At 43.9% G+C, this 95,344-nt stretch carries 71 protein-coding genes, 5 tRNA genes and 1 riboswitch; of the genes, 37 read left to right on the plus strand and 39 right to left on the minus strand.

Annotated features, from left to right (window positions below; translation table 11 throughout):
- The first annotated feature begins 239 nt into the window (after positions 1-239).
- Positions 240-1,973 carry a hypothetical protein gene (locus VNM22_04410; GenBank protein ID HWP46386.1) on the plus strand — a complete coding sequence of 578 codons (1,734 nt, stop codon included), beginning with the start codon at positions 240-242 and terminating at the stop codon, positions 1,971-1,973.
- Between the two features lie 163 nt (positions 1,974-2,136).
- A complete protein-coding gene (locus VNM22_04415) occupies positions 2,137-2,850 on the plus strand; it encodes a rhomboid family intramembrane serine protease (protein HWP46387.1) in 714 nt (237 codons plus the stop codon).
- Positions 2,851-2,996: 146 nt separating this feature from the next.
- On the opposite strand, the gene VNM22_04420 is transcribed toward VNM22_04415, so the two are convergent.
- The 8 genes from VNM22_04420 to VNM22_04455 all read right to left on the minus strand — a co-directional run bounded on the left by VNM22_04420 (position 2,997) and on the right by VNM22_04455 (position 9,856).
- Positions 2,997-3,416: a polymer-forming cytoskeletal protein gene (locus tag VNM22_04420; protein ID HWP46388.1), complete on the minus strand. Its 420-nt coding sequence runs from the start codon at positions 3,414-3,416 to the stop codon at positions 2,997-2,999.
- A gap of 19 nt (positions 3,417-3,435) precedes the next feature.
- A complete protein-coding gene (locus tag VNM22_04425) occupies positions 3,436-4,272 on the minus strand; it encodes a ParB/RepB/Spo0J family partition protein (GenBank protein ID HWP46389.1) in 837 nt (278 codons plus the stop codon).
- Positions 4,226-5,026: an AAA family ATPase gene (locus VNM22_04430; protein ID HWP46390.1), complete on the minus strand. Its 801-nt coding sequence runs from the start codon at positions 5,024-5,026 to the stop codon at positions 4,226-4,228. Before VNM22_04430 ends, VNM22_04425 begins: the two co-directional genes overlap by 47 nt.
- Before the next feature lie 109 nt (positions 5,027-5,135).
- A complete protein-coding gene (rsmG, locus tag VNM22_04435; protein ID HWP46391.1) occupies positions 5,136-5,810 on the minus strand; it encodes a 16S rRNA (guanine(527)-N(7))-methyltransferase RsmG in 675 nt (224 codons plus the stop codon).
- Positions 5,811-6,102: 292 nt separating this feature from the next.
- Positions 6,103-7,200, minus strand: coding sequence for a KamA family radical SAM protein (locus tag VNM22_04440; GenBank protein ID HWP46392.1), 1,098 nt, complete (start codon positions 7,198-7,200; stop codon positions 6,103-6,105).
- Between the two features lie 24 nt (positions 7,201-7,224).
- Complete coding sequence (locus tag VNM22_04445) at positions 7,225-7,704, minus strand: GNAT family N-acetyltransferase (protein ID HWP46393.1); 480 nt, start codon at positions 7,702-7,704, stop codon at positions 7,225-7,227.
- Positions 7,701-8,807 carry a hypothetical protein gene (locus tag VNM22_04450; protein ID HWP46394.1) on the minus strand — a complete coding sequence of 369 codons (1,107 nt, stop codon included), beginning with the start codon at positions 8,805-8,807 and terminating at the stop codon, positions 7,701-7,703. Before VNM22_04450 ends, VNM22_04445 begins: the two co-directional genes overlap by 4 nt.
- A gap of 65 nt (positions 8,808-8,872) precedes the next feature.
- The gene (locus tag VNM22_04455; GenBank protein ID HWP46395.1) at positions 8,873-9,856 is read right to left on the minus strand and encodes an ATP-grasp domain-containing protein; all 984 of its coding nucleotides are present in this window, start codon (positions 9,854-9,856) and stop codon (positions 8,873-8,875) included.
- Positions 9,857-10,545: 689 nt separating this feature from the next.
- On the opposite strand from VNM22_04455, the gene argJ reads away from it, so the two are divergent.
- The 5 genes from argJ (at position 10,546) to VNM22_04480 (ending at position 18,571) form a co-directional block, all read left to right on the plus strand.
- Positions 10,546-11,745 carry a bifunctional glutamate N-acetyltransferase/amino-acid acetyltransferase ArgJ gene (gene argJ, locus VNM22_04460; GenBank protein ID HWP46396.1) on the plus strand — a complete coding sequence of 400 codons (1,200 nt, stop codon included), beginning with the start codon at positions 10,546-10,548 and terminating at the stop codon, positions 11,743-11,745.
- A 202-nt stretch (positions 11,746-11,947) separates the two neighbouring features.
- Complete coding sequence (carA, locus tag VNM22_04465) at positions 11,948-13,048, plus strand: glutamine-hydrolyzing carbamoyl-phosphate synthase small subunit (GenBank protein ID HWP46397.1); 1,101 nt, start codon at positions 11,948-11,950, stop codon at positions 13,046-13,048.
- 51 nt (positions 13,049-13,099) lie between these two features.
- Positions 13,100-16,276 (plus strand): carbamoyl-phosphate synthase (glutamine-hydrolyzing) large subunit, encoded by a 3,177-nt coding sequence (carB, locus tag VNM22_04470; protein HWP46398.1) that lies wholly within the window; start codon positions 13,100-13,102, stop codon positions 16,274-16,276.
- Between the two features lie 671 nt (positions 16,277-16,947).
- Positions 16,948-18,054 (plus strand): mandelate racemase/muconate lactonizing enzyme family protein, encoded by a 1,107-nt coding sequence (locus VNM22_04475; protein HWP46399.1) that lies wholly within the window; start codon positions 16,948-16,950, stop codon positions 18,052-18,054.
- 16 nt (positions 18,055-18,070) lie between these two features.
- The gene (locus tag VNM22_04480; GenBank protein HWP46400.1) at positions 18,071-18,571 is read left to right on the plus strand and encodes a cupin domain-containing protein; all 501 of its coding nucleotides are present in this window, start codon (positions 18,071-18,073) and stop codon (positions 18,569-18,571) included.
- A gap of 9 nt (positions 18,572-18,580) precedes the next feature.
- Here the strand turns inward: VNM22_04480 and VNM22_04485 are convergent, their stop codons facing one another.
- The 3 genes from VNM22_04485 to VNM22_04495 form a co-directional block, all read right to left on the minus strand.
- Positions 18,581-19,000: a secondary thiamine-phosphate synthase enzyme YjbQ gene (locus tag VNM22_04485; protein ID HWP46401.1), complete on the minus strand. Its 420-nt coding sequence runs from the start codon at positions 18,998-19,000 to the stop codon at positions 18,581-18,583.
- Positions 19,001-19,404: 404 nt separating this feature from the next.
- A complete protein-coding gene (locus VNM22_04490) occupies positions 19,405-24,594 on the minus strand; it encodes a hypothetical protein (protein HWP46402.1) in 5,190 nt (1,729 codons plus the stop codon).
- A 17-nt stretch (positions 24,595-24,611) separates the two neighbouring features.
- On the minus strand, positions 24,612-24,767 hold the full coding sequence (locus tag VNM22_04495) for a hypothetical protein (GenBank protein HWP46403.1): 156 nt from the start codon (positions 24,765-24,767) through the stop codon (positions 24,612-24,614).
- A gap of 146 nt (positions 24,768-24,913) precedes the next feature.
- Between VNM22_04495 and VNM22_04500 the strand changes: the two genes are divergently transcribed.
- Positions 24,914-26,830: a DNA translocase FtsK 4TM domain-containing protein gene (locus tag VNM22_04500; GenBank protein ID HWP46404.1), complete on the plus strand. Its 1,917-nt coding sequence runs from the start codon at positions 24,914-24,916 to the stop codon at positions 26,828-26,830.
- Here VNM22_04500 and VNM22_04505 read toward each other — a convergent pair.
- The 5 genes from VNM22_04505 to VNM22_04525 all read right to left on the minus strand — a co-directional run bounded on the left by VNM22_04505 (position 26,828) and on the right by VNM22_04525 (position 31,423).
- Positions 26,828-26,901 (minus strand) — tRNA-Lys (locus tag VNM22_04505). The two genes, VNM22_04500 and VNM22_04505, sit on opposite strands and share 3 nt — an antisense overlap.
- A gap of 232 nt (positions 26,902-27,133) precedes the next feature.
- Positions 27,134-28,717 carry a helicase-associated domain-containing protein gene (locus tag VNM22_04510; GenBank protein ID HWP46405.1) on the minus strand — a complete coding sequence of 528 codons (1,584 nt, stop codon included), beginning with the start codon at positions 28,715-28,717 and terminating at the stop codon, positions 27,134-27,136.
- A 25-nt stretch (positions 28,718-28,742) separates the two neighbouring features.
- Positions 28,743-30,518, minus strand: coding sequence for a transglycosylase SLT domain-containing protein (locus VNM22_04515; protein ID HWP46406.1), 1,776 nt, complete (start codon positions 30,516-30,518; stop codon positions 28,743-28,745).
- Positions 30,519-30,791: 273 nt separating this feature from the next.
- On the minus strand, positions 30,792-31,073 hold the full coding sequence (locus tag VNM22_04520; protein HWP46407.1) for a DUF507 family protein: 282 nt from the start codon (positions 31,071-31,073) through the stop codon (positions 30,792-30,794).
- A gap of 68 nt (positions 31,074-31,141) precedes the next feature.
- On the minus strand, positions 31,142-31,423 hold the full coding sequence (locus tag VNM22_04525; GenBank protein ID HWP46408.1) for a DUF507 family protein: 282 nt from the start codon (positions 31,421-31,423) through the stop codon (positions 31,142-31,144).
- A 201-nt stretch (positions 31,424-31,624) separates the two neighbouring features.
- On the opposite strand from VNM22_04525, the gene rlmN reads away from it, so the two are divergent.
- The gene (rlmN, locus tag VNM22_04530; GenBank protein HWP46409.1) at positions 31,625-32,737 is read left to right on the plus strand and encodes a 23S rRNA (adenine(2503)-C(2))-methyltransferase RlmN; all 1,113 of its coding nucleotides are present in this window, start codon (positions 31,625-31,627) and stop codon (positions 32,735-32,737) included.
- Here the strand turns inward: rlmN and VNM22_04535 are convergent.
- Positions 32,629-33,654, minus strand: a complete 1,026-nt coding sequence (locus VNM22_04535) for an NAD(P)H-dependent glycerol-3-phosphate dehydrogenase (protein HWP46410.1) — start codon at positions 33,652-33,654, stop codon at positions 32,629-32,631. The genes rlmN and VNM22_04535 overlap by 109 nt on opposite strands.
- Before the next feature lie 205 nt (positions 33,655-33,859).
- Here VNM22_04535 and VNM22_04540 point away from each other — a divergent pair, with 205 nt between their 5' ends.
- Together VNM22_04540 and glmS are read left to right on the plus strand one after the other, a co-directional pair.
- A complete protein-coding gene (locus VNM22_04540) occupies positions 33,860-36,181 on the plus strand; it encodes an EAL domain-containing protein (GenBank protein HWP46411.1) in 2,322 nt (773 codons plus the stop codon).
- A 419-nt stretch (positions 36,182-36,600) separates the two neighbouring features.
- Positions 36,601-38,412 carry a glutamine--fructose-6-phosphate transaminase (isomerizing) gene (gene glmS / locus VNM22_04545; GenBank protein ID HWP46412.1) on the plus strand — a complete coding sequence of 604 codons (1,812 nt, stop codon included), beginning with the start codon at positions 36,601-36,603 and terminating at the stop codon, positions 38,410-38,412.
- A 61-nt stretch (positions 38,413-38,473) separates the two neighbouring features.
- On the opposite strand, the gene VNM22_04550 is transcribed toward glmS, so the two are convergent.
- From VNM22_04550 to VNM22_04565, 4 genes are all read right to left on the minus strand, one after another.
- Positions 38,474-39,238 (minus strand): class I SAM-dependent methyltransferase, encoded by a 765-nt coding sequence (locus VNM22_04550; GenBank protein ID HWP46413.1) that lies wholly within the window; start codon positions 39,236-39,238, stop codon positions 38,474-38,476.
- Between the two features lie 342 nt (positions 39,239-39,580).
- The gene (locus VNM22_04555; protein ID HWP46414.1) at positions 39,581-40,735 is read right to left on the minus strand and encodes a hypothetical protein; all 1,155 of its coding nucleotides are present in this window, start codon (positions 40,733-40,735) and stop codon (positions 39,581-39,583) included.
- A gap of 295 nt (positions 40,736-41,030) precedes the next feature.
- Positions 41,031-41,117, minus strand: a riboswitch (cyclic di-GMP riboswitch).
- A gap of 222 nt (positions 41,118-41,339) precedes the next feature.
- Positions 41,340-43,667 (minus strand): methyl-accepting chemotaxis protein, encoded by a 2,328-nt coding sequence (locus VNM22_04560; GenBank protein HWP46415.1) that lies wholly within the window; start codon positions 43,665-43,667, stop codon positions 41,340-41,342.
- Between the two features lie 140 nt (positions 43,668-43,807).
- On the minus strand, positions 43,808-44,566 hold the full coding sequence (locus VNM22_04565; GenBank protein HWP46416.1) for a transporter substrate-binding domain-containing protein: 759 nt from the start codon (positions 44,564-44,566) through the stop codon (positions 43,808-43,810).
- 826 nt (positions 44,567-45,392) lie between these two features.
- On the opposite strand from VNM22_04565, the gene VNM22_04570 reads away from it, so the two are divergent.
- The 5 genes from VNM22_04570 to VNM22_04590 are packed head-to-tail and all read left to right on the plus strand — an operon-like array spanning position 45,393 to position 51,364.
- Positions 45,393-45,914: a chemotaxis protein CheW gene (locus tag VNM22_04570; GenBank protein HWP46417.1), complete on the plus strand. Its 522-nt coding sequence runs from the start codon at positions 45,393-45,395 to the stop codon at positions 45,912-45,914.
- A complete protein-coding gene (locus VNM22_04575) occupies positions 45,911-46,357 on the plus strand; it encodes a chemotaxis protein CheW (GenBank protein HWP46418.1) in 447 nt (148 codons plus the stop codon). The genes VNM22_04570 and VNM22_04575 overlap by 4 nt, the downstream gene beginning before the upstream one ends.
- A complete protein-coding gene (cheB, locus tag VNM22_04580) occupies positions 46,347-47,420 on the plus strand; it encodes a chemotaxis-specific protein-glutamate methyltransferase CheB (GenBank protein HWP46419.1) in 1,074 nt (357 codons plus the stop codon). The genes VNM22_04575 and cheB overlap by 11 nt, the downstream gene beginning before the upstream one ends.
- A 7-nt stretch (positions 47,421-47,427) precedes the next feature.
- Positions 47,428-49,002, plus strand: a complete 1,575-nt coding sequence (locus tag VNM22_04585) for a CheR family methyltransferase (protein ID HWP46420.1) — start codon at positions 47,428-47,430, stop codon at positions 49,000-49,002.
- Positions 48,992-51,364, plus strand: a complete 2,373-nt coding sequence (locus VNM22_04590; protein ID HWP46421.1) for a hybrid sensor histidine kinase/response regulator — start codon at positions 48,992-48,994, stop codon at positions 51,362-51,364. The genes VNM22_04585 and VNM22_04590 overlap by 11 nt, the downstream gene beginning before the upstream one ends.
- On the opposite strand, the gene VNM22_04595 is transcribed toward VNM22_04590, so the two are convergent.
- Positions 51,335-51,631: a hypothetical protein gene (locus VNM22_04595; GenBank protein ID HWP46422.1), complete on the minus strand. Its 297-nt coding sequence runs from the start codon at positions 51,629-51,631 to the stop codon at positions 51,335-51,337. The two genes, VNM22_04590 and VNM22_04595, sit on opposite strands and share 30 nt — an antisense overlap.
- Before the next feature lie 407 nt (positions 51,632-52,038).
- Between VNM22_04595 and VNM22_04600 the strand changes: the two genes are divergently transcribed.
- The 8 genes from VNM22_04600 to VNM22_04635 all read left to right on the plus strand — a co-directional run bounded on the left by VNM22_04600 (position 52,039) and on the right by VNM22_04635 (position 59,985).
- Positions 52,039-52,251 (plus strand): hypothetical protein, encoded by a 213-nt coding sequence (locus tag VNM22_04600; GenBank protein ID HWP46423.1) that lies wholly within the window; start codon positions 52,039-52,041, stop codon positions 52,249-52,251.
- Positions 52,248-53,330: an alpha/beta hydrolase family protein gene (locus VNM22_04605; GenBank protein HWP46424.1), complete on the plus strand. Its 1,083-nt coding sequence runs from the start codon at positions 52,248-52,250 to the stop codon at positions 53,328-53,330. The genes VNM22_04600 and VNM22_04605 overlap by 4 nt, the downstream gene beginning before the upstream one ends.
- Positions 53,331-53,400: 70 nt before the next feature.
- The gene (locus tag VNM22_04610) at positions 53,401-54,786 is read left to right on the plus strand and encodes a hypothetical protein (protein ID HWP46425.1); all 1,386 of its coding nucleotides are present in this window, start codon (positions 53,401-53,403) and stop codon (positions 54,784-54,786) included.
- A gap of 25 nt (positions 54,787-54,811) precedes the next feature.
- Positions 54,812-55,765 carry a lysylphosphatidylglycerol synthase transmembrane domain-containing protein gene (locus VNM22_04615; protein ID HWP46426.1) on the plus strand — a complete coding sequence of 318 codons (954 nt, stop codon included), beginning with the start codon at positions 54,812-54,814 and terminating at the stop codon, positions 55,763-55,765.
- Positions 55,762-57,102, plus strand: coding sequence for a homoserine dehydrogenase (locus VNM22_04620; GenBank protein HWP46427.1), 1,341 nt, complete (start codon positions 55,762-55,764; stop codon positions 57,100-57,102). Before VNM22_04615 ends, VNM22_04620 begins: the two co-directional genes overlap by 4 nt.
- A gap of 35 nt (positions 57,103-57,137) precedes the next feature.
- The gene (thrC, locus tag VNM22_04625) at positions 57,138-58,196 is read left to right on the plus strand and encodes a threonine synthase (protein HWP46428.1); all 1,059 of its coding nucleotides are present in this window, start codon (positions 57,138-57,140) and stop codon (positions 58,194-58,196) included.
- A 10-nt stretch (positions 58,197-58,206) separates the two neighbouring features.
- Positions 58,207-59,031 (plus strand): methyltransferase domain-containing protein, encoded by an 825-nt coding sequence (locus tag VNM22_04630; GenBank protein HWP46429.1) that lies wholly within the window; start codon positions 58,207-58,209, stop codon positions 59,029-59,031.
- 87 nt (positions 59,032-59,118) lie between these two features.
- Positions 59,119-59,985: an MBL fold metallo-hydrolase gene (locus VNM22_04635; protein ID HWP46430.1), complete on the plus strand. Its 867-nt coding sequence runs from the start codon at positions 59,119-59,121 to the stop codon at positions 59,983-59,985.
- A 45-nt stretch (positions 59,986-60,030) separates the two neighbouring features.
- Here VNM22_04635 and VNM22_04640 read toward each other — a convergent pair whose 3' ends face one another.
- From VNM22_04640 to aceA, 3 genes are all read right to left on the minus strand, one after another.
- Positions 60,031-60,957, minus strand: coding sequence for a ferredoxin--NADP reductase (locus VNM22_04640; GenBank protein HWP46431.1), 927 nt, complete (start codon positions 60,955-60,957; stop codon positions 60,031-60,033).
- Between the two features lie 108 nt (positions 60,958-61,065).
- Positions 61,066-62,388, minus strand: coding sequence for a replication-associated recombination protein A (locus tag VNM22_04645; protein ID HWP46432.1), 1,323 nt, complete (start codon positions 62,386-62,388; stop codon positions 61,066-61,068).
- A 183-nt stretch (positions 62,389-62,571) separates the two neighbouring features.
- Positions 62,572-63,840 carry an isocitrate lyase gene (gene aceA, locus VNM22_04650; protein ID HWP46433.1) on the minus strand — a complete coding sequence of 423 codons (1,269 nt, stop codon included), beginning with the start codon at positions 63,838-63,840 and terminating at the stop codon, positions 62,572-62,574.
- Between the two features lie 293 nt (positions 63,841-64,133).
- Between aceA and VNM22_04655 the strand changes: the two genes are divergently transcribed.
- Positions 64,134-65,636, plus strand: coding sequence for an XRE family transcriptional regulator (locus tag VNM22_04655; protein HWP46434.1), 1,503 nt, complete (start codon positions 64,134-64,136; stop codon positions 65,634-65,636).
- 159 nt (positions 65,637-65,795) lie between these two features.
- Here VNM22_04655 and VNM22_04660 read toward each other — a convergent pair whose 3' ends face one another.
- From VNM22_04660 to rpmH, 10 genes are all read right to left on the minus strand, one after another.
- Positions 65,796-69,002 carry an SBBP repeat-containing protein gene (locus tag VNM22_04660; GenBank protein ID HWP46435.1) on the minus strand — a complete coding sequence of 1,069 codons (3,207 nt, stop codon included), beginning with the start codon at positions 69,000-69,002 and terminating at the stop codon, positions 65,796-65,798.
- Between the two features lie 112 nt (positions 69,003-69,114).
- The gene (locus VNM22_04665; GenBank protein ID HWP46436.1) at positions 69,115-71,154 is read right to left on the minus strand and encodes an SBBP repeat-containing protein; all 2,040 of its coding nucleotides are present in this window, start codon (positions 71,152-71,154) and stop codon (positions 69,115-69,117) included.
- 941 nt (positions 71,155-72,095) lie between these two features.
- Entirely contained in the window at positions 72,096-72,533 is a 438-nt protein-coding gene (locus VNM22_04670) for a hypothetical protein (GenBank protein ID HWP46437.1), read from the minus strand.
- On the minus strand, positions 72,487-74,562 hold the full coding sequence (gene mnmG, locus VNM22_04675) for a tRNA uridine-5-carboxymethylaminomethyl(34) synthesis enzyme MnmG (protein ID HWP46438.1): 2,076 nt from the start codon (positions 74,560-74,562) through the stop codon (positions 72,487-72,489). The genes VNM22_04670 and mnmG overlap by 47 nt, the downstream gene beginning before the upstream one ends.
- A 138-nt stretch (positions 74,563-74,700) precedes the next feature.
- Positions 74,701-76,080: a tRNA uridine-5-carboxymethylaminomethyl(34) synthesis GTPase MnmE gene (gene mnmE / locus VNM22_04680; GenBank protein ID HWP46439.1), complete on the minus strand. Its 1,380-nt coding sequence runs from the start codon at positions 76,078-76,080 to the stop codon at positions 74,701-74,703.
- A gap of 99 nt (positions 76,081-76,179) precedes the next feature.
- On the minus strand, positions 76,180-76,887 hold the full coding sequence (gene jag, locus VNM22_04685) for an RNA-binding cell elongation regulator Jag/EloR (GenBank protein ID HWP46440.1): 708 nt from the start codon (positions 76,885-76,887) through the stop codon (positions 76,180-76,182).
- A 70-nt stretch (positions 76,888-76,957) separates the two neighbouring features.
- Positions 76,958-78,637 carry a membrane protein insertase YidC gene (yidC, locus tag VNM22_04690; GenBank protein ID HWP46441.1) on the minus strand — a complete coding sequence of 560 codons (1,680 nt, stop codon included), beginning with the start codon at positions 78,635-78,637 and terminating at the stop codon, positions 76,958-76,960.
- Positions 78,638-78,698: 61 nt separating this feature from the next.
- The gene (gene yidD, locus VNM22_04695; protein ID HWP46442.1) at positions 78,699-78,908 is read right to left on the minus strand and encodes a membrane protein insertion efficiency factor YidD; all 210 of its coding nucleotides are present in this window, start codon (positions 78,906-78,908) and stop codon (positions 78,699-78,701) included.
- Between the two features lie 63 nt (positions 78,909-78,971).
- Positions 78,972-79,343, minus strand: a complete 372-nt coding sequence (gene rnpA, locus VNM22_04700) for a ribonuclease P protein component (protein HWP46443.1) — start codon at positions 79,341-79,343, stop codon at positions 78,972-78,974.
- Positions 79,344-79,355: 12 nt separating this feature from the next.
- Positions 79,356-79,490 carry a 50S ribosomal protein L34 gene (gene rpmH / locus VNM22_04705; GenBank protein HWP46444.1) on the minus strand — a complete coding sequence of 45 codons (135 nt, stop codon included), beginning with the start codon at positions 79,488-79,490 and terminating at the stop codon, positions 79,356-79,358.
- A 542-nt stretch (positions 79,491-80,032) separates the two neighbouring features.
- Between rpmH and dnaA the strand changes: the two genes are divergently transcribed.
- From dnaA to VNM22_04725, 4 genes are all read left to right on the plus strand, one after another.
- Positions 80,033-81,430 carry a chromosomal replication initiator protein DnaA gene (gene dnaA / locus VNM22_04710; GenBank protein HWP46445.1) on the plus strand — a complete coding sequence of 466 codons (1,398 nt, stop codon included), beginning with the start codon at positions 80,033-80,035 and terminating at the stop codon, positions 81,428-81,430.
- Between the two features lie 241 nt (positions 81,431-81,671).
- The gene (dnaN, locus tag VNM22_04715; GenBank protein HWP46446.1) at positions 81,672-82,817 is read left to right on the plus strand and encodes a DNA polymerase III subunit beta; all 1,146 of its coding nucleotides are present in this window, start codon (positions 81,672-81,674) and stop codon (positions 82,815-82,817) included.
- A gap of 57 nt (positions 82,818-82,874) precedes the next feature.
- Positions 82,875-83,981 carry a DNA replication/repair protein RecF gene (gene recF, locus VNM22_04720; protein ID HWP46447.1) on the plus strand — a complete coding sequence of 369 codons (1,107 nt, stop codon included), beginning with the start codon at positions 82,875-82,877 and terminating at the stop codon, positions 83,979-83,981.
- 23 nt (positions 83,982-84,004) lie between these two features.
- Positions 84,005-84,271: a hypothetical protein gene (locus VNM22_04725; protein HWP46448.1), complete on the plus strand. Its 267-nt coding sequence runs from the start codon at positions 84,005-84,007 to the stop codon at positions 84,269-84,271.
- Here VNM22_04725 and VNM22_04730 read toward each other — a convergent pair.
- Positions 84,263-85,012: a hypothetical protein gene (locus VNM22_04730; protein HWP46449.1), complete on the minus strand. Its 750-nt coding sequence runs from the start codon at positions 85,010-85,012 to the stop codon at positions 84,263-84,265. The genes VNM22_04725 and VNM22_04730 overlap by 9 nt on opposite strands.
- 507 nt (positions 85,013-85,519) lie before the next feature.
- On the opposite strand from VNM22_04730, the gene gyrB reads away from it, so the two are divergent.
- From gyrB to tatC, 3 genes are all read left to right on the plus strand, one after another.
- Complete coding sequence (gyrB, locus tag VNM22_04735) at positions 85,520-87,916, plus strand: DNA topoisomerase (ATP-hydrolyzing) subunit B (protein HWP46450.1); 2,397 nt, start codon at positions 85,520-85,522, stop codon at positions 87,914-87,916.
- Positions 87,917-87,934: 18 nt separating this feature from the next.
- Positions 87,935-90,442 carry a DNA gyrase subunit A gene (gene gyrA / locus VNM22_04740; GenBank protein ID HWP46451.1) on the plus strand — a complete coding sequence of 836 codons (2,508 nt, stop codon included), beginning with the start codon at positions 87,935-87,937 and terminating at the stop codon, positions 90,440-90,442.
- A 298-nt stretch (positions 90,443-90,740) separates the two neighbouring features.
- Positions 90,741-91,508: a twin-arginine translocase subunit TatC gene (tatC, locus tag VNM22_04745; protein ID HWP46452.1), complete on the plus strand. Its 768-nt coding sequence runs from the start codon at positions 90,741-90,743 to the stop codon at positions 91,506-91,508.
- Between the two features lie 38 nt (positions 91,509-91,546).
- Here the strand turns inward: tatC and rpmE are convergent, their stop codons facing one another.
- The 3 genes from rpmE to VNM22_04760 form a co-directional block, all read right to left on the minus strand.
- Positions 91,547-91,762 (minus strand): 50S ribosomal protein L31, encoded by a 216-nt coding sequence (gene rpmE, locus VNM22_04750; protein ID HWP46453.1) that lies wholly within the window; start codon positions 91,760-91,762, stop codon positions 91,547-91,549.
- Between the two features lie 71 nt (positions 91,763-91,833).
- The gene (gene rho / locus VNM22_04755; protein ID HWP46454.1) at positions 91,834-93,093 is read right to left on the minus strand and encodes a transcription termination factor Rho; all 1,260 of its coding nucleotides are present in this window, start codon (positions 93,091-93,093) and stop codon (positions 91,834-91,836) included.
- Positions 93,094-93,644: 551 nt separating this feature from the next.
- Positions 93,645-94,085, minus strand: a complete 441-nt coding sequence (locus VNM22_04760) for a hypothetical protein (protein ID HWP46455.1) — start codon at positions 94,083-94,085, stop codon at positions 93,645-93,647.
- A gap of 525 nt (positions 94,086-94,610) precedes the next feature.
- On the opposite strand from VNM22_04760, the gene VNM22_04765 reads away from it, so the two are divergent.
- The 5 genes from VNM22_04765 to VNM22_04785 form a co-directional block, all read left to right on the plus strand.
- Positions 94,611-94,683, plus strand: a tRNA-Thr gene (locus VNM22_04765).
- A 26-nt stretch (positions 94,684-94,709) separates the two neighbouring features.
- Positions 94,710-94,792, plus strand: a tRNA-Tyr gene (locus VNM22_04770).
- Positions 94,793-94,900: 108 nt separating this feature from the next.
- A tRNA-Gly gene (locus VNM22_04775) sits at positions 94,901-94,977 on the plus strand.
- Positions 94,978-94,995: 18 nt separating this feature from the next.
- Positions 94,996-95,068, plus strand: a tRNA-Thr gene (locus VNM22_04780).
- Between the two features lie 136 nt (positions 95,069-95,204).
- On the plus strand, positions 95,205-95,344 hold a 140-nt coding region (locus tag VNM22_04785; GenBank protein HWP46456.1), incomplete at its 3' end, for a GTP-binding protein.

The raw sequence follows: 95,344 nt of genomic DNA on the forward strand, positions 1-95,344 counted from the left end.
TACTTTCAGGCTCGTTTGGCTTTTACCATGGCTATGTTCAACGTGCTGGTTCAATGGAATGGCTTGCAAGTTAATGAGGATGGCTTCATACCCCTTTCTATAGCCAGATTCAGCCTTTAAAATAACTAGCACCATTGGTTATTACTCTAAAAACTCCTGGAATCGTGCATCGAGGATAGAGGATAGCCCTTCTATTCTCCGGAGCGATGTCTTTGGGGGGGAATGATAAGGAGATAGGGATGCGGAAGGTTTTTGGGGTGACATTGAAACTAGGGGTCATACTCTTGGTAGTTACTGGATTTCCCTGTGAAAGGGTTGCAGGTCAACAGGTAGGGATGAAAGGATCGAGGTTCCCGGTGATCTCTCAACCTTCTGCTTCCCTCTCAGGATCTCCGACTGTTTTAATCGGTTTGGGAGACAGCCTGACCCAGGGAACCATGGATGCAACCAATAATTTTATCAATACCTGGAATGCCTATCTTCAAAAAGTTGCCGATTCTTTGGCCCAGGTCATTCCGTTGAATTTTATACAACCCATTTTCGATGAAAGTGAAAATCGCTGGGTACCCAGTCTTGTGCCGACCAATTTAGGGGTAGACGGGGCCGATATTTTTTCCCTCGAGGGGATTCAGTACTATAAACGGGCCGGCACCGGAAAATCCTTTGTTAGTCGGGATTATCTTTGTGATAAATGGTTACCCGGCAACCTGGAAGATAAGTATGATAAGGTATTATATCCCATCAACGTGTTGGCCGGTAAAGCGGTATCTCAAATCGATTCGGCTACCTGGCTTCTTAACCAAAACCGGTTTACATTCTTAACGAATCGGGCCAAAGGGCTCCTCATTTTTTGGATAGGAAATAACGACTCCAGTACGGCTGCCCTAGGTTCTGGGGGTAAGAATCCAATATTTCTGCCGATTCCTTTGGATCAAATCGAACCTGAAATCACTCCTGAGCTGAGTTTTCTTCTCCGCCTGGGCCAACAGGAAGGGGATTTATCCTTTGCTCCCTACACCCAGAGTGCCATCGAACGGAATTTGACCGAGCTTTCAGATTTTGCAAATCAATATAATCACTTGTTGGATCGTTTGAAAATCGATAAGATCCCGATAACTACCCCGGTAGAGGTCTTTCTTTTGACTCTCCCTTACTACAGTGCGGTAGGTTATTTGATGGACTCTGAAGATCTGGAGTACTATTTACAGAAACTCAATTCGGCCTATAGGGTCCCCCCTACGTTCAAGCGGGTAACAATACCGGGAGAGCCTATTACAGACCCCTTTCAGGGAGACCGGATTTCCCTGCTAACTTTTGGGTTTATGTATCTATTATTGCAAAGTGGCTATCCGATAGATTATGTTAACCAGATCCTGGAGATAAATGGGCAACAACGGGATGAGCTTGTTCTTTCGGAAGAAGAGCAACATTACATCATGTCTCGAATTGATGGCTTTAACGATATCATTAAAACAGCTTCCATGACCCAGGGTCCTCATGTTCATCTTGTGGATATAGGTCAATATTTAAACGATCTACTTTCCGGTAAAACCTCTCTGATTATTGATCATCGGGTTTTTAGCAGAAAATGGGTTCGGGGTGGAAGTTTTTCCCTGGATGGGGTTCATCCGGGGTATACGGGACAGGCCCTCATTGCCAATTTTGTATTGACCCGCCTGAATGAAGTTTTGGGCTTAAAGGCGCCACTTTACGATTTGAGTTATGTCATGGGAATAGATCCCTATCTGGATCGAGATGGGGATGGCTGGGCTCCGGGACCAGACTATAAGGCTTCAGGTCTGACCGAATTATTATTTTTATTTAAAGACCCGGACGATGGAAATCCGGCGGTACAACCCCAGTTACCCCCCGAAGTTTGGAACCAGATCTCTGATGTACTGATGAAGGATATTTTAGATCTCCCATCCATAAAAGCAAAGGCAATCCCTTTAGGAAGGGTTCCGGTTAAATAGTTTGAAATTTTCTATAAAAGAGATAAATTCCCTGCAAGGGAAGATTTTATAAAGAACCCAGCTTTTTATTCATGGGTCGACCTGGAGCGGAGTATTTATTTTTATGATTCTTCCTGGTAGGAAATGCTTCGTTCTCGGCTATTTGATTAAAGCGAGGTGTTAGATGATACCCCTTCAAGATGAGAATCCAACCCGGTCTTTTCCTGTTGTAACTGTAGCGCTTATTGTACTGAATTGTCTGGTCTTTTTTTATCAATTGTCTCTAGGAAAATTGGGAGAGGCTCTGATTTACAGGTACGGAGCCATTCCCTGTATCATTACTCATACCTGTAAGGTGAGCTATGAGGTTGGATTCGATTCAGGAATTCCTTTTTCGGCTCAAACGACCCTTTTAAGCTCCATGTTTTTACACGGCGGTTTTTTCCATCTGATCGGAAATATGCTTTACTTATGGATTTTTGGAAATAATGTAGAAGATTCCATGGGACATTTACGCTTTACGGTTTTTTATTTAGTATGTGGGGTGGTAGCCGCACTTTCTCATATTTTGACTTCTCCCGGTTCGCGAATTCCCATGATTGGAGCCAGTGGGGCCATATCCGGGGTTTTAGGAGCTTATCTGTTCCTTTATCCCCATGCTCAAATTCTCACCCTCCTTATATTTGGGTTTTTTATTCGAACGGTTCGGATTCCAGCCCTTTTCGTATTGGGGTTTTGGATTATCATTCAATTTATAAACGGTACGGTCAGTCTTGGGAGTATGGAGCGTGGGGGCACGGCCTGGTTTGCCCATATAGGGGGTTTTATTGCCGGGTTGTTTTTGATCCACTTTTTTAAAAAATCGGAGCCTTATGGGGATAGGTGGGAGTGGCGTTGAGAAGGGGACAGGGGAATGGGAGAGTAGGAAAGCAAGATAGGGGATCGAGGATGGAGGATCGAGCCGTTTTAACCCCCTGTTATCTTGCCCTTGGATCTTCAGATTTTTTTCACCCGCTCACCCATCCACCCTTTCAGGCTTTCAGTTTAAGTTTCCTCGTCTATCATCTGGCGTACAGCATGTTGGAAATTCCTGGAGGAAGATTCAGATAGATCTGAGGAATTCATTTCACATCCTCCGCTAAAGATAGCTCCTTCGTGGATAATTAACTTGTTAGAGCCTGTTTTAATATTTCCGTGGACCTGGGCTGTCGAGTTAATTTCAACGAGTCCTGTTGAGGTAATATTTCCGCTGACCTTTCCACTGATGATAATTTTTCCAACGACGATTTCGCCATCCACCACGGCATTTTCACCGATGATGAGAGAATCTTTAGAGGTAATATTTCCTTCGAATCGGCCATCGATTCGAACGGTTCCCTCAAAGCTCAAATCTCCTTTAAAATTGGTTCCTTCGGCTAAAAAAGCTGTCAGTTCTTTTTCGTCAACGTTTGTAGATTTTACCATAGGCTAAAACCTCCTTTTATCAGCCATTACAGAGTTTAGAGTAAATTCGGTCTAAATCTTCTTCCGAGTAATACTCGATAATAATCTCCCCTTTTCCTTTTTTGGGCAAGATAGAGACTTTTGTTTGAAGGTGTTGTCTCAGTTTCTCTTCAATATTGCGAATATAGACGGACTTGGGTGTACGTACGGGAGGAGTGTCTGTTTTTGTTTCTCGAACCAGGGCTTCTGTCTGACGGACCGACAGGCCTTTGGTGAGTATTTTTTTATAGAGTTCCAGTTGCTCCTCCTGGCTTTTCAAACCCAGGATAGCCCGGGCATGTCCCATACTAATTTTCTCATCGACCAGGCCCTGCTGAATTTCTCCGGGCAGTCTGAGCAGGCGAAGGTAATTCGTCACCGAAGATCTATCTTTTCCGACCTTTTGCGCGATATCTTCCTGGGTTAAATTAAAATCTTCTATGAGCCTTCGAAAAGCTTCGGCTTCCTCTATAGGGTTAAGATCGTCCCGTTGGAGATTCTCGACCAGAGCCAAAGCGAGCATTTCCTCGGCAGAGGCTTCTTTAAGCACGGCGGGGATAGTGGTCAGACCGGCCTTCTTGGCTGCACGCAGACGTCTCTCACCGAGTATGAGCTCGTAACCGGAATCTTTTTTACAAACAACAATCGGCTGGAGAACCCCCTGTTCTCGAATGGATGCTGCCAGCTCTTCCAGCCTGGCATCATCGAAGGTTTTTCTAGGTTGGTATCGGTTAGGAACAATCTGATCGATTTCGATTTCAACCAGTTTATGTTCCTCCTCCGTCCCAATACTAGGTATCAGAGCTTCCAGACCTCTTCCCAATGCCCTTCTTCTCATGTTTCAAAATTTCGACGGTGAGTTGTACGTAGGCTTTAGCACCTACGGACTTAGGATCGTAGTGTAGAACGGATTTCCCGTGGCTGGGGGCTTCACTCAGACGAACGTTTCTGGGGATAACCGTCTGATAAACTTTATCTTTGAAATGGGCTCGGATTTCTTCGATGACCTGCATAGAAAGATTGGTTCGACTATCATGCATGGTAAGTAAAATGCCTTCGATTTCCAGGTTTGGATTTAAGGCTTTTTTAATAAGATGAATGGTATTGATCAGTTGAGAGACTCCCTCCAAAGCGAAATATTCACACTGAATCGGAATGAGAACGGAGTCAGAAGCGGTCAGAGCATTAACGGTTAGAAGTCCGAGGGAGGGGGGGCAGTCGATGATAAGGTAATCATATCGTTCCCGGATTTTCTCCAGGGCCTGTTTAAGTTTCATCTCCCTGGCAATGGTGCTAACCAACTCAATCTCCGCCCCGGCCAGTTGAATATGGGATGGAAGAAGATCTAAATCTTTAATATAGGTGGGTACTATCACGGATTCCACGCTTTGTTGGTTAATCAAAACATGGTAAATGCTCGCCGTAACTTTGCTTCGATCAAAACCGATGCCGCTACAGGCATTAGCCTGGGGATCCATATCGATCAACAGGGTTTTTCGCTTAGCAACGGCCAGACAGGCCGCCAGATTGATCGCAGTGGTCGTTTTACCAACCCCACCTTTTTGATTTGCAACTGTAATAACCCGAGACATAATGTTTCACGTGAAACATCTCCCCGGCTTGGGGTCTAACCCTCTACCGGATTCCCTCCCAACTCCTCCACGAAACCTCTTCTGGGGAGAAGGATTTCGGTTCATCCATTCAGGTCAAGTTTCTTTCCCTCTTCTGGAGTAAAACCAAAAACCTGGGATGTTTTAAAAAAGAAAGTTTTACCGGCATGAGTTTCACCAACTCAAACCCTTTCCTTTGAATTTGAGGTAGTGCCTTCAAGGTCTCCTGTTCTCCTTCTCTACCCCTTTGAAGAAGCAATTTAAAGGGGGCTATGAACACCGAACCGCAGAGATAAACAAGATCTATCAAAGATCCCATGGCCCTCGAGACCACTATATCCATCCGGGTCTCTTCTTCTCCCCTTAAATCCTCTACCCGCTTTGCCAGACATCTCACATCTAAAAATCCCAGCTTTCGACACACATTCTTCAAGAAAACAATTTTTTTGTGAGAAGCATCCACTAAAGTCAACCGTAGATGGGGATTATAAAGTTTAAGGGGTATCCCCGGAAAGCCCGCTCCCGTTCCTACATCCATTACCCTCACGGATCCTTCCAGTTCTCCCGATAGTACACAACTGAGAGAATCTACAAAAAGATGTTGAATTATCATGACCTCATCCTGAAGTCCTGTCAAGTTTATTTTTACATTCCATTTCTTAAGTTCTTGAAGGTAAATCAAAGCCTTCTCTACCTGAAGGTCTGAAAGGGTTATTCCCACCTCAGAGGCTCCTTGTCGCAGGTAAGTTTTGAGAACTTCATCCATTTTAAATTGCTACCCCTTGAATCCGTAGAAGTCCAGAATCCAGATAGGGTGAAGAAATCACCCTGGAAGGATCCCCGGGTAAAATCCAGGACCGATTCCCCGGTTGTTCTGGATTCCGGGTTTGGACGCCTGAGTTATTATTATTTTTTCTTAAAACCTTTTAGAAATCAAGGAAAATTATCTTCCAAGGGTACAAGATACCCCGGCTGGGTTAACTACAAAGGTTGTTCGGCATCTAACCTGTAGGGTTAGATGCCGAATCGAAAAAGGTAGGAAAGGGATAGATGGGAATTTAGGCAATCCAATCGGCAGGAATCTGGTTTTCTGGGGAAATCTGTACCTCCACGCCGGCTTCGGGATAGCGGAAGATTTTACCCTCATAATTTCTTAACAGGTAATCTCCTGTTTGCTCATCATATCCCACGATGGAATCTGGAAGAATAGGGATTTTGCCACCTCCCCCGGGGGCATCGATAACAAAATAAGGTACGGCTAATCCGGAAGTATAACCTCGAAGCGCGCTCATGATCTTCAGTCCGACCTCTACTTTGGTCCTGAAATGGTTGGTTCCCTTAGTAATGTCGGCCTGATAAATATAGTAAGGCTTCACCCGCATTTTCAAAAGCCCCTTCATCAGGGCACTCATCACTTCCGGGTCATCATTGACCCCTTTTAAGAGGACCGTTTGATTTCCCAAAGGAATCCCGGCATCGGCCAGCATCTCGCAGGCTTTTTTGGCCTGAGGCGTCAGCTCCCGGGGATGGTTGAAGTGTACATTGATAAACAGAGGATGGTACTTCTTAAGCATATCACAGAGACTTTGGGTGATCCTTTCAGGGAAGGTACAGGGTACTTTTGTACCGATTCGAATAATGTCCAGATGAGGAATTTCCCTGAGGGGAGCGATAATTCTTTCTAATTTGTCATCGGTCAGTATCAGGGGATCGCCTCCTGAGAGAATGACATCGCGAATTTCCTCGTGCTCGGCAATATATTGGATCGCTTTGTCAAAGGCATGCCGGTCTACAAAACCGGGATGGCCTACGCCTCTTTTCCTGGTGCAGAACCGGCAATACATGGTACACTGGAACGTAACGAGGAATAAAACCCGATCCGGATATCGATGGACCAGGTTAGGCACAGGACTATCGACATCTTCGTGGAGAGGATCATCGGGACACCCGGTATCTTGAATTTCCCGAACATCCGGTACTGCTTGAAGCCAGATGGGGTCCCCTGGCTTCTCAATGAGGTTTAAGTAATATTTAGGAATCCTCATGGGATATTCTTTAATAATTTCCCGGATCTCATCAGGATTAATGTTAAAATATTTAGCCAAATCTTTCTCCGTCACAACGCTTTCAGATAGAGAACGTTGCCAATCTTCCATGAAATACTCCCCCTCCTGGTGGGGTCAAAACGTTTTTTGATATGTCACACGATCATCACCCACAGAGTAAAAATCCCTGATTCGTGAGACCTCGACATATCCGTTTTTAAGATAAAAATTTCGAGTTTTTGTATATTTGGGTTGAGAGGAAGTCTCAATAAGAAGCATCCGAGCCTGCTTCTTACTTATTTCTTCCTCAACTCGCTTTAGCAATTGACTCCCCAAACCAAGCCCTTGTTGAGCAGGATCCATGACAATCCAGTAAAGATCATAGGTTCCCCTGGTAAGGGGAACAGGACCAAAACAAGCATACCCCATGACCTGATCCTCTGCATCGACAACGCATATAATGCAATAATCCTTCTGCTCTGGATGAAGAAGGTAAATATCTATCAACTCCAGAGCACACATCACCTCCTCCGGCGTAAACATGCCGGTTGCTTCCAGTATGTTTACGAGCCTTTCCCTGTCTTTGGGTAATAACTTTCGGATCGTCACCTTCATGAAGGAAGAATACCACTTCTCTCAGGAGTGGGAATCCTCGAAGAATCACCGGATCGCTCCAACACAAATCCCAGTAACTCCCTGATAAAATCCGTATAGGTACGACCGGATTTTAAAATGGATCGTATGAAGCCGGCTTCTGGAGAAATATCCGGATTGGTGTTCACTTCAATTACATAAGGATTAAGGGTTGCATCCAATCGAAGATCAATTCTGGCATAATCTCGACATCCCATTGTGTGATAGGCTTTCAAGGCTATCTCTACAATCTGGGTTTCCACTTCCAGGGGGAGTATGGCAGGGCAAATGGGTATTGTATTTTGGAATTCGAAACTTTCTTTTACCCATTTTGCTTCATAGCTACAGATCCTATGGAGGTGGGGAGGAAATCTGGAAAAATCTACCTCCGATAAGGGGAGCACCCTGGCCGGTGCATTTCCAAAAACGGCGGCATTGATTTCACGCCCCTGGATATATTCTTCGATGATGGCAGGTTGCCGGTATCGATCTAAAATATAACGAACCCGTTGCCGAAGAGCCTCCAAAGAGTTGACCACCGCCCCATTATCGATCCCTAAACTGGCATCTTCATACAGGGGTTTTACGATAAGGGGAAACGGCAGTTCTTCCTCCCTGAAAACCTGTGTTTCCTCCCGGGAAGAGGAATTACTTAAACTAAGATCAACTTCAAACTCTGGGGTAGAAAGGACCTGATATTTTGGAACCGGGATTTTATAGGAGGATAAGATCCCTTTGGTAAGGGCCTTATCCTGGGATAATCCAATGGCTAAAGGTCCGGAACCTGTGTAAGGAATACGGAGGAGTTCCAGTACACCTGCGATATTCATCTGAGGAAGACTTTCTCCACGAAAGCTCTCACAAAGATTAAAGATCACGTCAGGATTAAGATCCTGGATCCGGAGTATCAACTCCCCTACATCCTCTTCTAAGGGAATCCTTATACTGGCATATCCAAGTTCCTTCAGACTTCTTTCAACGGCTTCAACTTCTTCCAAGACTCCTTCTTCCGAAATAAAATCCCGGGGTTCTCCCTGGGATGTTCCACGTGGAACGTTAAACAGAATACCTATTTGCATGTGCATAAGGGGATTTTCAGAGTACACAGATGGAATTTACAGTATTAAACTGAAAATCTCCGGGCATCCACCTATTTGACCCATCCATACCTCCTTAAAGCCTGGTTCAGGATATTTCCGATCAAATCCTTATAGCTCATCCCTACCATGGCTGCGATGAGACAAAGATCACTATGATTAGGACTCATCCCTGGAATGGTATTCATTTCCAGGAAAAACGGTTCACCCCTCTCATTACAACGAATATCCACACGACCCACATCCCGACACTCCAAAACCCTGTAAGCACCCAAAGCCACTTCCTCGATGTGGCCTCTCTTTTCGGGGGAAACCTCGGTATATTCCACCAACTGCCTCCATTCTTCCTTGGCACGAAAACTGTAAACCTTTTTTTCAGACGGTCCCTTGACCACCACCTGCATCATCCCAAGTACTCGGGCTTCCTCCCCATTTCCCAGAATAGCCACTGTAAACTCATCCCCTGGAAGATATTCTTCTAACAGGACCGGTTGTTTATAGGCCTTGAGCAAAAACTCGACCCTGGATTTCAACTGATCCGGATTATAAATGATTGAGTCCGCTGCAACTCCTTTCGCAGACCCTTCATGGACCGGCTTGGCGAAGAGGGGATAACTTAAAGCCACAGAATCCAGGGCCTTAAGGGTGGTTATCTTAATCCCCTTGGGGGTCGGAATTCCATTATAGGCCACAATTTGTTTAGCTAGATACTTATCGTGGCATAGGGCCAGGGTTAAAGGATCTGAAAAGACATAGGGAATATTCAGCATCTCCAGAATAGCCGGAATCTGAGCCTCCCGACTTCTTCCATGAAGACCCTCCGCAAGGTTAAAAACAATATCTACGGATTCCTGCCTTAAAACCTCGAAAATTCTCTCCCCTTCCCCTATTCGTATCACCTGGTGTCCTAATTCCTCAAGAGCGTGAGATAGCTGCTCAATGGTACTTTCCGAATCAAACTCGGCATCTGCATCCAGGGGATCATCGACCCGCCATCTATAATTTTTCCGTAAATTGTAAGTCAGCCCTATTTTCATACCTTCTCTTCCTTATAAATACACCAATACATTGTTAACCATTGTTTTTGAGGTTACCCACGATTTGATTAGATAGATGAGACTATCCTTGTAGAGGGATGGTCCAAAATACCCTTCCCGGCTTTTAGCCCCAGGAAAGGGTTTGTTACCGGAAGAAACCGTGTATGAGGCTTAGTAAATAAACTGCGTGTGTAGAGAAATAAAGAGATAACCGTCTGGCTATTTTGGGAGTTTATAAGAAAGGAAATCCTGGATAATAACCGATTAGATTGGATAGTTCCAATCCCATCGGAGTCTTTGGTTGGATGAGAATGTGTAGAAATACTTGGAGGCTTATCTTCTTCGGAAGCCTCCAAGCCCTGACTTGGAGGTTTGTCTTCGTTCCCTTCCATACTACCCATAGACTTAGGTGTTCGCTGGTTCATTTTGCTAAAGTATCCAGAATTCTATCAAATGGGTAGAAGCTTAACCGATCCGGTTTTTCTAATTAAGCCCCTAACCCAGGGAGAGTTCTTTATCGAAAGCTTTAAGACAAAAATAATATCAAAATAAAAATTGTCAACATTAAATTTATGAATAAATCTTGCAAAGGGCTTAAATTTAAATTACCTTAAATAAGCTTTAAGGTTTCGAAACCCCAAGGTTTATAAAAACTACAACAACAGAAGTTATTTTCAAATATCTTAACTATGCTTTCCCTAAAAGTTACCGAAGAAGGCTTAACGGCTGTTAAAGGAATTCAGGTCGCCAGCCGAAGGGCTGGATTAAAGACCCAGGGACGGGATCTGGCCATCATTTATAGTGAGCATCCTGCCCACGCCGCCGCCGTCTGGACAACCAGTCAAATCAAGGCAGCTTCTCTGCTGACGAGTATCAAGCATCTGGAGAGTGGTAAAGTTCAGGCTATTATTATTAACAGCGGTATTGCCAACACCTGCACCGGAGAGCGGGGCTTAAGAGATGCCGAAGAGATTACCAGGATCGTCGCCGAAGAACTGGAAATACCCCAGGAAAGGGTGCTTATTTTCTCAACGGGTTATATCGGAAGATATCTTCCCCTGGAAAAAATAAGAGGCGCCCTAAAAGATATCAAATACGACCTGGATAACTCCCCGGCAGCGAGTCTGGAAGCGGTTAAAGCCATCATGACCACCGATACCCGACCTAAGAGGATTTCTGTGAAGGTTCCACTGGGAAACGGAAAAGAAATCACCCTCGGAGGGATGGCCAAAGGGTCCGGGATGATTTCTCCCAACATGGCTACCATGTTGGGTTTTATCGCTACCGATGTGGATATCCCTCCGGGACCCCTGAGAAGAATGCTTAAAACCTCGGTCGATAAATCCTTTAACATGATCAATGTAGACGGCGACATGGGAAGCGACGCCGTAGTCTTACTGGCCAATGGAACGGAAAGTTTAACAGAATCTGAGATGGCCATCTTCCAGGAAGCATTGGATTATGTCTGTATTTCTTTAGCTAAGATGATCGTTCGAGATGGCGAGGGAGCCTCCAAACTCATGGAGGTTCGGGTGCGAGGGGCTGAGACTTCGAGAGATGCGCGGGCAGTTGCTCTATCGGTGGTAAAGTCCAATCTGGTCAAATGCGCGATTTATGGAGATGATCCCAATATCGGGCGTGTCATGCTGGTTATCGGAGCTTCAGGTGCCAGGCTTCAAGAGCAGAAGCTGGATATCTACCTGGAAAACATTAAAATGGTTGAGAAAGGGGTTGTCATTGAGTTTGATCGTTACGAAGCAACCCGCGCCATGAGTAAGCCTGAAATTCAATTCTTGATTGACTTGAATATGGGACAAGAAGAGGCCGTTGCCTGGGGATGCGATCTAACCCCCGAGTATGTACGAATTAACTCAGAATACCCGACGTAAAGAGGAAGTATGAAAGTACAGTGGTATGGGAGTAAGGAAGTGTGGAGGGGTGGGTGGTTAGACAAAGAGTTTTAGAAGTCATTGACGGCCTAGAGGATAGGTTTATGGGTAGGTAGGGGTTGTGTAGAAACCTGAAAGATTCCTTTATACTTCCCCCCCCCATATTTTCCCCATACTTCCATACTCCTCTACGCTCACAAACATGGAAAAGGCTAAATTAGTACTGGAGGACGGTTCTACCTATGAAGGCTACTCTTTTGGAGCCTGGAAATCTGTGGCCGGAGAAGTTGTTTTTAATACCGGAATGGTGGGATATCCGGAATCTTTAACCGATCCTTCTTATCGAGGCCAGATTTTGGTTTTAACCTATCCGTTGATAGGTAATTATGGGGTTCCTTCAAAGGAGCGAGATGCTGACGGGTTATACAAACATTTTGAATCGGAAAGGGTCCAAATCTCGGGGCTGATCGTCTCGGAATATTCAGAGCGCTATCATCACTGGAGTGCCGTGACAAGCTTATCAGATTGGCTCGCCGAATATAACGTTCCCGGAATATATGGGATTGATACCCGAGCTTTAACAAAAAAATTACGAGAAAAGGGAGTCATGCTGGGGAAAATCATCTGTGACCGGGAAGTAGATTTCGAAGACCCAAATCGGCGAAATCTGGTAGCTGAAGTCAGCATTGAAAAGCCGATCCTATACCCTCGGGGAGAAACCCGACTGGTTTTTGTGGATTGTGGGACAAAAAATAACATTATACGCAGCTTTCTCAATCGAAATATTACCCTTATTCGGGTTCCTTGGGACTATAACTTATTCGATCCGGCCCTTCCTTCCTACCAGGGAATTGTGATTTCCAACGGCCCTGGGGATCCTAAAATGTGCCGGCAGACCATTGAACAAATTCGCAAGGCCATAAGTTTAGAGATTCCCATCTGGGGAATTTGCCTGGGCAACCAGATCCTGGGACTGGCAGCCGGGGGGGATACTTATAAATTGAAGTACGGGCACCGAAGCCAAAACCAACCGTGCCTCGAAGGAGGAACCTCCCGCTGTTATATTACCAGTCAGAACCACGGATACGCCCTTAACCATGATCTTCTCCCCGAAGATTGGGAACCCTGGTTTATCAATGCCAATGATGGAACCAATGAAGGAATTCGCCATAAAGTGAAACCTTTTATGTCTGTCCAGTTCCATCCTGAAGCGACGCCGGGTCCTGTAGATGCAGGGGTTTTGTTTGATCGATTCTTGGATAAAATCCACAAGTCAGGCGTTAGAACCCAGCATAATCCCTAACTTCTGGCTTCTGACTCCTGATCTCGGATTCCTGTTTACATTTTTTTAGATATGAAGAAAGTTCTTATTCTGGGCTCTGGAGCCCTCCGTATTGGACAAGCAGGTGAGTTTGACTACTCAGGAAGTCAGGCTATTAAAGCCCTTAAAGAAGAGGGTATTACCGTTATCCTTATCAATCCCAATATTGCCACCATTCAAACTTCTGAACAGATGGCAGATAAAATTTATTTTCTGCCGGTCAACCCCTACTTCGTTACCCAAGTGATTGAGAAAGAAAGACCCGATGGAATCCTGCTGTCCTTTGGTGGACAGACAGCTTTGAATTGCGGAATAGATCTGGATCGGGAAGGGGTTCTGGAAAAATATAAAGTCCAGGTTTTGGGGACCCCTATAGAGGCTATCCGTAACACCGAGGACCGGGATCTTTTTGCAAAAAAACTGTCAGAAATTCATCTTAAAGTTCCCAGAAGCCTTGCTGCTTGGAATTTGGAAGAAGCTGTTCAGGCGGCCCAAAAAATAGGTTATCCAATTATTATCCGCGCAGCCTATACCCTGGGCGGAGAAGGCTCTGGAGTTGCCTGGAATCCAGAAGAACTTATAGAACTGGCCCGGCGTGCCTTTACTTCTACTCCTCAAATTCTGATAGAAGAGTATCTGAAAGGGTGGCGGGAAATCGAATATGAAGTCGTCCGGGACCGATTTGATAATTGCATCACGGTCTGTAATATGGAAAACTTTGATCCTATGGGAATCCATACGGGAGAGAGTATTGTTGTGGCCCCTTCTCAAACCCTCACCAATCTGGAATATCACAAACTGCGAGAAATTGCCATCCGGGCCATTCGTCACCTGGGGATTATCGGAGAATGTAATATCCAATTTGCGCTGGATTATAAATCCGACGATTATCGGATCATAGAAGTAAATGCCCGATTATCCCGAAGTTCTGCTCTGGCTTCCAAGGCTACAGGATATCCCCTGGCTTTTATAGCAGCCAAATTAGCCCTGGGTTATGGGCTGCCGGAACTTAAAAATTCGGTTACAAAATCCACAACCGCCTGTTTTGAACCCGCTCTGGATTATGTGGTGGTGAAAATTCCACGCTGGGATTTAAATAAATTCAAAGGAGTCTCAGAGAAAATAGGCACTGAAATGAAGAGTGTCGGCGAGGTTATGGCCATTGGACGGAAATTTGAAGCAGCCCTCCAAAAAGGTCTTCGAATGTTGGATATTGGTGCTATCGGTTTGGTCGGAAACGATTTTACCTTTAAAGATATCCGGGAGGAGCTGGAGAAACCTACCGATAAACGTATTTTTGCCATTGTTGAGGCTCTCAGGCAGGGATACACCGTGGAGGAAATATCTCATCTCACCGGAATCAATGCCTGGTTCCTTTACAAAATCCAGGGGGTTCTTGCCCTTGAAGACAAAATTAAAAAATATGCAACCCTGGCTAATCTCCCCCGAGAAATTTTGCTAGAAGCTAAACAAAAGGGTTTTTCAGATCTGCAAATCGCCAAGCTACTAAAAACCCAGGAACTAGAAGTTCGAAAGCGGAGAAAAGAATTACAGGTCCTCCCCGTGGTCAAGCAGATTGATACCCTGGCCGCCGAATATCCTTCCAAAACCAATTATCTCTACCTCACCTATAACGGTGAGACCGATGACATCTCCTTCGAAGAGCGTAATAAGGTGATCGTTCTCGGCTCGGGAACTTATCGAATCGGTTCCTCCGTCGAATTTGACTGGTGTTGCGTTAATACAGTCTTCACGTTGAATAAGTTGAAGTATAATACCATCATGATTAACTATAATCCCGAGACCGTTTCTACCGATTACGACATCTGTGACAAGCTGTATTTTGAAGAACTTTCCTTTGAGACGGTTATGGATATCTACGAGAAGGAAAACCCCATTGGTCTGATTGTATCCATGGGAGGACAGATGCCTAATAATCTGGCCCTTAAGTGTTACAGGCAAGGACTTAATATTTTGGGAACCTCCCCTTTAAGTATAGATCGGGCCGAAGATCGATATAAGTTTTCCAAATTACTGGATGAATTAGGAGTCGATCAACCGGAGTGGCGAGAATTGACGAGTTTAGAAGATGCTGAGCAATTCGCCAAATCGGTGGGTTATCCGGTTCTGGTAAGACCATCTTATGTACTCAGCGGAGCAGCCATGAGTGTTGTCTACGATGAAAGAAACCTGGAAACGTATTTAAGTAAAGCCTCAAAAGTTTCCAGAGAACACCCGGTTGTGATCAGCAAGTTTATCGTAAATGCCAAGGAAATAGAAATTGATGCCGTGGCTCAGAATGGAGAAATTCTAACCTGGGCCATCACCGAACACGTGGAGAACGCCGGAGTTCATTCCGGCGATGCCACCATGATTTTTCCTCCCCAGAAAATTTACCTGGAAACGGTCCGACGAATCAAAAACATTGCCCAAAAAATAGCCATGGCCCTAAAGATCACCGGACCGTTTAATATTCAATTCCTTGCTAAAGATAACGACATCAAGGTGATCGAATGTAACCTCCGAGCTTCCCGATCTTTCCCGTTTGTATCCAAGGTTTCCAAGGTTAATTTCATCAGTTTAGCAACGCAAGCCATGATGGGAAAACGGATCAAAGAACGCAAACTCAACTTAGATTTTGATTATGTAGGAGTTAAAGCACCCCAGTTTTCCTTCTCTCGCCTCAAAGGTGCAGATCCTATTCTGGGCGTTGAAATGGCCTCTACAGGAGAAGTAGCGTGCCTAGGAACCGATCTCTACGATGCTTTTCTCAAATCCCTGATCGCAACAGGATTTAAACTTCCTCAAAAGAATATCCTTCTCAGCATCAATAGCGAGGAAAATCGATATAAACTCCTGGATTCGATCAAAAAACTGAATAACCTCGGTTTTCACCTCTTTGCGACCGAAGCTACCTCCAGATTTCTCCATGAACATAAAATCCCACATACCCTCCTCGGTAAGATCCAGGAATCGTGTCAACCCAATGTGTTAGACTATCTGGTTCAGCGCAAGCTCGATTTGGTTATCGATATCTCCACAGGTCATCCCCAGGAAGATGAGCAGGCTGAATATTTAATCCGGCGAAAGGCGGTAGATTTTGGAATTCCTCTTTTAACCAATTTACAACTCACCAGGTTGTTCGTTGAGTCCATTTCGCGGAAAAAGTTAGAAGATCTGGAAGTAAAGGCATGGGATGAATATGTTTAAAGGTGTTTGAAGCTCCATTTTTATCATGGAAATAGAAAAAAATTTTACAAAACGCCGGGGCCGTCGACCTGAACCCATCTTGAATTACGAAGGATCCTTCATTCCTTCTGGATTCGTAGTCGGACTGTATCTTATCTGGAAACTTAAAGTATCTCTCCGGGTAGGGTGTTTTTGACTATCTTAAAAGAAGTCTGACGAACTTACTTGAAAAGGATTCAATGAAAGGAAGCAGGTCTTGAGATTACGCCAGACCTTATCTTTCAAGTTGCCACCGGTTTTATGGCAGCCAAACACTTGTTTGCAGCTAATGAGATAGGGCTATTTGAGAAGCTGGCTGAAGGACTGTACGGGCGGATGACCATCCGCCCCTACTCTCTTTGCCGCATTGATGGCCGGTGAATTCCTGCTCAATACAGGAGGAAGGGATATCTATAGTGAGGAAGAAGCTCGTGGATGGCTTCAACAGAGTAGGGGCGGATGGTCATCCGCCCGTACTGGCGGGTATTGGAACATAGATCTTTGGCCGGTCCATCGAGCTTGATAGTAGCTGAAACGGTAAAATGATAAAACCCTCTGTCAATCGAGACGATTAACCTACTAAAACAGGATAAAAACTAAGAGGATCAAACCGCCTTTACAATCTTAGTTTACTTCAGAGGAGGTTTAAGGCCATGAAAATCACCGATGTGGAATGTTCTATTTTATCCGTTCCTTTAAAACGAACCTTGGGAAATTCTAGAACAGCCTATAATGTTGTAGACTGGGTTGTTGTACAGATCCATACCGACGAAGGTATTTCGGGAACCGGCCATATGGGTTCCATGGGTTATCAAAAGGGAAGAGGTTCCCGGGCCATGAAGAGTGTCGTGGATACAGAATTGAAAGAGGTGGTGGTCGGTAAGGATCCTTTCTACATTGAAAAAATCAGAAAAGATCTGTGGGCAAAAAGTTATTATTACGGCCAAAAAGGTTTAGCCTATTGGGGAATCTCGGCCATCGATACCGCCCTTTGGGATATTGTAGGCAAAGCCACCGGAAAACCCCTCTATAAGCTCTTGGGTGGCTGCCAGGATGAGCTCCCGGTCTATGGGAGTGGAATTGATTTATCCTGGTCCCTGGAGGAACTCATTCAAGAGGTTACCGACTTTGTTGAACAAGGCTTTAAGGCAGTTAAAATTAAGGTAGGAAAACCGGATTACAGAGAAGATCTTCAACGCGTCAAGGCGGTTCGGGAAGCTATTGGGGACGATATTCACCTTATGGTCGACGCCAATCAGGCCTGGCGACCTGCAGAAGCTATTCAGATCGGAAAACGACTCGAAGAGTATAATATTTACTTTCTGGAAGAGCCGGTTTCTAACAATGATATTCCCGGTATGGCTAAAGTCGCCGCGGCTCTGGATGTTCCCATAGCTGCCGGAGAAATGGAATTTACCCGGTACGCTTTCAGGGAATTGTTAACCGCCGGTGCTATCGATATCGTCCAACCAGATCCCATGAGAAACGGAGGAATCACCGAATGTATGAAAATTTGTACCCTGGCCGATACCTGGAACCTGCCGGTTACCTCGCATTTTTATATTGAATTGATGGCTCATGTTCTGGCTGCCATCCCCAATGCTCTCTATCTGGAATATATTCAGGTTTTTGTGGAAAGTCTTAATGAAGTAATCGTCCATCCTGTAGAAGTCAAAAATGGGATGATGCAGGTTCCTCAAAGACCTGGACACGGCGTGGAATTTAGTAAGGAAGGATTCAAAAAGTATCAAATTGCTTAAAAGGAGGAAAAACAGGATGAACCGTTCTCCCTATGTTCTCCATGAAGAGGATCTTCCATGGACCGAACAATCCCATGGCCTTAGTTATGGCCTTCGTCGTAAACAACTGGGTGCGGCTGCAGGTAACCGTAAACTCGGCTGCAGTCTGTATGAAGTCTTTCCAGGATGTAAATCCTTTCCTTATCATTATCACTGTGCCAACGAAGAAGCTATTTATGTCCTGGAAGGCTCGGGGACTCTCCGGATCGGTGGAAAAGAGGTAACCCTTTCAAAGGGGGATTATATTGCCTTACCTGGTACTGTGGAGGGAGCTCACCAGGTTATCAATACCTCCGATCGACCTTTACGCTATTTGTGCTTTTCGACGATGATCGAGCCTGATGTCATCATCTATCCAGATTCCGGTAAGGTCGGCATTCTTGCAGGCTCTGCTCCGGGGGGGCCCAAAGAGCAGAGAACTCTCCATATGTTTCTAAGAACTGATACCAAAGTGGATTACTGGGATGGGGAAACATAAGTTTTGGACTTATTCCCCTACGACTTGTACGAGGATTTCTCGGTGACGAGGCCGATTATCAAAATCGATCAAAATAATCTGTTGCCAGGTTCCGAGTTGAAGCTTCCCCTGGGTAAAGGGTATAGTTAGAGAAGGACCTAAAAGGGCTGCGCGAACATGGGAAAATCCATTCCCATCTCCCCAGCGTGCATCGTGGTCATAATGAATATTTTGGGGCGCTATCCGTTCAATTGCCCTTTTAAGATCTTCGATAACCCCCCTTTCAAACTCAATGGTTGTGATGCCGGCCGTTGATCCAGGAACAAACACGGTTACAATTCCCTGGGTGAGTCCCGAGCTTTTAAGTAAATCTCGAACTTTAGAAGTCAGGTCATGAACGTCACTGAACCCTCGGGTTTTAAGCTGAAAAGAAAAAGATTGAACGGGCATACTTTTAAAAGCCGTTGTAATACTTTGTAATTCGACGATAAAACTGCCATGGCGAGTCCTTGGATACTTCAGGGTAAACTTTGGGAGGCCCTCTCTTCTGGCATATTCCTGGTCCCCATCACCCTCTCCCTCGCCATGACAGATTACCCTCCACCCTACAAGTTCGTATAACCTACCAGGGCCAGAGGTTTCAGGGAACTGTTTAACGCCGGGAACCTCCGGTTCCCTGGCCGTAAAACCTCGGGGGTTAGGGAGATTACTTTTCCTTCAATCGTATCAAACCACCTATAAAATAACCGGATTATGGGGGAGAGTCAAGGAGATAAATCTTAGAAGATTTGCTAATAGAGAAATTTCGCAATTATTTGATATTTCGCAACAAGCTAAATTCGAAAAAATCCAAACTACTCCCAAGATTCAAAAACCTCTGCCAGGTCTTCCAGTTTCTGAAGCACCTTTTCTCGTTTCTTCTCAAAAAAACCCGCTAAAAGTAGAATGAGAAGACCCGTCAGGAGAATACAAAGCCACTTAAAGAGAGAACTTTGGTAGCTCTGGATCACAACTTGAGCCAGGAGATCCATGACCAGGAAGATCGTGCCCAGATACAGAAAAACCCGAATACGTAAAGCCATACCTATCCCAATGCCCAGGAAACTCAGTACGGCTAAGCTTAAAGCGTGGGCATCACTACCACTGGTTACAACGGACCAGGCCGGTGAGGCATAAATAATCAGGGAGCCGAAAGAGCGAAGGTGCGAAAGATTTTCCCGACCCAGTGAATCCCTATGGATCTGCGCAATGAAAAGGATGGTCAATCCGATGGGAATAAAATAAAATTGGAGATCGGAGAGCTGAAGATCAGTCCAGAGTAGAAACATGGCTCCATCGTAAAGAATCGCAGCCAGATAAGCGAATTCTCTATTCTTTTTCTGGAAAGCAAGCAAGGCATAGTAGGAAGCTGCACAGGCGATGATAAAGGGATTCACGCCGGTAATTTGATCATAAAAGCTCTCTTCAGAAAAGGAATGCCAAACGGCTAAAGCCACCGATAGACCCGGCAGAATCACAGAAGTAACATAAGTGGGCCGTTGAAAGATTCTAAATCGATACTGTTGGGTTTTTATAGTCACCCACAACAGAAAGAAACTTAAACCGATCAGCATGACTTTACCCCAGAAAAGGGTTTGAATCACCTGGATGACCTTTAGATACTCGTAAAGACCCAGCAGGGTGAGTTCCCCTAAATAAACGATCCATTCTTGTTGGAAAAGGTAGGCTAACCAGAAATGAAGGACGGCTATAGAACCCAGGATAACGACCCCCAGAATCAGATCGAAAAGAGCCTTCTCCGGAGAAAGGGTGGACAGTCCCACGCAGAGACCGGCCGCAAGAGAGAGAAATAAGGAGACCCCATAGAAGAATCCGGGGGTCCACCCCAAGGTCTTAAACTTCTCCATACTTTTACCCAGATGCAGCCAGAAATAAGATAACATAAGGGATAAAAATCCCAGGGGAACCAGAACAGGAAGTAGCTCATTCAATGATATCTGATCAAGGGTATGAATTTGCGGGGTCATCCAGGTTATCAGCAAGTAATAAAAGCTTAGAGTGAATTCCAGGGTAGCCGTGTAGATCCAGCCCTTTTGATTAACCTGTATTCCCCACAAGAGATGGAGGACTCCGGTTAGAAGGAGGAGAAGTACCGAGGTAAGATGAAAGGTCCACAGACTCCCTAACAGGGCTACCAGGGATAAAAAAACAGAAAATTCAAAAAAAGGTGACAGGATCCACCCAGGAATCTCGGACCCCTCCTTCTCCGGAAGGGAGAAAAGGGGGGAAAGAAAAAGATGACCTACCTGCGCCCTATCCCTATAGGATAAGGCCCGGTGAACTCCCAGCCAAATAAAGGCAATTAAGAGAAGGGTACCTCCATGGACCCTGGTCAGCACTTCCGGAGTCCCCTCCCATAAGGAAACGGCCCATAGAGGAAGTAAAGTAAAAGCCCATAGGGACAGATACAGAAGAGCAAGCGAAGGTAAAAGAAGAAGATAAACAAGATAAGCAATACCCAGCAACCCGGTGGCAAATAGCTGTGCTCCCCAGGAAAACATGTTCATAGGGGCAGATAAAAAGAGAGCCCTCACCGTCCAGAAGGTCTGCACGATTAATAAAATCAACATTAAGCCGAGAGAAATATGATAAAAAGGCTTATAGGGAAACGAGAAGGCAGAAGAACGGGAAATTGAGAGAAGAGAGATGGAAAGTTCCCTGGGTGCGCCTTCAACTCCCCACCTATGGGCCCATATGCCCACAAAACCCCAGAAATAAGCCAGCAGGGTTAGCAGGAGAAAATGGAATTCAACGGGCCATCGATCTATCCAACCCAGGTAAATACCTGTTGAAAAAATCAGTACGGCCGGATAGAATAAAACCCCTTTTTGGAAGAAAACGGCCATGAGCAGAAAAGAGAAACCTATAGAAAAGGCGGTTATAAGGTGGTTATTCATCAGAGAAGGAGGAACTTCAAATCCTGGACCCTGCAGAGATCTAACTCCGAAGATCTGATTTATATAGAGGAAGGTTGCATAACCAGTCAGAACGAGCAAAGTATTAAAGAGAGGACGTAGAGAGTCTGGATACCCCTCAGGTTTCTTCAAAAGGAGATTTAACTTACCCAGTCCGTACCCGATGATCATCCAGCTTATGCTCAGAACTGAAAATTCCAGAGCCCGGTAGCTTACGGGAAGTTTATGAATCCCCCCCAAATAAGCGGCCAGATTTGCTGCCCCTATGGCGAGGTACCACCAAAGAGAATTCTTAAATTGAAGAGCCGCAAAGACATAAAGTAAGGCAACTCCCAGTAAAGCGAGAACGGATAGAAAAGACTCCTCTCCCCAGGTAATGGATAAGGCAATGGTAAGGGGAGATAAAACCAGGGCCGAGTAATCGAGGACCAAGATTATTTGAGAAATAAAAGAATCTAAGGAACGTGGATTGGTTTTTGAGGCATCGGTCCCGAGTCTGGAAACAGGCTGAAAGATATGGGGCAACAACTCACCCATACCCCAAAAAATAAGGCTATAGAAAGATAAAAACAAGCTGAGTAGAACGGGCGGGACCTGTAAAACAAAAAAAGTAGAAAAGAAGGATAGGATCAGACACAGGGAAGAGATATAGAGAAAGAAAGGACTTCTCAAACTATAAGAGACCTGTCCATATAGAATGGATAGAAGAAACGCAGTTACCGCAAGCTGGGATGAAGCCAGGGATGAAGAAGGGGCCGAATTCACCAACTGAAAAGTGCTGGAGATCTGAAAGAAGAGGGCTAACAGCGAAGTAGTCACGGCCATGACAGGAAAAGGATCGATCTGGGAAAGTTTAGAGAGGACCATCTCAAGGCCTTGAACTGGGTTGGACTGATCCTCTGGAATACCGGCAGAAGAAATAGAAGACGACAGGCTGTTCCGAAAGAAAAATCCCATAACCAACCAGATCAACCCCAGCAGAGCAAAGGTCATTCCCCGATAAGGAAGAGATATGGGGAGGAGTTCTGAAAGGGACAGAACCCAAAGAATTACACAGAAAAGGGAAAGACAAATGAGAGATCTCTGGTTAAAGAGATAACTTGCCACTCCATAGAGTAAGGCATATAGGATCGAAACCATAACCACGGCCTTCAGTTCAAAACAAGAAATTAGGATCAATACCACCGAAAGGGGAGTTCCTACCTGGTAGAAACAGTCAGCGAGTCTTTCTTCCCCCCTTTGACTCAACCACCGGGCTATTCCGATAAGGATAATATTAAAAGGAATGAAGGTTAGACCGTAGAAAGGATAAGGGAGTCGTTGGTATCCTAACTGAACGGCTGCGGTATCTCTCACCTTGAGGGCTATTTCCTGAAAGAAAATCGGTGAATAGAAGTAAGCGATACCCAACGAAAGGATAGTTAAGTAAGCAAAAAGTTTTCGTTTATATTGAAAAGCCGATACCCCATAAAGCTCCAACCCGATTAAGGCCGTAAAGAAGAGAGCATAGGGATTCTGGAGGGCAAAGATATAGGCTATAAATGAAAGTCCATAGCCGATCAGATAAGGAATAAGTGTCGTGATAGGCGGAGGTTCTTCAGGACCATGGCTTTGTCGGAAAATTCTTAACAAACCGTGGGCCGTTTGTATAAAGGGAATACCCACCATCATTAAGATCAATCCAGACCAGGAAAAGGGAATTTCTAGAGTCATCAGAAGTACCAGAACGTAAACATACAAAACGATGGCAACAACGAAAAAGGTATAACGTTTCTGGAAAAGGACCGATTCTTTTAAGTAAAATCCAATAGCATTATGAATTCCTATAAAAGCTATTAGCCAAAGCAAAAAGGCTACAAAAACGCTTGCGGGAGGATGTTGTAAGTGCAGGGTTGGAAGGAGGATATTCGCCACGGATAGGAACAGAAAGACCAAAAGATGATAGGGATGAATCCGATTTAAGAGTTCTTTAAGGGTTAGATGAGAAAGAAGAGCCGGTATTCCGGCCCCTAGGATAAAAATCAAGATACCCTTTAACTCGTTCAACAGCCTCAAGCGCTCCAGGTAAATAAAATTAAGAGGAAGTAAGAAGGCTGTAACCGTGAGAAGGATTTGGCCTGTTTTCTCCAATTCCAGTTTTCGGATAGCCAGGAGGCCCAGTCCATAAAAACTGGCCGTGTAAACGATCATCAGAAAGTAGCGTAAAAAAATGGGAAATTGATCCCAATATCGACCGACCAAAACTATGGAGGAAATTACGATCCCTAAAGCACCTAAAACCCCGAGCCATTTTATATTCTTTTCATCCAAAAATGCCTGCACTAAATGGACCCAACCCGATTCCTGCTGAATCCGACGATCTACCCCTGATAAGGGTTCTTGGACAGGGATGACTAAAGGGGATGGACCCGGATTTAGTATCAAGTCGGTCAACTGATTTCCGGTGCCAGGAGTCGGAAACTCCAGCTCGACCTCAAGCGAAGCCTCAGGGGTTTTTGAATCCCGATTCGGTTGCCTGGGGGTAGTTTTGGTTTGTGGGGAAGGCCCGGTTCTCTGTATGGGTTGAATGATGGCCAGAATCTCATCTTTTCTTGCGCTATATCTCCGTTTTAAAGTAAAAAAAAGATCCTGCTGGATAAATCCCTGGTTAAACCATTTTTCCAGTTCCTGGAGGAGATAATGAAGATGATCCAGTTCTTTGAGTAATGGGAAATTCAAAATAGAATTACAACCCGGGCAGGTCTTCTGAGAAGCGAAGACCTCTATCTCACACAAGGGACATTTCTGTACCGTTATTTTTTTCGCAGGAGAGGAAAGAGAAGTAGTTTCAACGGATTTTCTGAATAGGAATCCGAATAAAATCCCAAGAATCAAGCTTAACGGAAACAGATTAATCCTCAACATCGAACCCAAAACGATCCCCAACAAACAGGTCATCATCAGGGCCCGCAGGTTAAAAATAGATCGTGAGGGTAGGGGCATTGTCTTGCTATTACTTAAGGGGGTTCCACAAGAGGTACACTGAAGAATCGGATCGGGGTAGATTTCTCTGCAAGTGGGACATTCCATAAGATCGCCTCCTCTCTTTACCAACCATTTTCTATGGGAGGATATTCAAAGTTTTTGCCACAGGTGATTTTCCTGGATTGGAGAGGTTTTTCTTCTGACTCAGTGCGAAGTACATTTTGCAGATAACCGATTTGAAGAATCGACTCTTCTCTAACTTCCCTAAATCTCATCACTTATTTGCCTCTACAAAAAATTTTTTTAAGAGTTTCTATTTTACCCTTGACTTTTCGCCCAATCTTCACCACCCTATAGGAAATGAGGCAAATAAAAAGCGAAACTAACCTTGAACTTTTGTCTCCCCTTGCAGAAGGAGTGGAATATGGTTGGCATATTTAAAAACAAAAGAGCAGTAAGCCGAAAGAAAACACTTCCTAAAACAGGTTTTCAACAAAAAGTCAATCCAAAGTCCAAGTCTAATGGGAAGCGTTATCAGAGAATCTCTACAAAAACTTCAGGAAAAGTCATCGGATTCGGATTTATTGCCCTGGCTATATTTATCTTCGTCAGCCTTTTAACTTATCCGTCGCAGTACTGGTCGGATAGCAGAGCCTCTTACTACAGTAGTAGTGCGTTAGATATTTTTCCGGGTACGGCAGGCAACCTGACCGGTATAATGGGAATCCTGGTAGCGGGAATTATCTTTACTCTGTTTGGTACTGCCGGGTATTTGCTTCCTTTGATGGCTTTGCAAACCGGAATCCAGAGACTAAAGGGACCATCCTCTCGACAGAAGGCCCCTCGATGGAGTATGTTTTTGTTTCTCATCCTGCTTTCAGCTTTGTTTTTTCTCTTATCTGGGGAAGATCCCACTCGGGGTGGCATTTCCGGAGGACTTCTGGCAGGAGTTTTATTCGGTTTTTTCAATAAAGTCGGGGCCGGATTAATTATAAGCGTAGGCCTGCTTATTTCTCTCATGAAAATGACCAATTCTTCTCTGTTTTATCTGTTTTCCTGGTGGGGAACAGCTATCAAAGAACAGTTAAAAAAAAATACCAAAAAGCCTCTCATCGTCGCCGACTCGAAAAAACCGTCCGCAGAAGTTTTTCTAAAGAATGAAGAGACTTCCCAACCTGGTCTACCCCCCCTTTCCCTGCTGAAGGCGCCGGACCCCAGGGACCAAGAGGAGATTCAACAGGACCTGTTGATAAAGGCCCATATTTTGGAGGAGCGATTGAAAGGATTTGGGGTAGAAGGAAAAGTAACGGGCATCCATCATGGGCCGGTGATCACCCGATATGAATTTGAGTTAGCACCGGGGATTCGGGTTACTCGAATGGTAAACCTGGCAGATGATCTGGCCCTTTGTCTAAAAGCGAGCTCTCTTCGGGTTGTTGCACCGGTACCGGGTGAATCGGTAGTAGGTATTGAGGTTCCTAACGAAATCAGACAAATCGTTTACTTAAGAGAAATTATTGGTTCTGCAGAATTTCGTAAACAACGTTCCAGGTTAACTCTGGCTTTAGGCAAAGATATCAGAGGACGACCGTTTATAGCGGATTTAACCTGGATGCCCCATTTACTCATTGCCGGGGCAACAGGTTCTGGGAAAAGTGTTTGCCTCAATGCCATCATATGCAGTCTTCTCTTTAAAGCCACTGCCGAGGAGGTTAAATTTATCTTTATTGATCCGAAAAGGCTGGAACTTGGAATCTACGCCGGACTTCCGCATCTTCTAAGGCCGATTGTGACAGAGCCTGAGGAGGCTCTGGAAGCTCTCAATTGGGTCATTCTGGAAATGGAGAGACGATACAAACTCCTGGCTCCCTGGGGAGTGAGAAACCTTGCCCAATATAATGTTCTGTTACAAAGGAACGCAAAGCGAGAGGAAAAACCCTTACCGTATATTGTGATTATGGTAGATGAGCTTGCAGATCTTATGTTGGTTTCATCCAGGCGGGTAGAAAAACCTATGGTTCGAATTGCACAAATGGCCAGAGCTGTTGGAATTCACATGTTGGTAGCCACCCAGCGCCCTTCTGTAAATGTTATTACCGGTCTTATCAAAGCCAATTTCCCGGCCAGAATAGCTTTCAGAACAGCTTCCCAAATCGATTCCAGAACCATCCTGGATTCTAAAGGAGCAGAATCCCTCATTGGAAATGGAGATATGCTGTTCTTGACTCCCGGGGCAATCAGACCGGAGAGGATTCATGGAGCTTTTGTCAGTGAGGAGGAAATCCACGATCTCATCGCTTATTTGAAAAAACAGAAGGGTTTAAAACTTTTTAAGGGATGAGCCGCCCAGGATTCGAACCTGGCACCCTCTGCTTAAAAGGCAGATGCTCTAACCTACTGAGCTAGCGGCCCTTATTTAGATAAATTGGAGAACAGGTTACAAGGAAATATAGAGTAGGAAGTAGGGTTTTGTCAAGGGGAAAGATAGAATTGTATCTGGATACCCTGAGGGGTTTTTGTAGGAGATATCAGACTGAAACGGAGGATAAAGAGATGCAAGAATAGTCGGGACAGGGGGACGGGAGGAGCCTTGTTCGGCTCCTCACTTCTATGCTCCTATATCTCCGCACCCCCCGAGTCTCCTTTATCTGGAGGGTCGCTCGACCCCAGGTCTCGGCATATAATTCTCCTCTTCCAGAACCTCCAATAACTTAAAATAATCCCTTCGTCGTACAACCAGATAGGTAGGGGATATCTCATCTACAATAAACTTATGGATCCGCTTCGACTCTTTAAGCTCTTTAGCAAGGGCTTCATTATCACATCTCAGCAAAAAAGCATCGACAAAACCGATCCGTCCATAGGCACTTGTCCAATCCAAGACGGTTTGATGAACTTTTTCAGGTAACGGTTTTTCCGAGCATTTCCAGAGAAATTCAAGGATTTTATCTGGAGTTTCCCCTTCTTGTAAAGCTTTATAGATGGCATGTCGGGACAATTTATAGGTTAAAGTATCGGCAACCTTAAGTAATTCGGTGATTCTGGTTAAGTACCAACGAATAGAGAGGTCCAGATTTCTGGGAATGATAATTTCAAAATTAGGTTGAACGGAGAAGGTTTTCTCGCTGTGGTAGGGGAATAAACTTTCATCGTTCATGAGAACAGCATACCCCAAGGGGCTCAATTTAATTCCTACAAGGTTCTCACCGCCAGATTTTTGAATTATACCTTGTTCAATACAGCCTATGTAGAGCAAGAGGGAGAGAAAATGATCACTCCGATCTTCGGCAGGGGATCGGGACGAAAAATTTTTGGGTATAATGAGATCGAGGACCTTTTTCAAGGAAGCTTGTGAAATCCATGTATTGGAAGGAGCCAGCTGAAGAAGCTTTAAAATAAGGTGAGCTTCGGAAGAAGAAGATAGGTAGGCTTGCTGCCAGAATTTAAAAATTTCCTTGACCTTTTCAAAATCTGACTTTGCCAACCAGTTTGTAACTTTGCCTGTAAGGGTCAGGTGATTCCCGGTTATTTGAATAAATTGCTTCTCAGTACAAAATTTATAAATAAAATCGAATCGCTCCGGATAACCACCCTTCGTTGATTTTTCATCGTCATCTAGAGGTTGCTCCGGGAGTTCAAAGGTATCGAAAATTCGGAGCTGGGTCCTCTTAAAGATCAGATTTTCCTGGGTAAGTTTAACCTGATCCTTTTTTAAAAAGGCAAGGAAAGTGAAAATATCTCGAACCAGGGCCAGGTGATCTGAACGGATTATGTGAGGCTCTCCAGGCCATACCTCCAATTCTTTAACCATTTTCTGGGCGATAATTTCGATCAATGAATCCCTCAGATCCATGGAAACGGAATAAGCTTTACGTTTACTCGGTAAGACTAAAACAAGTCCATACTCCACCAGAGAGTTCATGAGTTCTTCGGCCCTATCCCCTGGAAATAGTTCTGTCAACAACGTATGACATTCCGGTATGGGAATACCGTCCTCATCTTTATAAAAAAGGACCAGCCTAAGCCCGGTACCTTGTGCCTCAGTGAGTTTATTGAATAAGTCAGCAAGAAACTTTTTATCTCTAAACTTAACGCTTAATAACTCAATGAGTCGGGCTTTAGAGTAAAGGTTACAGGCCAGGTTATTCTTTAAGGTAATGGTCTGAGCAAGCTCTATAGGGATCTGAGATAAATATTCCTGAAATCGTACCTTACTCTCTAAACTCAAAGCTATGTCCCTCCCCTCGTAAAGTTTAGTTGATTGGTTGGTTACGATGAATGATCAATTTATCTCCGGGCATTAACTGTTCTCCGGGACCCAATTTGTTCCACTTTCTAAGAAGATTTAGATCGACATTAAAGTTTTGGGAAACTTCCCAGAGGTTATCTCCTTTTTTAACGGAATAAATAATTTTCGCTTTCTTAGGAGGTTGAGATCGAGTAGAGACGGTCTTTTTAGCTGGATAATAAGGAGATTTATAAAGTTTACGCGTCCCTTTAATCCAGGTTCTTTTGGAGCCGGAAGACGCTCGTCCTTCAGAGGGTTTACTTAATTTATCATACCATATCTTCAATTCCTCATTGGGAGTTAAATTAGCCGTATTCAGTTTATTCCATACGATAAGCTGCGTCATAGTGACTTTAAACTTGGCTGCAACTTTACGTAAATCATCTCCCTTTTGGATCTGGTAAGTTACAAACTCCCGTTTTCTACCGGAGGGTCGGATGGGTTTTTCGTAACCGAATTCATCTGTTCCTGGCTGAGAGATAGTGGTAAGGGTTTGAGCCGACCCAGACTTAGAGGTAGCAGTTAATTCGTTTTCATCTGAGAAATGAATGGTAGCCAGAAGTTCCTTATCTGATGAGGATTTTAACCTGGAGGTTGCAGCGGTAAGGGTCCTTACAGGGGGATTTTTTTCCGGTAAGGAGGGTTCATTATACACCAGGGGAGATTCATAAACGGGATTAAGTCCGTACTTACCTGGATCACTGGCGATGATGATGGCAGCCTTCAGCATAGGAACATAATTTTGAGTTTCTGCTCCCAAATAGCCTGTACTGGAGAGTTCTTCAAAATCACGGGTTCGATATCGACCGATTGCGTTATGGATTTTATATTCTCCACTATTGTAGGCGGCAATAACCAAATCCCAGGAGCCCAACATCCGATAGAGGTCTTTCAGATACCTGGCTGCGGCATGGGTAGATTTTACCGGATCTTTCCGTTCATCAACCCTTTTATCAACCCGCAATCCATAGTTCCTGGCAGTCGAACGCACAAACTGCCACATACCCACGGCCCCACTGGGGGATACAGCTTCTGTTGAGAAACTGCTCTCTATCAAGGGAATATAGGCCAAATCTGCCGGAAGACCATAGGAACTAAAAATTTTTCTAATCATGGGTAAATATCTTGTAGATCGCTCGAGGCCTCTCAAAAAATTGGAATCCTCCTTTTTACGGGAATAAATATTAATCCACTCTTGAATCTTTTCATCTATTTCTATGGGAGTATTAAAAATCAAAGGAGGATTCTGATTGACCGTAGAAGGAGAGGAATTAGAACTTAAGGAAGCAGAGCTTTGGGTATTCGGCTTTGAATTATTATTTTCCAATCCATTGGGGGTAGGTGTCTGGGCGGATTTAGAATTATTTGCCTGGTCCTGAATGAGGTGAATTTTCAGTGAAAGCTCTTCATAGGTATCTTCAAGTTTCTTGTGGGATTCTGGATTGTTGTCTGCATCCAAAAGAGCTTTCAAAGAAAGTTCAAACTCCTTAGAGGCTAAATCCCAACGCTGATTACGATAATGTTCAAGACCGGCCTGATAGTGGCTCTGAGCTTGTTGGATGGCTTCCTCTACTTTGGATAGAGGAGGAGTTTCCGGAAGGGGTTGAGACTTAGGGGTTTCTGCTGTCTTCTCAGGAAGGGTACTCTTTTTTTGATGAGATCCACAGCCATAAAGAAGGAAAATAGAAATTAAAAAAATCCATAGATATGAACCGTTTAATCTAACATTTATCCTAAACATAGAGACTATCTCCTGTGAGTAAGTTAGATCAAGTTGGATACCTATTACTTTATTCTTCAAACGGTGCTAACAAAACCAACGTGGTGGTGATAACACACTCTTGAAATGTTGTCAATACCTAATTTTATTTGGATTGCAACTTGAGAAGAGATTTAGGGGGAAAAATAAAATTAAAAGAAAGGAAGGTAAGATAAATAAAGGATTTAAACTTCTGGAGAAGAATATCCGGCATAAAGAAGAATACCAGGCATTTCAGCCTGGTATCCGGGTTCATTAAAAATATCTGCCGCGTTTTTTCAAAAAATCGTTAAAGGCCTTCTGGTACAAAATGTCCCATTCCCGGGATCCTTCTTCAATCTTCCGGCTGTAGGAGCTTAATACCCTTCGAGCTTCCCGGTCTGCATCTTCTTCTACTTTAAGTTCATCGGTGATAATTCGGATAATGGCGGATCTTAACCTGTTTTTATCAACCCGCAACTTTGCAAGGGTAGGATCCTGGAGGACCTTTACCACCAAATTCGATAAGTGTACAATTTTATCTTGACTTAATCGCATGGGAATTCCCCTTCTCAGAGAGCATCAAGAATCTTTCAAAGGCTGTAGACCTTTGAAAGGTTAATTTATTACAAAATAAGGTTTCGTTCTTTAACCAATTTCTGCTTGACCTTCCGGAACATCTCGTGATAGGGAATATTTTCCTTCCTCATTATGTCGGTATAATTTTCCAGAATATTTCTAACTTCTTCATCCAGCCTGTCCTCTACTTTGAGATCTTCTGTAATAGTTCGACTAACCTGGGCTTTGATTGTTTTAGAATCCTCCACCGGCTCAAGGTATCCTTCCTCTATGAGCTTATCAACCAAAAGGTTGGCAATAAAATCGATATATTCTTGACGTAATTTCATGGAAACTCCTGTTTAGTTTTTTTACCACTAAAATGATAAACCTTTACGTTTTACCATTACTTTTTTTAATTATCCATTAAGAAGGAGGAATTGTCAATCGGGATTTAACCTTTGAGAAGCTTAAATTTCTCTTTGGACTCCTGGAGGAGACCAATCCGTAGAACCCTTGACAATTCTTTAACCAAGGCGGAATGTATAAACATGAGAGAAAGTCTTTTAGATGTAGAGGAATCTTCCCTAAGAGAAACTTTTCAATCCATAGGCGAGCCCGGATACCGCGTTGCCCAGGTTTTAGACTGGATCTATCAGAAAAAAGTGCCCACTTTTGCAGAAATGACCAATCTCCCCATTCACCTGCGGGATTTTCTAGACAACCACTACAAAATAGATCCTTTAACCCTCCTAAATTATCAAGAATCAGCAGATGGAACCCTTAAGTTTTTATTCGGTTTAGGGGATAATGAAAAAATCGAATCGGTTTTAATTCCCATGAATCAGAACCTGACCTTATGTATCTCTACCCAGGTGGGATGCCCACTGGACTGCAAATTCTGCTTGACCGGGGTGATGGGTTATACCCGAAATTTAACTGCGGGAGAAATTCTGGGTCAGGTTCTCTTTATTCAAAGGTGGTTAGGACCTAGAAACAGGATTTCCAATATAGTCTTTATGGGAATGGGAGAACCGCTGGCGAACTATCAGAATACCATCAAAGCAATCCGGGTCATGCTTTCGGAGAAAGGACTTAATTTATCTAATCGAAAGATTACGGTATCTACCTCTGGAATCGTGCCGGGGATAAAGAAATTGGGACAGGAGGATTTTATCGTCAACCTGGCCGTCTCTCTCCATGCCCCCTCCAATGACCTTCGGAGCCAATTGATGCCTATTAATCGGAAATATCCTTTAGAAATGCTCCTGGAGGCCTGTCGAGAGTATCCACTTCCCAAACGGCGTCGGATTACTTTTGAATATGTTCTATTAAAGGGTGTGAACGATAGACCTGACCATGCGAAGGAGCTGGCTAAAATTCTTAAGGGTTTTCGATGCAAGATTAATCTGCTCCCCTTTAATGAAGCTCCAGAGCTTCCCTATGAGCGACCTTCAGATGCGGAAGTACTCCGATTTCAAAAAATTTTAATCGAACAAGGTTATTCGGTGTTCATTAGAACCAGTCGCGGAAGAGACATTTTAGCGGCCTGTGGTCAATTGGCCATACGTTCCTCTAATAGGGGATGTTCTGGTTTTAAACTGCGTCCCATGAGTTCGGCTACAGCATCTGCAGGATTCTTTCCCTCAAAGAGCATGGCATAAACTTGCTCGGTAATAGGCATTTCTACGGCATGGCGTTTGGCAAGGCGAACGGCAGCCTGGGTGGTTTTAATCCCCTCTGCAACCATTTGCATCTGAGCGATAATTTCATTAAGCTTTTGCCCTCTACCAATAGCTAACCCAACCTGTCGATTTCTACTTAACTCCCCAGTGCAGGTTAAAACAAGATCTCCTATACCGGCCAGCCCGGCAAAAGTCAAGGGTTGTGCGCCCATAGCGATACCCAGTCGTGTAATCTCGGCCAACCCTCGGGTAATGAGAGCTGCCCGGGAGTTGGTTCCATACCCCAATCCATCGGAAATGCCCGCCGCCAGTGCAATGACGTTCTTCAAAGCTCCTGCCAATTCAACACCTATAACATCCAGGTTGGTATAAACCCGAAAATAGGAGGTTGTAAAAAGATTTTGGATAAACTCTGCCACCTCTCTGTGAAAGGAGGCGGCTACAACAGCCGTTGGAAGATGCTGACAAACCTCTCTAGCAAAACTGGGACCGGAAAGAACTCCGATACCGGCTGCCTGAGGCAGCACGGCGGTCAGAACTTCTGACATGCAAAGAAGTGTTTCGACTTCGATTCCTTTTGTCGCACTGACTACGATGGCTTGTGGGCTAAGATAGGGGGCATATGACTGGCTAATCAGTCGGGTTACATGGGAAGGAACGGCCGAGATAATCAAAGTTTGTCCTTTCACAGCTTCCTTCAAGGAATGACTCAAAATAACCGACTCCGGAATTTTAAAACCGGGGAGGTAAACCGAATTTTCTCGAGTTTCTTTCATTTTTTGGAGAAGTTCCTCCCTACGAACCCATAGAGTTATCCTGTAGCCTTTCTCCCCTAACAGAATGGCCAGGGTTGTTCCCCAACTTCCGGCTCCTATGATACCAATCGAGTCTATCATAATACCTTAATAAATTCGACACGAATTCTAAGCTGTCAATGCCAAAATACCCCAAAGTTTTCTTTCTTTCTTAACCTTCCGAATCACTCTATTTGAAAATCCGGTAAGTAAAAGAAAATTTATCTGGTTTGAAAGAGCTTTTCTCTTGACAATCCCTCTTTTGTTTAATTTAATGTTGTGTTTCGTTTAAAAGGGAGATAGAGCTATGAAAGATATCAAAGAAGCGCTTAAAAATACCAGAGAAGAAATAGAAATTCTCATCGTCGAGGATAGTCCGCTACAGGCTGAGATATTAAAATCCATCCTTGAACAGCACCACTACGGGCGTATCTTAGTGGCCAATGACGGTAAGGAAGCTCTTGCCTTAATAAGCAGGCATAAACCAACCCTACTTATCAGTGATATTATCATGCCGGAAATGGACGGTTACCAGTTATGCCAGCATATTAAGGCCGATGAGAATCTTAAAGATATACCGGTTATTCTTTTGACAACTCTTTCCAATCCTAAAGATGTGATAAAAGCTTTGGAATGTGGGGCCAACCGGTTTATCACCAAGCCTTATGATGAAGAGTATCTTCTCTCGAGTATTCAGTCCATTCTTGCGAACCGTCAGTTACAGAAGACCGAAAAAATACCCATGGGGGTGAATATCTTTTTTTCTAGTGAGAATTATTCTATCACGGCAGATCCTCAGCAGATCCTTGACCTGCTTTTATCAACCTATGAAGCCGCCGTTCGAAAGAATCTTGAACTGATTGAGGCGCAAGCAGAATTGGAAGTGGTGAATGAGCGTTTAGAGGAAAAAGTAAAAGAGCGGACCACCGCGCTTATTGCGGAAATTGCCGAACGCAAGAAAGTGGAAGAACAATTGCGTAAGCTATCTCAGGCCATCGAACAGAGCCCCAGTATTGTTGTGATTATAGACACAGAGGGCCGTATTGAATATGTCAATCCTAAATTCTCTCAAATAACGGGGTATGTCCCTGAAGAGGTCATGGGGTTAAACTTACGCGATTTGAGTGAACAATCTTCCAAGGAATATCAGCAAATGTGGAAGACCATTACATCGGGGGAAGAATGGCGAGGCGAACTTCGTAGTAAGAAGAAGAATGGAGAATTATACTGGGAATTGACGTCGGCCTCGCCTATCAGGAACCCGGAGGGAGTCATAACCCACTTTCTGGTGGTTAAAGAGGATATTACGCAGCGCAAACGAGATGAGGAAACCATCCTTCATATGGCTTACCATGATGCTTTAACAGATCTACCTAATCGCTCCCTGCTCAATGATCGCCTGACCCAGGCACTGGCCCATGCGCGTCGCAACAAGCAGATGCTGGCCGTGATGTTTATCGATCTGGATCGGTTTAAGACCATCAATGATACCTTGGGGCATGCTATAGGAGATCGGCTCTTGCAAAGTGTCGCCAAACGTCTCGTAAATCTTTTACGGGAAGGGGATACCGTCGCCCGAATGGGGGGAGATGAATTTATTTTGTTATTGCCCGGAATAACCCAGGCTGAAAGCGCCGCTAAGATTGCCTATAAAATCCTCGAAGCCTTCAAACCATCGTTTTATTTTAACGGTCATGAACTTCATGTGACTTCCAGTATTGGAATTGCTCTTTATCCTACTGACGGTGAAGATGCTGAAACGTTATTAAAGAATGCAGATACCGCCATGTACCGTGCTAAAGAACAGGGTCGAAACAATTATCAGTTCTACACCCCGGCTATGAATGCCACAGCCTTTGAACGATTGATCCTGGAAAATAATCTACGTCGTGCCCTGGAGCGTAAGGAATTTGTGATCTATTATCAACCCAAAATCCGTCTCAGCACCGGACAGATCGCCGGAATGGAGGCTTTGGTACGCTGGCAACATCCTGAATTGGGTCTGATTTCCCCGGCAAAGTTTATTCCCTTGGCCGAAGAAACCGGCCTCATTGTATCCTTAGGTGAATGGGTACTCTATACCGCGTGTACCCAATGTAAAGCTTGGCAAGATGCAGGTTTACCTCCTCTGGATCTGGCGGTAAATCTTTCAGCACGCCAATTTCAACAACCCGGCCTGGTCGAAATGATTGCCCAAGTATTGGAGGAAACAGGTCTGGCTCCTTATTATCTGGAGTTGGAAATCACGGAAAGTATTGCCATGCAAAATGTGGAATTTACAGTTAAAATGCTCCGTAAATTGAAAGAGATGGGAATTCGGATTTTATTGGATGATTTTGGAATAGATTATTCTTCGCTTGGCTATTTGAAACGTTTCCCCTTACACGCTTTAAAAATTGACCAGTCCTTTCTGCATGATATCACTACCAACTCTTATAGCGCCATGATTATCACCATGATTATCACCTTAGCGCATAGCTTAAAGCTTAATGTTATTGCCGAAGGCGTAGAAACCAAAGAACAACTGGATTTCCTTAGGCAGCTACAATGTGATGAGGCCCAGGGATATTATTTTGGCCCTCCTATCTCTGCAGAGGAATTTACCCGACTCCTTCAAAAGGAGAGGTAAGGTTTATCCCCCCTAACGCCTCATATTTCGCTTCCCTATCCGTCAACAAATTAGACGTTCTGCCCCAGTCATTGACTTTGTCTTTCCCTAAAGAAACGCTTGGCATTATTTATGCTATAAAATGGGGTATTCCGAGAGAAGGAGAATGTCTATGGGTCGGAAAAGGGTTACCTGAAAGGTGGATAACCCTGCGAAGGGGCCTTTAATTCCTATCTTCCACTCTGCAAACGGGAGGAAGGATCAGGAAAAAATGGAACTCGTTCTTGACATTCTGAAAATTTTAATTAAAATACGACGCTATGAATGACCTGTAAGTCTTTATTCAACTCAACTTATGATTTTAATTGCTAAGTTGTAAAGAATAATAAAAGTATACTTCCTTGTATAAAATTTATACAAGGCTTCATGGGGGTAATATCATGTGTGGAATAGCTGGTATTGTCAGTGTCCGAAATATCTCGGATCGACTGTTGCGAAGTATCAAGAACTTAGAATACCGTGGATATGACTCTTGCGGAGTAGCGATTTTAACAAGGGATCGAATTGAAATTCGAAAAGAAGTCGGGACGGTGGAAGAAGTAGATCGAAAAGAAAAACTCGCAGAACCCCAAGGTTTTCTTGGCATTTCGCACACCCGATGGGCGACCCACGGTAAAGTCACTCAGGTCAATTCCCACCCTCATCTAAGTTGTGATGGTACCATAGCCGTAGTCCATAATGGGATTATATCTAACTACCGGGCTCTCAAAGACGAATTAATCCAAATCGGGCATCATTTTGTTTCTGAAACCGACACCGAAGTTATCAGCCACCTTATTGAAGAATATTACAAAGTGGAAGGGGACATTGAAAAATCCCTTATCAAAGCTTTTCAACTCTTAGAAGGAACCTATGCCTTTGCGCTCATTTCTACCAGAGAGCCAGATAAAATTTTCTGTGCCCGACGGGAGAGTCCTTTGGTTTTAGGGGTTGGTTCGGATAGCATGTTTGTGGGGTCGGATATTAATGCTTTCGTAGAATTTACCAAAGACATTGTTATTTTAGAGGATGGAGAATACGCCATTATCACCGCAAACAGTTACTCTATTAAGGATGGAAGCACGGGAAGCCAAATACAACGGAAAGTTCAGACCATTAACTGGAGTGCTGAAGTAGCCCAGAAAGGAGGCTATCCCCACTTTATGCTCAAGGAAATCCATGAGCAGCCAGATGTGGTCAAAACGGTTTTGAATTTAGATACCCGGGATATTCAAAAACTGGCCGAGATGATCCTTGAGAGTGAGCGTACCTATTTAGTCGGCGTGGGAACTACCTATTATGTATCTCTGGCCGGGCAGTATTACTTTTCAAAAATAGCAGGATGCTATTTACCGGCCGTTAGTTCCGATGAGTTTGAATATGTGGCCGAGGTAAATCCAAATACCTTATTTCTTTGTGCCTCCCAATCGGGAGAGACTTATGACACCTTAAAGGCCCTACGGTACGCCAAGAAAAAAGGTTCTAAAACCGCTGCCATTGTTAATGTTATAGGCTCCTCGGTGGCACGAGAGGTTAATCATGCCATTATGCAAGGTTCAGGACCGGAAATTTGCGTTTTAAGCACCAAAGCCGCTCTGGCACAGATTGTTATTTTACTGAGAACCGCTTTAGAACTTGCTCGCTTGAAGGGTTGTGCCTCAGAGCAAACCTTTTCGGAATACATGAAACAATTAGAACTCCTCCCTCAGATGATTCGACAAATTTTAGATGAGAAAACGGGTAATATTCGAAATATTGCCTATCGCCGGGCACAGATCAAAAACTGGTTGTTCTTAGGAAGGGGTATTTACATGGCCGTGGCTATGGAAGCTGCCTTAAAAATGAAAGAGGTAACCTATCAACACGCCGAGGGAATGCCGGGGGGCTTTATGAAACATGGAACGATAGCTTTAATCGATGATGATACCTATACCCTGGTATTGGTACCTCCCCGTGAAGAAGACGATCTGTATCATCAGACCATGAGCAATGTGGAAGAAATCAAAGCCCGGAAAGGTTTTATCGTGGGATTCCACCATGGAAAGAGCGATCCTATTTTCGATGAGGAAGTCGTTTTACCCGATGCACCTCCTTTGATAGCCCCACTCTTGCAATTAGTTGTAGGCCAGCTATTTGCGTATTTCTCGGCTGTAGCTCTAAAAAGGAATGTCGATAAACCCAGATCTTTGGCAAAATCGGTCACGGTAGCTTAATGAGGGTGGGGGTAGGTAAAACGAACAACGTTCCATTCTACCTGTAAGGTAAATAAAACTTTTAAACCTTCCTGGCATATAATACAATAAATGGAGAGAAATTTAACTCATCTTTCCACGGTCGGGAGGGATCATCTGGAAAGGGGGGAATATTTTTATCGGCTAAAGGATATTCCACCGCGGGGTTTTTAAACCCTGCTTCTTCTGCAAACTGAACGAGGATTTCTCGGGACCAATGGCGTTCCCTTTCCCAAATAAGGTCGGAAACCAACGACTTACACTTTCGTATATTATCCTTCTCTGCTCTATTCTCTAGAAAAGGTGCATAGGTAAAGGCAGTAAAATCTTCACAGGTCAGTTTATCGCTTGAGTTGATAACAACAAAATGTCCTCCGGGTTTTGTAATTCTCCCCATCTCACGAAAAGCGTTTTGAAGTTGTTCTTCGGTTTGGATTTCCACTAAAACAAGAGTCGTTATAACAGCATCGGCAACTTCATTATCCAAAGGTATCTTTTCCATGCCGTTTTTAGTCACAATTTTTTTATAATGAAATTTAACTTGGGGAAGCCGATCTTTCAGGTTTTTATTCAAAATTCTGGCTTCCCTTAACATATCCCCGGATATATCTACTCCAACGACCGTACCTCCCTCGTTAACACAATTCGAGGCCGCTCTGGTCGACTTTCCAGCTCCACAGCCAAAATCAACCAGGTAATGAATCTCCCTTTTAAAGGGCATTAATTTCTCCCGGACTATATGGGCAGCCAAAAGGTATTGACCCACGAGTCCTACTTTAGCATATTCTTTAGCATAATTCCTGTTCATACTTGACTGGATCTCTTTATACCGGCTCCTGCCTCTGTAAGCATCTGATTTTTCAACCTCTAATAAGGGTTTAAGCTCCCGGGAGTTCCTCCCCTGCTGACCGAGAAAGCAAGGAAAAAAACCTCATACTTGATACCTTTGTGGGAACAGGAAAAATGGGACGAAGGGATAGGTATGAGCATCTGGTGGTACAGGGGCTTACCCTGAAAGGTGTATTGGATGCACGGGAAGCAGGTTATTCCGGTTTAAGTTCTGACAATCCCCGAGTTGATCTCTTGGATTTATAGTTACTTTGATTGGGAACCTGCTGCGTAGCTTCCACACAGGTTTTACGAACTTGCATCAGGTTACCACAAGCCAATATGTCTTTACTTCTTTCGCTCCAAGTTGCCTTTTAAATCTATCCAGATCTTCGACCTCAGACCCACCCAAATCAACGTATCTTATACCGTTTTTACGCAAAAGATCGAAAATTCTTAAATAAGAATATTGTGAAATAGCAGTAAAGCCGGTAGGATCATATTTGTGGGAAATAATCTGATCATCTCTAAGGGCAAACGTGGCATATAAAGCAACCGTGTCTGAATTAACCCTCTCCCCGATAAACAGCATGATGGGAATACGGTCGTTTTCATTTCTAAGATGTCCCATGTAGGCAAAAAAATCCCTATTTCCTTGATCAAAGCTAGGTAAGTGGTAGATCAAATTAAAATAATCCTCAGGAGAAGACCCCACTGCGTTTTTTAATGTTTTAAAATGCCTTATGATCAGGTCTTTGGCCTCCTGTTTTTGCTTATCAGGATGGTAGGGTTCTATACAAAACTCCACGTGATTACGATGGAGAAAATTTTTAAATCGGTTATAGGCCAGTTTTGCCTTTCTTCTAAAATCCCGACTCTCTTTGCCTTCTAACATTTTGATCACTAAGCTACCCGTATTATCATACGTAATAACCTCATCTAAAAGGATGAGACGATGATGGTAGGTTTCGTCTTCACTGTGGGCAAAGGGATGCCATGGGTCGTCTTTTATTTCCGAGAAACCACTCCTGATGTCCATCAGTTGCCTGTATTTTGTTTCTGAGAGGTGACGGATATAGATAGATGTTTTAGGGATCTCAGGGATTTGACGTACCTGTTTGATAAAATTATTCACAACTGTAATCCAGGTTTTTCCCCGTGGAGCGATAATGTGAAGATGACCCTTTTCTTCCTCAAAGGTTTTTTTGAAGAAACCGAGTCCAAAAATATTTTCACCGTCATAGTAGAGCAGGCCCTGAGGGTATCTACTGCTTTCACCTCTTAAATTATAGCCATTGGCATACAGCATTAATCCTAAAAAGCTGAACCCAAAGGATCCATCTTTAAATTGGTTGATAATTTCCATATCCCGAAAGGTTAAGGGCCTTACAATATCCGGAAAATGATCCATCAAGGCTTTTTCAACTAGATCTCTCTGTTTTTTTCCTTCAATCAGGTGATTCGTCGATATTTTCATAAACGAGAACCTCTTCTCTTTTCACTTAGAAACCGTCTCAAAATTCAAAAAACAGGGTAGAGAAGCTTCGAGGAAATCCCTTTTGAACTACTTTTGTCCTTGGAAATTCGATTTTTGAGATAATTTCCTAATCTGCAAGTTTAGCTATGAGGGATCCTGATAGGCTATTAAATCGATTATTCTAAGGAAATATCTGGTTTGTAGGCTGGCTCCCGAGAAAATTAGAAAGCTCGTGGGAAGAGTAAGAAGAAGGAACAAAGAGAAGAGAAATGGGAGGAATCCCTTGATTATTTCCTTCGGCAACCCTTCTACCATGGTGCAGTGAGCACGTTAGGTACTGGCTTTCCGTTTCACCCTTTCGAGTGATTTGGCTTTATCGGGAAATAAGCTCTACAAAATAAAATCTCAGCTGTTATTTACAGCAATTCTTTTGCCAAAGCCTTTTTCTCACCTTGAGGAGAGTTTTTAAGAAGACCTCTGGTCTTACCTGCCCTATTCAGAGACTTAAAGGGAGTGATAATATTTTAATTATAAAAACGTCTAATTTTTAGACGTTTTTAAGGCAAAGGTTTTGAAACCTGGGCTTGTGTCTTCTGTGCTTTCCTCAGGGTTTTTCCTTGATCCGTTGTTCTCCCACCGCATCCTGCCGACTCCCACTTAGTTTGAACTTCTCCACCAACTTCTGGAGGCTTCCAGATAGATTGGCTAAATTTTGACTGATCGAGGCTGTTTGATTGATCGATACCGATGTTTGCTTCGACCCTTCCGCTATTTCTTTCAATGCAATCACTACCTGATCGCTGGCCGTCTTCTGCTGCTGTGTGGATAATGAAATCTGCTTGGCCGCATCCGTAGTTGATTGGGCTCCGGCCAGTATATCCTCCAGTAACTTAGCCGTCTGAAACGATGTTTCCATCCCTTCTTGGATCTCCTTAGAACTCTTCTCTGATGCGATTACCAATCGATTAATAGCCTCTTGAATTTCATTAATCCTGCCCTCAATCTCCTCTGTAGATTCCATCACACTGTCTGCCAAGCGCCTTATCTCGGCAGCTACCACCCCAAATCTTTTTCCAAACTCTCCAGCACTGGCCGCCTCGATGGCCGCATTAAAGGCTATCAATTTGGTCTGATCCGCAATGTTGTTAATGATCTCCATTACCCGGGTAATCTCCTTAGATCTTTTTCCTAAAGCCACAATCTCGGTTATACTCCTTTGACTATCCTGATTGATTTCTTCCATCTTCTTTACCACTGACGCGACAGCCTCTGCCCCCTTCTCTGCAGCTCGTAAGGCTCGTGTTGAGGCTTCCAAAACCGATTGAGAGTGGTCTGCTATGTATTTAGAAGAGGCCGACAGCTCTTCCATGGTTGAAGTAATCTCGGAAACCGAACTAGATTGCTGGGATACAATACTGGCTTGTTGGGTTACCGCCTCCAAAATCTCCCGGCTCGCTACATTGACCTCCCGGGTGGTATTGACAACCAGGGTTATAATCTCGTGAAGTTTATCCATAAAAGCATTGAACCACCTGGCCAACTCTCCTATCTCTCCGGTTCGATTGACGTCCAGTCGCCGGGTCAGGTCTCCCTCTCCTTCGGCAATGTCCTGTAAAACCGCAGAGGTCTCCCGTAAGGATCTTAGCTCGTTAATCATGTTTTGAAAAGCAATACCTAAAACATCTTTCTCCGATTTGGGATGAACTGTCTGGGTAAGGTTACCCCTGGCCAGGTTATTGGCCACTGTTGCCAGTTCTTTAAGGTAAAGGGTCATTTGGGCAAAAGCGTTACCCAGAATATCTTGCCTGGATTTGGGTTCTACCTGAAGGCTAAGATCTCCCTGGGAGATTCGATTGGCTACGGCAGCCATGTTTCGGATATGGTCCATGAGAGCTTGCATGGAGACGGCCAGGATGGAGATCTCATCTTCCCTTTGGGTATTGATATCCTGGATCGTACTTCCCACAAAGGCCTGAACTTCCCGGGTCATAGCAACTATAGGTCTGGATATGGAACGGGCTCCAAAAAACACCAAGAGGATAGTAAATACAAGGAAGATCAGGGTCAAAACCAGGGCTTCAGTTTTGAGTTTATCGACGTCTATCAGAGCTTCCTTGAGGGGAATTGCAACGAGGACCGACCAGTTATTAACTCCGACCTGCGTGTATCCGGCTATTTGGGTCTGTCCTTGATAGGTATATCGTAAGACCCCGGCCTTCTTCTCCATAATAGCCTTCCAAAGTGCGATTAGAGAAGAAGTGCCTGTTTCCAGCTCTGTGATTTTCTTCTGCATGACGAAGGTAGGATCAGGATGGGCTAAAATAAGCCCATTCGGGTCTAGCACCATGGCAAGACCACTTTGCTCGAGATGCAAGTTTACGACAGGACCAAAGAGGGTTTCTAATTTCAGGGTTCCACAGAGAAGTCCAAAAAACTCCGACTTTTCTGAACCCAGATCAAAAAAGATAGGAACGGCAATTACAATAGCCTGATAACCAAAAAAAACCGTTTGAGGTTCCGAAACGAAGGCCTTTTGTTCCTTTCTTACATAGGAAACATAATCGGTTTTAGACAAATCTGCCCCCCTTAGCTTATAATCAAAAGGACTCAGGTTTGTCAGTATTCCCTCCTTGTCGACTATAAAAATATGCCCAAACTCGGTGAGTACTTTGTGTTGCTCGGCTAGAGCATCATCCACATTGGTGACTGTCTGAATCATTTTAGAAAGACCCCGCAAAATATGAGTATTCGTTTCGATGGATTTAAAGATCTGTTGACTTACCTGATTTGCGAGATTTAAGGTTTCTTTTTCAACTCTGTGCCCCACCGCTTCTGAAGCTGTATGGTAAATAAAAAAACTTAGAAGGCTTAAAGAAATGGCTACAATAAGCGCTACAATAAAAATTAACCTGCTCTGAATGGATTTGAACATAATTTCTTCCTAATTAAGTTTTCAGCTTTGAATTGACTCAAAGCCGATACCTGCCTGAAAAGGGAGTTCATTTTATCTCCAAGGGCATGATACGATCCATCATAAACTAACAAGAAAATAGCCTTTAAGATTTAATCAGGTTATTTAAACCATTGAGCATAAATGCGATCGTAGGTTCCGTCTGCTTTTATTTCCGAGAGGGCCTGGTTAAATTTCTTTAAAAATTCAGCCTTTGTTCCCTTTAACACGGCTAAACCCTGAAGCGTTTGGCCAAATTCTTCTCCTACATTTTTAAGTTTACCTGGAAAATTCTTCTTAATAAGGTACAGGCCCACCTGTTTGTCGACTACACAGGCAGCAGCTCTCCCACGGAGAACACTCTCTATAGCCTTCAGAGGGTCTTGAGTTAGATAAACCTGAATACCTGGGTAATTCTGACGAACATAGTTTATTTCAAAACTGTCCCTTTGACCGGCGATGATCTTTCCCTCTAAATCTTTTAAACTTTGAATACTCTTATCTTCTGTTTTTACAAATAAGGCTGAAACAAAGCTTCCATAACTTTCTGAAAAATCATAACTTTTCTTTCGATCTTCCTGGATTTCAGCGGATTGTATCGCATCTGCTTTCCCCACCTTAACGGATATCAATACATTAGCCCATGCATCGGGCTTAAATTCAACCTTTAACCCCATCCTCTCAATAACGGCTTTAACTAAATCCACATCAAATCCCATAGATTTTCCATTTTCTGCCCATTCATAAGGGGGATAGGAATCATCATGGGCTATGATGACCACACCCGGTTTTAAAAGATCTAACTCAGCCCCATAAACCCGGTTCAAGAGAGTGAAAAATGCGATCATAAAAGTAAAACTTATCAAAAAGATTTTTTTCATGAATTTCTCCTCTCAGTCTGGCATACAACTTCATCAACCTAAACTAAATGAAGTTATATTGGAAAAATCGATATGAGGGGTTAATGGCCTACTCTAAATTTCACATTCCCTAACTTCTGGCAAGAATAGAGGAATGGTTCCTTTTATATCCCGTCCTGAATCCGGTTCAGAAAGGAGGTGACGCGAGATTCTGAAGTAGGAAGCGAAGCCAGGAGTTGGTTATAGGCCCCGCAGAATTTGACTTTGGGGCTTACCTTGTAACCCCAGGGATCAATCGGGATTGACTTGCTTTCACAACCTTCCCAGAGCCTAACTCTCTCAAAATTCCCGTGGCAACATTTAGGATACCTCATTATAATCTTTCCTCCTCGAAGTCGCTACTCCAGAGATGATCTTGAAAAGCTTTCCGGAATCCTCTAGCTATCAGCAAGCTGGTTTAAGGGAGAACGATGAAACCATAGGAGGCTCTATGGAAAGTAGAGTTACTTAAGTTTATCTCCCTTAGATTCTAGATCACATTAGACTATATAAGGACTGGAGTATTTTATCTCTCCTCTGGAGGAGATGTCAATAAAAATAAAAATGTAAGGGAAGAAGTACCGATATCAAAGTTAACATGAAAATATCTTTATCTTTGCTCCCAGACTATACCTGGAGATCGTCTTATTTTTGTTTCACCCTCTAAAGCCCAAATCCTTTCCAGGTTAAAGGGATACCATAACGTTCTTTTAGATTTCCTTGACAACAAGAAAATTTTTTGATGGAATAAACCATTAACTGGAAACAAACCTGTTCTTTAAAGGCAAGAACCTAAAGGAAGGGAACCGTGTCTCCAGAAATTGATAAGAATAAGAGTGATTTTATCCTGGCTGAAGTAAAAAAACTAAAGAGTCAAGAAAAAATCCTCGATCCAGAGGAAGAAAAAGTTAAACTGGTCATTTTTACTTTAGCGGGAGATTATTATGCTTTTCAAGGTGAGGAAGTTAAAGAGATCTTACCGGTTGGAAAAATTACCTATGTTCCAGGCTCACCAGAAGTAATCCTTGGAATCCTTAATGTTCGTGGAGATATTGAGTCTGTGCTTGATATTCACAAATTGATGGAACTTCCAAGTTCAAAGATCACTCCAGCCAGTCGGATCATTATCGCTGCAAAGGGGGATATCCGCTCTGGAATTCAAGTTGATTCTGTTGAAGATGTTGTGGATATTCCTAAAAGCTCTATTCAACCTCCCCTTGCAACCCTCCACCACTCTATTCGAGAATTTGCCATAGGACAAACAATCTATCGGGATAGAACGACTGTTTTCTTGAGTGTTGGAAAAATATTTGAGAAATTAACCTCATGATCGATTTCTCGGAACAGGGAAACAAGAATTTTAAAGAAATCCAGCTTTTAATTTTTGACATCATAGGAATAAAGTTTGGTGTGGATATCGAACAGGTTTCGGAGATTTATGAACTTATCGATTTAGGACAGATGAAAGGAGCAAAGTATGGAGCTTCCTGGTTTCATGAGAAAATCCCTTTTCGACAAGGTCCTGTGGTCTACAAGTCCCCCCGGCTTCTTATCTTAAGAGATCAGGAGACCACGCTCGGTATCATTATAGATCAGCCAGAAGATATTCTTTCCATTACCCTGGACGATATTCATCCCCTTCCTTCTTTACTTGAAGCTCTTAATAGGCCGGCAGCTATTTGGGGGATAGCTTTAAAAGATGAGAAGATGATTCTACTCGTTGATTTTTATAAGCTGTTTGTCAACAAAGAGGATAAAGAGTATGAAAATTAAGACTCAACACGATCCTCAAATCAAAGTGTTAGTAGCCGATAATAACTCCCTGGTCAGGAAACTCCTTATAGATATTTTGTCTACAGACGATAAGATCAAAGTTATTGGTGAGGCTATAAATGGTCAGGATGCTTTGAAGAAGGTTCAAAAGCTTCAACCCGATGTGGTCATCATGGACATCGAAATGCCGGAAATGAATGGTCTGGAAGCTACAGAACGTATTATGGCATCTAAAGCCGTTCCGATACTGATTGTTACAACCCGAGGGAATGTTCGTATGGCTTATGCTGCTATCTCCAAAGGGGCTTTAGATCTTCTGGAGAAGTCGGATATTCGATTAGAAAATGCTGGAGAACTTATCCAGAGAGTTAAGCTTCTATCTAAAGTCAAAGTTATTACCCATCCAGCCGGAAAATATACCGAAAGGAAAATGACCGGAAGATTAATGATTGAAGACAGAAAATCAGGATCAGACTCCAGAAAGCAAGTGATCGCCATCGCTGCTTCAACAGGAGGACCTAAAGCCCTGGCCGTCCTTTTATCTGAATTGCCAGAAGATTTTCCCTGCCCCATTGTTATCGCCCAACACATGGGGGACGGTTTTATTCCGGGTCTGGCCGGATGGTTAAACAGCATTTCAAAACTGACCGTTAAAGAAGGTATAGACCGTGAAATAATCACGTCAGGAACTGTCTATCTTTCCCCTTCAGAACGACATATGAAAATCAGCCAGAGTGGGAGAATTATTTTAATAGAAAGGCAGCCCGGAGATATTTATCATCCCTCCTGCGACCTGCTTTTAGCCTCCGTAGCCAGTACTTATGGTACAGACAGTATTGGTGTTATACTAACTGGTATGGGAGATGATGGGGTATTGGGAATGAAAAAAATCAAAGGGGTCGGCGGAATTACCCTGGCTCAGGATGAGAAATCTTCACTCATTTTTGGAATGCCTAAAATGGCCATTGAGAGTGGTTGTGTTGATAAAGTACTCCCTCTCCATGAAATAGCAACAGAACTTGTACGTCTCACTTTAGGAGTGGGAGTGGAACGTAAAGCGTAAAATCTACATGGATCTAACCTGCTTTAAAACCCTCATTAAAGAACACTGCGGCCTTCTCCTTGAAAATGAAAAGTTGGGGACCCTGGAATTAGCCATACACACCAGAATGTCACAGATGGGATTGAAATCCTCAACTGACTACTTCAACTGCCTCCTTCAAAACAAAGACGAATTTCTTCAACTGGTAAATCTCTTGATGATCAATGAAACTTATTTTTTCCGGGAACCTATCCACCTTAAAATACTTTCCGAACAGTTAATTCCTGAACTTCTTGAAAAGAAAAAATCCAGAACGAAAATAAGGATTTTAAGCGCCGGATGTTCAACGGGAGAAGAACCCTATTCCATTGCGATAACTCTTATGGAAAAGTATGGAGAATTAACCCGGGATCTCTTTTCTATAATAGCCTTAGATATCGACCGGGAGGCTGTTTGTATCGCAAAGGAAGGGGTTTATAGCCTGAGCTCCTTTCGAAATTTTAATAATTTTAATGAAGAGTTAAAGAAAAAGTATTTTAGAAAGATCGGGGACCACCGATATCAGATCCTGGAATCTGTCAAAGAAAAGGTCCATTTCCAGGCTACCAATCTTTTAAGCGATTTCTATTTACATGGAATAGTGGAAATGGATATTATTTTCTATCGAAATGTGGCCATTTATTTTGAGTCCATAGCCCAAAAGAAGATATTTCAAAAGTTGGCTGAGATCTTAACAGAGGGAGGTTACCTTTTCACCAGCTCAACAGAAACTTTCCTTCACAATATAGGAATTCTTTCTTTAATTGAAATAAACGGGGCATTTTTATATCAGAAAAAAATTATTCTCCAGGTTGATGAAAGAAGAAAATCCCCTCCGACTATTCCCGAAATCTCGATGCCCTCATCCCTAAAGTCCCCCCTTGATCCTCTAAAAGGTATTCCGAAACCGGAAAAACCAGATAACGCTTCCACCCTTTCCCAAAAATCTACTCAGAAATCCGTCCCCTTTGAAAAAAGAAAAAACTCCCATGTGCTTTTTGATACGGCCTTATTCCTGGCTAAAAACAAACAATACCAGGAAGCTTTAGATACCATCAATAAGTTTCTGGAAGAGCAGACCTCTCGGCTAGAGGCAAAGGCGGAACAAACCCTGATGCCCCGGGATACAACCCTTGCCAAGGCAAACACTTTAAAAGCCAGTATTTTAATCAATCTTCAGCAAATGGACGAGGCCACAGTAACCTGCCTGAAAACCCTTGAAATAGATCCCTGGTACCTGGAAAGCTATCTCCTCCTAGGAATTATAGCTAAAATTCAGAGTAACGATGAAGAGGCTAAAAAAAGGTTCAAGGAGGCTTTGTATATTCAACCTACCTGCTGGCTGGCCCATTTTTATCTCGCAGAGATTTATCATTCCCAGGGTAAATTGGATCAGGCTTATAAGGAGTACGGAATTGTAATAAAACTATTACAAAAAGGGAACCTCTTAGAACATGGTCTTACTTTTTTCCCTCTTTCGTTTTCGGCAAAACAAATCGTACATCTTTGTCATCATAACCGAAATAAATTGCAGGAACGTCTGGAGGAAAACCATGCCCATTGATCAGGCAAAATTTAGGGCCAGGTTTGTAGAAGAGGCCAGGGAACACATTCAAAAACTCAACGAAAGTCTCCTCAATTTGGAGAAAAATCCAGAAGATTCAGAGGCGGTGAATGCCATTTTTCGTTCAGCCCATACCATCAAAGGTTCCTCCAAGATGTTAAAATTAAACGCCATCAACGAAGTTGCCCATAAGTTAGAAGATGCACTGGTTGCTTTAAGGGAGAAAAAGATCCAGCTTTCAAAAAAGCTTTTAGATTTATTTTTTAAAGCTGTTGATACCATTTCCGATCTGGTGGACAAAATCGTTACCGGACAGGAAATTACAGCACATCACCGCCAAATTTGTGAAGCGTTGGAAAAGGTTTCCCAGGGGCTGGAAGTAGAAATCCAAGAAACAAAAACTGAGGAGGCAAAAAAGACCGACATTGAAGTGGAAAAAGGAGAAAGGGAGAAAGTAGAAGAAGCCCTTGAAAAGAAAAAGGAAGAGACAGGAGAAAAGGAGAAGATCTTTAAAGAAGAATCCTCAAAACCTCTGTTAGACTCTAAGTCTGAGATCTTGGATTCAAAAGAGGAACCTCAAATTCCAGATATAGCCAAACTTATAAAGAAAGGTACAAAGTCAAAAGTCGATGAGACGATTCGGATCCCGGCAGCCAGATTGGATGAACTGATAAAACTCATGGGAGAAATGGTCTTTAACCAGAGCCGGCTAAAACAAAGATTAACCGACATCCGAGAGATACAAAGGCTGGCAAAGAAAAACCTGGAACTACTCTCTCAGCTTGAAATCAAAAGTAGCTCTGCAGAAGCAGGTTTTAAGCCTGCCTTGAATGAGGAGATAAATCAAACTGCCCAGACTATTTATCAAAAACTGACCCAACTGGTTTTAAATATTCGAGATGATACCAACCTTCAAGAGTTATTAACCGCGGATTTACAGGAAAAAGCGCTTAGAATGAGGATGCTCCCCCTTTCCACTATTTTTGATTCATTTCCCCGGGTGGTCCGAGATATTTCAAGATCCCTGGGAAAGGAGGTTAATCTGATTATTCAAGGAGGGGAAACGGAACTGGACAAAAAAATCATAGAAAAACTTGGAGATCCTTTTCTCCATATGATTCGAAACGCCATCGATCACGGGATAGAAAAACCCGAAGATCGGCGAAAGCTTGGCAAACCGGAAACAGGTACCCTCATGATCTCTGCCCATTATGAAGGAGGAAGTGTATTAATTGAACTAAGCGATGATGGAAGCGGTATTTCTTTACAAAAAATAAAAGAAAAGGCCCTGCGTAAAAATTTATTTGACGAAGCTACACTGAACACCCTGTCTGAATCCGAACTTATCGATCTGATCTTCTACTCAGGTTTTAGTACCAGTACCCTTATTACAGATGTATCCGGTAGGGGGGTAGGTATGGATGTGGTAAAGAAAAATATCGTCGAAGACTTAAAAGGTACTATTCGCATTATAACAAAGGAAGGACGCGGTACTACCTTTTATATTCGGCTTCCACTCATCCTGGCTATTACCCATGTTTTACTCATCCGCACTTCGGATAAGATCTTTGCTATTCCGACCAGTTCGGTTCGAGAGATCCTGAGGGTTCCTAAAACAGAAATGATCGAGATCTTAGATAAACAGGCTATCCGACTCCATGAGCAACTTATTCCCGTCATGGAATTGAATATGCTTCTAAATCTTCCGGTGAGTAAAGCCCCAGAGGAAATAGATACAGAGAATTTATTGATTGTAATCGTTCATAGGGAGAACGAGCAACTAGGATTGATCATCGATTCGCTACTAGATGAAGAAGATATGGTCATAAAATCCTTACCCCCTCACATGAAAAATAATCGATGGGTGTCTGGGGTTATTATAACCGGCAATAACGAGACAGTTAATGTATTAAATGTTGCCACGATATTAGAGGCAGCGAAGGAAATGAAAGGTCTAAAACGTGACCGGAAAAAAACTCCAGAGGAAGAAAAGCGGGTAATAAACATCCTGGTGGTCGATGATTCTATTAACACTCGGGAAATAGAGAAAAGCATCCTGGAAGCCTACGGATATAGAGTTACTTTGGCGGATGACGGGTTGGAAGCACTTGAAAAAGCCCAAAAGTTTAAATATGATCTTATCATTACCGATATTGAGATGCCAAATCTCGACGGATTTTCGTTAACCGAAAAATTAAGAAAAGATAATCAATATAAAAATACCCCCATTATCATCGTAACCTCCCGAGAAAAAGAAGAAGACAAAAGAAAAGGGATTCAGGTTGGGGCCGACGCTTATATTATTAAAGGGGCCTTCGATCAATCCAATCTGTTAGAAACGGTTCAGAGCCTGATAGGTTAAGTTTCCTGGAGTTATTAAATAAAACATCTCCTCAAAGAGTTCATCATACCCTTTAGTTCCTCCTACCCTTTGTTTTAAGGGTAGGTTTTGTGGACCTAATCCCTCCGAACTTCCCTGGGAGGGAAGAAAGGAATCGGGCACAGGCGCCAGGTTAAGGCGCCTCCACCCGGTCCCCTCCCCCGTTTCATAGGGGAAGAAAGTTCGTTTCAAAGTTCCTTCCCCTGCAAAGCGAGGGAAGGTTAGCAGGGTAAACGTCTCGTTTGACATTAAGGAGACCCTCCTCAGATATCTTACGCTTATTCTAGCGCCTATGCTCCCGCCTCCCCCCAATATCTTTCTAAGAATAGAGCCATAACTCCAAGTAACTGTAACCATTTAGTAGGGGCCACTTTTTTCTGTCTGAACACCTCCTGGCCCCCCCTCCAGGGGGGACTTCAGCAGTGGTCACCCCACGTCAATCCCCCCTGGAGGGGGAGGGCCAGGAGGTGTTTCTTTTTCCACCTACTAAATTGATACGGATACTAACTCCGACAATTTCCCTTGACATAACCTAGTTTACCTATTAGAATCCACAGGGTAGACAGGCCCGATTGTCCTGGCTTTTTCTTTATTTATTTTTTTATTATAAAAAATTCTAAAACAACCTCCCGGCTTCATAAAGCGGTACTCTGAATATGAAATTTAAAGCCCTGGAGTTAACATGTCCTATCTGCAAGCGAGAGATGGGTCGCAACTGTGAAATAGTTTTACCGAAGTTGGAACGTTGGTTAATTCGCGTGATTAACAAAGATCATCCTGATTGGATTGAAGAAAAAGGGATATGTTCCAGATGTACGGAGTTTTATAGAGCCCGCTACGCGTATTGGATTAAACAAAACGACGCATGACTCCTGTTTTATTAAAAATTCTGACCCGATCTATAGACCGGATCAAACTGACTCTATCCTCAAAAAAACGAAGCTCTATTCGCCACCAACCCTATACAAGGGATTATTCTCATTTAACCCGCCGAGAATACCTGGAGCATCCTGAATTATTTTACCGTAAACCCCCTCCGATTAATCAGGTGAGAATTTTAAGAACAGAGTTCATAAGAGGATTTAAGCGCTCGTATCTTACCTTTCAGAGCCCTTATCAAACACCCTATTTAGAAAATAATACCGTTTATGGAATTTATACCACGGTCGACAGACCCGGTACAGCCGATTGGGTTTTAATTGTACTCCATGGATGGGGACGACCCCATTTCAGAATAGAAAAGAAAATGTGCCTTACCCTTGCCAGGCATGGGATTTCCTCCCTGTTACTTACCATGCCCTATCATCAGGAGCGAGCTCCTGCCGGAAGTTGGAGTGGGGAATATATGATCAGTGGGGATGTAGTTCGAACGGCCGAATCCTTTCAACAAACCATTGCCGAGGTTCAGGCCATTATCCCCTGGTTAAGACAAAAATTTCACCGGATAGGTATTTTCGGTATGAGTTTAGGTGGAATCATTGCCCATCTGGCCATGGCGGTAGAGCCCTTTGATGCGGGAATTACTTTACTGGCCGGTGGAAATAGTGCAAAAATCGTCTGGGAGGGACAAATGACCCAGTATGTGCGTGAAGATATAGAACGGGCCGGAATTACATTGGAACAACTTGAGCTTATCTGGCTGGCTACAAATCCCACAAACTTAGCCCCTAAGAACCGGGTCAAAAATCTCCTCATGATTAACGGGCAATTCGATGAGATTATACCGGTCTCCTATACCCTGGAACTCTGGGAGGCCCTGGGAAAACCCCCTATCAAATGGTACCCCTGCGCACATTATAGCAGTTACTTCTTCTTAAAACGAATTCTCCGGGATGTCGTTGAATTTATCGCAACGATCCAGGAATCCGGGGTTAGAAGTCCATATACTCTGACCTTAAGTCCCTCCCGTGACAATAAAATAACTAATCCCTTGACACCGGAAATTTAGATAACCTAGTTTAATCAATAAAGATTTTCATGGTCGATTCGACTAAAGTTTGAAAAAAGGAGAGTTTTTCATGTCTAAAAATGAAGATACCTTGAAGGAAGTAAGTTCCGTACGGGAGACAACGTCGTTAGAACTCGGATTGCAAGAATTAAAAAAGCAAATAACCAAAGAGTTGATGAAAATAACCGATATTGATGAAGAAAAACTGTCCGGATATATAAAATTTCTCGAAAATTTAGATGATACCACTCTGGATAACTGGATCAAGGGATTAGTGACGGAATTAGAGGAAAGGGCTTTACCCTTTCTGGGTCTTCTGGGACGAAGCTCCCATATCCTACTCTCTCAAAAAGCTTTAAAATACCTGGGCTCTCTTCAATCCCAAAAATCTGTGGATATTCTTACACAAATTGCGGAAACCCACCCCGATAAAAAAGTTCGAAAATCTGCCCGTACCAATTTATACCGACTTCAATCTGCCGGATTAGCCGTGAAAAGACCTCTAGACCCGGAAGTGGCCAAGAGCCGGGAGCGAAAGGTTAAGCACAAACCTTATCAAGCCCTGATGAGTAACGTGGATGGAAGCGGTTCCCAGCTTATCATTGTGGCCCGGGAGATGTTTGCCGGGGATTTACATCTCTTACAGAGCGTAATCAACGAAGAAGAAGGTCTCAAAGAGTGTCATGCGATGCGGGGACTCACCAAGAAAAGTTTTGCTCGATTAATAGAGGGAATGATAGAAAGGATGCGGCAAGAAGGTGCGCCGAACCTCACTCTGGTGGAAATAGATTATAATTATGGCATGCGCCTTATAGCGGAAGCGGAGAAACTTAATCAAACTCTGGGTACCGAAATATCCCCGGCTTATCTTTCGGTTAAAGAGCTCTTCCTGGAATCTGCAGATCTCACGGTACCTCCTCCTATTTATCAAAAACTCGATGCGGAAAAAATTAAATCTCAACCTCACCTGTTGCGTGGCTCTGCGGAACTTATTTCACATCCTCTCCTGGAGAGTTGGATTTTTGATATAGAGAAGATCAAAAGTTATGTAGACGAATTGAAAAAACAAGAAGAAACGGTTTTAGAGCTAAGCCCCCAATTTATAAAAGAACGAGAGGAAGCCATCTTCGATCAGGCACTTTCGGCATTGTTTGATGAGAAACACAAGCTCCTTTACAAAGAGAGATTGGAAAAGACGGCGTATATTCTCTTTACAAAGGGGGAAATCGAGGAAGCTAAAAAAGCCCTGGCTGCAGCCCTGGCGCTTGATCCTCAAAGCAGAGTTCCGGTTAAGAATCATCCCCTCATCGTCGAATTAGTCCACAGAAACATAACTTTTCTCAAAGAAGCCGAAGCCGGTGAGCTAACGGAAGAGGGTATAGAAAAATATTATGAAGAGAGGAAAAAAGCAAGAGAACAGAGTTCTTTGATCATCACGGATCTAGGTTTTCGATAAGTTCGAACAAATTTCTCAAGCCTTCATGATTGAAAAACTTAAAGAAAAAATCATTACTTCAATTGTATTCGGGGCCTGTGTTTTCCTCATCTTATCCTTATACGCCGATCTGGGTCAGATTAAGCTGGCAATCCCCCAGTTTAACTGGATTTATCTTCCGGCCATTATGATCCTGGCTTCTTCCAATTACCTCATTCGGTTCATAAAATGGGATTATTATCTAAAGTTGATTCAAATAGATCTTTCCAAAAAGGAAAGTTTAATGATTTTTCTATCCGGATTAGTCATGTCAATTACGCCGGGTAAATTCGGGGAGGTTCTGAAATCCTACCTGCTTAAAGAAGTCCGGCGGATTCCAATCAGTTCCTCGGCACCTGTTGTTCTTGCCGAAAGGCTTACCGATCTTATCGCCCTTGTGCTTCTTTCCACCTTTGGGGTATTTACATTTCATTACGGAGGCTCCTTACTCCTCAGTTCGGCCCTTGTAATCTTTGGGTCGGTTATGATAATTAGCTCTCGAGCCTTATCTATGCGGATGATCCGGCTCTTTGATAAGATTCCATTTTTCTCTAAGCATACCCAGAAGGTCTATAATTCCTACCAAAGGATGTACCAACTGGTAACTCTTAAGCCTCTTTTAATTGCAATTCCTTTGAGCCTTTTAGCCTGGCTGTCAGAAAGTATAGGGTTTTCTTTAATTTTAAAAGGATTTTCTTTTCCTTTACCCTTGAAGCAGTCGATCTTTATCTACGCCTTTTCAATTATAGCAGGAGCTGTAACTATGTTACCTGGAGGGATTGGGGTAACTGAAGGAAGTATGGCAGGTTTGCTGATTTTGGTTGCTAAAATACCCAAATCCATTGCCGTGGTTGCCACTTTGATTTTGAGGATATGTACACTCTGGTTTGCTGTTATGATAGGTGCTTTAAGCCTTCGCTACCTGCAGGGTAAGTTCCTTGTTCCCCCAATTGAAACATGAGAGAGATTAAAGTTGGATTAATCGGTCTGGGAACCGTAGGTGCCGGAGTGGTTAAGGTTTTACAGGAGAATAGCGATCTTATAGCCTGTCGGCTTGGGGCCAGGATTAAGCTGGGTAAAATTGCCGTGCGTGATCTTTCAGCCCCTCGACGGGTTAAAGTAGATCCTTCCCTTTTAACCCAAAATGTTCGGGATATCCTGGAGGACCCGGAGATACAGATCGTGATCGAACTCATAGGTGGCTATGAACCGGCTAAAAGTTTTATCCTCTCTGCCGTGAAAGCAGGTAAACATATCGTGACTGCCAACAAAGCCCTCCTTGCCGAAAGTGGGGGGGAGATTTTTCGCATGGCGGAAGAAATGGGAGTTGATATTGGATTTGAAGCGAGTGTAGGAGGTGGAATCCCGATCATACGCTCCCTCCGAGAAGGTTTCAGTGCCAACCATATTGAAGAAATCTTCGGGATTATAAACGGAACAGCGAATTATATTCTTACCGAGATGACCGAAAAGAAGGAAGATTTCCAGGTGGTTTTGAGAAAAGCTCAAGAAATGGGTTTGGCGGAAGCAGACCCTACGCTGGATATCGAGGGAATTGATGCGGCCAGCAAAATAGCCATTCTAACTTATCTGGCCTTTGGCGTAGAGGTTAAGCTGGATCAGATTTATACAGAGGGAATCTCCGGGATAACTCCGATGGATATCGACTATGCCGCAAACTTTGGTTACAAGATCAAGTTACTGGCCATTGCCAAAAGGGTTCAGGATGCCCTGGAAGTTCGGGTTCACCCGACGATGCTTTCCTACGATAATCCTCTGGCCAAAGTAGAGGGTGCTTTCAACGCCATCTATGTAAAAGGCGATGCCGTGGGGCCTTCCTTGCTTTACGGAAAGGGGGCCGGTATGATGCCAACCGCCAGTGCCGTAGTAGGAGATATTATCGAAATCGGTCGAAATATTCTAAAAGGTATTCATAATCGGGTTCCACTTTGGATGGATCGGGAATCGGGTACGGGAGATTGTAAATTCATGAAATATCCAATCCGACAACCCGACGAGTTTTCGTCCCGCTATTACCTTCGATTCACTGTGGTAGACCGCCCGGGGGTTCTCTCCAAGATTTCAGGGGTTTTAGGAAACTACGGAATCAGTATTGCATCGGTCCTTCAAAAAGAGCGCCACCCAGTAGACAGTGTCCCGGTGGTTATACTGACCCATACGGCTTTTGAGCGAGATGTAAAAAAAGCTTTATCGGAGATTGATAATCTCCCGGTTGTTAGGGGGAAAACCGTTTTAATTCGTGTTGAACAAGAGGATGAGACGGGGACTGGAAATTAGAGGTTGATAAGAAGTTTCCGGTCTCCATCAGGGATATGGCCTGGAAAGGTATCATCCATAAATACCGAGAGTTTTTACCGATTACCGATAAAACCCCTATTATAACCCTTCTGGAAGGGAATACTCCCTTGATCCGGGCGGAGAATCTCAAGGACGTTTTCGGTCAAGACATAGAAGTTTATCTGAAGTATGAGGGGCTTAATCCTACCGGATCCTTTAAAGATCGAGGTATGACCGTAGCGATCAGTAAAGCAAGAGAAGAAGGGGCCCGAGCGGTGATCTGTGCTTCGACCGGTAATACCTCTGCTTCGGCTGCGGCCTATGCTGCACGGGCCGGGATCCCGGCCTATGTACTCATTCCCAAGGGAGCCATCGCTCTGGGCAAACTTTCCCAGGCCATGATGCATGGGGCTAAGGTTCTGGCCGTAGACGGAAACTTTGATCAGGCCCTGAGTATGGTCCGGTATATTGCCGAAAATTATCCGGTCAACCTGGTGAATTCCATTAACCCCCTGCGACTTGAAGGACAGAAAACCGGTGCCTTTGAGATCTGTGAACAGCTGGGTGGAAGGGCTCCGGATTATCAGGCTATACCGGTAGGCAATGCCGGGAATATTACCGCCTACTGGCAAGGGTACAAGGAGTACAAGGCCCAGAACCTGATTTCGGAAACTCCCCGTATGATTGGATTTCAAGCCGAAGGGGCGGCTCCTATCGTGAGAGGCCATGTAATCGAGGATCCCCATACCATTGCAACTGCTATAAAAATAGGGAATCCCGCAAGCTGGAAAAAAGCCGAGAATGCCGTTCGAGAATCTCAGGGGACTATCGATATGGTCAGCGACGAGGAAATACTCCAGGCCTATAAACTCCTGGCCCAGAGGGAGGGGATTTTTGTAGAACCTGCCTCCGCCGCATCGGTCGCCGGAGTTATTAAATTTAGCAAACAAGGAAAGTTCAAAAAAGGTGATGTTATTGTCTGTATTTTAACCGGACACGGCCTCAAGGACCCGGATAGGGCCATCCAAATGGCACCCGAACCTATTACCGTCCCACCCGATGAAAAGGAAGTGGCTAAATGCCTGGGATTTTGAAAAATCAGGAATGGATTCGGTTATTCAATTCTATCATACCCATCCCATCAATGAAGACCAGATCCTCCAAACCCTGCAGGAAAAAGGGATTAACCTGGATAACTTAACCGAAGAGACGCTGAAGGACTATGATCAGGACCATTATGGTGGCGTGGAAGCCGTAGATATTCTGGCTCAGAAGGCCGGTATCCACTCATCCAGCTATGTTCTGGATGTTTGCAGCGGTATGGGTGGTCCTGCACGGTATCTGGCTCATCGATATGGATGTCGCGTGGTCGGTTTAGACCTTACCGAAAGTCGTTACCAGGGAGCTATTCGATTAACAAAACTCGTTAAATTAGATCATCTGGTTGAATTTAGATTAGGAAACGCCCTGGAAATGCCGTTTCCAGAGGATACTTTCCATGTAGTCATCGGTCAGGAAGCCTGGTTCCATGTTCCCAATAAGCCCAAATTAATCCAAGAATGCGCACGGGTTTTAAAGAAAGGGGGTACGATTGCCTTTACAGACATTTTACAGGTAAGTTCCCGGTATGAATCTGAGTTGGAAAAACTTCAACAGCAAATGCCCTTTCCCTACCTGGAAACCCTGGAAGGATACGCACAACTCCTGGAAAAAAATAAATTCTTGATCCTGGAAAAGGAAAACCTCAGCCAGCTCTGGACGAACCTCCTGCAAAATCGGCTGGAAATGTATCGGAACCTGAAAGATAAAACCATCCAAAAGTTCGGAGAGGAACATTACCGAAAATGGGATGAAACTTATAACCTCTTTGTATCTTTATTTAAAGAAGGAAAACTGGGAGGAGGAAGATTTATCGCGAAGAAGATTTAAGAAAGAAAATACAGGCCGGTACCTTAATCCCTGGGTCCAGGAATCAAATAACTTGTCAGAAAGTTCCCAACCTCCTACCTTATAAGTATGGCAGATATAAAAAAGCGACTACCCGGGAATGTACCCGGTGAATTTTTTGTAGACTCTACCTGTATTGATTGCGATACCTGCCGACAGTTAGCTCCTGAAACCTTTGAGGATTCGGGAGATTACTCGGTGGTTTATGCGCAGCCGGAGACAGAAGCAGCAAGACGAAAGGCTATCCGGGCCTTACTCGCCTGTCCGACAGGCTCCATTGGAACTCTCCACGAAATCCATACCCGAGAAGTCAGAGAGGATTTTCCCCTTCCCCTGGAAGACGGAGTTTATTATACCGGATTTAACTCTCCGAAATCCTATGGAGGGAACAGTTATTTTGTCCAGCATTCTCAAGGAAACTGGCTGATAGACTCTCCCAAGTATCTTCCCCATTTGATCAAGAAATTCGAAGCGTTGGGTGGAATCAAGTATATTTTTTTGACCCACCGGGATGATGTCGCCGAAGCAGACCGATATGCTAAAAAATTCAATAGCCGTCGGATTATCCACCGGGCGGATTTATCTGCACAGCCGGATGCCGAGATCATCATCGAAGGCTATGAAGCGATAGAATTTTCTCCAGAGTTTTGGATCATTCCAACCCCAGGTCATACCCGGGGTCATTCTGTGATGTTGTATAAGAATCGGTTTTTATTCACCGGGGACCATCTCTGGTGGAGTCGAAACTCCCAACGGTTACATGCTTCTAAAGGAGTCTGCTGGTATTCCTGGACCGAACAGACCAAGTCCATGGCAAAATTACAAAATTTTACTTTTGAGTGGGTACTGCCGGGTCACGGTCAGCAAATCAAGCTGGCTAAGGATGTGATGAAGCAAGAGTTGGAAGCCCTGGTGAAACGGATGCAGGTTTTCTAGAATAAGGAAAGATAAAAAAGAAGGGGAGGTGGATACCTCCCTTTTTCACCAGTATTCTTCAAAGTGAATGTTCCCCTTCACCTTTTTATAATCGGCCTGGAATCCTCGCTTCTCAAGGACTTCGATAACGCCTCGAGGCTCCGGATAGATTTTTTTCCCATTTTCATATTTAGGAATTCCGATCATAGCCGGATTCCCACAAAGAAAAACGTGGGTTCTTTGAGGATCCAGAGGTTTACCGAGATGTTCTTCCAATTCACCGGAATCTATAAAATCTTGAATATAAACTTTCTTGCCTTTGTTTTTGGGTTCCCGGGTCGTTAAAGTAATATAGTGATAATTTTTGTATTTTTGAGCCAATTTCTCATGAATGGCTTTGTAGGCGTGATCCCTTTCATAACGATTACAGACGATAGAAGTGATGGTGCCCTTATGCCCTCTTCTCAGGAGCTCCCAAATCATGGGGTTATGGGGAGCCTCTCCGGTGCCGGTAGCTCCAAAAATCACATCATCTTCCTCCTTTATGGGATCTAATACGTAGTTTCCCGTTACCTTATCGCCTATAAAGAGGCGATCTCCCGGCTTTAAGAGAAAAAGGCGAGGGGTCAAAGCAGGGGCTTCCTCGCTGCCCGGTCTCTCTTTGACAAGAACCACATAGAATTCATTGAAGTTAACCTTTTCGGGCTCTATCAAATTTTCACCGGATTCATCCACGACAGGATGTGAAAAGGAGAGGGCACGCCGGATCAGCTTCGACTCCATTCCCGGTTTTAAGATTTCTTTTTGAGTTCCCTCTCGTCTCGGTTCCCAGTAACCCAGTCCCAAGGTGGTATACTGCCCTGGTTTAAAATGTAAAACACCTTTATCCGGCCTGATCCGAATGACCCAAAGCTCTGGATGTTCTTCTCGAATATGCACGATAGTCCCATTGTAGTACTGTGCTCGTAAGGCATCCAGGTCAAGTTTTGCCATGGTACTCTCCTCTTGGTTCGAAAGTTCCTTCAGAAACCCATTTTCGTTGATCGAATCGAATAGAAAGTAGACGAGATCGGAGAAAATGGGTTTCTTACTCTGTGGGCTTTAATTAACTTTCCGCAATCGGTTCAACTGCTCTTGGATCTTTTGTTCATAACCATTCTCTGAGGGATGATAATATCTACGGTCTTTAAGCTCTTCTGGTAAGTATTGTTGTTCCACGTAGTTTCCCTGGAAATCGTGGGCATAGAGATAGTCTTTCCCATAACCCAAATCCTTCATCAAAGGAGTTGGTGCATTACGAAGATGAAGTGGGACCGGGAGGGCCCCTGTTCGTTTTACATCGGCCTGGGCTTCTTTAAGAGCCCTATAGGAGGCATTACTTTTCGGTGCCGTAGCCAGGTAAGTAGCTGCCTGGGCTAAATTAAGCTGAGCCTCCGGAAGGCCTACAAACTGAACGGCCTCCATAGCGGCCACGGCTATCAACAAAGCTTGAGGGTCCGCGTTACCGATATCTTCTGAGGCCAGAATAACCATACGGCGGGCAATAAAAAGGGGATCTTCTCCCGCTGCCAGCATACGAGCCAGGTAATAGATGGCCGCATCCGGGTCACTCCCCCGAAGGCTTTTAATAAAAGCCGAAATAACATTGTAGTGCTCTTCACCACTCTTATCATAAACCAGGGCTTTATGTCCTAAAACCTCTTCTAGCCTATTCAAAGTCAGGACCCGAATACCTTCAGGATTTGGTTCGGTATTTAAAACGGCCGCTTCTAAATTATTTAAGGCAATTCGAGCATCCCCGTTAGCCATATGGGCTATCCAGTTTAAAGCCGATTCTTCTAATTGAACCGGGTATTTCCCCAATCCCCGGTGTGGGTCTCTAAGCGCCCGTTCCAGAATAGTGCGAATATTTTCCTCTGAGAGAGGGTTCAGAATATATATCTGACATCTAGATAGCAGGGCTTTAATTACTTCAAAGGATGGATTCTCCGTGGTCGCTCCGATTAATATGAAAGAACCTTCTTCTACATGGGGTAAGAAGGCGTCCTGCTGGGTTTTATTAAGACGGTGAATCTCATCGACAAATAAAATCGTTCGTTTTTTATGAAATTTCAACTGATCCTGGGCCTCTTGGATTACTTGCCGAAGTTCTGGAATCCCGGAGGTTACCGCACGGAAGAAGACAAAATGGGCCCGGGTTTTGCCTGCAATAATTCTGGCCAGCGTGGTCTTACCCGATCCGGGAGGACCCCAGAATATCATGGAATGGAGATGGTCACTTTCAATGGCCTGGCGTAGAGGTTTACCCGGAGCAATAAGATGTTCCTGACCTACAAATTCTTCAAAAGATCTCGGTCTCACCCGATCTGCCAGAGGCGCTAAGCTTTTTAAATTTTTTTCATACTCCTGGTGAAACAGGTCCATAGTTCCATGATATTCTTTTTTTTTATTTGGTCAAGGAGATTCAACTTATCAAGTGGGAGTGTGGGGGTATGGGAGTGTGGGAGTGTCGAGGTGTGGAAGTATGGGGGTGGGGAAGAATATACTTCCATCCCCCCATACCCCCACACTCCCATACCCCCATACTTTAGGATTAAATACAGAAAATTAATGAAACTGTTCCATCTCCGTTGAGCCAACCAGGGCTTGCGTGGAGGCGGTACCCTGAGAAATAATCTGGGTAATAAGGTCAAAGTAACCGGTCCCGACTTCCCGCTGATGTTTGGTTGCCGTATAGCCATGGATTTCACTGTCGAATTCGGCCTGTTGTAAATCGGAGTAGGCCAGCATGCCTCGTTTTTTGTAATCCAGGGCAAGGGTGAACATGCTATAGTTGAGGGCATGGAATCCGGCCAGGGTAATAAACTGGAACTTGTATCCCATGGCTCCAAGCTCTTTCTGGAATTTCGCGAGGGTATGAGCGTCTAACTTTCTCGCCCAATTGAAAGAGGGGGAGCAATTATAGGCCAGGAGTTTTTCTGGAAACTCACCATGGATGGCCTCTGCAAAGGTTTTGGCCTCTTCCAGATCCGGTGTAGATGTTTCACACCAGATCATATCAGCATAGGGAGCATAGGCCAGGCCTCTCGTAATGGCTGCATCGAGTCCCCCACGGAATTTAAAAAAACCCTCCGGGGTACGCTCTCCGGTTAAGAATCCATGGTCTCTGGGATCAATATCACTGGTAATTAGTCGGGCACTCTGGGCATCTGTTCGGGCTATAAGAATCGTTGGTACATCCATGACGTCGGCTGCCAGTCGGGCGGCTAACAGGGTACGGATAAATTGACTGACGGGAACCAGGACCTTTCCTCCCATATGGCCGCATTTTTTTTCGGAAGCCAGTTGATCTTCAAAATGAACCCCTGCTGCTCCTGCTTCAATCATTGCCTTCATTAACTCATAAACATTTAAAAGGCCTCCAAATCCGGCTTCTGCATCGGCTACGATAGGGGCCAACCAGTAAATTTCCTTTTTTCCTTCGGCGTGATGGATTTGATCGGCCCGCAATAAGGCCTGGTTAATTCTTTTAACCAGTTGCGGGACGCTATTGGAGGGGTATAGGCTTTGATCCGGGTAAGTTTGTCCGGCAAGATTGGCATCGGCAGCCACCTGCCATCCGCTCACATAAATAGCCTTTAATCCGGCTTTTACCTGTTGCACGGCCTGGTTACCGGTTAAAGCTCCCAAGGCCGGTACATACGCTTCGGTTTGGAGAAGATACCAAAGTCGCTTAGCCCCTAATTCGGCAAGGGTATATTTGATTTCAAAGGAACCCCGAAGTTTAAGGATCTCTTCGACGGTGTAGGAACGAACGATTCCCTTCCAGCGCTCCGTGTTATTCCAACTTTTTAAAACCTGCCAACCCTCCTTCATAGAAAATCCTCCTTGTTTTTTAAATGGTTAGATAATTAAAGTAGAAAAACTTTTATGGAAACGCTCCGTGTTGAACCCTGCCCTTCTAATTTGGGGACTTTTTTTTCAGATGTCAAGCGAAATTTCGCTTAAAAATATTATTTCGCTTATAGAGAAAAAACTTCTTTAGCTAAAGAACAAAATTTTTTCGCAGCTAGTGAAGGATGCCTGGTTTAATTTCAAACCTCCACTTATATTAACTATAAAAAGGAGAGGAACGTATCAAAACTCACAACCACCTGAGGAGGGGAGTCATGAACTTACCTGGTGAAAACCTGCGGTTTATTCTGGGAATTAAATTGAAGCAATTCCGTCACCAGAAGGGCTATTCCTTAAAGGAACTGGCCGAGAAAACCAACCTATCTCTTTCTTATTTGAGTGAAATCGAGAAAGGGAAAAAATATCCTAAACCCGAAAAGATCCTTCAGCTTGCCAGAGCCTTGAATATCTCCTTCGATGAATTGGTTTCCCTCAAGGTAAATGAAGAGCTTGATTCACTCAAAGCCATTCTTAATTCCCCCTTTATTCAAGAGTTCCCGTTTCACCTGTTTGGAATTGAACCTCAAGAAATCGTGGATCTCGTCACCAACTCCCCCAGCAAAGCAGGGGCTCTTATCCGCACCTTACTGGAAATCGGTCAATCTTATGGAATGCAGGTAGAGCATTTCTTGTTTGCGGCTCTGCGTTCCTATCAACAACTCCACCAAAATTATTTTGAAGATATCGAGAAAGCCGTATCAACCTTTGTTGCTCAACACCAATGGAAAGTCGATCCTCCCATTTACGGTGAGCAGCTCCGGAAAGTACTTATAGAAGAATACGGTTACATCTTGGATGAAACGACCCTTGCCCATTATCCAGAACTCCAGGGATTTCGCTCCGTTTGGATTAACAGAAATCCACCCAAGTTGTTAATTAATCGAAAGCTCCTACCTTCCCAAAAAGCTTTTATCCTGGGTCGTGAAATCGGTTACTGTTTCCTTGGTTTGAAAGAACGTGCCACGACCTCTTCCTGGTTAAAGGTGGAATCGTTCGAGCAGGTACTCAATAACTTTAAAGCCTCTTATTTTTCAGGAGCTTTATTAATCAATAAAGATTTGCTTTGCCGGGATCTGGAGAAATTTTTCCAGAAAGAACAATGGGAGGGAAAGGGTTTCTTAGCCCTCATGAGACGTTACGAAGCAACCCCGGAGATGTTTCTCTATCGGCTGACCGAGCTTGTCCCCAGATTCTTCGGACTCCACGAGATCCACTTTTTAAGATTTAACCATGAAGTGGGGAGTAATAACTACTCATTGACCAAATTATTTAACATGTCTCAGGTATTTGTTCCACATGGTTTGGGATTGAATGAGCATCACTGTCGGCGTTGGCTTTCCATTCGCCTGCTTAAAGAATTAGCCGAAAGGCAAAAGCGTGGAGAGCGGGACACGACCCTTATTGCAGTCCAACGATCCAGATACCTCAACATTAACGCCGAATTTTTTACCATTACCCTGGCACGACCCCTTGCTTTAAGCAAAGGAACTAACTCCAGTGTTACGTTGAGTTTTTTAATCAATGATCAATTTAAGAAAACCGTCCGATTTTGGAACGACCCCCATGTTCCTACCATAGAGGTAAATGAAACCTGCGAGCGGTGTGGTTTATCGGAAGCCCTATGCCGGGATCGTGTGGCCCCCCCTACGATCTATCAGAAAGAACAGACTCAAAAAATCCGAGAAAAAGCCCTACAGCAACTTCTACAGGAAGTATAATCCCCATCTAAATGGGAGTACCGGCTTGTAGGTGTCGGAGAGAGTGCTTGTAAATAGGTCCCTTCCCCGCCCCTTTCCCTACTCCCTTACTCCCAAGCTTCTACCATAACCTTCTACAGCTCTTCAGGGATAACTTTTAAAATATTTGGCCGGGAATACCTATTTTCCAGAAGCCGAGACCGGAAGATCTCCAGGTTGACCCCAAAGGGTGGTTATCGTATGTTTAAATCCAGAGGAAGATGTGAGGATAGACCATTGTCCGACTCCAGAGGAGGTACTAAAGATTCCCAGATCTGTTTTTCCGTCTCCATCGAAATCTGCCGGTACGGGAAGATCTCCTTGCTTGCCGAAGGCTTTTTTAATGATCGTACCATCTTTAAGTCGAAGGATCCAGGTACCCTTATCGGGCCTCCAGACAGCTATATTCGCCTTCTTATCTCCATCATAATCCCCGGGTACGGGGAAATCTTCATTCTGTCCGAGAAGGAAGCTATGAGGACCCCCCTGAGAGTTAAAGATAAACCAAAAAGCCTGCTCCGAGCTGGATTGAGGAGGTCTAAAGACCGCCACATCATCCCTTCCATCCCCATCGTAATCTGCAGGAACGGGCCTATCTCCGGTCTGACCCCAGACTAAATAGGAAGAATTACCTCCTGATGGAAGGATAAACCACTCTCCAGTAGAGGGTCGCCAGACAGCCCGATCTGTTTTCTTATCCCCGTCATAATCTCCCGGGACAGGAATATCCCCTGGAATTCCCCAGGCCTGAACTTCAATGGAGAAATCCAGCAGATCGAGGGTATGGAACAAAGTCCTCCTACCATACTTCCCTACCCCCAGAGGGTCATCCTTCAGAAGGTACCATTCTCCGGTAGAAGGCCGCCAGAAGGCAAGATCTGTTATTCTATCTCCGTCGTAATCCCCGGGAGTTGGAATATCTTCTGAAGATCCGAAAGAGGGAGAATTGGAGAGACCCTGTACCAGCCATTCTCCCGTAGAAGGTCGGTAAACAGAGATATCAGTTCTACCATCTCCACTGTAATCTGCTGTAGCTGTTAGAGGAACCGGCAAAGGAGGGGCAGTACCTACGATTTTAGCAAGGAAAGCATCTGTGAGACCACCGGAAACCAGCTGCAGAGGACGGACCGTTGGAAAATTGATCGAAGCCGTCTGCCCAGATACATAGACATTACCCAGGTTATCCAGGGCAATACCTCGTCCAGTTTCCCCCTGATTACCCCCCAGATAACTGGAGTAAACCAAAGCAGAACCCGCAGCATTCAGTTTTGCTACGAAGGCATCTAAAGAACCTCCATAAAAAGGTTGGAAGGGATTTACAGTTGGGAATTGGGTTGAGCCAGTAGCTCCCACCACATATGCATTCCCCGCCATATCGACTGCAATACCCCGACCGACATCATAGGCTTTGCCACCCAGGTAGGTAGAATAGATTAGCGCGGATCCAGCAGGATTCAACTTAGCTATGAAGGCATCCTTATCCAGAAAACTACCTTGCTTTCGCTGTAAAGGATTTTTAGTTGGAAAGTCGGCTGAAGAAGTCTCTCCGGTTATATAAACACTTCCGAAAATATCAACTGCAATACCCCGACCGACATCTTCCCCGTTACCGCCGAGATAAGTGGAGTAGATGAGGGCAGAGCCTGCCGGGTTCAACTTAGTCACAAAGGCATCACCAAAGGAGCTACCGCCTCCAAACGCGGATTGGATAGGAGCCACCGTTGGGAAGTTGACCGAGGTGGTAAAACCGGTTACATAGGCATGACCCAAGGCATCTACAGCAATACTCCGGCCAGAATCTTCGCCCCTGCCACCCAGGTAAGTAGAATAAACAGCAGAACCGTTAGGATTCAACTTGGTTATAAAAGCATCCCCGAAAGAACCTTTTCCCCCACCGAAAACCGGTTGAAAAGGATTCAGGACGGGAAAGTTAGTCGACAGGGTATTACCGGTTATGTAGGCATTACCTTCCAGGTCTACCGCAATAGCTTTTCCCTCATCAGGGTTATCTCCCCCTACATAGGTAGAATAGATAAGGGTGGAACCGGTCGGATCTAATTTTGCCACGAACGCATCTCCAAAAGAACTACCTCCGCCAAAAATAGGCTGGAATGGGTTTGCGGTTGGAAAGTCCATGGAATTGGTATTACCTACTATATAAGCATTCCCCCTTGGATCTACCGCTACACCGCGACCAAAATCGTTGTGACTGCCGCCTAAATAGGTAACGTAAATAAGCGTGGAACCTGTAGGATCTACCTTTGCTACAAAACTATCACTATCGAAGAAATCGCCCTTTGAAGGTTGTACAGGATTGACCGTTGGAAAGTCAAGGGAAAAGGTATTTCCTATTACATAGGCATTACCCCCGGAATCCACGGCGATCCCACGGCTGAAATCCTCACTACTACCTCCAAGATAAGTAGAATAGGTTAATACCGGATCAATGAAAAGAGGTTTCTGAGTATCATAGGAATCTATTTGAAAACCGAGGATAGGTCTGGATTCGTTGTTGGAAGTCTTTTGTCTATGGTCCAGGCTCTCAAAATCAAGGAACACATAATGGGCGGGTACCATCCGTTTACTACCGTTAACCTCCTGATAGACCTCAGGTTTATGTAAGTAAACATACGCGTTAGTAACACGCAGAATAAGAGCTCCCTCGGGGTTTATTTTAAGGTCGTCGGCGCCTTCCACGGTAAATCGAATGGCTTTAGGGTCTGCACCCGGAGCTACCACAAAGTCATATTCCAATTGGTGTTGATTACCATGGTAGATCAGATCCACGCCAGGGTATATATCTTTGTATTTAACACGGGCATAGGTGGGAATGCGGGTATACCATTTTTTTGGATCTTGACCGATGAAATAATTACTCTGACCGGGCCGTTGATCTAAACCGACTACTTCAGGCTCGGAGTTAGCCTTTATCCACTTTATATGCAAAACAGGGGTTTTACCGGGTAGGGATTGCCCCCTATCAAAAGATTCAAGGTCTTGGGCCTGGGATTTAGTTAGAAAGTAGGCAGCTCCTGTTAAAGTCAGGAAAAGGATATAACCCGGACCTCGGGATAAAAACTTTACCTGAGGGTCGGTCTGTCCCTGGTTAGCTTCGAAACTTAACGGAAACCGGACAAAGGTTGAAACTGAGGGCTTTGGGGATAGCCTTTCTATTTGCTTGACTTGATTAACCTGGGAAAGAAATTCAGGGGTTTGCAAATTTAAATCAGCAAATACAGAAAGGGAGGCAGGGGTTGATACCTGCATATCTCCCCCTAAAATCCCCCAACATATCATTCCGATCATCAGGCTGAGTAAATACCTTACCCGACCGGTGGAAGATCCCATACTTCTCGACCTTTCAAAATTTTAAACAAAAGGAGGAGGAGATGCTGTGTTGATTTAAAAATACCATGTCCAGGTTCTTTCTCTTTTTGGATTTCAGGAAAATTTAACTTTTTTACTGGGGTATATAATTAAGGTCATTGGTCACCACCAATTTATCCAATCGGGTCCCATCTTCTCTTCCGGAAATCGTAAAGGTATGGGTTCCTGCAGAGAGGTTGAAAGAGACCGGATTTGGCCCTCCTACGTTACTAACCCTGACCCAAACCGGACTATTGCCTACTGGAATATCCCAGGTATATCGGGTACCACTATCCATTTGAGCATAGAAGCTGTTCGACGCTGAATCTGGCCCCATCACACGACCCCAAATCACATGGCTTCCCGTAACCGAAATAGAAAAGGTAAATGCAGCAGCTCCTTTATTGTTATTTAACCCAAATGTTGTGTTAGGCACTTCGATATAATAACCTCCAGAGGCCAGAGAGTTTGCTACTGTCCTCATGGGAGAGGTCAGAAGTCCCGACTCGGCTTCTATATGGAGATAGGTATTTGGGTTCGGAGTTGGTGTAGGCGTCGGGGTCGGCGTCGGGGTCGGGGTGGCTGTAGAGATCGGCGTAGGCGTCGGGGTCGGCGTCGGGGTTGAGGTGGGTGTTGGACTGGGAATAGGGGTTGGCGTTGGGGTGGCTGTAGAGATCGGTGTAGGCGTCGGGGTCGGCGTACTTGCCTGAGCAGCCAGTTTAGCAATAAAAATATCTGTAAGACCGAAAGTTGTAAGGGTGGTGGTATCAAATGTTGCCGTGTTTTCAAACCATCCCGTAACCAGACTATTACCCGAGCTATCCACAGCAACAGCAAATCCCACGTCGGTTCCTGTTCCACCGGCTTGTTTGGCCCACAACAGTTTACCAGTGGTATCGTATCTGGCAATAAAGATATCATCCTGACCGGCGCTGGTCAATGTAACCGGACCGGATTCCCCACTACCAAAGGTTGCTGTGGCATTAAAATGTCCACTGATCGTACTGTTACCCGAACTATCCAAAAAAAGATTTTTGGGTCTATCCAAACCTGCTCCACCGGCTTGTCTGACCCATAACAGATTACCGGAGGTATCATATTTGGCAAGAAAAATATCCTCATTACCGGCACTGGTTAAGGTAGTGGTGTCAAATTTTACGGTACCGGTAAATGTTCCGGTAAGGTATAGGTTGGCAGATGTGTCCACATCGATACCCCGTCCAATATCATCTGTTGAACCGCCTATTTGCTTGATCCACAACAAATTACCTGATGGGTCATATTTCGCAAGGAAGATATCCCGGCCGCCAGTACTCCTTAACGTTGTTGTATCAAAAGTTGCTGTACCTTGAAAATGACCGGTGAGATAGATGTTACCAAGCGCATCTACTACGACCTCACGTCCCCAATCCTCACCTGTTCCGCCAGATCGTTTGGCCCAGAGCAACTTGCCAGAAGCCTCATACTTGGCCAGGAAGATGTCGGGTTGACCCGCACTGGTCAGGATAGTCTCGTTAGACTCCCCTTTCCCGAAAATAGCTGTGCCATTAAAATATCCTGTTACAAGGCTATTACCGGAGCCGTCTACAAAAACATCAACACCAACATCTTCACCTGCTCCACCGGCTTGTTTAGCCCAGAGAAAATTCCCAGATACATCATACTTAGCCATGAAGATATCCGCCTGCCCGGCACTGGTTAAGGTGGTTTGATTGGGTTCACCGGCTGCGAAGGTTAAAGTACCGTTGGTTACTTTATCACTAAAATATCCTGTGATAACACTACTACCTGAGCTATCTATGGCAATACTAAATCCGGCATCATCCCCCGGTCCATCCACCTGTCGACTCCAGATTAAATTGCCCGATGGGTTATATCTGGCGAGGAATATACCCCTGCCTGCAACCCCATTAAACCATCCGGTAACATAACTGTTACCCGTCCCATCGACATCAATACCATGCCCACTATCCGCACCTACTCCACCACCCTGGATAACCCAAAGAAAACTCGGTACCTGGGCATATATCCCATGACTGACAAAAATAAGAGCCAGCAGAAATATAAATAGAAGAAATCCTAAAATAGATTTTTTAGATTTTTCCTTAGATTTTAAGTTATCTAAGTTTTTCATTTTTTTTCTCCTGATTTTCTCCTGGATTATTCCTTTTATTAAGTTATTAAGCTTAATCGGAACTACAAAATTTTAGACTAAAATTATAAGGTTTTAGATTAATAGATCACTCATTTATTTTTTGAAATATGGTATCAACGACTCCTATCCCTCCTCTATTGCCTGTGAGCCTGCCGGGGGAGGATACTTGATATCTGTTTCCTGACCGGTCTGAATAAGTATCTGGTGGGTCCAGTCCAGGGTGAACGGCTTTAGACCTATCCTTTCCGATGGCTCATTACCCTGGCAAAAAGAGTAGATTCCTGGATGAATGCCAGATCCCTTGAGGTTTCTTTCCATTGAACCTTTCTAAAGGCAATTTTTATACCTTATCAATGAGGAAAAGGTTTTCTCTTTCGAAAAGCCTTATAGACGGACTTTTTTAAAGTGGTTGAAAAGCCAAGCTGGTTCGCTTTGTTTCCGGGTCAGAGACAAAAATCTTTTCTGTTTGATTAAATCTATAAATACCAATAAATTAATTTGTCTCTCTTAAGGAGAATTCTTTTTCTGAAAAAGAGACAAAAGAGGAATAAGATAAGGAAGATCTTCTGTTGGAGGGCTTCCATGAGGATGAAAGAATACGGTAGGCTGCAACGGACCAATTCTGGGGGTCAGCTATCCCATTAATCCAAGATCCCATACTTACCATAAAGCTGCCGTTTTGCAAGACAGTTTCGTTGTTCATTTCCTGCTCCTGGAGAGAGAATTTCAATGATCAGATCTGGTGCACCTGTTAGATGGTCTCCAGAAGCAATCTCGTGACGTCATTCGTGGCGGATAAAAACGCAGTTGTTGCCATCATCGGGCATGGCATCGAGATCTGCTATGGCTTTATTAGAGACTCAATGCATATTACCCTATAAACCCCTTTTCATTCACTGAAAAACATGAAACAGGATCTTCTATTCTAAATTCTCTAAATCCGCCAAATCTCGCAGACGACCGGTCGCTTTTTTATTCTTCTTGAGGTTTTCCAGATCAATAAAATTTACAGTTACTTCATCAATTTTAACCTGAACCTTTGAGGCGTAACAACTTTCAAAATCCACACCTTTCAACCCGAGTAACAGGTCTATCCGATTGGGAGGATACCCTAATTGAATGATATGGTTGGGATCAAGAAAGTCCTCTACCTGCAAACCTAACGAACCAAAACCAAATTGAGCTAAGGCTTTAACCACCTTAGCCGCATTTTCCGGGCTCAATTCAAGCCATACGTCTAAATCTCTGGTGTAACGGGGGTATCCATGAACTGCAAGGGCATATCCCCCCACAATCAGATAACGCACTTCGTTATCGTTTAACGATTGTATAAACTCTTTGAAGTCTGGGTTCAGCATGATATTTCCAACGATGATACTCTTGCCGGATTTGCTCTAGGGTGGCCAGGCGAGTTTGATAAGATTGGGTTTGCCAATAAGCGAAATCATTTTTTTGCTCATCCCCTTTTACCTTAGTGTAGATTTTTTTTATACCTCTAGTCAGACTGCCGCCTTGACGGTTCCCAGATAACCGATCCAACCAAACCAGCAAGATGGAAATAGCTGCTGGGGTAACTCCCGATATCCGGGCAGCCTGACCGATGGAAATAGGCCGGATCTGTTTGAGTTTTTGCCGAACCTCGGTGGATAAGCCGGGGATGGTATCATAGTCAAAATCCTCGGGGATTGAACGACTTTCCAATTTTTTGAACCGTTCGACCTGTTCATTCTGCCGCTGGATATATCCCTCATATTTGACCTGCAACTCGAGCTGTTCGGCCACTTCACGAGGTAAGCCAGGAGATTCCGGATCGATTTCCCGGATATCGGCATAAGTAATTCCAGGACGTTTTAAAATTTGAATCAAAGGGGCAGGTTCCGAGATAGGATTGGTTCCGCGGCGCTCCAGCACGGTATTTACAACCACACTGGGTTTAACCCAGGTCTTTTCAAGCCGGGCGATTTCCTCGGCCATGATTCGTTTCTTTTCTTGAAATCGGGCGTATTGTTCCTTGGAGATCAATCCCAGTTGATAACCTTTATCCATGAGTCGCAGATCGGCATTATCCTGTCGGAGCAGGAGTCGGTATTCGGAACGGGAGGTAAACATCCGATAGGGTTCCGTAACCCCTTTGGTGACCAAGTCATCGATCAAAACCCCGATATGAGCTTCAGATCGGTCTAAAATGAAAGGTGCCCGACCCTGAACCTTCAAAGCAGCATTGATCCCTCCAATTAATCCCTGAGCCGCTGCTTCCTCATATCCTGTAGTTCCGTTAATTTGACCGGCCAGAAAAAGACCTTCGACCAGTTTGGTCTCCAGGGTCGGTTTAAGCTGGGTTGGGAAAACAAAATCATATTCGATGGCGTAGCCGGGGCGCATGATTTCGGCTTTTTCCAATCCTCGGATGGTTCGAATGAACTGGATCTGAACTTCCAGGGGAAGACTGGTAGATACTCCGTTGGTGTAAATTTCCCGAGTTGTTCGTCCTTCAGGCTCCAGGAAAATTTGATGCCGGGTTTTATCGGGAAATTTAACGATCTTATCCTCAATGGAAGGACAATAGCGTACCCCGGTGCCTTTAATAGCTCCCCCGTACATGGCTGACTTTGAAAGATTGTTTCGGATGATCTGATGGGTCTCTGGGTTGGTATATCCCAAATAACAGGGGATTTGGGGTTGGGTAATCTTCTCCGTCGAGAAGGAAAACGGTCGCGGATCCTCATCGCCGGGTTGAATTTCCAGAACCGAGAAATCGATGGTTTTGGCATCCAGACGAGGATTGGTACCGGTTTTGAGCCGACCCATTTCAAATCCCAACTTCCTGAGACAGGCTGAAAGCCCTATGGAGGGGGCCTCGCCGGCCCGCCCCGCTGCGTGATTTTTCATGCCCACATGGACTAATCCGTTGAGAAAAGTCCCCGTGGTGATTACAACGGCCTTGGCCCGATAAGCCATTCCGAGATTGGTCTCAACCCCAATAACTTTTCCGTTTTCCACCAGAAGTTTTTCCACAGAAGCCTGTTTGATATCCAGTCCTTCCTGATTCTCTAAAACCCATTTCATTTCCAGCCGATATTGCTGTTTATCAGCCTGGGCACGGGAAGCCCAAACGGCAGGACCTTTACTGGTATTCAGAAGACGGAATTGAATGCCGGTTTTATCAATATTCTTGGCCATTTCACCGCCGAGGGCATCAATTTCACGGACCAGATGGGCTTTAGCAGTTCCACCGATGGAAGGATTACAGGGCATCAGGGCAATGGTGTCCAGATTGATGGTCAGCACCAAGGTCTCGCAACCCATTCGGGCTGCAGCCAGTGCGGCCTCACAACCGGCATGACCGGCTCCTATCACGATCACATCGTAGGCTTTATCGTAAAACATAGGTAATTATTCCATCCCAAAGACCCAAAGGGGAAAGAAGTATGAAAGTATAGGGGTGTGGAACTATAGGGCCTGGGAGCTCTCTCTACCCTCCCATACTTTCCTCTATTACCTTTGTGTCTTCGGAGTGAAGCCATATTACTTCCCGATACAAAAAGTGGAGAAGATTTCCGTCAAAATATCTTCGGTCGTAGTCTCCCCTATAATCTCCCCTAAACTATCTAGAGCAGCTCGAAGATCCACGGCAATGAATTCACCAGACATTCTTTGTGCTATAGATTCCCGGGCTTTCAACAGACTCTGCTGAGCTTTGATCAAAGCGTTTTTATGACGAATGTTGGTGACCCAGACACTTTCCACCGGAGTTTTCACGACCATCTCAAAAATCAGGTCTTTCAATGTTTCAATTCCGCTTTTTTCTTTAGCTGAAATCTTAACCCAGGGAATTCCGGCCAATAGCTGACCGGCTTCTTCTCCAATTTTAGAGGGAAGATCGATTTTATTCAAAACTCCTAAAACCTTTTTCTCTTTAACCAGCTCCAAAATGTCCCGGTCTTCCTGAGTCAGGGGACTGGAACTATCGAGAACCCAAAGAACCAGATCTGCTTTTTCTAACAAATTTTTGCTTCGTAGTACACCCTGGACTTCCACAGGATCTTCGGTATTTCGGATTCCGGCTGTATCCAGCAGTCTCACGGGAACCCCCTTGAGATTTAACGATTCTTCGATGACATCCCGGGTTGTTCCCGGAATGGGGGTTACGATAGCCCTTTCTTCTTCCAGAAGTACATTCAACAAGCTCGATTTTCCGACATTGGGTTTACCCACAATAACCAGAGATAGACCTTCTCGGAGGATCTGACCTTCCTCTGCCGTCTCGATGAGAAAATCAATGGATTCAAGGGCCTCGCCGATTCCAGAATCCAATGCTTCAGGGGAAATCACCTCAATATCTTCTTCAGAGAAATCAATCGACGCTTCAACCAGGGCCGTCAGGTGTTTCAGGGTATCTCGAATAGCACGAACCTTTTGGGATAACCGTCCTTCCAACTGTCGTACGGCCACCTTGTGGCTTAACTCGGTTCTGGATTGAATAATATCGATGACTGCCTCGGCCTGGGATAGATCTATACGTCCGTTCAGAAAAGCTCTTTTTGTGAATTCCCCCGGCTCTGCCAATCTCGCTCCGCCCTTGAGAACCAGATCCAGGATTCGTTTCAAGGAGATAAAACCCCCATGACTGCTAATCTCCACTACATCCTCTCGCGTATAGGATTTGGGGGCTCGCATCAAGGTTACCAGCACTTCATCCACAGGTTCCTGGGTTCCTGGATCGTAAATATGTCCGTAGTGAACGGTATGGGAGGGAAGATCTTTGAGTTTTTTACCTTTAGAAGGAGACACAAAGAGCGCATCTGCAATGGCGATAGCAGCCTTGCCGCTTATGCGAATAACTCCTATTCCGCCTTCTCCCAACGGAGTTGAAATGGCAGCAATGGTATCCTCCTGGAAAAACACGGATAATCAAGAAAGGGATGAAAGTCTGAGGGTCCAGGAGCCGGGGAAAGGGATCCCTTCTGCACCCATAACCCTCAAACTCCCAGATTCTACCTTCAATTAAGGCTCTAGATTTTTTCGATGATTATTTTGATTATTCTTGGATATAACAATCTTTCGAAAAAATCCGTTTCCACGGCTTAAAGTTCGAATAGCCGGATCATCTTTGAGCGTCATATGGATAATTTTTCTATCATGGGGACTTAAAGGAGCCACCACAATGGGTTTTCCTGTATTCTTAACCTTACGAGAGAGTTTCAAAGCCAGGTTTCTAAGGGTCTGCCGTCGCTGGAGCCTGTAGTTGGAAGTATCCAGGGTAACCTCTAGTTTATCCCCCAGGTGTTTATGGATCATCAGATCAACAAGATACTGGAGAGCATCCAGGGTCTTACCCTTTTTCCCTATCAGGAGTTTATCATCCTCACACTTGATGTTAAAAATAATTTCTTCATTCTTGGTTTTCATGTCAATAACGGCGCTTAAACCCATTTTAGTCAGAAGCCCATCCAGTATTTCTTTGACTTTGATAATTTGATGGTCGAGTTCTGTTTTTCCATTTCCAGGGACCTCTTTGGATTCAGGTTTTTCTACGAGTTCTTTTACTGTTATTTTAACTTTGGCTGGTTTACCTCCGATGAGCCCAAAAAAACCTTTACTTCCTTCCTCTAACACCTGAATATCTACTTCTTCTCGACGTACCTGAAGTTTAACAAGGGCACTGTTGATAGCTTCCTCTACCGTTTTTCCTTCTTCCTCAAAGGTTCTCATCCTAATTCTCCTCCTTTGTATTCTCAACTTAAAGTTTGTAGCCTCTTCTTAGGCTTGGAGATGCTTAGGGTTATCCTTTATTAACTTTCCTTTTTTTGTCAGATACAGCTTTTTTTCCAGTGGCATCTCCCCGGTTGATGAGGTATTGCTGACCGATACTTAATACATTATTGACAAGCCAATATAGAACCAATCCAGATGGGAAATTCCAGAACATGGCCGTAAAGATAACTGGCATAAACTTAAACATCTGGGCTTGTTTGGGGTCTCCTGTAGTTGGCGTCATGGATTGTTGGATAAACATGCTGACCCCCATAAGCAAGACAAGAATTTTGATGGCATAGGGTTCCGGAGCTGAGAGATCCGGGATCCAAAGAAAAGAAGCTCCTCTTAACTCGATGGAGACCAGCAGAGCCTGATATAAGGCAAAAAATACAGGAATCTGGAGCAACATGGGCAGACAACCCCCCATGGGATTAACCCCCTCCTTTTTGTAAAGTTCCATCAGCTTTTGGTTCATAACTTTAGGATCTTTTCGATACTTTTCCCGAATCTCCAGCACTTTAGGCTGCAGGGACTGCATGCTCTTCATGGACTTAAAGCTGGCATAGGTTAAAGGATAAAAAATTAATTTAACGAGAACGGTGAGGGATATGATGGCAAGCCCATAACTATGGGTATAGGTATAGACGACGTGCATGAACAAAACCATCCCTTTGACTAACCACCCCAGATAATATCCATAGTCAATCAGTTGCTCCAAACCTACTTTAAGGGCACTGAGTTTATCATGCTCTTTAGGGCCTGCGTAAATACGATACCTTACGCCCTCAAGGCCTGTCTGACCAACTTTGAGGATCACATGGTCCACAGAAATAGCCTTTTTCTCCTCGGTATCTGACGGGAGAAGTTCCACGGCAACGGTGTTAATAGAAGAAGCCGGGAGCAGGGCCGCTGCAAAATACTTTCGATCTATCGCAGCCCAGTTTACATCTTCAGCCTGTACAACCCCTTTTAATTTATCCACAGGCTGCTTTAAGAGCTGGCCTCGTACAGAGGATACAATCTGATTACTGTAAGTTGTCTGATCATCCAATAAATTTCCAAGTCCGGGACCCCAGGTTAGAAATAAAGCGCCGGTCTCTAAACGAGGGTGATGGAGAGTCAGTTCTACATCAACCTGGTAATTATCTTGATAAAAAGTCAATTTTTTCGTAAAAGAGATCCCGTTCTCATTCTTGTAAGTGAATTCTATAGAATCCACTTTGTTGGCTTCGGTTAATCGGAGTACGGGTTTTGAAGCTGTAAAAAGTCCAAAATTTAATTCGTTATTAAGGGACATATCCCCCGTCAACACCTCCAGGGGATAACGGTTTACCTTCCTTGAAAGTTCTGGAATCAATTCTACCGGATTCCCTTCTGAATTTTTATGGTTGAGGATTTGCCAGCTTTTTATGCGAGCTCCTTCGGTAGTCAGAAGAACCTTCATAAGTTTGCTTTCAACAAGAACCTCTTGAGCCTCCGGGTTGGCAGGTTGAGATATCACTTGAGATTGCATGGCCTGCTGAGAAAGGGAAGAAGCAGTTTCTTGCTGACCTGAACTCTCCGGAACCGGCGAAGGTTTTACCATCTCTTGTTGTATCCTTTGCTGCCGCTTCCAGGCTTCCTGACGGGGAGTTATATAAAATTTCTGCCACAAAACTAAGACAAGTAAAGATAAAATAACAGCTAATAAAGCACGTTTTTCCATTTCTTCTTTTTTATAAATAACAACCTTTCAGAGGGTCCAAAACCTTTGAAGGGTTCAATGTTTAATCAACCGGATCATACCCACCTTCCCACATAGGATTGCATCGGAAAATCCTTTTAAGTGTCAGCCAACTTCCTTTTAAAGGACCATACTTCTTTATAGCTTCGATACTATAGTCCGAGCAGGAAGGAAAAAATCGACACGAGGGGGGGAGAAGAGGTGATATAAATAGTTGATAACCTTTTATAATACTGACTAAAACAAACTTCATAGATTCCCATCTGATATGAAGACCTTGAAGAAATCATCAAAAGGAGGGTGTGAATTTAAAGATCTACTTATTTATATTTTGATCACTACTAATTTCAAGGGATTGAAGTCCGTCGTGTAGCTCTTTTTCTAACTCTGAATAACTTTTTTCAACTAAACCATGCCGGGCTACCATGACTACCTCTGCATGTTCGGGAAACAGGAATTTATTTTTTCTAAATAGCTCTCTTAATAATCTCTTAGCTCGGTTTCGGACTACGGATTTTCCCATCTTTTTACTGACCGTAACCCCTAATCGCCGTCCTGGAACTCGAGAATCAACATAGATATACACTATTAAAGAAGGTAAAACTAACTTTTTCCCCCTTGAATAAAGGAACTTAAAACGGTTACCCTCTGTAATCTTTTCAAACTTCTTAAGGGTTTGTGAACACATCAGATAAAAGGATCAAACCGTAAGCCTTTTTCTACCTTTGGCCCGTCGACGTTTAAGCACATTTCTTCCAGATTTGGTACGCATTCTTTTTAAAAATCCATGCGTCCTTTGCCGCTTTCGATTCTTAGGTTGATACGTCCGCTTCAAAGTTTACCTCCTATCTCATTTTGATTTAATTTTCCGGTTTATTACTCAAAATTCTTATCCCTTAAAGCTTAATTTTTCTCCTCTTCTTTATCACTTAAAGCAGGTTATCAAACTCAGGATTGCACACACAGTATAATTGACTTTTATCCATTCTGTCAAGAAGTAAATTATACCTGTTGACATATCCTGGTTAAAAAAAATACTTGAAAACTTTTTGAAATTGTGTTCTATAAAACTCTATAAGCACGTTGATACTACTTCATTAACATACAGTTATGCTTTTGAAAGGGTTTTAATATTTTACCCGATTTAATGTATGTTAACTTATTATATAGTTTACACTTATTAAGTTATCCACAAATGTGGATAAACCTGTGTGTAACTTTTTTCTCTTTTTTAGAGAGCAATCTGTGGAGAGTTTTGTCAAGATTCCTATCAAATTTTTCTCGGTGGCAGGAGTAACCAGAAAAGATTCCCCGGTCTGTTCAAAATTTAGTTCCTATTAGAAGAAGGAAAAGGATTTCAAGAACCGCATAAGAGCCATGGATATATGGGAAAAGGTTCTTAGAGAGCTACAAAATCAGATCAACCCATCCAGCTTTGAGATGTGGTTTAAGCCTACCCGACTGAGGTCTTTTAACAACCAGGAACTCCAGGTGGTTGTACCCGATGAACACTTTGTAAGCTGGCTTAGGGAGCACTACCTGGAGTCTATAACCAGAGTATTAAGAACCTTTGTGGATAAGATGCCTGAAATCCATTTCGTGGTAGATGATACCTTTAAAGCAAAAGTAGAAGAAAAGCCGACTCAATTGGAATTACCTATTCAACGGGTTTACTATCCAAGACAACGTCCTCGTAAGATGACCCCGGTTCGAAATCCGTGGAAAAAGCCCTCTCCATTTCTTCTGGACACTGAAGAACCTAACTTGAATCCTCGATATACCTTTGAAACTTATGTAGTAGGCACGAGTAACCAGTTTGCCCATGCAGCATCCAGAGCCGTTGCTGAACAGTTATCCACAGCCTATAATCCACTTTTTATCTATGGGGGGGTAGGACTCGGTAAAACTCACCTTATGCATGCGATCGGACATGCCGTCAGAAAAACGCTGCGCTCGATTAGACTCTTCTATGCATCCTCCGAACGCTTCATGAATGAGTTGATCCATGCCATTCGATATGATGCCATGCCTGAATTCCGAAGGAAATATCGTAACATTGATTTACTTCTCATCGATGATATTCAATTTATTGCAGGTAAAGAACGGACCCAGGAGGAATTTTTCCATACTTTTAATGCCTTATATGATGCTCGAAAACAGATCGTTATTTCCAGTGATTGTCCCCCGAAACAAATACCAACCCTTGAAGAACGGTTAAGATCTCGATTTGAGTGGGGTCTCATTGCAGATATACAACCTCCAGATCTGGAAACAAAAATAGCTATTCTCAAAAAGAAAGCCGAGTTGGAAAAGGTGGGATTACCCGATGACGTAGCCCTATTTATCGCCAGCAAAATAAAATCAAATATTCGGGAGTTAGAAGGCTCTCTAATCAAAGTTGCCGCTTATTCTTCTTTGACTGGACAAGAAATTACCCTGGAGCTTGCTCAACAGGTCTTGAAGGATCTTCTAAGTCCCAAGGAAAAAAATATAAACATTGACTTAATTCAAAAAGTAGTATCCGATTATTATAATGTAAGCTCTCAAGAGATGAAATCCCAGTCAAGGGCCAGAGCTATTGCCTTTCCTCGGCAGGTAGCCATGTATCTCTCTAAAGAGTTGACCAGGTCCTCATTGCCCGAGATAGGTAAAAATTTCGGAGGTAAAGATCACACAACTGTGATCCATGCCTGTCAAAAAATTAAAGAAAAAATAGCTAAGGATCCAAATTTTAAACAAGTTATAGAGAAATTAAAAGGGCTTGTAACCGCATGAGGGGTTGGTGGATAAGTTATGTGAATAAGGCTGGTGATTTACCGTCCGGAACTCTTATTAAGAAACCTAACATGTTAATAACCCAGAAACCATTCACAGGGTACTCACAGGTTCCCTGCAGGAATAACCATTTAAATTTTCAAGGAATCTGGAAACAATCCAGGGTTTTGCACAGACTTTATAAATTCTACTAAATTAATTCTATAAGGATTTGTAAAACTTAAACAGGAGAAGATCTGTTATGGAAATCCACATCGAACGAAAAACCTTTTTAGAAGGAATTCAACAGGTTCAGAGCGTTGTCGAAAGAAAAAGTACTTCCCCTATACTCTCCCATGTCCTGTTGGAGACAAAGAATACCATGCTCTCTTTAACGGCCACAGATCGTGAAATTAGTATAGAAACTCTCTTGCCAGCTTCCATTACCAAACCGGGGAGTATCACATTATCTGCCCAAAAACTTTTTGAAATCTTGAAAGAACTTCCTGAAAGTTCCGTTCATCTGAGTACGCAAGAAAATCACTGGGTCGTACTAAAATGTCAGAACTCTACTTTCCGTCTTGCAGGACTTCCCAAAATCGAATTTCCCGAACTTCCCTCTGTAAAAAGCGATGAATCCTTTGATCTGGAAAGTCCAATACTTCGGGAGATGATTACCAAAACCTCCTTTGCAATCTCCCATGATCCCAATCGAAATGCTCTGACTGGTTCATTATTCCATACAGATAATGACAGATTATCCATGGTTTCTACAGATGGTCATAGACTGGCCGTCATCACAAAGGAAATCCCAAAAGATTCGGCCCTAAAAAATTTTGAAGTGATTATACCCTTTAAGACCGTCATGGAGGTTAAAAAACTTTGTGATTCCTCCCCATCTACAGGGAAGCAGGAGGGGGCAGAGGCACAGCGCCATGTACCTGTACTAAATATCGGATTTGGAAATAATCAAATTATTTTCTCCAAAGAAAACACAACCCTTATTTCGCGTCTTATTGATGCGCAATTTCCAGATTATAAACAGGTTATCCCTAGAACTTCCCTTTATCATATCAGTATGAATAAAGAAGCCTTTCACAGAGCGGTTCGAAGGGTTTCCCTTCTTTCTAATGAAAAATCTCGGCTGATCAAGTTTACCATCAGCCCGGGATTATTACACTTAACTTCCTTCGATCCTGAATTGGGAGAAGCCAGAGAAGAATTATCTGTAGAATACAGCGGAGATGAGGTCGTTATTGGCTTTAATGCAAAATACATCAGCGAGTTTCTCTCGGTCATAGAGGGTGAAACTCTCCATATGGAGTTTAACGATCCCCTTAGTCCGGGCTTATTTACCTCTCCAGAAGAAAAAGACTTCCAGTGTGTAATCATGCCCATGCGGGTTTAACCGGGGTCTAAAGTCTAGGGTCGCCTGCCTTGAGACTTTGGATTTTGGATTTCTGTTTTGTATCTTAAAAACCTTAAGTTGATCCATTTCCGTAGCTTTAGTTTTCTGGAGATGGAATTTATCAACGGCATCAACCTGATATATGGACCCAATGCCGCAGGTAAAACCAATCTGCTGGAAGGTATCCATATTTTATCCAACCTCAGGTCTTTTAGAACTTCAGGGATCTCCGAGCTGATTCAATGGGAGGCAGTCTCTGCCAGCATATCGGGAGAGGTGACCACGCAGGAGGGTATTCAGAAATCTTTAACCGTCCTGTTAGAATCTAATAGACGAATGGCTCTGGTTCAGGGAAAAAGATCTTCACCCAAAGATTACTTAAGCTTATTTCCCACCGTTACTTTCTCCCCAGATGATCTAGGCATCGTCAAGGGCCCTCCGTCCGAACGTCGCAGTTTTATGGATAAAGGAATCTTTCAACTGTCTCCCACCTACTGGGCAGATCTATCAGATTACAATCAGATCCTTAAACAAAAAAATGCTCTTCTCAAGCATGAGAGCCTCGAACAGAGCTCGGGGAAATCGGATTTAGAGATCTTACAGGTTTTAAATGAGCAGATGCAGAGGGTAGGGAGTCGAATTATCTATGCCCGGCGGGAGTATCTCAAAAAACTCCAGGAAGCTCTCCAAAGAGTTTATAAGCACTGGTTGTCCGATCATGAGGATATCCAAATAATATATAAATCAACTCTGGGAAAGGACTTTTTGGAATTAAATCTGGACGGAATCCAGGGGTTATATCAGACGGTCCTACAAAAGATGGAGGAAAAAGAGTTACGTTATCAGGCCTCCCTGGTAGGCCCCCATCGCGACGATATGGAAATTTTCCTGAATGGACGTCCTATCCATGCCTTCGGTTCCCAGGGCCAACAGCGCACCGCCGTTCTTGCCCTCAAGCTGGCATCTTCGGAAGTTTATGTCCATCATCACGGGGAATATCCGGCTCTTATCCTGGACGATGTAACCTCGGAGTTGGATCCTTCTCGAAACGAAAGGCTCCTGGAGTATTTAAAAAATAATTTTCAGGTCTTTCTAAGCTCCACCGTAAAGCTTCCCTACTTGGAAAACATGAGTTCCTGCACATCTTTTGAACTCTCTCCCTAAGTGCTATGTACCTGCATATCGGGATGAATATCTACATCTGGACCCACCGGATTGTTGGAATCTTTAACTCAGAGCTTTATAAAAAGAGCCCGGCATTTCGAACCTTTTTGGAAGAAGCCAAAGTGGTCGATAACGGATTAACCCTCGATCAGGTTAAGTCATTTATATTAACGGATTCCAATGTTGTTTACTGGTCTAATGTTCATAGCCGAACCCTTCGACAGCGCTGTAGAAGAGGATTAATAGATAACCTTGGCTTACAAGAACCCCCAGCGCTTCCCTCACACTAACTTCCCGTATGAAAAAACCAGCCGAATACCGGCATTTCGTATAGCTTGCTGTACTTCAGGTCGGGCCCGGTAGCAAAAGCATACAGGGAATATCTCGCCTACCAGATGATTTCGTGCACGTCTTACCTGTTCAATGAACCTTTCTACCTCCCTTAAAGTCAGGTTATGTTTTGCCTCTCCAACTATCCAGATCTTCCTGTCTGGTCTTACCGGGTCGGTAGCGGTTCCAAATATATTTACCTCCTCTGGCTCGCCATTCCATGTTTGCCAGGATCGCTCCAGCACATTTACTTGCCAGCCAAATTCACGTTTCAACACCTCGTGTAGGACAATATAGGCTATATCCTCGATATCTCCACCCACCGTTTCACTCAATCCACCAACCTGTTTATGGAGGGCATCAACAGCAATAACCAGCCGTTCTACAGCCAACTCCAGTCTTTCCACGGCCGACTCCAATCTGCTGACCCGTTCCTCAACCCCACTGAGTCTTTCTTCACTGCGACGTTGGGCTTCGGCCAGTTCTGAGATCTGTTCTTCGACTCTATGTTGGGCTTCTGCCAACTCCGTTACAATCTGCTTCAGTTCTCGAAAATCCTCTCGTGTTACCCCGGCCTGATATATCTGTAGGGCTACCTTGTCTAGTACACTCAGGAGAACATTTGCAGTCCGTTCATCAAAGGTTTGACGTAACTCGGTTAGCAAAGCCTCTCGGTTGATGAGTATGAGTGTATCACTCACAGTTCCACCCTCTGTTTGGAATTTAAGAATCTTACCATGTTGTTAAAAATTTACTTCCCTAATCCTTCTTCTTCAATAGTTTTGCAAAGTTTGTTTCCAGGTGTAAATTCTCGTAATGCAGATTTGATGGTAACTGTAACCATTTAGTAGGGGTCACCTTTTTCTGTCTGAACACCCCCCTGGCCCCCCTCCAGGGGGATTGACGTGGGGTGGCCGCTGCTGAAGTCTCCCCTGGAGGGGGGCCAGGGGGGTGTTTCTTTTTCCACCTACTAAAATGGATACGGATACAAAACTGCACTTAACGCTTGACAAGCCCAAATAAGTTTGTCATAATAAGCAAAGAAAAGGTGAAAGTAGACGAAAAATTAAAATAAACGTATTCTGAGGATAAGAATTTATATCAGGTAGAAGTTTGAAGACTCAAGTTAGTGAATTCCAAGGTTATGGCTTGTGGGAATTGAGGGGCCATAACTCCTAACGGATTATCTAGCGAAGAAGGTTAATTACATGAGTGAGATTTACGATGCTTCCAGCATTAAAGTATTAGAGGGATTAGAGGCGGTTCGGATGCGTCCGGCCATGTATATTGGGGATACCGGAATTAATGGGTTGCATCATCTGGTTTATGAAGTAGTAGATAATTCCGTTGATGAAGCCCTTGCCGGTTATTGCAAGAACATCGAAGTGATTATTCACATGGATAACAGTATCACGGTGATCGATGATGGTCGTGGTATTCCCGTGAACATGCATGAAACTGGGCGACCGGCTGTAGAGGTGGTTCTGACGGTACTCCACTCGGGTGGAAAATTTGACCATGAGACCTACAAGGTTTCCGGGGGTTTGCATGGAGTTGGCGTTTCGGTTGTAAATGCTTTATCGAGTTGGCTGGAAGTTGAGATCAAGCGAGATGGACATGTTTATGCCCAGAGTTACCGGCGTGGTAAACCGATTACTGATTTAAAAATCATCGGACGATCAACAGGTACAGGAACCAAGATTACCTTCCTTCCTGATGAAGAAATCTTTGAGACCATCGAGTTTAATTTTGATATTCTTTCTAACAGGCTCCGTGAGCTTTCCTTCCTCAACAAAGGTCTTACGATTTCCATTGAGGATCAACGGGCTGATCAGCGGAATACGTTTCATTATGAAGGAGGAATCAGCTCGTTTGTGACCCATCTAAACAAAAACAAAAATGTCTTGCATAAAGAACCTATTTATTTTGAAAAAGTCCGGGAAGGGGTTCATACCGAGATTGCGCTACAATATAACGATGGTTATACGGAAACCGTTTTTTCCTTTGCAAACAATATCAATACCCATGAAGGGGGTACCCACCTCAGCGGTTTTCGAAGTGCGCTGACCCGAACAATTAATAATTATGCGACGGCTCAGGGACTATTAAAAAATCTCAATACAACCCTGACAGGGGAAGATGTTCGGGAAGGGCTGACTGCGGTTATCAGTGTCAAGATCCCCAATCCTCAGTTTGAAGGTCAGACCAAAACAAAACTGGGTAATAGCGATGTTAAAGGCATTGTAGAAGCCATTGTTAATGAAAATCTCGGATACTTTTTCGAGGAGAATCCTTCCATTGCCCGTGCTATTGTAGAGAAAGCTATTGGAGCTGCCCGGGCCAGGGAGGCAGCCAGAAAAGCCAAAGAGCTGACCCGAAGAAAAACGGCTCTGGAGGGGGGTTCTCTGCCGGGAAAACTGGCAGATTGCTCAGAGAGGGATCCGGCCCATAGCGAGTTGTTTATCGTGGAGGGTGATAGTGCCGGTGGCTCGGCAAAGCAAGGGAGGGATCGGAGATTTCAGGCAATCCTTCCCATCAAAGGAAAAATTTTAAACGTGGAAAAAGCCCGATTCGATAAAATGCTGGAAAGTGAGGAAATCCAGACAATTATTACAGCCATAGGGGCAGGTATAGGGGCTGAAGATTTTGATGTAAACAAGGTCAGGTACCATAAAATTATTCTCATGTGCGATGCCGATGTCGATGGCTCCCATATCCGTACCCTACTGCTCACCTTCTTCTTCCGTCAAATGCCTCAAATCATCGAAAAGGGTTATCTGTATATCGCACAGCCTCCTTTATTTAAAGTCAAGAAGGATAAGCAGGAATGGTATGTTAAGGATGAACAGGCGATGAATCAGTATTTAATCCATCAAGGGGCTCACCGGGCTAAGCTCATCGTCAATTATACCATGATGACCGGCAAAACTTTGGAATCTTGTGTACAGCGCCTTATGGAGTTCCGAAATGTTTTGGACCTGTTCGAACGACATCAAAGGGACCGGGGGGTTATGAAAGCCATAGCCCTAAATCCTAACTTCACTTCGTTGATTTTATCAAACTTGGATCAGATACGGCAAGAGATGGAGGTTATTTTGGATAACTATCAAAAGCTTTTCCCTTCTCAGGAGCTCTTTGAATACCAGACGATTCCAGATGAGGAACATAATTGCTATAAGATTCGAATTACCCTTTCTGAAGGGGAAGGAGAGTTTGATCTCGATTATCAACTTCTCACTTCTCCTGAGTATAAAGTCCTTCAAAAGCATGCAGCCATTTTTGAACGTATTGGTTTTCCCCCTTACCGAATCGAAATAGACGATACCTTGAAGGAAGTCCATACCATTTATGAAATCATCAATACCATTCTGGAAGCCGGTAAGAAAGGCCTTAATGTTCAGAGATATAAAGGATTAGGAGAAATGAATCCAGAACAATTGTGGGAGACAACCATGAATCCAGAGGCCAGAAGCCTGCTCCAGGTTACCATCGAAGACGTAGTGGAAGCCGATGAAATCTTTACCATCCTCATGGGGGATCAGGTAGAGCCTCGACGGCAATTTATTGAGAAATACGCTTCAGAAGTCAAAAATTTAGATATTTAACGGTGAGGCGATGAGGGGGTGAGGTGGTGTCTCACAACCCCACAACCCCATAACCTCCCAGAAAACATGGCCCTTCAAGCTCAGACCGTACCCATCAGCATCAAAGAGGAGATGCGAACCTCTTATCTGGATTATGCCATGAGCGTCATCATCAGCCGGGCTTTGCCGGATGTTCGAGATGGGCTTAAGCCGGTTCACCGGCGCATTCTCTATACCATGTATGAAATGGGACTCCACTGGAACCGGCCTTACAAGAAATCGGCCCGGGTCGTCGGTGAGGTAATGGGAAAATACCACCCCCATGGGGATGCTCCTATCTATGAAGCCATAGTTCGAATGGCCCAGGACTTCTCCATGCGATACCCTTTGGTGGATGGGCAGGGGAATTTCGGTAGCCTGGATGGAGACCCCCCGGCAGCTATGAGATACACAGAGTGCCGTCTGGCGAAAATCACCGAAGAGATGCTGGCAGATATCGATAAAAACACGGTGGATTTTAACCCAAACTATGATGAGTCTCTCACCGAACCGGCCCTTATTCCCTCCAAACTTCCTAATCTGATCGTTAACGGCTCTTCTGGAATTGCCGTAGGTATGGCTACCAATATTCCCCCTCATAATCTAACCGAAACCATCGACGCACTCACAGCCCTCATTGAAAACCCGGACCTGGATGTGGAAGAATTGTGTAAAATCATTCAAGGCCCTGATTTTCCTACCGGCGGCGTTATCTATGGACGAAAAGGGATTTATGAAGCTTACGCTACGGGGCGAGGTAAAATCCAGGTAAGGGCTAAAGCTTATATTGAGCGGGAAAGAACGGGTAAAGAAAATATCATCATTACCGAGATTCCTTATCAGGTGAATAAAGCCAAACTCATCGAAAAAATCGCTGAACTCGTTCGATTAAAAAAAATCGATGGAATCTCCGACATCCGGGATGAATCCGACCGGAATGGGGTTCGGGTGGTCGTTGAGTTAAAACGGGGTGAGGTCGCTGCGGTGATTTTAAACCAGCTGTTTAAGCATACCCAGATGCAAATTACCTTTGGGGTGATTATGCTGGCTCTGGTTAATAATCAACCCCGTATCTTGAATCTCAAAGAGATTCTGGAAGCCTTCATCGAGCATCGGCGAGAAGTCATCCTTCGTCGCACCCGATACGAGCTGGAGAAAGCTGAAGAGAGGGCTCATATCCTGGAGGGCCTCAGAATTGCTCTGGATCATCTGGATGCCGTTATCACCCTGATTCGATCTTCCCGGACTGTGGAAGATGCTAAAAATAGCCTTATAAATAGATTCCAGCTTACTGAAACACAGGCCGGAGCCATTCTGGAGATGCGGCTCCAAAGACTCACCGGGCTTGAGCGAAAGAAGATTAATGAGGAATACGAAGAAGTGATTAAGGAAATTGAAAGACTCCGGGCAATCCTGGGAAGCCCGGCTTTGGTCATGAGCGTGATCAAAAAGGAGCTCAAGGAGCTCAAAGAAGCTTATGGAGATGACCGACGGACAGAGATTATAGAAGAAGAAGCCGAGATCGACCTGGAAGATATGATCGCCGAGGAAGACATGGTGGTTCTTATTACCCGGGATGGGTATATCAAACGAAGCCCTTTAACCCTTTATCGTAGTCAGAAACGCCGGGGGAAAGGTGTCGTCGGAATTGTAGCCAAAGAAGAAGACCTGGTCGAACATTTATTTATTGCCTCTACCCATGACAATATCCTGGTGTTTTCCGATAAGGGTAAAGTATACTGGTTGAAAGTTCATGAAATCCCGGAAGCCGGACGACAGGCTAAGGGGAAGGCAATTGTTAATATGATCCAGATGGCTTCTGATGAGAAGGTCGCAACGATCCTTGCCGTAAAGGAATTTAGAGAGGATAGATATGTCATTCAGGTTACCAAGAAAGGAATTATTAAAAAAACCCCTCTTTCTGCTTACAGTAATCCCCGAGCAGCCGGAATCATCGCTTTGATAATCGACGAGGGCGATGAACTGGTCGCCGTAAGATTGACCGACGGAAATCAGGATATTTTTCTAGGCACTAAGAAGGGAATCGCCATCCGTTTTAACGAACGGGAAGTACGGACTGTAGGAAGAGTGGCCCGTGGGGTCATCGGTATTAATCTGGATGAAGGAGATGCCGTGGTTGGGATGGAGATTGTAAAGGATGGTTTTACCATGCTGGTTGTATCGGAGAAGGGATGTGGAAAACGAACGGAAGTTTCTGAATATCGCGTCCAGGGAAGAGGAGGAAGAGGTATCATTAATATGAAATGTACTCCTAAAACAGGGGACGTAGTAGGAATTTTACAGGTAGCCCAAGATGACGAAGTGGTAATGATTACTCAATCCGGTAAGATTATCCGGTTAAGTGTAAGCAACATCCGGGTCGTCGGTCGGAATACCCAGGGTGTAACCCTACAATCCCTGGAAGGGGAGGATAAAGTGGTGGCTATTGCCAGGGTGGTAGAAAAAGATCAACTTCCTTCTTCTGAAGAGGAACCTGCACAATCCTAGATGCAACTCCGCCAGGAGACCGAGGATGAAAATACGACTCTCTAAAACGCAGGGATGGGGGAATATGATAGAGAGATGCAGGGAATAGTCCGGGGATCCTATGCCGTAAACCCCGCGTCCTTGTATTTTTTGGTGGAACCATAACATGACCCGTAAGGGTCATCCCTATATAACCTACCTGCTAAAGGATGGCTCCCTGGGATGATCATCGGATCTCTTCAGACAACCTTTTCATGGGGAATGGGTAAAGACAAACTATCCAGACTTAAATAATGAAAATTTTTTATCGGAGGTGAAAATGGAAGGGATTGATAAAGAAGTTTTGAAAGATATCCAGTCTCATGAGATAGACGAAAAAAAGATGCCGTTTACGGCCCACCTGGCGGAATTAAGGATGCGTCTCATCTGGATTTGTCTGAGTTTGGGGATTTGTTTCGCTGTTGTATATCCCAACTCTGAAAGGCTCCTTCTATTTCTTCAAAGGCCCCTGGGGCAGAAGCTTATAATGATTTCTCCTACCGAGAGTTTTATGGTTTATCTAAAACTCTCTTTTTTTGGAGCCCTCATTTTATCCGTACCCATGATCCTTTATCAACTCTGGGCTTTCGTTGCACCTGGTTTATATCCCAGTGAAAAAAGATTAGCCCTTCCCTTTGTTATTTTTACCACCTTTTGTTTTGCTTTAGGAGCAGTCTTCGCCTATGAACTTGCTCTCCCGATTGGTTTAAAGTTTCTATTAAAATTTGGAGGGGATCTGGTAACACCGATGATCTCTGTAGCCAACTATGTCTCTTTTGTGGGAATGCTCCTGCTGGCTTTCGGTTTTGTCTTTGAATTCCCGGTTCTTATCGTCCTTTTTGTTAAGTTAGGACTGGTAACTTCGGCATTCCTTAGGAAAAATAGAAAATACGTTATCCTGGGTATTTTCATTATTGCCGCCGTACTAACCCCGGGACCCGATGTCTTTTCGCAGTTTTTAATGGCTCTACCTTTGTGGTTTTTATATGAAATATCTCTTCTGATTGCTATCTTTTTTGAAAGAAGTAAGAGAAAGGATGAGTTATGAAGGATGAAGGATGAATTTTACTTTTCATCCTTCATCAACTAACCTTTAGTCTTTGCCTCTTTACCGTATTTCTTTTGGAATCTCTCCACACGACCTGCTGTGTCTACCAGTTTTTGTTTTCCGGTATAATAAGGATGGCAATTAGAGCAGATTTCCACGTGGATGTTTTCCTTGGTTGAGCGCGTTTCAATCACATTACCACAGGCGCAGACGATGGTGGCAGGAACATATTTAGGGTGAATATTCTTTTTCATGGCTGGTGAATCGTCCATTGTTGGTTGTTTGTTATTTCTAACAGACAACAGGCAACAAGCAACGAGCAAAATTATTTACTGGTACTTGTCATCATTAAATCTAAAAAGTCTCGATTGGTTTTAGTAGCTTTCAGCTTTTCCAGAAGGAGTTCCATAGCTTCCACGACATTGAGGGAATGGAGAACCTTATGAAGGATCCAAATCTTATTCAAATCATTGGGATCTAAGAGAAGCTCATCTTTCCGGGTTCCGGATTTATTAATATCAATGGCCGGAAACACCCGTTTCTCCACTAATTTCCTATCCAGATGAAGCTCCATATTTCCGGTTCCTTTAAATTCCTCGAAAATAACATCATCCATTCTGCTTCCGGTATCAATAAGGGCCGTAGCAATAATCGTTAAGCTTCCTCCTTCTTCGATGTTTCTGGCTGCACCAAAAAATCGTTTAGGTTTCTGGAGAGCGTTGGCATCCAATCCTCCGGTTAATACTTTGCCACTGGGTGGGGTTACCGTATTATAAGCCCGGGCCAGTCGGGTTATGCTATCTAATAAAATCACCACATCTCGCTTATGCTCTACCAGACGTTTGGCTTTTTGGATGACCATTTCAGCTACCTGGACATGGCGTTGAGCAGGTTCATCAAAGGTTGAACTGATCACTTCCCCATCCACAGAACGCTGCATATCTGTGACTTCTTCAGGTCGTTCGTCGATGAGAAGTACAATGAGAATAACCTCTGGATGATTAATGGCCAGAGCTCTGGCAATAGCCTGCAACAACATGGTTTTTCCCGTTCTGGGTGGAGCTACGATCAGCCCCCTCTGACCCTTTCCTATAGGAGTAATAAGGTCCATAACCCGCGTGGAAAGATCGGCAGGATCATGTTCCAAGATTAATCGCTCAATGGGGTATAGAGGTGTTAAGTTATCAAATAAAATTTTATCCTTGGAAAGTTCCGGGTCTTCAAAGTTGATAGCTTCTACTTTTAGCAGAGCAAAATACCTTTCATTATCCTTGGGAGGACGAACCTGACCGGCTACAGTATCCCCGGTCTGGAGATTAAATTTCCGAATCTGAGAGGGGGAAATATAGATATCATCCGGGCTGGGAAGATAGTTATAATTGGGAGCTCTTAGAAAACCAAATCCATCCGGTAGCGTCTCTAAGACTCCTTCAGAGAAAATTAATCCATTCCGCTCTGTTTGAGCTTGAAGGATTTTGAAGATGAGTTCTTGTTTTCGTAAACCACTAATTCCGGTAATTTTAAACTCTTTGGCCAAGGCATTCAACTCGGCCATAGTTTTGTTTTGTAGATCAACGATGTTCAATGTGTTGTGATTGTTTGATTTAACTTGAACTGACATGAATATACCTCCTGACTATCCTTTCGACTTTTTGGGTTTAGTTGAGGAGAGCAGCATTAAGCTCGAACTAAATCCCAAAAATTAGTGCTCACAAATCCTCACCTACACCAAATCCTACCATCCTTACTTGTTTTGGGGATTTCTTTTCCTGTTTAGCAAGGAGAGGCTTCGAACTGAGAGAGAAGAATAAACATCACTTGAGGCAAAACCTAGCGGACTTCTCACTATTCATTCAAGAACCGCTTTTTCAAAGAAAAAGGTTGTGATGTTAACTGCTTTGGGTATTGTTTTTCTTGTATCTCCTGAAGTCACCTTCCAAAAAATATTTTCTAGCTAATTTATTCCCTTTATTTTTGGAGATACTTTCGACCGAAGTGAACCATTCTCAGAAATATTTATTAAGGTCGGGGTTTTTGAAGCATACCTAGAAGTGATTAATCGTCCTTGTAGTTCCTTTTTTAAAATAAAAATTTGTAACACATTTGTCAAGAAATTTTAAAATAACCGGTAGATATTTAAGATTTCTCCTGATAACTTCGTAAAAGTCCTCTACCAGAGGTTTCAATGGCCATATGGACATCCTCTTCAGCACAATCCATCATTTCAACAGTATAACTGACAGCTTTCTTAAAATCTCCATTACATAATTTATAATTATAACGAAATTCAGCAAGAATATTATCATAATATCTACTACTTCTTTGGAGATCTACTTTCTCATAAAATTCCTTCTCCGTTTCGGTAATGGTTCTTTTCAACGCTTCAATGGCTTCCTCTTTGGTCGATTTTCCATCTAAAATCAACTGGGCATACTTATAAATCGCCGATTGATAAAGACCACCGGATTTGTTAATCAAGGAGGGAATGTCCTTAATTTGAAAGGGTTTAATCTCACAGGCCGCAGCCAGTTCATCAATAACTTCCTGAAGCTGAACAAGATCTTGATCTATGTTCATTTACGTAAGTTGTTCTTTAATCTGCGGATAAAAAATAAGGAGTGAAAAGGTCTCTCTAGCCGGGCGTTGGTCTCTACTTACCTGTGAATATTTATCAATAAAAGTAGATGCAAGTTGTTCATCTGTCAATCAAAATTTGAGTTAATCATGGAGAAGGGTATTTTTCCCTTGACAAAATAGCCTAGAATAATGTAACTATTATAGCTGGGCAGTTATATTTCATACATAATTGAAATTAAGAACCTACAAGAAGTCCAGAATTTCTAAAGCTAAGCTCACACACAGAAGAAGCTATTCTGGGTAAATAGATTTATTTCAAATTATTCAAACCTGACTTAATCGAGAAAAATCACAAATTTCATAATAATTTTAATAAGGGCTTGAAGAAAATCCAGATAGGTAGTACTATACTCTGTACACTTTACTCATCTGAAATGCCAGATGAGGAGAAATTTTATAAGCATAAGCGAAGCCCAGAAAGTTAAGAGAATAAAGAATTATTTACTTTAAAAGAGGATGTGGTATGCTGGCGTAGCTCAACAGGTAGAGCGGCTGATTTGTAATCAGCGGGTCGGGGGTTCAAATCCCTTCGCCAGCTTTGTTTCATCCCTTGGTTTTATATAAGGGGAGATACCCAAGCGGCCAACGGGGGCAGACTGTAAATCTGCTGGTGTAATCCTTCGGAGGTTCGAATCCTCCTCTCCCCATATCTCCTCAGAACCCAGAAGTCAAAGTAAAGAGCAATTAAGAGCGGATAGTTGCGGATAGTTAAAAAATTTCCCTTGTCAGCCTGGTTTCTGGGTTCTTGGACCAGGGCGGGAATAGCTCAGTTGGCTAGAGCGCCAGCCTTCCAAGCTGGGGGTCGCGGGTTCGAATCCCGTTTCCCGCTCCAAATCTATCTTATAAGCCTGCCCATGTAGCTCAGTTGGTAGAGCACTCCCTTGGTAAGGGAGAGGTCACCGGTTCAATCCCGGTCGTGGGCTTTATACCTTAAAGAAAGAATAATCATCACAGCCTTTAATACAGAATAAAGGATGCGCAGGAACACGTAGAATGTAAGATGAGTCCAAACACTATCTTAACGTTTTACGTTTTATATTTTGCGCCTTTAGGATAGCGATGAGCAAAGCGAAATTTGAGCGGACGAAGCCGCACGTGAATATAGGGACCATTGGGCACGTAGACCACGGCAAGACGACCTTAACCAGTGCGATTACCAAGGTATTGGCCTTACAGGGATTGGCCCAGGCGAAGAACTA

This window comes from Candidatus Limnocylindrales bacterium, assembly GCA_035559535.1.
Lineage (GTDB): Bacteria > Moduliflexota > Moduliflexia > Moduliflexales > JAUQPW01 > JAUQPW01.

Coding starts and splice junctions, on each gene's coding strand:
- VNM22_04615 (HWP46426.1), top strand. CDS start 54,812: ATGATTGAAAAACTTAAAGAAAAAATCATTACTTCAATTGTATTCGGG.
- gyrB (HWP46450.1), top strand. CDS start 85,520: ATGAGTGAGATTTACGATGCTTCCAGCATTAAAGTATTAGAGGGATTA.
- VNM22_04560 (HWP46415.1), bottom strand. CDS start 43,667: ATGTTCAAATCCATTCAGAGCAGGTTAATTTTTATTGTAGCGCTTATT.
- VNM22_04455 (HWP46395.1), bottom strand. CDS start 9,856: ATGAAAATAGGGCTGACTTACAATTTACGGAAAAATTATAGATGGCGG.
- yidC (HWP46441.1), bottom strand. CDS start 78,637: ATGGAAAAACGTGCTTTATTAGCTGTTATTTTATCTTTACTTGTCTTA.
- thrC (HWP46428.1), top strand. CDS start 57,138: ATGGCCTGGAAAGGTATCATCCATAAATACCGAGAGTTTTTACCGATT.
- rsmG (HWP46391.1), bottom strand. CDS start 5,810: ATGGATGAAGTTCTCAAAACTTACCTGCGACAAGGAGCCTCTGAGGTG.
- VNM22_04515 (HWP46406.1), bottom strand. CDS start 30,518: ATGTTTAGGATAAATGTTAGATTAAACGGTTCATATCTATGGATTTTT.
- VNM22_04600 (HWP46423.1), top strand. CDS start 52,039: ATGAAATTTAAAGCCCTGGAGTTAACATGTCCTATCTGCAAGCGAGAG.
- VNM22_04555 (HWP46414.1), bottom strand. CDS start 40,735: ATGAAAATATCGACGAATCACCTGATTGAAGGAAAAAAACAGAGAGAT.
- aceA (HWP46433.1), bottom strand. CDS start 63,840: ATGAAGGAGGGTTGGCAGGTTTTAAAAAGTTGGAATAACACGGAGCGC.
- VNM22_04630 (HWP46429.1), top strand. CDS start 58,207: ATGGATTCGGTTATTCAATTCTATCATACCCATCCCATCAATGAAGAC.
- carA (HWP46397.1), top strand. CDS start 11,948: ATGGAAAAGGCTAAATTAGTACTGGAGGACGGTTCTACCTATGAAGGC.
- VNM22_04430 (HWP46390.1), bottom strand. CDS start 5,026: ATGTCTCGGGTTATTACAGTTGCAAATCAAAAAGGTGGGGTTGGTAAA.
- rlmN (HWP46409.1), top strand. CDS start 31,625: ATGAGAGAAAGTCTTTTAGATGTAGAGGAATCTTCCCTAAGAGAAACT.
- dnaN (HWP46446.1), top strand. CDS start 81,672: ATGGAAATCCACATCGAACGAAAAACCTTTTTAGAAGGAATTCAACAG.
- dnaA (HWP46445.1), top strand. CDS start 80,033: ATGGATATATGGGAAAAGGTTCTTAGAGAGCTACAAAATCAGATCAAC.
- VNM22_04410 (HWP46386.1), top strand. CDS start 240: ATGCGGAAGGTTTTTGGGGTGACATTGAAACTAGGGGTCATACTCTTG.
- glmS (HWP46412.1), top strand. CDS start 36,601: ATGTGTGGAATAGCTGGTATTGTCAGTGTCCGAAATATCTCGGATCGA.
- VNM22_04645 (HWP46432.1), bottom strand. CDS start 62,388: ATGGACCTGTTTCACCAGGAGTATGAAAAAAATTTAAAAAGCTTAGCG.
- rpmE (HWP46453.1), bottom strand. CDS start 91,762: ATGAAAAAGAATATTCACCCTAAATATGTTCCTGCCACCATCGTCTGC.
- VNM22_04640 (HWP46431.1), bottom strand. CDS start 60,957: ATGGCAAAACTTGACCTGGATGCCTTACGAGCACAGTACTACAATGGG.
- VNM22_04595 (HWP46422.1), bottom strand. CDS start 51,631: ATGTCAAACGAGACGTTTACCCTGCTAACCTTCCCTCGCTTTGCAGGG.
- VNM22_04520 (HWP46407.1), bottom strand. CDS start 31,073: ATGCGATTAAGTCAAGATAAAATTGTACACTTATCGAATTTGGTGGTA.
- VNM22_04575 (HWP46418.1), top strand. CDS start 45,911: ATGATCGATTTCTCGGAACAGGGAAACAAGAATTTTAAAGAAATCCAG.
- VNM22_04635 (HWP46430.1), top strand. CDS start 59,119: ATGGCAGATATAAAAAAGCGACTACCCGGGAATGTACCCGGTGAATTT.
- VNM22_04425 (HWP46389.1), bottom strand. CDS start 4,272: ATGAGAAGAAGGGCATTGGGAAGAGGTCTGGAAGCTCTGATACCTAGT.
- VNM22_04550 (HWP46413.1), bottom strand. CDS start 39,238: ATGAACAGGAATTATGCTAAAGAATATGCTAAAGTAGGACTCGTGGGT.
- VNM22_04540 (HWP46411.1), top strand. CDS start 33,860: ATGAAAGATATCAAAGAAGCGCTTAAAAATACCAGAGAAGAAATAGAA.
- VNM22_04525 (HWP46408.1), bottom strand. CDS start 31,423: ATGAAATTACGTCAAGAATATATCGATTTTATTGCCAACCTTTTGGTT.
- VNM22_04605 (HWP46424.1), top strand. CDS start 52,248: ATGACTCCTGTTTTATTAAAAATTCTGACCCGATCTATAGACCGGATC.
- tatC (HWP46452.1), top strand. CDS start 90,741: ATGGAAGGGATTGATAAAGAAGTTTTGAAAGATATCCAGTCTCATGAG.
- carB (HWP46398.1), top strand. CDS start 13,100: ATGAAGAAAGTTCTTATTCTGGGCTCTGGAGCCCTCCGTATTGGACAA.
- mnmG (HWP46438.1), bottom strand. CDS start 74,562: ATGTTTTACGATAAAGCCTACGATGTGATCGTGATAGGAGCCGGTCAT.
- VNM22_04500 (HWP46404.1), top strand. CDS start 24,914: ATGGTTGGCATATTTAAAAACAAAAGAGCAGTAAGCCGAAAGAAAACA.
- VNM22_04665 (HWP46436.1), bottom strand. CDS start 71,154: ATGAAAAACTTAGATAACTTAAAATCTAAGGAAAAATCTAAAAAATCT.
- rnpA (HWP46443.1), bottom strand. CDS start 79,343: ATGTGTTCACAAACCCTTAAGAAGTTTGAAAAGATTACAGAGGGTAAC.
- VNM22_04590 (HWP46421.1), top strand. CDS start 48,992: ATGCCCATTGATCAGGCAAAATTTAGGGCCAGGTTTGTAGAAGAGGCC.
- VNM22_04610 (HWP46425.1), top strand. CDS start 53,401: ATGTCTAAAAATGAAGATACCTTGAAGGAAGTAAGTTCCGTACGGGAG.
- VNM22_04445 (HWP46393.1), bottom strand. CDS start 7,704: ATGAAGGTGACGATCCGAAAGTTATTACCCAAAGACAGGGAAAGGCTC.
- yidD (HWP46442.1), bottom strand. CDS start 78,908: ATGAAGTTTGTTTTAGTCAGTATTATAAAAGGTTATCAACTATTTATA.
- VNM22_04420 (HWP46388.1), bottom strand. CDS start 3,416: ATGGTAAAATCTACAAACGTTGACGAAAAAGAACTGACAGCTTTTTTA.
- VNM22_04760 (HWP46455.1), bottom strand. CDS start 94,085: ATGAACATAGATCAAGATCTTGTTCAGCTTCAGGAAGTTATTGATGAA.
- argJ (HWP46396.1), top strand. CDS start 10,546: ATGCTTTCCCTAAAAGTTACCGAAGAAGGCTTAACGGCTGTTAAAGGA.
- cheB (HWP46419.1), top strand. CDS start 46,347: ATGAAAATTAAGACTCAACACGATCCTCAAATCAAAGTGTTAGTAGCC.
- VNM22_04485 (HWP46401.1), bottom strand. CDS start 19,000: ATGCCCGTTCAATCTTTTTCTTTTCAGCTTAAAACCCGAGGGTTCAGT.
- VNM22_04725 (HWP46448.1), top strand. CDS start 84,005: ATGAATATCTACATCTGGACCCACCGGATTGTTGGAATCTTTAACTCA.
- VNM22_04535 (HWP46410.1), bottom strand. CDS start 33,654: ATGATAGACTCGATTGGTATCATAGGAGCCGGAAGTTGGGGAACAACC.
- VNM22_04660 (HWP46435.1), bottom strand. CDS start 69,002: ATGGGATCTTCCACCGGTCGGGTAAGGTATTTACTCAGCCTGATGATC.
- VNM22_04450 (HWP46394.1), bottom strand. CDS start 8,807: ATGCACATGCAAATAGGTATTCTGTTTAACGTTCCACGTGGAACATCC.
- VNM22_04490 (HWP46402.1), bottom strand. CDS start 24,594: ATGGAATGTCCCACTTGCAGAGAAATCTACCCCGATCCGATTCTTCAG.
- VNM22_04670 (HWP46437.1), bottom strand. CDS start 72,533: ATGCTGAACCCAGACTTCAAAGAGTTTATACAATCGTTAAACGATAAC.
- VNM22_04620 (HWP46427.1), top strand. CDS start 55,762: ATGAGAGAGATTAAAGTTGGATTAATCGGTCTGGGAACCGTAGGTGCC.
- jag (HWP46440.1), bottom strand. CDS start 76,887: ATGAGAACCTTTGAGGAAGAAGGAAAAACGGTAGAGGAAGCTATCAAC.
- VNM22_04585 (HWP46420.1), top strand. CDS start 47,428: ATGGATCTAACCTGCTTTAAAACCCTCATTAAAGAACACTGCGGCCTT.
- VNM22_04565 (HWP46416.1), bottom strand. CDS start 44,566: ATGAAAAAAATCTTTTTGATAAGTTTTACTTTTATGATCGCATTTTTC.
- VNM22_04655 (HWP46434.1), top strand. CDS start 64,134: ATGAACTTACCTGGTGAAAACCTGCGGTTTATTCTGGGAATTAAATTG.
- VNM22_04415 (HWP46387.1), top strand. CDS start 2,137: ATGATACCCCTTCAAGATGAGAATCCAACCCGGTCTTTTCCTGTTGTA.
- VNM22_04475 (HWP46399.1), top strand. CDS start 16,948: ATGAAAATCACCGATGTGGAATGTTCTATTTTATCCGTTCCTTTAAAA.
- VNM22_04480 (HWP46400.1), top strand. CDS start 18,071: ATGAACCGTTCTCCCTATGTTCTCCATGAAGAGGATCTTCCATGGACC.
- VNM22_04440 (HWP46392.1), bottom strand. CDS start 7,200: ATGGAAGATTGGCAACGTTCTCTATCTGAAAGCGTTGTGACGGAGAAA.